This window comes from Burkholderia reimsis (assembly GCF_003294055.1).
GTDB lineage: Bacteria > Pseudomonadota > Gammaproteobacteria > Burkholderiales > Burkholderiaceae > Burkholderia > Burkholderia cepacia.
Window position 1 is genome coordinate 115,343 of record NZ_QMFZ01000011.1, and the last position, 83,242, is coordinate 198,584.

Genomic DNA, 83,242 nt, shown 5'->3' on the forward strand with positions numbered 1-83,242 from the left:
GCGCGCACGCGCTCACCGGGCCGTCGGCCTGGGACGGTTACGCGGCGGCGGTCGCGGCCGACGCATGCGTGCGGGCGCAAAAGAGCGGGGCGGTCGAATCGATCGCGATGGCCGAACGCCCCGCGTTCTATCGCGGCTGAACCGCAGGAGAGACCGACATGACGATGAAGATTGGCTGCGCACCGTGCTGCTGGGGTGTCGACGACGTGAAGAACCCGCACCTGCCGCCGTGGCGGCAGGTGCTCGCCGAAGCCGCGCAGGCCGGCTACTCGGGCATCGAGCTCGGGCCGTACGGCTACATCCCGCTCGAACTCGACGTGGTGAGCGCCGAGCTCGAGCGGCAACGCCTGAGCATCACCGCCGGTACGATCTTCGACGATCTCGTGGCGCCGGAGAACCTGCCGAACCTGCTGCGCCAGACGCGCGAGATCTGCGCGCTGATCACGCGGCTGCCGAAACTGCCGACGCAGGACGGCCAGCGCTACGCGGCGCCGTACCTGGTCGTGATCGACTGGGGGCATGAAGAACGCGACTACGCGGCCGGCCACGGCGATCGCGCGCCGCGGCTGTCCGGCGAGCACTGGGCGCGGATGGTCGACCATATCCGGCAGATCGCGACGATCGCGCGCGACGAATTCGGCGTGCGCGCGGTGATCCATCCGCATGCGGGCGGCTACATCGAATTCGCGGACGAGATCGACCGGATCGTCGCCGACATTCCGGCCGACACGGCCGGCCTTTGTCTGGATACCGGCCACCTGCATTACTCGGGCATGGACCCGGAAACCTGGCTGCGCCGCCATGCGGCGCGCCTCGACTATGTGCACTTCAAGGACATCGACGCGGCCGTGTACGACGCGGTGATGGGCGAGCACATCGCGTTCTTCGCCGCGTGCGCGCGCGGCGTGATGTGCCCGATCGGCACCGGCGTGCTCGACTACCGGTCGATCCGCCACGCGCTCGACGACATCGGCTACGCCGGGTACATCACGATCGAACAGGAGCGCGACCCGCGCAATGCCGGCACGAGCCTGCGCGACGTCGCCGCGAGCCGCGCGTTTCTCGCGTCGGCCGGCTTCGCATGATGCATCGCGCGTTGCACCCCCGAACCCCCTGAACACGGACCAGGAACACCACCATCATGATTGACGGACAGATTCTGCTTGGACATTCGATTCGCTGGGGCATGGTCGGCGGCGGGCTCGGCAGCCAGATCGGCTACAGCCACCGGTCGGCCGCGTTGCGCGACGGCAGCTTCCAGCTGGTCGCCGGCGCGTTCGATATCGATCCCGAACGCGGCCGCCAGTTCGGCGTGAAGCTCGGCGTCGCCGCCGAGCGTTGTTATCCCGACTACGCGACGATGTTCGACGCCGAGGCGCGCCGCCCGGACGGCATCCGTGCGGTGTCGATCGCGACGCCGAACAACACGCACTTCGAGATCTGCCGCGCCGCGCTGAACGCGGGGCTGCACGTGGTCTGCGAGAAGCCGCTGTGCTTCACGACCGAGGAGGCCGAGGCGCTGCAGCGGCTGTCGGTCGAGAAGAACCGGATCGTCGGCGTCGCGTACGGTTATTCCGGACACCAGATGATCGAACAGGCGCGCGAGATGATCGCGCGCGGCGATCTCGGCGAGATCCGCATCGTGCAGATGCAGTTCGCACACGGGTTCCACAGCGAGGGCGTCGAGGCCGCGAGCGCGGCCGCGCGCTGGCGCGTCGACCCGAAGTTCGCGGGCCCGAGCTACGTGCTCGGCGACATCGGCACGCATCCGCTTTACATCTCCGAAGTGATGGCGCCCGAGCTGAAGATCCGGCGGCTGATGTGCTCGCGGCAGAGCTTCGTGAAGAGCCGCGCGCCGCTCGAGGACAACGCGTTCACGATCATGGAGTACGACACGGGCGCAGTCGGGTACGTGTGGTCGAGCGCGGTGAACGCGGGCTCGATGCACGGCCAGAAGGTGAGGGTGATCGGCGCGAAGGCGAGCGTCGAATGGTGGGACGAGCATCCGAACCAGTTGCGCTACGAAGTGCAGGGGCAGCCCGCCCAGGTGCTCGATCGCGGGATGGGTTATCTGCATCCGCACGCATTGCGCGAAGATCGCATCGGTGCCGGGCATCCGGAGGGGCTGTTCGAGGCCTGGTCGAATCTCTATGCGCGCTTCGCGCTTGCGATGGATGCGGCCGATCGCGGCGACGCCGCGGCGCTGAAGAACATTCGTTTTCCGGATGTCCATGCGGGCGTGGAAGGCGTGCGCTGGGTGGAGAACTGCGTGCGCTCCGCCGATGCGGGCGGCGTGTGGATCGACTATCGCTGAACCGGCGGCGCGGGCAGGCTGCTTGCCGCATGTCTGCGCTTCTGCTGCTTCTGCTGCTTCTGCCGCCTTTGCCGCTTTTTCCGTTGCTCGCCGCTTCACCCCGATGGCGGCTTGGTAGACGCCCTAATCTTTACGACGCCGCGAGAGCGTTGGACAATCGCTTCCAGTATCGCCGTGGAGCGTAGGCAAGTGATGATCGAGCGCGTGGGAGCGAGCACGTGGCGCGGGCCGCGCCGCAAACGTGATTAAATTCGCCCTTCATGCATGTGTTCAGGTGAGCCCCGGGCCGCGTCCGTCAGTGTCGCGCGCGCATCGGGGCCGTCAACTTCGCGCTATCCGATGAGTTCATCCGAGAAACCTCCCGCCACCGTCGAGCAGTTCCTGCAGCACCTGACGCAGGAGTACGACGGCCTCAGCAATCGCCTGAAGGTGATTGCTCGCCACGTGGAAACGCATCGGGACCAGCTTGGCCTGGAAGGCATCCAGTCGCTCGCGGAGGCGTGCGGCGTCCAGCCGTCGGCCGTCGTGCGCTTCGCGAAGCATTTCGGCTTTTCCGGCTTCTCCGAGATGCAGCGGCTGTTCCGCGAAGGGCTCGCGCAGCAGATCGCGCCGGGGCGCGCGTACAACCTGCGGCTGCGCGACGTGATCGAGTCGGGCTCGTCGAGCCTGCAGCCCGAACAGATTGCCGACGAGTTCATCAAGGGCAGCATTGCCGGCATGCAGCAGCTGCGGCAGACGCTCGATTCGCAGGCGCTCGCGCAGGCCGTCGACCTGCTCGCCGAAACCCAGGCGATCTGGATCGCGGGCTCGCGGCGCGCGTTTCCGATCGCCGTGTACCTCGACTACGCGCTGCAGCACACCGACAAGCGCATCGGGCTGTTCAGCGCGCTGGGCAGCATGCATCTCGGGCAGATCCGGTCGGTGCGCGAGGGCGACGTGATGATCGTCATCTCGTTCATGCCGTATGCGGAGGAAACCGTACAGGTCGCACAGCAGGCCGTGCAACGCGGCGCGCGGCTGATCGCGATCACCGACAGCCGGATGAGTCCGCTTGCACGGGAGGCCGAGGTGACGCTGATGGTGCAGGACAGCGAGACGTTCGGCTTCCGTGCGCTGACGGCCACGATGGGTCTCGCGCAGAGCCTGTTCGTCGCACTCGCGTATCGGCTCGAACTGTCGTACCTGCCGACCGCCGACGGCGCGCACGGCACGAAGGCCGGCTGACGCCGCCTGCCGGCGTACCTGCCGCAAGCGCGGCCGGCACCCGGCAACCGGCACCCGGCGTGCCTTCAGGCAATTACTTCGCGGTCGGCATCGCGAATTCGGCACCCTTGCCGATGCTCGACGACCAGCGCTGCATCACCGACTTCTGGCGCGTGTAGAAGCGCACGCCTTCCTCGCCGTAGGCGTGCATGTCGCCGAACAGGCTCTTCTTCCAGCCGCCGAAGCCATGCCACGCCATCGGCACCGGAATCGGCACGTTGATGCCGACCATCCCGACCTGGATGCGCCGCGCGAATTCGCGCGCGATGCCGCCGTCGCTCGTGAAGCACGACACGCCGTTGCCGAACTCGTGCGCGTTGATCAGGTCGACCGCCTCGCCGAAGTCCTTCACGCGCACGCAGCCGAGCACGGGCCCGAAGATTTCTTCCTTGTAGATGCGCATGTCGGGGGTCACGTGGTCGAACAGCGTGCCGCCGGTGAAGAAGCCTGCCTCGCGGCCCGGCACGCGCAGCCCGCGGCCGTCGACCACCAGTTGCGCGCCTTCGTTCACGCCTTGCTCGATATAGCCCTCGATGCGCTTGAGTGCATCGCCGGTGACGATCGGGCCCATCTCGACTTCCGGCGACATCCCGTCGCCGATCACGAGCTTGCGGGCGCGCTCGGCCACCAGCGGCACGATCTTGTCCGCGACGTCGCCGACCAGCACCGCGACGCTGATCGCCATGCAGCGTTCGCCGGCCGAGCCGTACGCGGCGCCGATCAGCGCGTCGACGGCCTGTTCGAGGTTCGCATCGGGCATCACCACCAGATGGTTCTTCGCGCCGCCGAGGGCCTGCACGCGCTTGCCCGACTGCACCGCGCGTTGCTGCACGTAGGCCGCGATCGGGGTCGAGCCGACGAAGCTGACGGCCTGCACGTCCGGGTGGTCGAGCAGCGCGTCGACCGCCCCCTTGTCGCCCTGGACGACGTTGAACACGCCGGCCGGCAACCCGGCCTGCGTGAGCAGGTCGGCGATGAACAAGGCCGCCGACGGGTCGCGCTCGCTCGGCTTCAGCACGAACGTGTTGCCCGTCGCGATCGCGACCGGGAACATCCAGCACGGCACCATGCACGGGAAGTTGAACGGCGTGATGCCCGCGACGACGCCGAGCGGCTGGCGCATCGTCCAGTTGTCGATGCCGGTGCTGACCTGGTCGGTGAAGTCGCCTTTCAGGAGCTGCGGCACTCCGCACGCGAATTCGATGATGTCGATGCCGCGTGCGACTTCGCCCTGCGCGTCGGAGAACACCTTGCCGTGCTCGGCCGTGATGATCGCCGCGAGTGCGTCGCGGTGTTCGTTCATCAGTTGCAGGAAGCGATGCAGGACGCGCGCGCGGCGGATCGGCGGCGTCGCCGCCCACTCGGGGAACGCGGCATGGGCCGACGCGACGGCCTGCTGCACTTCGCTGTCGTCGGCGAGCGCGACGCGGCGCACCGCGCGGCCGAGCGCCGGATTGAGCACGTCCTGGAAGCGGCCGCTGCGGCCGGAGACGGGCGCGCCGTCGACATAGTGGCCGACGTCGGCGTCGGAGGTGTACGCGGGAACCGGATTCATCGTGTCTCCTGAGGGATCGGGTAGGGTGGACGGCACCCAGTCTAGGCAAACGCGCCGGGCGGGAGAAGGCCGCGCAGCTTGATTCACTGTTCAGAATTCTGAATAATCGGCGGATGAATCAGCAAAATGTCCAGGCGCTCTGGCCGCATATCCATTCGCTGACGGTGCTGGCCGCGGCCGGCAGTTTCACGGCCGCCGCGCAGCGGCTCGGCATCAGCAAGGCCGCGATGAGCCAGCGCATCGCCGATCTCGAAAAAGCGGCCGGCGTGCCGCTCGTGCGGCGCACGACGCGCAGCGTGCGGCTCACCGACGCGGGCCAGACGCTCGTCGACAGCACGCGCGACGCGTTCGAGTCGATCGGGCAGCACTTCGCGCGCGTGAAGGATCTGGCCGGGGAGCCGCGCGGCCTGCTGCGCGTGACGGTGCCGGTTGCGCTCGGGCGCCAGCAGGTCGTGCCGCACCTGCCGGATTTCCTGCGGCGGCATCCGGGCGTGAATATCGAGCTCGACCTGTCGGACCGGCTGCATTCGCTGACGCAGGAGGGTTTCGATCTCGCGATCCGCCATACGACCACCGCGCCGCAGACCCACGTCGCGTGGAAGCTGTGCGACACGCGTTCGCTGCTCGTCGCGAGCCGCGACTACCTCGACGCGCGCGGCGCGCCGAAACACCCGAGCGAACTCGTCGAGCACAGCTGCCTGTGCTACCTGCGCGAGCACGAGCCGGCCGCGTGGAGCTTCGAGCCGGACGGCCGGCGGCGCGAGCGCGTGAGCGTGCCGGTGCGCGGCAGTTTCGCGGCGAACAACAGCGAGGCGATGCGCGAAGCCGCGCTCGGCGGGCTCGGCATCGCGCTGCTGCCGGACTTCAGCGCGCAGCGCGATCTCGACGGCGGCCGGCTCGTCGCGCTGCTCGACGGCTGGCGGCCGTCAGGCGCGTTCGGCGACCACATCTTCGCGATCCGCCCGTACAGCCCGGTCGTGCCGAGCGCGGTGCGCGCGCTCGTGCGGCACCTGCGGGAACGGCTCGCGGGCGGCTTCTCCGGCGCGTGAACCCGGTGCGCGCGGGTGCCGGGCCTTGGCCTGCCCGGGCAGGCGCGGCGGCGCTGCGGTAAAATCGCGGCTTCTTCCCGCGCCGCGTGTGGCGCGACATTCGAAGGTCGACAGCCGATGCAGATTCACAAGGAAGTGGACGCGCGCGGGCTCAATTGCCCGTTGCCGATCCTGCGTGCCAAGAAAGCGCTCGCCGATATGGAAAGCGGGCAAATCCTCAAGGTGCTCGCGACCGATCCGGGTTCGCAGCGCGATTTCGCCGCGTTCGCGAAGCAGACGGGCAACGAGATCGTCGAATCGACGACGCAGGACAAGACCTTCGTGTTCCTGATGCGCCGCCGCTGAAGGCCGGCGTCATGCTGCCGGCCGCGCCTGGCGCCAGCCAGGCCGCGCTTTTCTGACAATTCTTAAACCTCGCTTCGTGACCGGCTGCGTATACTGACCCGGCCGGTCGTCCGCTCCCAGCGGATGCGCCGGCCACGGTACGTCTTACGGCGGGCACGGGGGCCATGCCTGACGCTACCGTCGTACAACGGGGAGAGGACATGTCCTTCAGACCAGGGACCATTCGAAGTCCGTCCGGAGCGGAACGCAGCGTATCGGGACTGAGCCGTATCGAGCTCGATCCGCAGCAGGATCGTCACGCGCGTGCGGCGCTGGAAGCCTACGCGGATTCGGCCGCGGCCGAGATGCCGTGGCTGGCCGAGTGGCTCGACGAACGGCTGCGCGACGCCGCGCTGGACGACGGCTCGGGCCTGACCTACTGCGGTGCGACGATCGAGCGCGTGTTCGATCTGGCGCAGGCGTGGGCGGCGAGCCAGCCGGATTACGCGGCCGCCGCGTGGGAGCGCGTGCGTGGCCAGCTGCAGCGGATGCTTGTACAACCGGCGCATTCGGAACCGCTGTCGCCGCACGTGCCGGCCGACGATGTTGCCGAGCCGGTGGCCGGCATCGCAGGCGTCGACTAGGCGCCCGATTGCGCGACGGGAAGCATTATTCGAAGAAAAGACGGTAGTCCGCGCAATTTATTGGCGAATTTCATACTACTATGATGAAATCGCCGGTTCGTCCGTGCCCCGTTTTTGAGATATTTAGCCGGGGTCGCCGGTTTGCGCAGGTGGCGCGAGCGGCGAACGACGGCTCGCCGGCCGGGATCCGGAAGCCGCGCACATGCTGCGCGGCCGGGGTTGGGGCGGGGAGCTGAACTGGACGAATCGATTTCGATTTGCGGGGTGCTATGAGAATTGCTGTACTGGATGACGATCCGGCCCAGACGGATTTCGTCAGTCAAACGCTGACGGCCGTCGGCCATACGTGCTATGCGTTCAAGGAAGGCAAGGCCCTGAAGAAGCGCCTGCAGCGCGAGACCTTCGATCTGCTGGTGCTCGACTGGAACGTGCCCGACATGTCCGGCGAGGAAGTGCTGAAGTGGGTGCGTGCGAATCAGACCGAGCACAGCCTGCCGATCATCTTCATGACGAGCCGTGACGACGAGGCGGGGATCACGCAGATCCTCAACGCCGGCGCCGACGATTACGTGGTCAAGCCCGTGTCGGGCCCGATCCTGCGTGCGCGCATCGGCTCGTTGCTGCGCCGCGCGTATCCGGTCAACGCCGAGGCAACCGTTCGCGAGTTCGATCAATTCCGTTTCGACGTGAACCTGAAGCAGGCCTACGTCGGCGACAAGGCCGTGAGTCTCACGCAGAAGGAATTCGAGCTCGCGCTGCTGCTGTTCCAGCACCTCGACCGGCCGCTGTCGCGCGCGCACATTCTCGATCTCGTGTGGAAGCAGGCGACCGACATCCCGTCGCGCACGATGGATACGCACATCTCGATGCTGCGCACCAAGCTCGGCCTGCGGCCCGAAAACGGCTATCGCCTCGCGCCGATCTACGGCTACGGCTACCGGCTCGAGCGGGTCGGCCAGGGAGAACCGGAGTGACCACGGGAATCACGCAGCACACGGCGAACCTGCGGACGGTGGCGCTGCGTGTGTCCTGCGCGGTCGCGTTTGCGTTCGCCGCGCAGCATGCGGCCGCGCAGCCGCCAGCCGCTGCGGGCAAGATGGTCGTCTACCGCACGCAGGCGGGCGACACGCTATATGACGTCGCCGCGCGCTACCTGCAGGGCGCGGACGATTGGCAACTGCTTCAGCAGATCAACGGCGTACCCGCGCCGAAACACCTGCAGCCCGGCATCGCGCTGAAGCTGCCGGTGGCGCGCCTGCGCAAGGAAAAACTGACCGCGCGCGTCATCGCGGTACAGGGGACGGCCGAACGCGCGTCCGGCGACGCTTACGCGCCGCTCGCGAACGACGCGACGCTTGCCGAGGGCGATCGCGTGCGCACGGGCCCGAACGGCTTCGTGACGCTCGAGCTCGCCGACGGCACGCACATGAGCCTGCCGCCCGACAGCCAGCTCGACCTGAAGGCGCTGCGCCGCACGGTGCTGACCGGCACGCTCGATCGTGAGTTCGAACTCACGCGCGGCTCGGTCGACAGCGAGGTCACCCATCTGAAGAAACGCGACGACCGCTTCCAGATCCGTTCGCCGTCGGTCGTGGCCGGCGTGCGCGGTACGCACTTTCGCGTGAATTACGACGCGGCCGGTAGCGCGTCGACGCGCGTCGAAGTGCTCGACGGTACCGTCGGCGTCGCGGGCGATCGGCAACCGGCCGGCCCGACGCTCGTGCATGCGAATTTCGGCAGCGTCGCGACGTCGTCCGGCGCGGTCGGCGCGCCCGTCGAGCTGTTGCCCGCACCGGCGCTCGCGCACCCCGACAAGGTGCAGGACGAGCCCGACGTCACATTCGACGTCGCGCCGCTCGCCGACGCGCATGCCTACCGCTTGCAGCTCGCGCACGACGCCGGGCTGCTCGACCTGTTCCGCGAAACGCGCACCGATTCTCCGCGGGCGGTCTTTCACGACGTGCCGAACGGAAACTACTTCGTGCGGGTCGCCGCGATCGACGCGAACGGCCTCGAGGGCCGGCCGCGCACGTATGCGTTCGAGCGCCGCGTGATGGGGCTCGACGCGAGCGCGTCGCCCGGCGCCGGCGGCTACGAGTTCCGCTGGTCGCCGAACGGTTCGGGCAAGGATGCGCGTTACCGGTTCGTGCTGTCGCGCTCGAAGGACCTGAGCGCACCGGTCGTCGACCAGGTCGGCCTGCATGCGCGCCAGATCACCGTCGCGCACCTGCCGCCGGGCGACTATTTCTGGGCCGTGACGGTCGAGGAATTCGAGGGCGGCAAGTTCTACGAGAAGACCAGTCCGGTCAGCGCGTTCACGCTGTCGCGCTGATCCGCGGCGCATGAAACCCGACTCCGTTTCCCCGCGGCGGCGCCTCGGCCGCCGCTTCCTGATCGAATGGATCGCGATCGGCTGCCTCGGGATCGCGGTGATCCTCGCGTGCGCGCTCGGCCGCCTGTCGACGAGCGTCGACGGCCTGATCTACGACCGGCTGCTGATGCTGCGCAGCCTGCCGCTGTCGCCCGACGTGGTGGTCGTCGACATCGACAACCAGAGCGTGTCCGCGCTCGGCCGCTGGCCGTGGTCGCGCGACGTGCACGCGCGGCTGCTCGACACGCTGGCGCGCGCGCAGCCGGCTGCCGTCGTCTACGACGTGCTGTTCACCGAACCGTCCGCGGAGGATCGCGCGTTCGCGGACGCGATGAGCCGCGTGCCGACCTTCCTGCCCGTGCTGCTGAGCCCTGAACAGGCGGACGGCACGCGCGCGGTCGATCCGCCGGTGGCCGCGCTCGCGGCGCGCGCGGTCGGGCTCGGCCACATCAACCTCGAAGTCGACCGCGACGGTATCGTACGCAGCGTCGCACTGTTCGAAAGCGACGGCCGCGTGCGCTGGCCGCAACTGATGGTGCCCGTGTATCGCGCGATCCAGGGCGGCCGGCTGCATCCGGTCGGCGGCGTGCCGGGCGAGAACGCGCACGACCTGTCGCGCGACGCGGCGGGCGAGGGCCGCTACCTGATCCCGTTCAGCCGCAACACGCCCGCGTATCCGACGCTGTCGTTCGACGACGTGCTCGAAGGGCGCGTGAAACCCGACGCGCTGCGCGGCAAGATCGTCGTCGTCGGCGTGACGGCGTCGGGGCTGTACGACCGCTTCGCGACGCCCGTGTCCGGCGAGTTCGGGCCGCTCGCCGGTGTGTATATCCATGCCAACGTGCTCGACATGCTGGCGACCGGCAGCGCGATCTCGCCCGCGTCGCGCGCCGGGCTGTTCGCTGCGTCGCTGCTGCCGCTTGCCGTGCTGCTGGGCGGCTTCCTGATGCTTTCGCCGTGGCGCGCGCTGCTGCTCACGCTGAGCCTTGCCGGGCTCGCCGTCGTCGCGAGCATGGCGCTGCTGTTCGAGGCGCGCATCTGGCTGTCGCCGGCGCCCGCGATCTTCGGGCTGGTCGCCGTCTACCCGATCTGGAACTGGCGGCGCCTGGAAATGACGATGTCGTACCTGCGCCGCGAGCTGCAGCGGCTCGCCGACGAGCCGCACCTGCTGCCCGAGGCGCCGCGCACGCGCAGCGTCGGCGGCGACGTGCTCGAGCGGCAGATGGCGCTGATGGCGCAAGCCGCGCAGCGCGTGCAGGACATGAAGCGCTTCGTGTGGGACAGCCTCGACAGCATGCCCGAGCCGATCTTCGTGACCGACCTGGCCGGCACCGTGCTGATTGCGAACCATGCGGCCAAGCGCTACGGGTCGCGCCTGTCGCTGCCGCTGCCGGAAGGGCGGCCGCTGCGCACCGCGCTCGGCGAGCTGACGTTCATGAAGACCGTCGACGGTAACGCCGAACACGATTCGGCGATCCGCGAGCACTGGCCGGCCGTGCTCGACCCGACGCTCGAGGCCGAGCACGACGCGATGGCGCGCGGCATCGAGGTGCGCGATCGCGACGGGCTCGACCATTTGCTACGCTACGCGGCCTGCACGAACGCGCAGGGCCGCGTGACGGGCTGGATCGCCGGCCTCGTCGACGTGACCGAACTGCACGCGGCCGAGCGGCATCGCGAGGAAGCGCTGCACCTGCTGTCGCACGACATGCGCTCGCCGCAGTCGTCGATCCTCGCGCTCGTCGAGATCGAGCGCGACCGCGTCGAGACCGACGCGATGCGCGGGCTGCTCGCGCGGATCGAGCGCTATGCGCACCGCGCGCTGTCGCTCGCCGACGAGTTCGTGCAGTTGGCGCGCGCGGAGTCGCAGGCGTACCAGCTCGAGGCGACGAGCCTCGTCGACGTGCTGATCGACGCGAGCGACGAGGTATGGCCGCAGGCGCAGGCGAAGCACATCCGCATCGACACCGACGTCGGCACCGACATGTGCTGGGTGCGCGCGGACCGCTCGCTGATCACGCGCGCGTTCGTGAACCTGCTGAACAACGCAGTCAAATACAGTCCGTCCGACACCGTGATCACGTGTACGCTGGCGGTCGAGCATGCGTCGAAACGGATGTTCTGTACGATTCGCGATCAGGGGTACGGCATTGCGCCGGAAGATCAGCGGCATCTGTTCGAGCGTTTCAAGCGGTTCCATGCCGGCGAGCGGCCCGAAATCTCGGGCTCCGGGCTCGGCATGGCATTCGTGAAGACGGTCGTCACGCGCCATGGGGGCAGCGTGTCGGTCGACAGCGAGGTGGGTGTCGGCACCGCGGTGACGGTGTCGCTGCCCGCGATCGACGAGCCGTCCGCCTGATAGGGCCGGGCACGACGGCAGGCATTTGGGGAAAGCCATGAGAAAGGAATGGGCAGCGGCCGCGCTGGCGGCGTCGCTGTTGACGGGTTGCGCCGGCGTGACGAGCGGCGTGAGTGCGGTCGGGCAGCCGAACGCGTTCGCATCCGATGCACACGGCTACGATTTCGTGCGGACGGCCGCGCAGGCCAACGATGCCGAATACCGGCAGATCGAGACGCTCGTGCGCGACGAACTCGCGCACCGCGGCTTCGATGCGAAACCGCTCAAGGACGCGCGTTACCGGCTGTCGGTCGCCTACGCGACGCAGCCGACGGCGGTCGCGGCCGTCGCCGACCAGTGCGGTGCGGCGAGCAGCGCATGCGTGACCGTCGACGGGCCGTCGCCGCTCGCGCTGCCGTTCGCCGGGAAGGTATACCGCCACGTGCTGACGCTGCGGTTCGTCGACGCGAAGTCGGGGGCCGACGTCTATCGCGTGACGGCGTCGCTGCGCGATCGTGAGCCGGGCACGCAGCAGGCCGCGCCGGCGCTCGTGAAGAGCGCGCTCGCGAAGATGCCGTTCGACGCGGGCAACGGCTGGCTCGTCAAGACGAAAAAAGACGACGCGGGCGGGATGCCGGGCGTCGTCTCGGTGAAGCCGGCCGAAGCGCGCTGAGCGCCGGCCGGCGAGGTGAGGGCGGGCTCGCCGGAGTGAGCCCTTGTGCCCTTGCCGCGTTCAGTCGGCCGGGTGTGCGCCGTCGCGCGAGCGCAGGTACGCGTCGAATTCCGCGCCGACTTCCGCGTGGCGCAGCGCGAATTCGACCGTCGCCTTCAGGTAGCCGAGCTTGCTGCCGCAGTCGTAGCGCGTGCCCTGGTACTTGTAGGCCAGCACCTGTTCATCGGCGAGCAGTGCCTGGATCGCGTCGGTGAGCTGCAGTTCGCCGCCCGCGCCGGGCTTCAGCGCGCGCAGGTGCTCGAAGATCCTCGGCTTGAGGATGTAGCGCCCGACCACGCCGAGGTTCGACGGCGCGACTTCCGGCGCCGGCTTTTCGATGATCGCCGACATCTTGACGATCGACTCCTCCCACTCCTTGCCGTCGACGATCCCGTACGACTTCGTCTCCGACGGCGGGATCTCTTCGACGCCGATCACCGAGCTGTGATAGTGGTCGAACACGTCGACCATCTGTTTCATCACGGGCGGGTTGCCGTCGAGCAGGTCGTCGGCGAGGATCACCGCGAACGGGTTGTCCGCCACGAGCTTTTCCGCGCACAGCACCGCATGGCCGAGGCCGAGCGCTTCCGGCTGGCGCACGTAGAAGCAGTCGACATGGCTCGGCTTGATGCTGCGCACGAGTTCGAGCAGCTTCTCCTTGCCGCGCGCCTCGAGTTCGGCCTCGATTTCGTACGACTTGTCGAAATGGTCCTCGATCGCGCGCTTGCTGCGCCCGGTGACGAAGATCATCTCGGTAATGCCGGCGGCGATCGCTTCCTCGACCGCGTACTGGATCAGCGGCTTGTCGACGACCGGCAGCATTTCCTTCGGGCTTGCCTTCGTTGCCGGCAGGAAGCGCGTGCCGAGGCCGGCAACAGGGAATACCGCCTTGGTGACTTTCAACATGATCGAACCTTTATTTCTGTAATCGACTTGTCAGACGGTTTATGTTCACGCCCGCATTATAGTGAACGCAAACAACCTTACCCTTTGTTACGCAGGCAACCGATCGAGCTGCGCACGCAGTTTTTCGAGCGTGCTCTGGAATTCCGCGACGCGCTTCTGCTCCTGTTCGACCACCGCCGGCGGCGCTTTCGCGACGAAAGCCTCGTTGCCGAGCTTCGCATTGCACTTCGCGATTTCGCCCGTCAGGCGCGCGATTTCCTTCGACAGGCGCTCGCGTTCGGCCGCGACGTCGATTTCCACCTTCAGCACCAGCTTGTTCGGCCCGACGATCGCGATCGGCGCGCCGTGCGCCTCCTTGTCGAGCGCCGCTTCGTCCGCGAGGATCTGCACTTCCGACAGGCGGGCGAGGGCCTGGACGTACGGCGCGAACGAGCGCAGGCGCTCGGCATCGCCGGCGGCAAGCAGCGGCACCTTGGTTGCCGGCGACAGGTTCATCTCGCCGCGCAGGTTGCGGCACGCGTCGACGATCGCCTTCAGGTCGGCCGCCCACTGTTCGGACACCTCGTCGATCTTCTGCAGGTTCGCGACCGGGTACGCCTGCACCATCAGCGACGCTTCTCCGTCGGCCTTGCCTTGCGGATAGCGGCCCGCGAGCGGCGCGACCTTCTGCCAGAGCGCTTCGGTAATGAACGGGATGATCGGGTGGGCGAGGCGCAGCACCGTTTCGAGCACGCGCAGCAGCGTGCGGCGCGTGGCGCGCTGCTGTTCCGGCGTGCCGTTCTGGATCTGCACCTTCGCGAGTTCGAGATACCAGTCGCAGTATTCGTCCCACACGAACTTGTAGATGCTGCTTGCGATGTTGTCGAAGCGGTAATCGGCGAAGCCCTTCGCGATGTCGGCCTCGGTGCGCTGCAGCAGCGACACGATCCAGCGGTCGGCCGCCGAGAAGTCGAGGTAGCCGCCCGGGCCGCAATCGCCCGCGCCGCAGACTTCCGGCTTGTCGCTGCCGCAGTCGTGGCCTTCGCAGTTCATCAGCACGAAGCGCGTCGCGTTCCACAGCTTGTTGCAGAAGTTGCGATAGCCCTCGCAGCGCGCGAGGTCGAAGTTCACGTTGCGGCCGAGCGTTGCCATCGACGCCATCGTGAAGCGCAGCGCGTCGGTACCGAACGCGGCGATGCCGTCCGGGAATTCCTTGCGCGTCTTCTTCTCGATCGTCGCGGCCTGTTTCGGGTTCATCAGGCCCGTCGTGCGCTTCGCGACCAGCGTGTCGAGGTCGATGCCGTCGACGATGTCGATCGGGTCGAGCGTGTTGCCCTTGCTCTTCGACATCTTCTGGCCTTCCGCGTCGCGCACGAGGCCGTGCACGTAGACGGTGTGGAACGGCACCTGGCCCGTGAAGTGCGTGGTCATCATCACCATCCGGGCGACCCAGAAGAAGATGATGTCGAAGCCCGTGACGAGCACCGACGACGGCAGGAAGTGCTTCAGCTCAGGCGTTTCGTTCGGCCAGCCGAGCGACGAGAACGGCACGAGCGCCGACGAGAACCACGTGTCGAGCACGTCCTCGTCGCGCTTCAGCGCGCCCGCGTAACCCTTCGCGGCAGCCTGTGTGCGCGCTTCTTCCTCGTTGCGCGCGACGAACACCTCGCCGTTCTCGCCGTACCACGCGGGAATCTGGTGGCCCCACCACAGCTGGCGCGAGATGCACCAGTCCTGGATGTTCTCGAGCCACTGGTAATAGGTGGTCGTCCAGTTTTCCGGCACGAACTTGATCTGGCCGTTGCGCACGACGTCGAGCGACGTTTCCGTGATCGACTTGCCGGGATTGAACGTGCCTTCCGGCGCCGGCTTCGTCATCGCGACGAACCACTGGTCGGTCAGCATCGGCTCGATGACGACGCCCGTGCGGTCGCCGCGCGGCACCATCAGCTTGTGCGGTTTCACCGAGTCGAGGAAGCCCGCTGCGTCGAGGTCGGCGACGATCGCCTTGCGCGCGTCGAAGCGGTCGAGGCCGCGATACTGCTCGGGGCCGTTGTCGTTGATCTTCGCGTCGAGCGTCAGGATCTCGATCGGCGCGAGGTTGTGGCGCAGGCCGACCTGGTAGTCGTTGAAGTCGTGCGCGGGCGTGACCTTCACGACGCCCGTGCCGAACTCGCGGTCGACGTAGTCGTCGGCGATCACCGGGATCTCGCGGCCCGTCAGCGGCAGCGTGACGAGTTTGCCGATCAGGTGCGCGTAGCGCTCGTCTTCCGGATGGACCATCAGCGCGACGTCGCCGAGCATCGTTTCCGGGCGCGTCGTGGCAACGGTCAGCGAGCCCGAGCCGTCGACGAGCGGGTAGCGGATGTGCCACAGGTGGCCGTTTTCCTCTTCGCTGACGACTTCGAGATCCGACACGGCGGTCAACAGCACCGGATCCCAGTTGACGAGGCGCTTGCCGCGGTAGATCAGGCCCTGTTCATAAAGCGTGACGAACACGTCGCGCACGGCGGCCGACATCTTGTCGTCCATCGTGAAGTATTCGCGCGACCAGTCGGTGGACGCGCCGATGCGACGCACCTGGCCGGTGATCGTCGAACCGGATTTTTCCTTCCATTCCCACACGCGCTCCACGAACTTCTCGCGGCCGAGGTCGTGGCGCGACACGCCCTGCGCGTCGAGCTGGCGCTCGACGACGATCTGGGTCGCGATCCCCGCGTGGTCGGTGCCGGGCACCCACAGCGTGTTCTCGCCGAGCATCCGGTGGTAGCGGGCGAGGCCGTCCATGATCGTCTGGTTGAACGCGTGGCCCATGTGCAGCGTGCCCGTCACGTTCGGCGGCGGCAACTGGATCGAGAAATCGGGGCGGGCCGGATCGAATGCCGGGGCCGCGTAACCGCGCTTTTCCCACTCCGGCCCCCAATGGGACTCGATGGTGTGGGGCTCGAAACTCTTCGCAAGCGTGTTGTCGCTCATGTTGGAAATCTGCCGAAAAATGCGTGAATTGGATGCCGAATCCGACAATTATAAATGGATGCACATCGACCAGCCATCGCCTTGCCGACGCGGGCCCGTCGCGACGCGGCCGCCACATGCCGGCAACCTGCCGGCAACGTACCCGCGACGGGCGGTCGAACGGATCGGGAACGGCATCGTCCGGCCGACTTATAATGTCGGGTCCGCATTTTTCTCGCCCGTTCGCTGCCGCTCCATGCCCGACCTGCTCGCCAATCTGAACCCCGAACAACTCGCCGCCGTCACGTTGCCGAACGAACCGGCGCTGATCCTCGCAGGGGCGGGCAGCGGCAAGACCCGCGTACTGATCACGCGCATCGCGTGGCTGATCCAGCAGGGCTACGCATCGCCGCCCACCGTGCTCGCCGTGACCTTCACGAACAAGGCCGCGCGCGAGATGATGGCGCGCCTGTCGGCGATGATGCCGATCGACACGCGCGGGATGTGGATCGGCACGTTCCACGGCCTGTGCAACCGGATGCTGCGCACGCACTGGCGCGACGCCGGCCTGCCGCAGACCTTCCAGATCCTCGACACGGCCGACCAGCTGTCCGCGATCAAGCGGCTGATGAAGGCGGCGAACGTCGACGACGAGAAGTACCCGCCGAAGAACGTCCAGTACTTCATCAACAATGCGAAGGAGCAGGGGCTGCGTCCCGACAAGGTCGACGCGACCGACAACTTCAACCGCAAGTTCGTCGAGCTGTACCAGGCATACGACCAGCAGTGCCAGCGCGAGGGCGTCGTCGATTTCCCCGAGCTGCTGCTGCGCTGCTATGAATTGCTCGCGTACAACGCGCCGCTGCGCGCGCACTACCAGGCGCGCTTCCGGCACATCCTCGTCGACGAGTTCCAGGACACCAACAAGCTGCAGTACGCGTGGCTCAAGATGCTCGCGGGCGGCCAGAACGCGATCTTCGCGGTCGGCGACGACGATCAGTCGATCTACGCGTTCCGCGGCGCGAACGTCGGCAACATGCGCGACTTCGAAGACGAATTCCGTGTGCGCAACCTGATCAAGCTCGAGCAGAACTACCGGTCGCACGGCAACATCCTCGACGCGGCGAACCAGCTGATCTCGAACAACACGCACCGCCTCGGCAAGAACCTGCGCACCGACGCGGGCCACGGCGAGCCCGTGCGCGTGTACGAGGCGAGCACCGATTCGCAGGAAGCCGGCTGGATCGTCGAGGAGATCCGTTCGCTGATCAACACCGGGATGGCGCGCAGCGAAGTGGCCGTCCTGTACCGCAGCAATGCGCAGTCGCGCTCGATCGAACATACGCTGATGTCGTCGGGCATTCCGTACCGCGTGTACGGCGGCCTGCGCTTCTTCGAACGCCAGGAAGTGAAGCACGCACTCGCGTACCTGCGCCTGATCGACAACCCGAACGACGACACCGCGTTCGTGCGCGTCGTGAACTTCCCGACCCGCGGAATCGGCGCGCGCTCGATCGAGCAGCTCGCCGACGCCGCGCGCCTGTACGGCTGCTCGATGGCCGCCGCGATTCCGTACGTGACGGGCAAGGCCGGCACGAGCCTCGGCGGGTTCGCGAACCTGGTCGCGAAGATGCGCGCCGACACGCAGCAGATGAACCTGCCCGACACCGTCGAGCACATCGTTCGCGCCAGCGGTCTCGCCGATTTCTACCAGGGCGAGCGCGAAGGCCAGGACCGTCTCGAGAACTTGCAGGAACTCGTGAACGCGGCCACCGCGTTCATCGCCGAGGAGGGCTACGGGCTCGACACGCCGGCCCGTTCGATTCCGCTGCGCGCGGGCGCGATCGCGGCCCCGGAGCTCGGCACCGCGGCGGACGATCAGGCGGTCGACGTGCTCGACCCGGTATCGCCTGCCGATCCGGCACAGAACCCCGACACGATGACGCCGCTCGCCGGTTTCCTGTCGCATGCGTCGCTGGAGGCCGGCGACAACCAGGCGCAGGCCGGCCAGGACGCCGTGCAGCTGATGACGGTGCACGCGGCGAAGGGGCTCGAATTCTCGGCCGTGTTCATCACGGGCCTCGAGGAAGGGCTGTTCCCGCACGAGAACAGCGTGCTCGAATCGGACGGCCTCGAGGAAGAGCGCCGGCTGATGTACGTCGCGATCACGCGCGCGAAGGAGCGGCTCTACCTGTCGTTCGCGCAGAGCCGGATGCTGCATGGCCAGACGCGTTACAACGTGCGCTCGCGCTTCTTCGACGAGCTGCCCGAACACGTGCTCAAGTGGCTGACGCCGAAGGTCGAGGCCGGTTCGCGCTGGGGTGGCCGGTCGGACAACGCCGGGTACGGGCGCGACTGGTTCGCGCGGCCGGGCGGCGGCAGTCGCGAGCAGATCGTCGATGCGGCCGTGTCCGCGCCGCTGCCGGCGTTCGCGAACAAGCAGCGTGCCGCCGATACCGGTTTCCGCGTCGGCCAGCAGGTGTTCCATACCAAGTTCGGCGAAGGCACGGTCACCGCGCTCGAAGGCAACGGCACCGATGCGAAGGCACAGGTGAAATTCAAGCGGCACGGCGAGAAGTGGCTCGCGCTCGCGGTCGCGAAACTGCAGGCGGTGGAATGACGGGCATCGACAGGGTGGGTACCGCTTCGATTCGACCGCTCGGCATCCTGGCCGCGCTGCCCGAGGAACTCGGCGACCTGATCGCCGCGATGCGCGCCGACGGCGCGATGAAGACGGTCACGCTCGGCCGCCGCGATTATCACGTCGGTACCGTGCACGGCGCGGCCTGTGTGGTGACGCTCGCGCGGGTCGGCAAGGTCGCGGCCGCCGCGACGGTCAGCGCGCTGATCCACGTGTTCGGCGTGTCGGGCATCGTGTTCACCGGCGTCGCGGGCGGTGTGTCGCGCACGGTGCGCGTCGGCGATGTCGTCGTGGCCGATACGCTGCTGCAGCACGATCTCGACGCGTCGCCGCTGTTTCCGCGCTATGAGGTGCCTTTGCTGGGCATCACGCGTTTCGCGACCGACGCCGCACTGACCGCGCGCCTGCGGGCCGCGTGCACGCAATTCGTCGCGGAAGAGGGGGCGCAGTTCGCCGCTCGCTTCAGCCTGGCCGGCGCGACGCTGCATGCGGGGCTCGTCATCAGCGGCGACCGCTTCGTGTCGAGCGAGCGCGAGGTCGTCGCGCTGCGCGACGCGCTGCCGGATGCGCTCGCGGTCGAAATGGAAGGGGCCGCGATCGCGCAGGTGTGCGCGGAGCACGACGTGCCGTTCGCGCTCGTGCGCACGATCTCCGATACGGCCGACGACCACGCGACGCAGTCGTTCTCGCACTTCCTGTCGGCGATCGCGAGCAGCTATTCGTCCGGCATCCTCAAGCGTTTCCTGACGCTGCATGCGACGACGGCGGCCTGAAGCCGCCGTCGATCCCGTCGATCCCGTCGATCGGAGCATCACGGCCGCGGCGCCGGCAGGCGCGCCGCGGCCGTTTTTTCACGCCTTCTTGCGCCGGCTGCTTTCGAGGTTCGGCAGGAACACCGTCAGCACGCCGATCAGCGGCAGGAACGAGCACACCTTGTAGACGAACGTGATGCTCGTCGCGTCGGCGAGCTGGCCGAGCACGGCCGCGCCGACACCGCCGAGGCCGAACGCGAAGCCGAAGAACAGGCCCGCGACCATCCCGACCTTGCCGGGCATCAGTTCCGTCGCGTAGACCAGGATCGCGGCGAACGCGGACGCGAGCACGATGCCGATGATCACGGTCAGCACGCTGGTCCAGAACAGGTTCGCGTACGGCAGCAGCAGCGTGAACGGCGCGACGCCGAGGATCGATACCCAGATCACGTACTTGCGGCCGATCCGGTCGCCCACCGGCCCGCCGATCAGCGTGCCTGCCGCCACGGCCGCGAGGAACACGAACAGGTGGATCTGCGCGGCCTGCACCGACAGGTGGAACTTGTCGATCAGGTAGAACGTGAAATAGCTGTTGATGCTCGCGAGGTAGAAATACTTCGAGAACACGAGCAGCACCAGCACGCCGATCGCGCCCATCACGCGGCCGCGCGACAGCGTCGGATGGCCGGCCGCCGCGGCCTTCTTCTTCATCGACGGATGCTTCTTGTACCAGTGGCCGATCTGCGTGAGCACGATCATCGCGACGAGTGCGGCTGCCGAGAACCACGCGATGCTGTGCTGGCCGTGCGGAATGATCACGAGCGCGGCGAGCAGCGGCCCGAGCGCGGAACCCGCGTTGCCGCCGACCTGGAACACCGACTGCGCGAGCCCGTGCTGACCGCCCGACGCCATCCGCGCGACGCGCGACGATTCGGGATGGAACACCGACGAGCCGCAGCCGACGAGCGCCGCGGCCACCAGCAGCATCGGGAAATTCGGCGCGACCGACATCAGCAGCAGCCCGGCGAGCGTGAAACCCATGCCGACCGGCAGCGAATACGGTTTCGGCCGCTTGTCGGTATAGAGGCCGACGAGCGGCTGCAGCAGCGACGCGGTGATCTGGTAGGTGAGCGTGATCAGGCCGATCTGCGCGAACGACAGCGCGAACTGGCTCTTGAGCATCGGGTAGATCGCGAGGATCAACGACTGGATCATGTCGTTGAGCATGTGCGAGAAGCTGATCGCGCCGAGCACCGGGTAGACGGTGCGGGCGACGGGTGGCGCGGAAGGCTGGGTGGCGGCTGCGCCGGCGGAGCCGGTGTCGAGGCTGGTTTCCATGTGAGAGCTGAACGAGTTGAGGTGGCGGGCGCGCTCTGCTGGGGATCGGCGCGTCTTGAATCGTTGCTGCGTCAAAGAAGTGTAATGTGGCGTGTCGGGAATGTCCGGACAAGTTTTATCGTGAATCGGACATTCATCCGACGGATCGCCCGATGCCCGCTTTTTTGGCCGGGTATAACGCAGGCGGCACGCCCGCCCGCAAGCGGGGCGGGCGCCCGGGGCCGGTACGTGGTTTACCGGACTCAAGAAACGGCGGTGGCGGCCGTAGAACGACCCAATGACAACTGGCGCGCCGCGCCCGGCACCGGCTATCCGCCGTGCGGGCGCAGGACGCGCGGCATGGCCAGCCATCGCGGGTACGCCGGGACCGACCTTTCCGGCCGCGTGATCAATACGGGGATATATCGATGAAAGCAGCATCTTTGCGTCCACAGCCCGGTGCGGTCGCCGCCGCACCCGACGTCGCCGCCGGTCGCGCCGCCCGGCGCCCGCGGGCGGCGCGTCGCGAGCGCCGGCCGTGGACCGTCAAGGCGACGTTGCGCGCCGCATTCGCGATCCTGCTCGCCGGCACGCTGGCGATCGGCATGTTTTCGCTCTGGCAGATCAGCCGGCTGAATGCGTCGATCGCGTCCGTCTACGAGCAGGGTCACGTCGCGAGCCGCGCGGCCGAGGAGGTTCGGGCCGAAGTGCTGCGCGCGAGCCGTGCCCAGAAGATGCTGCTGACCGCGACCACCGCGAAGGAACGCGACGAACTGGGCGCCGAGGTGGGCGCGGGGCTCGCGTCGATCGGCCAGGCGCTCGGCACGCTGCAGCGCTATGCGGACCCGGCCGACGTCGACGATTCGGCGCGGCTGCGCGCATTCTCGACGGCGGTCGGCGCGTGGAGCGCGCATCTGCGCGATTTCGTCGCGCTCGTGCAGGCACAGCCGCTGGACCTGTCGCAGATGAGCTGGCAGGTCGGCACGCAGGACGTGTCGCTGCTGGTCGAAACCGGCAAGCTCGAAAAACTGGTCGCCGAACTCGTGAAGACACGCGGCGCGAAGTCGAAGGCGACGCTCGATGCGTCCGCCACCATTTTCTCGTCGTCGTTCGCGATGATCGCGGCGATGACGGTTGCGCTGATCGTGCTCGCGATCGTCATCGCGGAGCGCGTCGTGCGCCGTCTCGCGTCGCAGCTCGGGGGCGAGCCCGCGCATGCGAAGGCGATTGCCGCGGACATCGCGCGCGGCGACCTGACGCGACCAATTACGCTGGGCCGGCACGACCGCGACAGCATGGTGCGTGCGCTGGCCGAGATGCAGACGGGGCTCGCGGCGACCGTCGGCGAGATTGCCGTCAGCGCCGAGGCGATCGCGGCCGCGTCGGGTGAGATTTCCACCGGCAATCTCGATCTGTCCAGGCGTACCGAGCAGCAGGCCGTCGCGCTCGAGCGCACCGCGGCCAGCATGGAGCAGCTCACGTCGACCGTACGGCAGAACGCCGAGAACGCGCGGCAGGCGAGCGCGCTCGCGGCCAATGCTTCGGCCGTTGCGGAGACGGGCGGGGAAGTCGTCGGGCGCGTCGTCGCGACGATGAGCGAGATCGACGACAGCGCGAAGAACATCCGCGAGATCATCGGCACGATCGAGGGGATCGCGTTCCAGACCAACATTCTCGCGTTGAACGCGGCGGTCGAGGCCGCCCGCGCGGGCGAGCAGGGGCGTGGCTTCTCGGTGGTCGCGGGTGAAGTCCGCCTGCTCGCGCAGCGCGCGGCGACCGCGGCGAAGGAGATCCGCGCGCTGATCGGCGCGTCGGTCGAGCGAGTCGCGAACGGTGCGGCGCTCGCGCACGATGCGGGCCGCACGATGGACGACGTCGTTCGGGCGGTCAAGCGCGTGACCGACATCATCGGTGAAATTTCCGCCGCATCGGACGAGCAGAGCGCGGGCATCGACGAGATCGGCCGCGCGGTCACGCAGATGGACGCCGGCACCCAGCAGAACGCGGCACTCGTCGAGCAGGCGGCCGCCGCGGCGAATGCGCTCGACGAGCAGGCGCAGGCCTTGAAGTCGCTGGTCGGGCGCTTTCGTATCGCGGCCTGAGCGCTGCCGACCGTTCAGAGGTTACGACTTCTTCTGCTTGTCCGGATCGATGATGACCGTGCAGGTCGTACCCGCCGACAGCACCACGTCGGCCGGCACTTCGTCGATCCTGATGCGCACCGGCACGCGCTGCGCGAGGCGCACCCAGTTGAAGGTCGGGTTCACGTCCGCGACGAGGTCGCGGCTTTGCGGGTTGTCGCGATCGTAGATGCCGCGCGAGATGCTTTCGACGTGGCCCTTCATCACGCCGCCGCTCATCAGCCGCATTTCGGCCGGCGCGCCGATCTTCACGCGCGGCAGCTTGGTTTCCTCGAAGTAGCCGTAGACCCAGAACGAGTGGCTGTCGACGATCGCGAGCTTCGCCTGGCCGGCCACCGCGTAGTTGCCCTTGAACGTCTGCAGGTTCGTGATGTAGCCGTCGACCGGCGCGACGACGCGCGTGCGCTCGAGGTTGAGCTTCGCGGCATCGAGCGCGGCGATCGCCTGCTGGTACTGCGCATCGGCGCTCGACGCACTGTGCGCGGCGTTCTCGCGGTTTTCCTTCGACACGACGAGCGCATCGAGATCCGCGCGGCGCGCCGCGTCGTCGCGGCGCATCTGCAGTTCCGCGCGGCGGGCGGCGACGGCCGCCTGCGCCTGCTCGACCGCGATCTGGTAATGCGAAGGGTCGATCTGCATGATCAGGTCGCCCTTTTTCACGAGCTGGTTGTCATGCACGGGCAGTTCGACGATCGCGCCCGACACGTCCGGCGCGACGTTGACGATCTCGGCGCGCACGCGCCCGTCGCGCGTCCACGGATCGTCCATGTAGTGCACCCACAGCGAGCGCCCGATCAGGATCGCGACGAGAAGGATGACGGCGGTCGCGACGAAGCCGAAGAGTTTTCTGAGAATCATGATGGTTCGGAATCAACGGTAAACGGCAAGACTCAGTCCGCCGCAAATGCAGACGAGGAGGCAGGCCCGGAACAGCGACGGGTGCCAGACGAGACGGTAGAGGCCCGTATAGGCGAGCAGGCGGTCGACGGCCCAGGTCGCGAGCGCGCCGAGGACGAACATCAGCACCACCGTGGGCATGTAGGCATCGAGAATGGCGATTTCACGCGGCATCATGACGAGGCTCCTGGTTGGGGACGCACGGGGCGGTTGCGGTTGAGCGCGGCGAGCGGCGATTCGGGATCGAGCAGTGCCGTGCGCACGAAATGCAGATGGCTCAGGATGCGCTGCAGCCGGTGACGTTCCTCGCGTGTCGGCGTGAACGCGTCGAGCGTCTGCCGGGTCGCGTCGATCGCATCGTTCACCGCGGCGAGCGTTGCATCGAAACGTTCGGCGTCCGGCCGCGCGAACAGCGACGACAGCCCGGCGCGCATCGTCTCGATCGCGCGGCGCCACGGCGTCGTCGGCGCGTAGCGCGGGTCGGACGGCAGCGTTGCCAGTTCGTGGCGCAGATCGATGGCCGCATTCCCGGTTTCGAGTACCGCGAACATCCAGCGCAGCGCGTCGCGCTGCACGTCGGGCTGGTCGGCCGACAGCGTGTGCGCCTGGTACATCAGGTCGCGCGCGCCGCTCTCGAAGCGCGTGCGCAGTCCGGCGAGCCGCGCGTGGCAGGCTGCGACGGCCTGGTGACGCAGGTCGGCTAACAGGCGTTTCTTGAGCCACGGCGCGGTCGGCGGGAACAGCACGGCGAACGCGATCGCCGATACGAGCATCGACAACAGGAGCGCGAGCGCGTCGTTCATGAAGCTCGTGGGATCGTAGTGCGTGATGCTGTCGGGGCCGGCGAGGAAGCAGAAGAAGATCAGATAGCCCGCGCCGTAGCCCGCGAGCTTCGGCTTCAGCGTCATGTAGATGCCGATCGCGAGCAACGGCGCGAGCGCCGCGCACAGCAGGACGAAACCGTCGATCCGCGGGTAGATGCCGAACGTCAGCAGGAAGCCGGTGCAAACGGCCAGCGCCGTGCCCATCCCCATCTGCGCGGCCATCGCGGTCGGGCGCGGCGCCGACGACGCGAGCGCGCAGGTCGCCGCGGCGTTCAGTACCAGCATCACGCCGCTCGGCCACGCGGTCTCGATCCAGAACCAGCCGAGCGCGAGAATCACCGTCGCGGTGCGGATCCCCGCGATCGTGGCGGCCGTTCTGTTGGTGCGCGGCTCGTAGCGTTCGATCCAGCGTTCGCGCTCGTGCGTCGCGGTCGCGAGCGACGCATAGGTCGCCGCGTATTCCTGCAGGTCGGTGATGAAGCGGTACAGCAGTTCGGCGGCGGTATCGAAGTCGAGCAGCGGGAAGTCGGGCTGCGTTTCGAGTTCCGCGCGCGTCGCGCGGATCCGGCGCGGCAGCGCGTCGCGCCACGCGAGCAGCTGCTCGGCCGAGTGCGCGGCGTCGATCGACGTGCGCACGGGTTCGCCATCGCGCGTGAGCAGCGGCGCGATCTCGCGGAAATACGGCTCGATCGCGTCGATCGCCGCCTGCGCGCCGGCCGCGTGCAGCCGGTTCATCAACTGGTGCAGCGCGTGAAAGCGGCTCGACGCGCTCATGAACTCGCTGTTCAGCCGCGCGAGGCGGCCGCTGCGCATGCGCGTGTCCGGATCCTCGAACACGGCCATGCTGCGCGCGGCCTCGAAGCCGACCACGTCGGCGACGAAGCGCGTATGGATGGTCTCGATGTGCGCGCGGTCGAGCTGGCCCGACAGCGCCGACGCGACGTAGTCGACGAAGCTGCCGAAGCGCTTGCGCACCGTCGTGCGCATCTGCTCGCCTGTATACCGCGGAAACACGAGCGCACTGACGACGCCGGCCGACACGATCCCGATGATGACTTCGGAGACCCGCGTCATCGCGCTCATGAATGCGCCATCCGGGTGTTGCGACGCGGGCAGGCCGATCAGCGCGGTCGTATAACCGGCGAGCAGGAAGCCGTAACTGCGGAAGTTGCGGTTGCGCGCGGCGCCGGCAGTGCACAGCGCGATCCACAGGGCGATCGCCAGCAGGAAAAGCTGCGGCTGCTGCGGGAACAGCCCGACGAACGTGAGCGTCGCGATGAGCCCGAAAATCGTGCCGGCGACCCGGTAGAAGCTTTTCGCGAGCACGGCGCCGCTTTGCGGCTGCATCACGATGAAGACGGTCGTCATTGCCGTTTTCGGCGCCGGCAGGTCGAGCCGCATCGACACGCCGAGCGCGATGAAGGCCGCGAGCAGCGCCTTGAACAGGTAGAGCCACGCGGCGCCGTCGGTGCGGGCCCAGTCGCCGAACGCGGCATACCAGGCCGCGAACGGACCGCCGGCGGTCGGGGAGAGGGGGGAGGAGGCTGACATGGCGTCGCTCCGGGTTACCGTGCGGCCGGCACGCCGGACGCACCGGCGGCCGCGACCTGCGCGGGCCGGGCGGCTGCCACGGGTTTCGCACCCGACGCGGCGGCCGGCGCGGCTGCGCCCGCGGCGGATTCGTCATGCGACGGATGGCTGCCCGCCGGAGGCACGTCCGTGCCCGTCTCGACGCCGCCACCAAGCGCGGCCATCAACTGAGCGTGCGCGGCGAGGCGTTCCGCATCGATGCGGGCGGCCGTTTCCTGCGCGCGCAACAATTGCTGCTGCGCGACCAGCACGTTGACGTAGTCGGTCAGCCCGCGGCGGAAGCCTTCGCGCGACAACTGATAGCTGCGGTCGTTGGCGGCCACCGAGCGCGCGGCGTCCTTCTTCTGCGTATCGAGCGAACGGATCCGCACGACCTGGTCGGCGATGTCCTTGAGCGCGCCGACGATCGTCTGGTTGTATTGCTCGACCGCCTGGTCGTAGCCGGCATTCGCCGCGCCGAGCTGCGCGCGCAGCCGACCGCCTTCGAAGATCGGCAGCGACAGCGCGGGGCCGGCCGTCCAGCCGCCGTTCATCGCGCGCAGGAAGTCGGTGAACGGCGCGGTCACGCCGAAGCCGCCGACCGTCGCGAGCAGGTCGATGTTCGGATAGAACGAAGCCTTCGCGACGTCGATGCCGCGCGCCTGCGCGTCGACCGTCCAGCGTGCCGCGACGACGTCGGGGCGGCGGCCGAGCAGGTCGGCCGGCATCGCCGACGGCAAGCCGGCCGGTGCGTCGAGCGACAGCCGAGGCCGCTCGATCGCATCGCCGGCGCCCGGGCCCTTGCCGGCCAGTGCGGCGAGCTGGTGCCGCGCGAGCTGGATCGCTTCCTCGTAGCTGTCGATCTGGCGCTCATAGTCGGGCAGCGTCGATTCCGCCTGGCTCACCTCGAGCTGCGTGCCGAGGCCAGCCTGCAGCCGCTTGCGCGCGAGATCGGCGAGCGAGCGCTGGCGTTCGAACGTTTCGTGCGCGAGGTCGAGCAGCGCGTAGTTCATCGACATGCCGACATACGCGCGCACCACGTTGACTTCGAGTTCGAGCTTCGCCGCGCGTGCGTCGGCGGCGGTCGCGTGCGCGGTGTCGAGCGCGCGCTCGGTCGCGTTCTTGTCCTTGCCCCACAGGTCGAGGTGGTAGGACAGGCCGAGCGTGCCGGTGTTGTTCCAGGTATCGGTGTTCGCGAGCGGGCCGGGGCCGTAATAGACGTTGTCCGGCCAGTGCTGGCGCATCAGCGAGAGGTTGCCGTTGATCTGCGGCAACTCGGCCGAGCGGGCCACGCGCGCCATCGCCTGCGCTTCGCGCACGCGGGCCTCGGCGGCCGCGAGCGTCGGGTTGCCGGCCTGCGCGGCAGCAATCCACGTGTCGAGCTGCGGATCGCGGTAGGCGCGCCACCAGTCGGCCGCGGGCCAGCCCGCGTCACGGTCGGCCGCGCGGATCGCCGCGCCGGCATCGAGCGCGTTCGCTTCGGTGCGGGCCGACTGCGGCTTGTTGTCGCCCATGCTCGCGCACCCGGCCATTATTAATGAGACTGCAAGAACCGCCAGTGCGAGCGTCCCTTTTGTCGCCGGAGACTGCACGATTTTCTCCCTTTCGGATATAGATGAGTCGGATGCGATTATATTTTTCAGCGATTCCTGAATATACGGACAAGGGTGCAAGTCATTTTTACGAATCCTGAGACAATACTTGTTCGCCTCTGTGCAACAATCCGTCCGGATTCAAACGGGTAATGGGATGGATACGTTACAAAACATGCGGGTATTCGTCCGCGTGGTCGACGCGGGAAGCTTTACCGCGGCCGCCCAGCAGATGAATTCGACCACTGCCTACGCGTCGCGCGCGGTCTCGGATCTCGAGGCGCATCTGCGCACGCGCCTTCTGAACCGCACGACGCGCCGGATCGCACTGACCGAAGCCGGCGAGCGCTACCTGCAGCGCTGCGAGCAGATCCTCGCGTATGTCGACCAGGCCGAAGCCGAGGCGGGCGACGCGCACGCGCGCCCGTCCGGCAAGCTGAAGGTGCATTGCTTCACGAGCCTCGGCCAGCACTACCTGGTGCCGGCCATCGCGCGTTATCGCGAGCGCTACCCGGACGTGCACGTCGAGCTGACGCTCGCGCAGCGGATGCCCGACCTGCTCGACGAGGGCTACGACGTCGCGATCGTCGTCGGCCGCGACCTGCCGGATTCGGGGCTCGTGTCGCAGCGGCTCGGCGAGAGCTACAGCGTGGTGTGCGCGTCGCGCGGCTACGTCGAGGCGAACGGCGTGCCGCAGCGGCCCGCGGATCTCGCGCAGCACGTATGCCTCGGGATGGTCGCGCCGGGCTTTCAGTTCGACGAATGGGCGCTGGCGGGGCCGAACGGCGACGAAGTCGTCCCGATCACGGCGCCGCCGTTTCGCGTGAACGTCGCCGAGGCGCTCGCCGTGGCCGTGCGCGAAGGGATGGGGATCGGCGGCCTGCCGCTCTATTCGGCGATCGGCTGGTTGCGCAGCGGGCACATCGTGCGCGTGATGCCCGAATACCGGTCGCACGTGATGAACATCTACGCGCTGTATCCGTCGCGTCAGTACCTCGACGCGAAAATCCGTACCTGGGTCGATTTCCTGCGCGACGAGCTGCCGGCCACGCTGGCAGCCGACGAAGCCGCGCTCGAACAGTACACGCGTGCGACATGACCGCGCGGTTGGCCGCGATCTGACGAGATTTGTCCTTCACGCAACATTTTTTTACGAACGCGTGTCAGACAGTTTGATACTGTGGGAATTAACGAGATACGCAACCCCGGAGTAGCGATGGATACGCACCTGATGATCGGCCTTGGAGTCCTGCTGGGCGCGGCGGCCGCCGCCGCGGCGACCCGCGACCTGCTGCGCGCGATGAAGGCGAAGGCGCAGATGAGGCCGGTGCCGGTACGGGTGCGCGAGCCGCGCCGCCCCGGTCGCTGATCCGCGGTCACGCTCCGGGTCGAAAAGGTCGCGCAAAAAGGCCGCGCAATGCGGCCGGGCGGGCCGGCGTTCAGCCGAGCTCGACGACCTTGTCCCACGTAAACGCGGCATTTTCCCGTTCGCCGGTGCGCCGGTGGATGTAGCCGCGCGGATTGCATACCACGCGTGTGCCACCGTCCGCCACATAGTCGAATGACGTATGCGTGTGGCCGTGGAGCCACAGATCCACCGGCGGCTGCACGAGTTCCGCCATGTCCGTGACGAATCCCGCCGACGCAAGATCGTCCGCATAGCGCTGCGCCAGCGAGCGCCGGTGCGGCGCATGATGGGTCACGACGATGGTCCGGCCCGCGAACGGCGCCGCGAGTTGCGTTTCCAGCCATGCGCGGCTGCGTCGATGCAGCGCGATCGCGTCGGCCGGCGAGAAATCCCGTTCCGGCGTGCCCGGCGCCGCATGCAGCGCCGCGTCATGCGGCCAGGTCACCTGGATCAAGCCCTTGAAATCGAGCATCACGCGCAGCCCGGCGTCGATTGCACCCGCGAGGCTGGCTTCGTCGGTACCGAACAGCGAAAAATCGGCCCAGAGCGTCGTGCCGAGCACGCGGAACCGCTGCCCGGGATCGACGTAGACGTCGTTGTTCAGGTAATGCACGTTGTCGAGCGCCTGCGCCGCGTCGCGCATCGCCGTCTCCAGCGCGCCGAATTCCCCGTCGTAGTACTCGTGGTTACCTGGCACGTAGATCACCGGTACCGCGGGATCGAACGTTTCGGCCGCCCAGCGCAGGCCTTCCGCATGATTGTGGATGTCGCCGGCCAGCACGACGAGATCCGCGTCGGCATGCGCGATCGCGTCGGGCTGGTTGCTTTCGAGGTGCAGGTCGGACAGGACGCGGATTTTCACGGGCGGGGCTCCGGAGTGGGCGGCTTCAGCGCAGGACCTTGCCGGGATTCATCAGGCCGCGCGGGTCGAGGGCCGTCTTCAGCGTGCGCATCAGCGTCGTTTCGACCGGGGACTTGTAGCGCTGCGCGTCGTCGATCTTCAGCTGGCCGATCCCGTGCTCCGCGCTGATCGTGCCGTGGTGGCGGTGCACGTTGTCGTAGACGATCCGGTTGATCGGCGCCTGGAACGCGGCGAGGAACGCCTTCGGATCGCCGCCTTCGGGCATCTGCACGTTGTAGTGGAGGTTGCCGTCGCCGAGATGGCCGAACGTGACCATCCGCGCGCCCGGCGCGGCCTGCTGGATCGCCGCGTCGGTTTCGTCGATGAAGCGCGCGATCGACGAAATCGGCACCGCGATGTCGTGCTTGATGTTGAGCCCCTCGTCGGCCTGTGCGAGCGGGATGTGCTCGCGCAGATCCCAGAACGCGCGCGATTGCGCGAGATTCTCCGCGACCACCGCGTCGACCACGAGCCCGGCCTCGAACGCTTCCTCCATCAGTTTCTCGAACAGCGTGCGCGCATGCGCTTCGCTTTCGTTGTCGGACAGTTCGAGCAGCACCGTTTGCGCGTGCGTCTGCGCGAACGGGTAGCGCAGTTGCGGGTAGTGCTTGCCGACCAGCTGCATGCAGAAATCCGACATCAGCTCGAAGCCGGTCAGGAGCGGCCCGGCCGCGCGCTGCGCGAGCGCGAGGAAATCGAGCGCCGCGTGCGGCGATTCGAGCGCGGCGAGTGCCGTGACCTGCGCGGCCGGCAGCGGATGCAGCTTCATCACGGCCGCCGTGATGATCCCGAGCGTGCCTTCCGCGCCGATGAACAGGTCGCGCAGGTCGTAGCCCGTGTTGTCCTTGCGCAGTCCGCGCAGGCCGTCCCAGATCTCGCCCTGCGGCGTCACCACCTCGAGCCCGAGGCACAGCTCGCGCGCGTTCCCGTAGCGCAGCACCGCGGTGCCGCCGGCATTGGTCGACAGGTTGCCGCCGATCGTGCAGCTGCCTTCCGCCGCGAGGCTCAGCGCGAACAGGCGGCCGCCTTCGCGGGCACGTGCCTGCACGTCGGCGAGAATCACGCCGGCTTCGACGGTGATCGTGTTGTTGTGCGGATCGAGCGCGCGCACGCGGTTCAGGCGCGCGACGCTCAGCACGGCCTGGCTGCCGCTCGCGTCGGGCGTGGCGCCGCCGGCAAGGCCGGTGTTGCCGCCTTGCGGCACGAGTGCGATGCCGTGTGCGTTGGCCAGCTTGACGAGGGCGGCGACCTCGGCCGTGTTCGCGGGTTTCAGCACCGCGCACGCGGCACCCTTGTAGCGGCGGCGCCAGTCGGTCAGGAACGGTTCGGTATCATGCGGGTCGGTCAGCACATGATCGGCGCCGATCGCATCGCGGCACGCGGAAACGAAAGCTTCGGAGGACATCATCACCTTGTCGCGTAAGGTTCAGGACGCGGCGCGCGACTTTTTCGCCGCGCGCTTGAACGGCGCGACGTATGCCAGCGCCGTCACGAAGAAACCGACGGCGAGCGCGGTTTCGCACCAGCCGAGCGTCGCGGACAGCCCGCGATCGGACATGCCGCGCACGACGCCTTCGGCGAAATAGACGAGGATCAGCATGCTCGCCCACTGCATCGTATAGATGTTACGCCGCCAGACGCCGGGCAGCGCGAGCGCGAGCGGTATGGCCTTGAGCATCAGCGCGGAGCCGCCCGGGCGCAGCGGCGCGAGCCACAGCTCCCACGCGAGCGACAGCGCGATCAGCGCGACGAGGCATGCGGCGGCAATCAGCGCGTAGCGCGGCCGGGCAGTGACGGCGGGACGGGCGGGGGCGTTCATGCGGCCTCGGCGGCCCGGGCGCTGGAGAGGGCGGCCGCCGCGCGGGCGAGCCGCACGCCGAGCGCGGCCGCGAGCGCCTTTTCGTCCGCCGACAGGCCGCCGGCGGCCGAGCGGTCGTGCTGCGCGACGTGAGAGGCGCCGTACGGCGTGCCGCCGGTACGCGTCGTGCTGAGTGCGGATTCCGTGTACGGGATCCCGACGATCATCATGCCGTGATGAAGCAGCGGCAGCATCATCGACAGCAACGTCGATTCCTGGCCGCCGTGCAGGCTGCCCGTCGACGTGAACACGCTGGCCGGCTTGCCGGTCAGCGCACCCGACAACCATTGCGGCGTGGTGCCGTCGAGGAAATACTTGAGCGACGCGGCCATGTTGCCGAAGCGGGTCGGCGAGCCGAGCGCGAGGCCCGCGCATTCCTCGAGATCGCGCAGTTCCGCATACGGCGGGCCGTCGGCGGGGATGTCGGGGGCGGTGGCTTCGCAGACGGTCGACACGGGCGGCACGGTGCGGATGCGGGCCTGCATGCCCGGCACGCTGTCGATGCCGTTCGCGATCGCGAGCGCGAGATCGCGCGTGGCGCCGTGACGGCTGTAATAGAGAACGAGGATGTCTTTCATGGACGACGGAACCGCGTGCGGCCGCGCGCGTGCCCGGTGCAGTCGGCCCCTGCTGGAATCGAGCGGCTATTATAGGGGCTGAAGCCGTCGCGCAGCGCGGCGGCGGCGCGCCACCGGGCGCGCGGTATCAAGAAGGAGAAGCCGTTTGCCGAAGTTGAGCGTCGATCTCGACACCCTCAAGCGCCTGGCGCAGTTCGCGGCCCGGCGCAGCGCCGAGGATCGCATCCCGCAAGTGGCGGGCAGCCTGACGTTCACGACGATGCTGGCCCTCGTGCCGCTCGTGACGGTCGCGTTCGCGCTGTTCACCGCGTTCCCGATGTTCGCGTCGTTCCAGATCTCGCTGCAGGGATTCCTCGCGGATCACCTGATGCCCGCGCAGTTCAACGTCCAGATATTCAAGTACCTGAACCAGTTCGCGTCGAAGGCCAAGGGGCTGACGACGGCCGGCCTGATCGTGCTCGTCGTCACATCGGTGATGACGATGATGACGATCGAGTCGGCATTCAACCTGATCTGGCGGGTACGCAAGCCGCGACCGTTCGCGCAGCGCGTGCTCGCGTACTGGGCGCTGATCACGCTGGGCCCGCTGTTGTTCGGTGTGAGTCTGTCGATCTCGTCGTACCTGTTCACGCAGTCGCTCGCGTTTACCGGCGCCGGGTCGTCCACGTCGATCGTCGAATGGCTGCTGGCGCTCGTGTCGCTGCCGCTGGCGGTGCTCGCGTTCACGCTGCTGTACGTGTACCTGCCGAACTGCACGGTCGCGTGGCGCGATGCGGTGATCGGCGGGCTGTTCGCGGCAATTGCGTTCGAGCTGGCGAAACGCGGTTTCGGCTACTACGTGCGGCGCATTCCGACCTATACGGCCGTATACGGTGCGTTCGCGGCGTTGCCCGTGTTCCTGTTATGGGTGTACCTGAGCTGGTTCATCGCGCTGCTCGGCGCGATGGTGGCCTCCGCGCTGCCGGCGATCCGCGTCGGCCAGTTCCACCGCATCCACTATCCGGGCAGCGACCTGCTCGACGCACTGGAAATGCTCGCGCGGCTGGCCGAAGCGCGCACGGCCGGCAAGCGCGGCTACACGGCGATGCGGCTCGCGACCATGCTGCGCTGCGACATGGAAACCGCGCAGCGCCTGCTGACGACGATGGAGGAGCGGGAATGGATCGCGCGGCTGGACGGCGGCGGCGAGACCACGCCGCGCTACATCCTGCTCGCGAACCCGGAGCAGCTGACGCTCGCGCAGTTGTTCGACGTGCTGGTGATCGACCGCACGGAGCTGACCTACCAGTTGCAGCGACGCCGCAGCCATGTCGATGGCGCGGCGCTGCTCGCGGTGCTGTCGAGCGATCGCTTCGACGTGTCGCTCGCGTCGCTGATCGCCGCGCACCGGCCGGCCGGCGCACAAGCGGCGGGTGTCCCGGGGCCGGCGCCGGGCGGCGTGTCCGACCCGCACGCGCGGCCGCCGCGGCCCGCGTGAGCGGGGTGCCTGGCCGTTACAGCGGGATCTTGCCGGTGCAGATGTCCTTGAACATCACCCAGTCGCCCATCAGGCTGTAGATCGGGTGCCGGAACGTGGCCGGGCGGTTCTTCTCGAAGAAGAAATGTCCGACCCACGCGAACCCGTAGCCGCAGACGATCGCCGCCGGCAGCCACAGCCAGTCGCCGGTCGCGATCGCCATCGCGACGCAGCCGATCACGCCGAGCGAGCCGACGAAGTGCAGCCGCCGCGACGTCAGGTTCTGGTGTTCGTTCAGGTAATACGGGTAGAAATCAGCGAAGCTGGCGAATTGCTCCGTATGCGTATGCGCCATGGCCGTCTCCTCGGGCCGCTGTTCATGGGGCCATTGTGCTGCCGGCGGCCGGCTTCCGCAAGCGGGGCGGCGGCCCGCCGCACGGGCCCGCGCTTTCCTTTTGACAGGCTTTCCGATAGGATCGAAAGAGGTTTTGCATTCAAGCATGAGGGGACTACGATGCGCGTCAGCGATATTCTGAAAGTAAAGGGCAACACGCTGTTTACGGTGACGCCCGACAAGCCGCTGCGCGAAGCGGTCGACACGATGGCCGAGCACGACATCGGCTCGCTCGTCGTGATGGAGTACGGCGATCTCGTCGGGATGCTGACGTTCCGCGAGATCATCCTGCGCCTGCACGTGAACGGCGGTGCGATTGGCGACGTGCAGGTGCGCAAGGTGATGGACGAGCCGCTCACGTGCACGCCGGAAACGGACGTCAACGAAGTGCGCCGGATGATGCTCGAGCGCCATGCGCGCTATATGCCGGTGCTCGACAAGAAGGTGCTGATGGGCGTCATTTCGTTCTACGACGTCGCAAAGACGGTCGTCGAGGCGCAGAGCTTCGAGAACCGTATGCTGAAGGCGTACATCCGCGACTGGCCGGAATCGGAAGCCGAAGCGCACAAGTCGTGAACCACGCCGCGCCCGTCGCCGTCATGCGTGGGCGCCGCCACCCGGCACGCGGCGGCGCAGGCTTGTCCTGCGCCGCCGTTTTTTCAATGACCACACAAGGCCCGCGCAGCGTCGCCCAGACGGCGCGCGCGTATTCCGCATGAGCGATCAAACGCAAGCCACTTCCAGGCGGAGCGACGAACGGCACGCGCACGCGTCGCAGTTCGACCTGCTGCGCGAGCGCCGTTTCGCGCCGTTCTTCACGACCCAGTTCCTCGGTGCGCTGAACGACAACGTCTTCAAGATCGGCTTCACGTCGCTCGTCACCTATCACACCGCGCGATTCGCCGGTGTCGATGCGAAGACGGCGGCCTTCCTGATTTCCGCGATCTTCATCCTGCCGTTCGTGCTGTTCTCGGCGACGTCCGGCCAGATCGCCGACAAGTACGACAAGGCGACCCTCACGCGTTTCGTGAAGACCTTCGAGATCGTGCTGATGCTGGTCGGCGCGGCGGGCTTCGTCATGCACAGCGCGCCGCTGCTGTATCTGTGCACGTTCATGATGGGGATGCACTCGACGCTGTTCGGGCCCGTCAAGTATTCGTACCTGCCGCAGCATCTCGGCGAGCATGAGCTGGTCGGCGGCAACGGCCTCGTCGAGATGGGCACGTTCATCGCGATCCTGATCGGCACGATCATCGGCGGCGCGGCCGCGGGCATCGAAGGTGCCGGCGAGCGCGTGCTCGCGGTGAGCGTGCTCGTCATCGCGATCGCGGGGCGTCTCGTCGCGCAGCGCGTGCCTTCCACGCCGGCGCCGCAGCCCGATCTCGTGATCAACTGGAATCCGGTCAGCGAGACCTGGCGCAACCTCGGGCTCGCACGGCAGAACCGCACCGTGTTCCTGAGCCTGCTCGGCATCTCGTGGCTGTGGTTCGTCGGCGCGACGTTCCTCACGTCGTTCTTCAATTTCGCGAAGGACGTGCTGTCGGCGAGCCCTGACGTCGTCACGGTCCTGCTCGCGACGTTCTCGGTCGGTATCGGCCTCGGATCGCTGCTGTGCGAACGGCTGTCGCAGCGGCGCGTCGAGATCGGCCTCGTGCCGCTCGGCTCGATCGGCATCAGCGTGTTCGCGATCGAGCTGTATTTCGCGAGCCGCGCGCTGCCGTCGCCCGGCCATCTGCTGTCGGTCGGCGAATTCCTGGCCGGCGCGCGCCACTGGCGCATCCTGGCGGACCTGTTCCTGCTCGCGATGTTCGGCGGCTTCTACAGCGTGCCGCTGTACGCGCTGATCCAGAGCCGCAGCGCGCCGACGCACCGCGCGCGGATCATCGCCGCGAACAACATCCTGAACGCGCTGTTCATGATCCTGTCGGCCGTGATGGCGATGGGGCTGACCAAGGCCGGTGTCGACATCCCGGGGCTGTTCCTCGTCACCGCGCTGTTGAACGTGATTGTCGCGGCCTATATCTATCTGCTCGTGCCGGAGTTCCTGCTCCGCTTCGTCGCGTGGGTCCTCGTCCACACGTTCTACCGGATTCGTCTCGTGCACGCGGAGCGGATTCCGGCGGAAGGCGCGGCCGTGCTCGTGTGTAACCACGTCAGCTACGTCGATGCGCTCGTGCTGGCCGCCGCGAGCCCGCGCCCGATCCGTTTCGTGATGGATCACCGGATCTTCAAGACGCGCTTCGCGAGCTGGGTATTCCGGCATGCGAAGGCGATCCCGATCGCGCCGCGCCACGAGGATCCCGCGATGCTCGCGCGCGCGTACGACGCATGTGAGGCCGCGCTGAAGGACGGCGAACTCGTGTGCATCTTCCCCGAGGGCAAGCTGACCAAGACGGGTGACATCAACACGTTCCACCACGGCATCACCGAGATCCTGGGCCGCACGCCGGCACCGGTCATTCCGATGGCGCTGCGCGGGCTGTGGGGCAGCTATTTTTCGCGGCATTCCGATGCGCGGATGCCGCGACCCATCAAGCGCGGCGTGATGAGCCGGCTGACGCTGGCGGTCGGCGAGCCGATCCCGGCATCGGTCGCGACGCCCGAGTCGCTGCAGGCCGCGGTAACCGAACTGCGCGGCGCGCGGAAGTAGGCGGGCGCCTGTCCGGATGCGTTCGGCTGCAACCGGGCCGGACGGGCTTGCGCCGCACAAGCCGGGCCGCGCGCACGTTCCGTGCGTCCGGGCTGCCTTTCATGCGGCCTGCGGCCCGCGGGCGCGGGACGGCTGGCATAATAGCGGCTTACCTCTTTTCTCGACCGGCAAACGATCGATCTGCCCGCGCCCGGGCAGCGCATCGGTTTGCCCATTTCTCTTTGGGCGGTTCCATCATGTCCGGCAATACCCTCGGCACGCTTTTCACTGTCACGACCTTCGGCGAATCGCACGGTCCCGCGATCGGTTGCGTGATCGACGGCTGCCCGCCGGGAATGGGGCTGACCGAAGCCGACATCCAGGTCGAACTCGATCGCCGCAAGCCGGGCACGTCGCGTCACGTGACGCAACGGCAGGAGGCTGACCAGGTCGAGATCCTGTCGGGCGTGTTCGAAGGCTTGACGACCGGTACGCCGATCGCACTGCTGATCCGCAACACCGACCAGCGCAGCAAGGACTACGGCAACATCGTCGAGACGTTCCGTCCCGGCCACGCCGACTACACCTACTGGCAGAAATACGGCATCCGCGACTACCGCGGCGGCGGCCGTTCGTCCGCGCGCCTGACCGCACCGATCGTCGGCGCGGGCGCGGTCGCGAAGAAGTGGCTGCGCGAGCGCTTCGGCGTCGAAGTGCGTGGCTACATGAGCGGCCTTGGCGAAATCGACGTGCCGTTCGTCGACTGGTCGCACGTGCACGAGAATCCGTTCTTCTCGCCGAATGCGGCGGTCGTGCCGGAGCTCGAGGCGTACATGGATGCGCTGCGCAAGGATGGCGATTCGATCGGCGCGCGCATCGACGTCGTCGCGTCGGGCGTGCCGGTCGGCTGGGGCGAGCCGGTGTTCGACCGTCTCGATGCGGACATCGCGAAGGCGATGATGAGCATCAACGCGGTGAAGGGCGTCGAGATCGGTGCGGGTTTCGACAGCGTCGCGCAGCGCGGCTCGATGCACGGCGACGAGCTGACGCCGGGCGGTTTCGTCGGCAACCATGCGGGCGGCGTGCTCGGCGGGATTTCGACGGGGCAGGACATCACCGTGTCGATCGCGATCAAGCCGACGTCGAGCATCCGTACGCCGCGCCGTTCGATCACGAAGGCGGGCGACGAGGCGACGGTGGAAACGTTCGGCCGCCACGATCCGTGCGTCGGCATCCGTGCGACGCCGATCGCCGAGTCGATGCTCGCACTGGTGCTGATCGATCACGCGCTGCGCCATCGCGCGCAGTGCGGGGACGTCGAGACGTCGACGCCGAAGATCGCCGGTAGCGCGACCTGACGCAAACGGGCGGGGCGCGGCACGTCTCGCCATTGGGAATGCAAAACGGGGCGCTGCTTCAGGCAGCGCCCCGTTTCGTTTGTGGCGACCGGCAAAAACGCGCCGCTCGCGGCGACGCGTCGTGGCGGATTACATGTTCGGGTAATTCGGTCCGCCACCGCCTTCCGGCGTGACCCACACGATATTCTGCGTCGGGTCCTTGATGTCGCAGGTCTTGCAGTGCACGCAGTTCTGCGCGTTGATCACGAGCCGATCGCTGCCGTCATCGTTCTTCACGAACTCGTACACGGCCGCCGGGCAGAAACGACCTTCCGGCCCCGCATACGTGCGCAGGTTCACGTTCACCGGCACGTTTGCATCCTTCAAGGTCAGGTGCGCCGGCTGGTTCTCTTCATGGTTCGTGTTCGAGATGAACACCGACGACAGCCGATCGAACGTCAGCTTGCCGTCCGGCTTCGGGTACTCGATCGGCTCGCACTGCGACGCCGGTTTCAGCATCTCGTGATCCGCGTGCTTGTGATGCAGCGTCCACGGCACGTTGCCGCCCATCACCTTCTGTTCGAGCCCGACCATCAGCGTGCCGAGGTACAGGCCCTTGGCCATCCACTGCTTGAAGTTGCGCGCGCGGTACAGCTCCGTGTACAGCCACGATTGCTTGAACGCATCCGGGTACGCGTTGAGTTCGTCCGACTGGCGGCCGGCCTGCACCGCGTCGAACGCGGCGTCGGCGGCCAGCATGCCGGTCTTGATCGCCGCGTGGCTGCCCTTGATCCGCGACGCGTTCAGGAAACCCGCGTCGTCGCCGATCAGCGCGCCGCCCGGGAACACCGTCTTCGGCAGCGACAGCAGCCCGCCCGCCGTGATCGCGCGCGCGCCGTACGACACGCGCTTGCCGCCTTCGAGGAATGCGCGGATCGACGGGTGCGTCTTGTAGCGCTGGAATTCCTCGAACGGCGACAGGTACGGGTTCGTGTAGCCCAGGCCCACCACGAAGCCGACCACGACCTGGTTGTTGTCCATGTGATACAGGAACGAGCCGCCGTACGTATCGGACTTCAGCGGCCAGCCGGCCGTGTGGATCACGAGGCCCGGCTTGTGCTTGGCGGGATCGATTTCCCACAGCTCCTTGATGCCGATCCCGTACGCCTGCGGATCGGCGTTCGCGTCGAGCTTGAACTTCGAGATCAGCTGGCGGCCGAGGTGGCCACGGCAGCCTTCGGCGAACAGCGTGTACTTCGCGTGCAGCTCCATGCCGAGCTGGAAGTTCTCGGTCGGCTCGCCGTCCTTGCCCACGCCCATGTTGCCGGTCGCGACGCCTTTTACGGAACCGTCGTCGTTATAGAGAATCTCCGCAGCCGGGAAGCCCGGGAAGATCTCGACGCCGAGCGCCTCGGCCTGCTGACCGAGCCAGCGCGTGACGTTGCCCAGCGAAATCACGTAGTTGCCGTGGTTCTGGAAGTTGGCGGGCAGCGCCCAGTTCGGCGTGGTGACCGCGCTTTTCTCGGACAGGAAAAGGAAGCGGTCTTCCGTCACCTCGACGTCGAGCGGTGCGCCGCGTTCCTTCCAGTCGGGGAACAGTTCGGTGATCGCGCGCGGGTCCATCACCGCGCCCGACAGGATGTGCGCGCCGATCTCGGAACCCTTCTCGAGCACGCACACGCCGATCTCGGTGCCTTTCTCGGCGGCCAGCTGCTTGAGCCGGATCGCCGCCGACAGCCCGGCGGGGCCGCCGCCGACGATCACGACGTCGTATTCCATCGATTCGCGCGGGCCATATTGCTCGATGAGGCTTGCGGGGGTCATTGGCGTTCCTCTAACCGTTAGAATGCTTTTATTCGGGAGCGTATTGTCTGCGAAACGAAACGCTTGCCGCAACAGCATGCGGCTAGATTAGCACGATCGTTCTATTTTTGTGCTAGGGTAATGCCGCTCGGGCCATGCTGCCCGTAGCGGCGAAACGACATCGAAAGGGGATGTGCAAATGGGTCGTTCGATCAATCTGGAAGGCAAGGTTGCGCTGGTCACGGGGGCGTCGAGCGGCCTGGGGCAGCGTTTTGCGCAGGTGCTGTCGCAGGCCGGTGCAAAGGTCGTGCTCGCGAGTCGTCGCGTCGAGCGCCTGAAGGAGTTGCGTGCCGAGATCGAGGCGGCGGGCGGCGCTGCGCACGTCGTGTCGCTCGACGTCACCGACGTCCAGAGCATCAAGGCGGCGGTCGCGCATGCGGAAACGGAGGCCGGCACGATCGACATCCTGGTGAACAATTCGGGCGTCTCGACGATGCAGAAGCTCGTCGACGTGACGCCGGCCGATTTCGAGTTCGTGTTCGATACCAACACGCGCGGCGCGTTTTTCGTCGCGCAGGAAGTCGCGAAGCGGATGATCATGCGCGCGAACGGCAGCGGCAACGGCAAGCCGCCGTGCCGGATCATCAATATCGCGTCGGTGGCCGGCCTGCGCGTGTTCCCGCAGATCGGGCTGTACGCGATGAGCAAGGCCGCGGTCGTGCAGATGACGCGCGCGATGGCGCTCGAGTGGGGGCGCCACGGGATCAACGTCAACGCGATCTGTCCGGGTTATATCGATACCGAAATCAATCATTACCTGTGGGAAACCGAGCAGGGCCAGAAGCTGCAGTCGATGCTGCCGCGCCGGCGCGTCGGCAAGCCGCAGGATCTCGACGGGCTGTTGTTGCTGCTCGCGGCCGACGAGTCGCAGTTCATCAATGGCTCGATTATCTCCGCCGACGACGGCTTCGGCCTCGCCTGAGCGGATGACATTCAGCAACACAGAAGACTGCAATGAGCGCAACAAGCGATTACTCCTCCGTATTTGAGATGTCGATGCCGATCCGCTGGGGCGACATGGACGCGTTCGGCCATGTGAACAACACGGTCTATTTCCGCTACATGGAGCAGGCGCGGATCTCGTGGTTCGAGGAGCTCGGCATCGCCGGCGGCAATGGCGAAGGGCAGGGGCCCGTCATCGTCACCGCGTCGATGGAATTCCTCAAGCAACTGCACTATCCGGGCGACGTGATCGCGAAGATGTCGGCCGCGAAACCCGGCCGGAGCAGCTTCGATACCGGTTTCGAGCTTACGCGCGCGGATGATCCGCAGCACGTCTATGCGCGCGGCAAGGCGCGCTGCGTGTGGGTCGACTACGCGCTCGGCAAGTCGGTACCGCTGCCCCAGTTGCTGCGCGACACGATCGAGCGCGCGCTCGCGACGAAGGTCGGCTGAGCGTCGGCACGGCGAGGCCGGCGCCCGGGCGCCGGAGGCACGCCGTGCCTGCTGTTTCACGAATCGGCCGCCATGCGCGGCCGATTGTCATCCGGGAGCCGCCATTCACTGCCCGAGCAGGCGCTGCAGCAGCTCCGGCGTATTGTTGGTGCCGTACTTGCGCATCAGCCGCGCGCGGTAGATGTCGACCGTGCGCGAGCTGATGTCGAGCACGCGCCCGATCTGCTTGCTGGTCTTGCCGGTCGCGAGCTGGGCGGCGATCTCGCGCTCGCGCGGGGTCAGTTCGACGGCGACCCGGCGCGTCGCACTCAAATCCTCGAAGGTCCAGACGCCTGCCGCGAGCGGTGCGGTGCGGTCGAGCGCGCGGCCGGTGACGTGGCACCAGAACAGCTCGCCGTCCGCGCGTTTCATGATTCTGTCATCCGAGTAGATGCCGTTCGCGGCCATTACGCGCGCGATACGTTCGCCGATTCGCTGGAATTCGTCCGTCGACGGGTAGAGCACCTCGTACGATTTCCCGATCAGGTCGGCCCGCACGCAGCGGAAGATCGACGCCAGCGCGTCGTTGCAATCCTCGATCACGCGGTCGCGCGACAGGACGAGGCCGAGCGGCGCGAGGTGGAAGGCGGTCTGGTAATCGAGAGCGGGCATGGCGCAGGCAAGCGGAGGCAAACGCTTATGTATTTTTGCGTATTGTGCCGCATCCGCGCCGCATCGTACCCTTTCAGGCATCTCGTGGCGGTTTGCCGCGGTATAAAAACAGCGCGCCTCGACGCAGGCATCGCCGTGCATGCATAGAATGATGCGGCGGGCTTGCGGGCTTGCGGGCTTGCGGGCCACGTGGCGCGTGAACCGGTTTCGCTGGTTTCCATAGAGGAAGGGACAACTGATGAACAAAGTCTATCCAAGCGCGGCTGCCGCGCTGGAAGGGATCGTCCGTGACGGACAGACCTTCGCGGTGGGCGGCTTCGGCCTGTGCGGGATTCCGGAGGCGCTGATCGCCGCGTTGCGCGATTCGGCCGTCAAGGGCATCACCTGCATCAGCAACAACGCGGGCGTCGACGGTTTCGGCCTCGGCCTGTTGCTGGAAACGCGCCAGATCAAGAAGATGATCTCGTCGTACGTCGGCGAGAACAAGGAGTTCGAGCGCCAGTACCTGGCCGGCGAACTCGAACTCGAATTCACGCCGCAAGGCACGCTCGCCGAAAAGCTGCGCGCGGGCGGCGCGGGCATCCCGGCGTTCTTCACGAACACGGGCTACGGCACCGTGATCGCGGAAGGCAAGGAAACGCGCCAGTTCGGCGATCGTCACTACGTGCTCGAACCGTCGCTGACGGCCGATGTCGCGCTCGTGAAGGCCTGGAAGGCCGACAAGTCGGGCAACCTGATCTATCGCCGCACCGCGCGCAACTTCAACCCGATGTGCGCGATGGCCGGCAAGATCACCGTCGCGGAGGTCGAGGAAATCGTCGAGAACGGCGAGCTCGATCCGGATCACATCCATACGCCGGGGATTTTCGTGCAGCGCATCGTGCTGAACGCGACGCCCGAAAAACGCATCGAACAACGCGTCGTACGCGCGAAAGGAGACTGACATGGCCTGGAATCGTGACCAGATGGCCGCGCGCGCGGCGAAGGAACTGCAGGACGGCTTCTACGTGAACCTCGGCATCGGCCTGCCGACGCTCGTCGCGAACCACGTGCCGGAAGGCGTCGAGGTGTGGCTGCAGTCGGAGAACGGCCTGCTCGGCATCGGCCCGTCGCCGACCGAAGACGAAGTCGACGCCGATCTCATCAACGCCGGCAAGCAAACCGTCACGACGCTGCCGGGCTCGTCGATCTTCTCGTCGGCCGATTCGTTCGCGATGATCCGCGGCGGCCACATCAACCTCGCGATCCTCGGCGCGATGCAGGTCAGCAAGCAGGGCGACCTCGCGAACTGGATGATCCCCGGCAAGATGATCAAGGGGATGGGCGGCGCGATGGACCTCGTCGCCGGCGTGAAGCGTGTCGTCGTGCTGATGGAGCATGTCGCGAAGGGCGATCAGCACAAGATCCTCGAGGAATGCAACCTGCCGTTGACGGGAGTCGGTGTGGTCGACCTGATCATCACCGATCTCGGCGTGATCGAAGTGACGCCGTCCGGCCTGAAGGTCCTCGAGCTCGCCGATGGCGTGAGCGCCGACGAGATCCAGGCAAAGACGGGTGCGCCGCTCGACGTCAGCGCGGTCGCCTGAGCTTTTTTCATGTCGATTCGCCCCGCATGCCGTCAGGCACGCGGGGCGTTTATGTTTGTGGCATGCGCGCCCGGCCGCGTCAGACGGCGGTCTGCAACGATTCCACGCGTTGTTCGCCGGTGGGCGTGCCGTCGTCGGGTGAACCCAGCTGCAGCGCATGAAACAGGAAGCGTTGCAGCGTGACTGCCGCCGACGTGTGATCGCCGAGGTCCGCGCGGCTGAACAGCCCGAAATCCGCGGCGGGTGGCGCGGGCAACCCGGCTGCCTGCGGATCGAGTGCGCGCATCGTGTCGCGACGCACGTTCCAGTCGAGCAGTACTGCGACGCCGAGGCCTGCCTCGACCGCCGACTGGATCGCGGACAGGCTCGTGCTGGTGCAGATGACGCGCCACGCACGGCCGGCGTCGCGCAACATCGAGAACAGCTTTTCCTGCCACGGGCAGGTGCCGCCGAACGCAACGATCGGTACCGGTTCGTTGTGAGGGAGCCGGTTGGTGGTGGCTGCGGCCGCCCAGTGCAGCGGATGCTGCCACGTCGCGAGCGGCTCCGCCCGGATCAGCGCGGGGTCGCCGATCACGAAATCCAGTGCGTGGCTCGAGAGTCGCTGCGACAGGACGGGGCTCGTATCGACGACGATCTCGAGTGCGACGTTCGGAAATGACGCCGCGAACTGTCGCAATGCGTGCGGCAGACGGCCGACGGCGATGTCCTCTAGGACGCCGAGCCGTACGGTGCCCGAGATGTCGCCTGCGGCGAGCGCGGCGCGGGCGGCGAGCCCGACGCCGAGCAACTGGTGTGCATAGGGCAGCAGCACGTTGCCCGCGGCCGTCGGCGTGACGCCGCGCGGCGAGCGTTCGAGCAGGCGCTGGCCGACTTCATCCTCGAGCCGTCGCAGCGCCATGCTGACGGCGGCCTGCGTGCGATGCAGCGCCGTTGCCGCCGTGCTGACGCTGCCGGTTTCGACCACGGTGACGAACGTGCGCAGCAGGGTGCTGTCGAGATCGCGGGTCATCAATATTCCTGATGCGGACATAAGAATTATCAGCTTATATCAAGCCTGCGGCCGCGGTTAGCATCGGCGTGTCACTGAACCGGAGCGGTTGCATGAGCGAGGAATCGAGTACGGTACGACCGGATGTCGCGCAGCGCGCGGCGTCACCTTTCACGAATGCGGTGGCGCCGCTGCTGGCCGTCGCGTCGATGTGCAGCGTGCAGCTCGGCGCGGCGCTGTCGAGGCCGGCGACGATCGAGTACGGTACCGTCAGCACGACCTGGCTGCGGCTCTGTTTCGCCGCGCTCGCGCTGGCCGTGGTCGTCCGGCCGCCGCTCCACACCTATTCCCGGCAGCGCTGGATCGCCGCCATCGCGCTCGGCACGGCGATGGCCGCGATGACGCTGTGCTTCTTCGAAGCCGTGCGTCGCGTGCCGCTCGGCCTGGCGGTGGCGATCAACTTTCTCGGGCCGCTGGCGGTCGCCACGATCGGCGTGCGCAAGCCGGCGATGCTGGCGTGGCCGGCACTTGCGCTGGCTGGCGTGCTGCTGCTGGCGCGGCAGGACGGCATGTGGGTGACGGCGCCGGCCGCGCTGGTCTTCCCGGTCGGCTCTGCGCTTGGCTGGGCCGCCTATATCGTGTTGATGAAGCGTGTCGGCACGCTGTTCGACGGGCTGCAAGGGCTGTCCGCGTCGCTGTTCGTGGCCGCGCTCGTCACGACACCGTTCGGTCTGGCGCAAAGCGGCGGCCACTTGCCGGCCGGCCAACTGATCGATGCCGCGTATCTGGCAGTGCTCGTCCCGCTGTTTCCTTACGTGCTCGAACTGATTGCGTTGCGAAAGATGAGCGCATCGGCATTCGGCATCCTGATGAGCGCCGAGCCCGCGATCGCCGCGGGGATCGGTTATGTCGTGCTGGCGCAGCCGATGAGCACGCTGCAGGTCGCCGGCACGCTGTGCGTGGTCGGTGCGAGCATCGGCGCGGTCATGCAGAAATAGCCGCGCTTTCCCGGCCATGACGGGCCGGTGCACGATGGTGCGTTCGCGGCGCCGTCGCCGCGGCCGCAACGGAGGCTGGATCGGCGGCCTGCTGAACACGGAACACCGCGCCCGATTCCGCACGGCCGCGTGACATTTCATTGGCGCTCGCACGAGCCGCAAGCCCGCAAGGGTGGTCAGGCGACTCGTGATCCGGAACGGGTTTACAATCGATCGCATCCCCCGGCTGCCCTGGCGGGCCGGGCCCACATGCCATCGCGCCGCACCGTTCGGCAGGACGCCTCCGATGCCCACTTCCCCCGTGAACTCCCCGATTCCCCGTCAGCGGCGCGTGCAGTGTGCGAGCGCGGCCGGCCTTCACCACGTCGCCTATACCGAGTGGGGCGATCCCGCGAACCCGCGCGTGCTGGTTTGCGTGCACGGCCTGACCCGTTCCGGGCGCGATTTCGACCGGCTCGCCACGGCGCTGTCCGATACGTATCGCGTCGTCTGCCCCGACATCGTCGGGCGCGGCCAATCGGACTGGCTGGCCGATCCGCGGCTCTACGCGATTCCGCAATACGTGGCCGACATGGTGACGCTGATCGCGCGACTCGACGTCGAATCGGTCGACTGGTTCGGCACGTCGATGGGCGGCCTGATCGGCCTGGCGTTCGCGGGGCTGCCCGGTTCGCCGCTGCGCCGGATGATCGTCAACGACGTCGGCCCGCGCATCGAACCCGATTCGCTGACGCGCATCGGCGAATATCTCGGCGTGCAGCCGCGCTTTGCGACCGAGCAGGAGGGTGTCGACTATCTGACGTCGCTGTCGCTGCCGTTCGGTGCGCTGACCGCCGACGAGTGGCGCGAGATCAACGGGCCGCTGCTGCGCGAACTGCCCGAAGGTGGCTGGACGGTCCGCTACGATCCGCGCATCGCCGAGCCGTTCAAGGCAACCACGCCCGAGTTGGCCGCACTCGGCGAGGCCGCGCTGTGGCGCGCCATCGAGACGACGGATGCATCGCTGCTCGTCGTGCGCGGCGAGACGTCCGACCTGCTGTCGCGCGAGACGGTGGCCGACATGGTGCGTCGTGGCCGGCACGTCACGCACGCCGAGATTCCAGGGGTAGGCCATGCGCCGGCGTTCGTCGACGCAGGCCAGATTGCGCTCGCGCGGCGGTTTTTCGTCGAAGGCGGCGCATAAACGCGTCATAATATGCGGTTCGACGGCACGCGGGCCGTGCCGCCACCCGAATCTCCATCCACTCACGACCGGAACATTCCATGGCAGTCATTCGTCACCACGTCGGGGCCCGACTCTCCGAAACCGCGATCCACAACGGTACCGTGTATCTGGCCGGCCAGATCGCCGAAGACACCACGCAGGACATCAAGGGCCAGACGCGCGAAGTGCTCGGCCACATCGACCGCCTGCTCGCCGAAGCGAACAGCGACAAGGCGCATCTGCTGTCGGTGCAGATCTACATTTCCGATCTGGCAAATTTCGACGGCATGAATGCGGAGTGGGATGCATGGGTCGCGCAGGGCAACACGCCGCCGCGCGCCACCGTCGAGGCGAAGCTCGCGGATCCGGCGCTGCTCGTCGAGATCGTGGTGGTCGCCGCACAGCGGAGCTGAACCGGACGCAACCCGACGATGATCGTATTCCGCCAGGCCAAGCAATGACCGAGTCCGTTTCCGCTTCCCCCGTCGCGGCACCGTCGTTCGACGACGTGCTGGCGTTCGTGCGCGAACGGGCCGGCGACGCGCGCCTGTCGTCGGGCGAACTGCTCGCCGATCACTCGGCGGGCACGGCGGCGATCATGCGCACGCTGAACGTCGATCCGCCCGCGATGCAGGCGGCCGCGCTGTTCGTGCTGACGCCGCACCTGAGCGACCCCGAGCGCGAACTCACCGAGCGTTTCGGCGACGAAGTGGCGCGGCTCGTGTCCGACGTGCGCAAGCTGTTGCGGCTCGGTACCGTCAGCCTGCGTGCCGCGCAGAACGCAGTGCCCGATGCGGGGCGTGACACGGCGGAAGAGCGGCGTACGCAGATCGAGGCGCTGCGCAAGATGCTGCTCGCGTTCGCGCAAGACATCCGCGTGGTGTTGATCCGGCTCGCGTCGCGCCTGCAGTCGTTGCGCTACTACGCGGCCGCGAAGATCGACCCGCCGCCCGACGTCGCGCGCGAGACGCTCGAGATCTATGCGCCGCTCGCGAACCGTCTCGGTATCTGGCAACTGAAGTGGGAGCTCGAGGATCTCGCGTTCCGCTTCGAGGATCCCGTCACCTACAAGCGGATCGCGAAGCTGCTCGACGAGAAGCGCATCGAGCGCGAAGCGTACGTCACGCAGGCGATCGACCGGTTGCAGCAGGAGCTGGCGGACGCGAACATCCAGGCCGATGTGAGCGGCCGGCCGAAGCATATCTACAGCATCTGGCGCAAGATGCGCGGCAAGGAGCTCGATTTCTCCGAGCTGTACGACGTGCGCGCGTTTCGCGTGATCGTGCCGGACATCAAGGATTGCTACGCGGTGCTCGGCATCGTGCATCACCTGTGGCAGCCGGTGCCGAAGGAATTCGACGACTACATCTCGCGGCCGAAGCCGAACGGCTACAAGTCGCTGCATACGGTCGTGATCGGCGATGACGGCCGCGCGTTCGAAGTGCAGATCCGCACGCAGGAGATGCACCGTTTCGCCGAGTACGGAGTCGCCGCGCACTGGCGCTACAAGGAGGCCGGTGCGCGCGGCTACGGCGGCCAGTTCTCGGCGAGCGACAAATACGACGAGAAGATCGCATGGCTGCGCCAGCTGCTCGCGTGGAAGGATGACGTCGAGGACGGCGCGGAAAAGTCGGGCGACAAGGCGTGGGCGCAATTGCGCGAGACGTCGCTCGACGACGACCACATCTACGTGCTGACGCCGCAGGCGCGTGTGATCGCGTTGCCGCAGGGCGCGACGCCGGTCGATTTCGCGTACCACCTGCACAGCGAGCTTGGCCATCGCTGCCGTGGCGCACGCGTCGACGGCGCGATGGTGCCGCTCAATACGCCGCTCGCAAACGGCCAGACGGTCGAGATCGTCGCGGTGAAGGAGGGTGGGCCGTCGCGTGACTGGCTGAACCTCCAGCTCGGCTACATGAAGAGCCCGCGCGCGCGTCAGAAGGTGCGTGCGTGGTTCAACTCGATCGAGCAGGAAGAAAACATCTCGCATGGCCGCGCGCTCGTCGAAAAGACGCTGCAGCGCGAGGGCAAGACATCGGTCAACCTGGACAATCTCGCCGCGAAGCTCGGCTTCAAGTCGCCCGAGGAGCTGTTCTCGGTCGTCGGCAAGGAAGAGTTCAGCCTGCGCAATGTCGAGCACGCGCTGTCCGATGCGCCGCCGCCGGAGCCGGCGCCCGAAGCGCCCGCCGATTTCGAGAAGCGCAGCAGCGGCGCGAGCGTGGCGCACGGCGCGTCGACCGGCGTGCTGGTGGTGGGCGTCGACGCGCTGCTGACCCAGCTCGCGCGCTGCTGCCGTCCGGCGCCGCCCGATCCGATCAGCGGTTTTGTCACGCGCGGCAAGGGGATGTCGATCCACCGCACCGATTGCCCGACGTTCCGCCGGATGGTCGAGCGCGCGCCGGAGCGCGTGCTGCAGACGACCTGGTCGGCCGACGTGCTCGGCGGGCGCGGTGCGTCCGTCTATCCGGTCGACCTGATGATCGAGGCGAGCGACCGGCAAGGGTTGCTGCGCGATATCTCCGAAGTGTTCGCGCGCGAGAAGATGAACGTGGTGGGTGTGAAGACGCAGAGCCGCCGCAACGCGGCATTCATGCAGTTCACGGTCGAGGTGTCGAACTCGGCGCAGGTGCAGCGCGCGTGCACGCTGCTCGGTGAGGTGCAGGGCGTCGTGCGGGCGGGGCGGAAGGCATGATATGGGGTTGGAGCCCCGTTATTTTGCTGCGACCGCATAAAAACACTTGCCAAGTCGGTAACGGCTCCATATAATCTTAGCTTCTTTAGGCTCGTAGCTCAGCTGGTTAGAGCACCACCTTGACATGGTGGGGGTCGTTGGTTCGAGTCCAATCGAGCCTACCAACGAATTGAGAATGCCCGGTCTCCGGGTGTTCGATGCAGTAAATAACTCAACGCGAACAAGGCGAATACGGTTATGACACCGCGAACGTTGACCGAAACCTTTTCGGAGCGACGCTAGTCGAGGAACCCTTTCGCCCTTTCAGTCTGAGTGAAGTATCGAATGCGGCCCCTCGAAAGCGGGGCCGCATTTTTTTTGTCGCGAAATTTTCCCGCGCGATTTTCATGTCGCGTACCTGGTCTGCCGCCCACTGTCGGCATCACGGAGATTGCTATGGTTTCGATACGCTTGCCTGACGGCTCAGTTCGACAATACGAGCATCCGGTGACAGTTGCCGAGGTTGCAGCCTCGATCGGTCCCGGCCTTGCGAAGGCTGCGCTTGGTGGCAAGCTCGATGGCGAGCTCGTCGATACGTCGGCCGTGATCGACCGCGACGCGTCGCTCGCGATCGTGACCGACAAGGATGCCGACGGCCTCGACATCATCCGCCACTCGACGGCGCACTTGCTCGCATACGCGGTGAAGGAACTGTATCCGGACGCGCAGGTGACGATCGGCCCGGTGATCGACAACGGCTTCTATTACGACTTCTCGTACAACCGTCCGTTTACGCCTGAAGATCTGGAGAAGATCGAAAAGCGCATGCAGGAACTCGCGAAGAAGGACGAGCCCGTGACGCGCCGTGTCGTGTCGCGCGACGAAGCGGCGGGCTACTTCCGCAGCATCGGCGAGAAGTACAAGGCCGAGATCATCGAATCGATTCCGCAAAGCGACGAAATCAAGCTGTATTCGCACGGCGGCTTTACCGATCTGTGCCGCGGCCCGCACGTGCCGTCGACGGGCAAGCTGAAGGTCTTCAAGCTGATGAAGGTCGCGGGCGCGTACTGGCGTGGCGATTCGAAGAACGAGCAGCTGCAGCGTATCTACGGCACGGCCTGGACGAAGAAGGAAGACCAGGACCAGTACCTGCACATGCTCGAGGAAGCGGAAAAGCGCGACCACCGCAAGCTCGGCAAGCAGCTCGACCTGTTCCACATGCAGGAAGAGTCGCCGGGCATGGTGTTCTGGCATCCGAAGGGTTGGGCACTGTGGCAGCAGGTCGAGCAGTACATGCGCCGCCGCGTGAACGAAGCCGGCTACCTCGAGATCAAGACGCCGATGATCATGGACCGCTCGCTGTGGGAGGCGTCGGGCCACTGGCAGAACTACCGCGAGAACATGTTCACGACGGAGTCGGAGAAGCGCGACTACGCGATCAAGCCGATGAACTGCCCGGGTCACGTCCAGGTGTTCAAGCACGGCTTGCGCTCGTATCGCGACCTGCCGCTGCGCTACGCGGAATTCGGTTCGTGCCACCGCAACGAGGCATCGGGCGCGCTGCACGGCCTGATGCGCGTGCGCGGCTTCGTGCAGGACGATGCGCACATCTTCTGTACGGAAGACCAGTTCATCTCGGAGTCGATCGCGTTCAATACGCTGGCGATGAGCGTGTACAAGGACTTCGGTTTCGATCACATCGACATCAAGCTGTCGCTGCGCCCGGATCAGCGTGCGGGCACGGACGAGACGTGGGATCGCGCCGAGCAGGGCCTGCGCGACGCACTGACCGCCTGCGGTCTTACGTGGGAAGAACTGCCGGGTGAAGGTGCGTTCTACGGTCCGAAGATCGAGTACCACATCAAGGATGCGCTCGGCCGTTCGTGGCAGTGCGGTACGCTGCAGCTCGACATGGTGCTGCCGGAACGCCTCGGCGCCGAGTATGTTGCCGACGACAGCAGCCGTCGCCGGCCGGTGATGTTGCACCGTGCGATCGTCGGTTCGATGGAGCGTTTCCTCGGCATTTTGATCGAGCACCACGCTGGTGCAATGCCTGCCTGGCTCGCGCCGTTCCAGGCAGTTGTGCTCAATATCGCCGAAAGTCAGGCCGAATATGCGCAATCTCTGGCCCAATCGTTGCAAAAACAAGGGGTTAGAGTGACGGCCGATTTGCGCAATGAGAAGATTAGCTATAAAATACGCGAGCACACGCTGGAAAAGGTGCCTTATCTCCTCGTCGTGGGTGATAAGGAGCGTGATGCGCAAACGGTAGCCGTGCGTGCCCGTGGCGGCGTCGATCTTGGCGTGATGCCGGTCGAAGCCTTCGTTGAGCGTCTGCAGGAAGACCTGCGCTCGTTCAAGTAACCGCCCTGGCAGCGCGGCTCGTTTTTTTAATTTTTAGAGGAAACGTAACATCGCTACTGATAAGTCGTCGCATCGCATCAACGGTGAAATCACTGCGCCGGAAGTGCGTCTGGTCGGGATCGAGAACGAACCGCTCGGTATCGTAAAACTCGCTGATGCTTTCCGTAAATCGGAAGAACTGGATGTTGACCTGGTGGAAATCGCGCCGCAAGCGGTTCCCCCGGTTTGCCGTCTGATGGATTACGGCAAGTTCAAGTACCAGGAATCGAAGAAGCAGCACGAAGCGAAGCTGAAGCAGAAGGTCATTCAGGTCAAGGAAGTCAAGTTCCGCCCGGGTACCGATGACGGGGATTACAACGTCAAGCTTCGCAATCTCGTGCGCTTCCTCGAAGAAGGCGACAAGACGAAGATCACGTTGCGTTTCCGCGGTCGCGAAATGGCTCACCAGGAAATCGGTATGCGGATGCTTGAGCGTCTGCGCACGGATCTCGAGGAAGTCGGCCAGGTCGAGCAGATGCCGAAGATGGAAGGGCGCCAGATGATCATGGTGCTCTCGCCGAAGAAAAAGAAGTAACGGGCCCGCGCGCTTCGCGCGCAGGTTCGCAGTGGTTCGGCGCGTTGCCCGGTCAGGGCAACGCGCCAGCAATGACGGCGGCTGCGCAAGCGGTTCGCCGTACACAAGTGGACTGGGTTTCGAAGGGCGGGTCAAGGGCGCAAGCCAACCGCACACCCATCGCCATCTAATAAACTGGAGTTGTTCGTCATGCCTAAGATGAAGACCAAGAAGAGCGCTGCAAAGCGCTTCGTGGTGCGTCCGGGCGGTACCGTCAAGCGCGGTCAAGCCTTCAAGCGTCACATCCTGACCAAGAAAACCACGAAGAACAAGCGCCACCTGCGCGGCGCAACGGCAGTTCATGATTCCGATCTGAACTCCGTCCGCGCAATGCTGCCGTTCGCGTAACCCCTCAATCGATACTCTAAGGAGAGAAACATGCCTCGAGTCAAACGTGGGGTAACCGCACGGGCCCGCCACAAGAAGATCATCAACCTGGCCAAGGGTTATCGCGGTCGCCGCAATAACGTCTACCGCATCGCCAAGCAGGCGGTGATGCGCGCTGGTCAGTACGCATATCGCGATCGTCGCAACAAGAAGCGTGTGTTCCGCGCACTGTGGATTACGCGTATCAACGCGGCGGTTCGTCAGCACGACATGACCTACAGCGTGTTCATCAACGGCCTGAAGAAGGCGTCGATCGAACTCGACCGTAAGGTGCTGGCTGACATGGCGGTGTTCGACAAGGCTGCTTTTGCTGCGATCGTCAAGCAGGTGAAAGCCGCCGTTGCAGCCTAATTGCGAAATTAGCACTGCGTGGTTAGTTGCAGCGATGCTCCGGTAGTTTCGGCCGCTGCAGCGAAAACGGGGCTCTTCCGAGCCCCTTTTTTGTTTGGTGTGCGATTTCGCTCGCCAAGACCGAATGACGTTGGAAATGATGGGATCTATGGATTTGGACCAGATTGTCGCCGACGCGCAGCAGTCCTTCGAACAGGCTGCCGACATCACCACGCTCGAAAACGAGAAAGCACGATTTCTCGGCAAGTCGGGTGCGCTGACCGAGTTGCTGAAGGGCCTCGGCAAGCTCGATCCCGAAGCACGCAAGACCGAAGGCGCACGCATCAACGTCGCGAAGCAGCAGGTTGAAGCCGCGCTGACCGCACGCCGTCAGGCACTGGCCGACGCGCTGCTGAACCAGCGCCTCGCCGCCGAGTCGATCGACGTGACGTTGCCGGGCCGCGGCGCCGGTGCAGGCAGCCTGCACCCCGTGATGCGCACGTGGGAGCGTGTCGAACAGATTTTCGGCTCGATCGGCTTCGATGTGGCAGACGGCCCCGAAATCGAGACCGACTGGTACAACTTCACATCGCTGAACAGCCCGGAGAACCATCCGGCGCGTTCGATGCAGGACACCTTCTACGTCGAAGGCAAGGATGCCGACGGCCGCCAGCTGCTGCTGCGCACGCACACGAGCCCGATGCAGGTGCGTTACGCGCGCATGAACCGTCCGCCGATCAAGGTGATCGCGCCGGGCCGCACGTATCGCGTCGACAGCGATGCGACCCACTCGCCGATGTTCAATCAGGTCGAGGGGCTGTGGATCGACGAAAACATCAGCTTCGCCGATCTCAAGGGCGTCTATACCGACTTCCTGAAAAAATTCTTCGAGCGCGACGACATCCTCGTGCGCTTCCGTCCTTCGTATTTCCCGTTCACGGAACCGTCGGCCGAGATCGACATGATGTTCGAGCAAGGCAAGAACGCCGGCAAGTGGCTCGAGATTTCCGGTTCGGGGCAGGTGCATCCGACCGTGATTCGCAACATGGGCCTCGATCCCGAGCGCTACATCGGCTTTGCGTTCGGCAGCGGCCTCGAGCGCCTGACGATGCTGCGCTACGGCGTCCAGGATCTCCGGCTGTTCTTCGAGAACGACCTGCGTTTCCTGCGCCAGTTCGCGTAACGCCGCGCGCCGCGCCGACCTGTGCCCGTGCACGCCCCGACGGACGATCCGGCGGGGCCCGGGCGTCGATCTAACCTGTTTCGAACGTAGACATCCATGCAATTCCCTGAATCCTGGTTGAGAACCTTTGTCGACCCGCAGCTGACGACCGACGAACTGTCGCACGCGCTGACGATGGCGGGGCTCGAAGTCGAATCGCTGAGCAAGGCTGCGCCGCCGACGTCGAAGATCGTCGTCGGCCGCGTGCTCGAAGTCGTCAAGCATCCGGATGCGGACAAGCTCAATGTCTGTCAGGTCGATGCCGGCACCGGCGCGACGCTGAATATCGTCTGCGGCGCACCGAACGTCGCACCCGGCATCAAGGTGCCGGTCGCGCTGGTCGGCGCGGAACTGCCGCCTGCGGAAGAGGGTGGCAAGCCGTTCGCGATCAAGCTGTCGAAGCTGCGCGGCGTGGAGAGCCAGGGGATGCTGTGCTCGGCACGTGAACTGAAGCTGTCCGAGGATCACAGCGGCCTGCTGGTGCTGCCGGAAGATACGCCGGTCGGCCAGGACATCCGCGAGACGCTCAATCTCGACGACACGATCTTCGAAATCAAGCTGACGCCGAACAAGGCCGACTGCCTGTCCGTGTTCGGCATTGCGCGCGAGACGGCCGCGATCACCGGTGCGCCGCTGACGCCGGTCGATATCCGCCCGGTGCGCGTCGAACTCGACGAAACGCTGCCGGTGCGCATCGCCGCTCCCGATCTGTGCGGTCGCTTCTCGGGGCGTGTGATCCGCGGCGTGAACGCGCGTGCGAAGACCCCGCAGTGGATGGTCGAGCGCCTCGAGCGCTCCGGCCAGCGCAGCGTATCGGCGCTCGTCGACATCTCGAACTATGTGATGTTCGAGCTCGGCCGCCCGTCGCACGTGTTCGATCTCGACAAGATCCACGGTGGCATCGAGGTGCGCTGGGGCAAGCGCGGCGAATCGCTGAAGCTGCTCAACGGCAACACGGTCGAACTCGACGAAACGGTCGGCGTCATTTCGGATGACCGCCAGGTCGAGAGCCTGGCCGGCATCATGGGCGGCGACAGCACGGCCGTCACGCTCGATACGACCAACATCTACCTGGAAGCCGCGTTCTGGTGGCCGGACAGCATCCGCGGCCGCGCGCGCAAGTACAACTTCTCGACCGATGCGGCCCATCGCTTCGAGCGCGGCGTCGATTACGCGACGACCGTCGAGCACGTCGAGCGCATTACGCAACTGATTCTCGAGATCTGCGGCGGCAAGGCCGGCCCGGTCGACGATCAGTCCGTGAACCTGCCGCAGCGCGCGCCGGTGAAGATGCGCGTGTCGCGCGCGAACCGCATCATCGGTGTGCAGATCGGCGCCGACGAGATCGCCAGCATCTTCACGCGCCTCGGCCTGCCGTTCGAGCGTGAAGGCGACGCGTTCCTCGTCACGCCGCCGTCGCATCGCTTCGACATCGAGATCGAGGAAGACCTGATCGAGGAGGTCGCGCGGATCTACGGCTTCGAGAAGATCCCGGCGCGTCCGCCGGTCGCGACGAGCGAAATGCGCGCGACCAACGAGACGCGGCGTTCGATCCACGATGTCCGTCACGCGCTCGCCGCGCGCGACTACGCGGAAACCGTCAACTTCAGCTTCGTCGATGCGGAGTGGGAGCAGGATTTCGCGGGCAACGACCAGCCGATCCGCCTGCTGAACCCGATCGCGAGCCAGCTCTCGGTGATGCGCACGACGCTGTTCGGCAGCCTGATTTCCGTGCTGCGCCACAACCTGAACCGCCGCGCAGATCGCGTGCGCGTGTTCGAGGCTGGCCGCGTGTTCCTCGCCGATGCGTCGGCGAAGGCCGGTGAGCTGACGGTCGAGGGCTACGTGCAGCCGAAGCGCGTCGGTGCGCTTGCTTATGGCCCGGTGCTCGACGAGCAGTGGGGCGTGACGACCCGCGCGGTCGATTTCTTCGACGTGAAGGGCGATCTCGAGGCGCTGCTTGCGCCGGCAGCTGCACGCTTCGTGAAGGCGGAGCATCCGGCCCTCCATCCGGGGCGCAGCGCGCGCATCGAAGTCGACGGCCGTGCGGTTGGCTGGATCGGCGAGTTGCACCCGCGCCTGATGCAGAAGTACGAGTTGCCGCACGCTCCGGTGATGTTCGAAATCGACGCGGACGCGCTGATTGCGCGTGCGTTGCCCACGCCGACCGAGGTGTCGAAATTCCCGCCGGTTCGTCGCGATATCGCCGTTGTCGTCGATCAGGCGGTCGAGGTTCAGGCACTTTTCGACGAAATGAAGAAGGCGCTTGCCGAAGAGGCCTGCCGATTCGTTCAGAAGGTTGTACTCTTCGACGAATTTCGTGCAAAATCAAATACTTCCGGTGGCCTTGCCGCGCACGAGAAGAGCCTTGCCTTCCGCGTGACGCTGCAGGACGCGGCTGGCACGCTACAGGACGAGGTCGTCGATCAGGCGATCCAGGCGCTGGTCGAGCGGATGGCTCGCACCGGTGCGCGCCTGCGCGGCTAAGGAGGAGGTCCGCCCGCTCGCGGGCGGCCTTTTCCGATCGTAATTTGATTTAACGCGCTGTATGGCAGATATGAACGACATGACCTCGAGTGAATTCGAAGCCCTCCTGACGGCGCAACGCAGCGCCATGAACCGCGATGCTTCGGCGCCGGCGTCCACCGAGACGCCCACGCTGACGAAAGCGGAACTGGCGGAGTTGCTGTTCGACAGCGTCGGGCTGAACAAGCGTGAAGCGAAGGACATGGTCGAGGCGTTTTTCGAGGTGATTCGCGACGCGCTCGAAAACGGCGAAAGCGTCAAGCTGTCGGGGTTCGGTAATTTCCAGCTGCGCGACAAGCCGCAGCGTCCGGGCCGCAATCCGAAGACGGGCGAGGCGATTCCGATCGCCGCCCGCCGGGTGGTAACCTTCCACGCGAGCCAGAAGCTGAAGGCGCTGGTCGAAAACGGCGCGGAGTAAGCCCCCGCGCGCTGACGTCCCCGCGCGGCCGCCGCGCACCCTTTACCGACGGTTAACCGACGATGACCACTACGGTTGAGAAAGTCGTCTTGCCTCCGATTCCCGCGAAGCGCTACTTCACGATCGGTGAAGTCAGCGAGCTGTGCGGGGTCAAGCCGCATGTGCTGCGTTATTGGGAACAGGAATTTACTCAACTGCGGCCGGTGAAGCGGCGTGGCAATCGTCGGTATTACCAGCACCATGAAGTGCTGCTGATCCGGCGGATTCGCGAGTTGTTGTACGAGCAGGGATTCACGATCAACGGCGCGCGCAACCGGCTCGATTCGCCGGGCGGCGAGCGGGCCGCGCCGGCACCCGTCGAGCCGGAGGCCCAGGCCGCCGATGCGCGCACACCGGGCAAGCCGGGCGCAACCGTCGACGTAATTGCATTGCGGCAGGCGCTGCTCGACGTGATCGACGGACTGAAGCACGACTGAGCGCGAAGTACGAAGGATGAAATGAAAAGCCCGGTTGGCGACCCGCCACCGGGCTTTTTGCATGCGCGTCTTACATGCACATCAACGCGATGCGAGCGGATTCTTTTGGCCCATGTCGACGACCAGCGTGCCGTCCGGCAGCATCCGCACGGAACCTTGAGCGACCTGGCTGCGGTAGCCGTACAGGTCGAAACGCATTGGGCCGGCCTCGGCCGAATTCCTGATCAGCGCGCGCACGTTCAGTTCGAGCACGTTGAACATCTTCATGTCGCCGCCTTCCATCCACATGTAGCTCGGCGCATCGATCTGCGGCCGTTGCGGCGCAGGCGAGCCCGCCAGACGCCTGAACGTGAGGCGCAGTCCGTCGCGCTCGACGGTTGCCTGGCCGAGCTTGCCGTTCAGCACGGGGGGCGGGAACACGGTGTACTGGTCGAGCACGAGCGTGTCGCCGCGCAGTTCCGCGCCGCGACGCTGCAACGGCGTCAGCGAAGCGAGCTCGATGCCGAGCGAGCGCAGCAGCTTCGCCTGCGGAATCCCGAGTACCGACACCTGGGATGGCTTGAACGCGAGATGCCGATCGTCGAGCACGGACAGCGAGCCCTTCATGTCGGTCGGCAGCCAGACGCCCGGCACATGGTTCCACAGCTTGATGCCGCCCTGGACACGCAGGTTCGTGCCGTCCGCGCTCAGCTGCAGGTCGTTGAGCGAGCGCGGCGAGTAGTCGAGCAGATAGTTGTTGAAGAGCGCGGACATCGCCTTCCACGATTCGACGACCGTGCCGCCGAGAATCCGGATGTCGTACTGGTTCGGGTCGTCGAGATCGACGGGTTCGCCGGGCCGCTTCGATACGAGTTCCACGTCGAGATCCTCGACGTGAAAGCCGATATCCCCGGACAGGTTGAAATCGACGTTGCGCAGATGGATCGTCGGGTTGCGGTTCGACACGTGCCGCTCGTTGAACGGCGTGGTCGACGTGCGCCGCATGGCGACCTTCTGCATGCCGGGGTGAGTGGCGTTCGCCGCGAGTGCGTAGGCTTCCCAGTGCTGGCGTATGTCACGCAGCGCAGTCTGCTGCGCGGCGAGAAAGCTGTCGTTCAGGCGCGCGGCCGCGTTGCCGAGCAGCGCACCGCTGGCCGGGCCCGTGTACGAAGGCATCCGGATCGCCATCGCACCGCTTTCGTCGAAATTGAAGTAGCCGGCCGACACCTGGTCGCGATAGTGGTACAGGTCGAACACGAAAGTCTGGTCGCGCTTCGCCGGATCGACCGGGCCGATCAGGATGTCCGCGTTCATCGGCATCGAGCGCATGAACTTCACGTCGCCGCCTCGAATGTACATGGCCTGCTGGGGCGCATTCGCAGGCATCGCGAAGCCGGCGTGCGTGCCGTCGTCGAGCTTCAGGTCGAGGCCGGCCGGTGTCACGCGCACCGCGGTGATCGTGAGTTTCAGGCGCGGCGGCGGCATCAGCTTGTCGACCGACATCACGAGATCGTCGCCGGCGAGTTGCGCGATCGGCGTCTGGACTTTCAGCAAGTCGGCCATTTTCACGTTGGCCGCGCGCATCACCGGCTGCGCGTTGATGCCCGATACGCGCACCCCCGTCGGATGGAACACGAGCTGGCTGCCGTCGCGGATCGCGAGCGTGCCGGTCAGCGAGAACGGCACCCAGCCGTCGCGCTGCATCTCGCCTTGGAGATGAATCACGCCGTCGCCGGCCAACACGGCGAGCTTGCGCAGCGGCGCGTTGCGGTAGCCGAAGATGTAGGTGTTGAAGAGCGCGGTCAGCTTCGCGTTGTCGAGCGTGACCGTGCCTTCATGCACGTCGATCTCGAAACTCGTCGGATCGTCGAACACGATCGGCGCGCCGGCCTGCGTCGGCACGAGCGTGGCGGACAACTGATGGATGAAGAAGCCGAGGTTGTTGACGATACGGAAATCGACGTCGCGCAGGAACGTCATCGCGCCGTTCTGGCCCGAGTCGCGCAGCGTGAACTGGCGCGGTTGCGTCAGGCTGATCGATGTGAGCGACGGCACGGTACGTGCGAGCTGCTGCTCGCGGGCGAGGCGCTCGGCCTTGGTGCGTTCGATCTTCGTCGACGCGACCGACGTGTTGCCGTCACGCTGCGCCGACGATTCCGCGCAACCCGCACAAAGCAGCGCGAGCGCCAGCATGCCGCAGCCGAACACGCGGGATGGTCCGGGCGAGACAGGCCGGGCCGCGCGTTGCGGGCTGGAAATCCAGTCGAAAATTGCCAAAGGCGAGCGATGGCCGCGCCGGACCGCATTCCGCATCGTCTGTCTCCATGTCTTGTCGTGATCGACGGCGGTGCGCGGCACTACACGGCGCGAGCGTCGATGCCGTGCAGTGTGGCATAGCACGCTAGAGCGGCGTTACCAAACAACGGGCGCCCGGGCAGAGTGGGCCAGCATGCTGCGGGACAATGGATTCGGGGTGGTCGGGCGCGCGTATCAAACGGTCGTTTGGTTCGCGCGGCCCGCCCCAGGCGGCTTTCGTTGCGACCGGGAAAACTCGCCCAGGCCTTGGCTGGTAAGGGTTCCGCCGGATAAGAGGTGCAGCGGCCGCTGCGATAGAAGCGCAGATGCGATCCGGCCCCGTCGAAGCGGTCCGCGGGTCAGACCAGCATATGCTGCCGGATGGCGTTCAACGTCGTCTGGTCGAGTTGCAGGCCGTTCGCGATATACGACGTCATCGAGCCGTACGACGCGGTGACCTGATCGAATGCCGCCTGCAGATAGTCAGCGTGCGCGCCCTGCAGCGCGGTCATCATGTCTGCCGCATTTTGCCCGCCGGCTTTTTGTGCCTGGGCAATCGACGCAGAGATTTCCGACGCGCTGTAGGCGTTGGTCAACAGGTAGTCGGCGAGTATCGTCTGCCCGGAGATGCCGAGGATCGTGTGCAGAATGGCGGTGGCCCAGCCGGTGCGGTCCTTGCCGGCCGTGCAGTGGAACACCAGGTTTTCGCCGGAGGCAGCGAAGCCGGTGAAGAGTGCACGATAGCTGGCATGCGCGGAGTCCGACGTGACGAACGCACGATACATGCTCAACATGAACGCTGTCGCGGTGGCGCCGGTCGTCGGGATCGGGGTGATGCTGGCGGCTCCGAGCACGTTGAGGTTTTGCCATGTGGCACCGGCCAGCGGCGCATCCGGTTGCGTCTTGATCTCGGCGGGCGTGCGCAGGTCGCAGACCTGCCTGATGTCGAGCGTGCCGACGGTGGCGATGTCGGCGGCGGACAACGCGAGCGCGGATGACCGGTAGATCACGCCTTTCTTCATCTTTGCGCCGCTCGTCGTTACATAACCGGTTCCGTCCGGGCCGGCCGTGTCGCGAAAATTCGAAGCGGAACCCAGCCGCGGCGTCGCGACCGGCGCGACCGAAATCGAGTCGCCTCCGCATGCCGACAGAAATGACGCGCTCCCGAGCGCCGCACCTATCGTGCCGGCACCCAGCCGGAGAAAATGTCGACGGGAAATTTCGTTTTTCTGATGCATTCAATGTCCTTTGTCGGAGAAGGTTGCAAGCGGTCGCGACCGCGGTGGTGACCGACGCCGCCTCTTGTCTCGCGTGCGACGCGGCAAAGCCGGGCAGGCCGGATCGATCGGCATGCAGTCGAGCGGACCGCCCGCGCGCATCGGTCTCGCGCCGGGTAAGCGCACGGTAGCGACTTGCGGCGAATCGGCCATCGTCCTTTTCGATTAGGGCGGAATGCGGGATACCGATAGCGGATGTGCGTCGTCGACGGGTAGGATCGGTGGCAGCGGCGAGGTAAGATCGGCGGCAGTGGCTGTATCGACCAAAGTACAAGTAGCCATCACGGGGAAGCGTCATGGATCTCAAGGAAGTCGACGTACTGGGTGCGGGCGTGGGCGATCACTGGTACTACGCGTCGAAGGCGCGTGCGATCCGCCGGTTCCTGGGTGCATCGGGCGCGAACCGGATACTCGATGTCGGTGCAGGCTCCGGCTTCTTCTCGAAGCACTTGCTCGAGCGTACGCAGGCGTCGGAGGCGTGGTGTGTCGATACGAGCTACGCCGACGATACCGACGCGGAGGCGGCCGGTAAGCCCATCCACTTTCGGCGCTCCGTCGAACGATTCGATGCCGATCTCGTGTTGCTGATGGACGTGCTCGAGCATGTCGACGACGACGTCGGGTTACTCGCACGTTATGTGGCGGGCGCGCCTTCCGGAAGCCGGTTCCTGATCACGGTTCCCGCGTTCCAGTTCCTCTGGAGCGGCCATGACGATTTTCTCGAGCACAAGCGCCGATATACGCTCGGCAGTCTCGAGGACGTGGTGCGCCGCGCCGGGCTCGACGTCGAGCACGGCGCCTATTATTTCGGTCTCACGTTTCCGCTTGCGGCAGCGCTGCGGCTGGGTGAGCGGGCGCGTCGGCATCCGCGCGAGCCGGCGTCGCAATTGCGCCGTCACCATCCGTTCGTCAACGGCTTGCTCAAGACGATCTGCCGGATCGAGTTGCCCATGTTTCGCTTCAACCGCGTCGCCGGCCTGACGGTCATCTGTATCGCGCGCAAGCGCTGACTGCGATGCGCGGGGCCGTGCGGCCGGTGCGAAGGTCGCCGTGTCATGCCCGGCGTTGGCTGCATCGGCGGCGTCACGCCAAAAAATTTCACAAGAACGTTCACAAAATGCATGTGACCCGTTCTAAATCGGAAAACTGTCTGTTATAATTTTTTTCTTTCGGGGCGTAGCGCAGCCTGGTAGCGTACCTGCATGGGGTGCAGGTGGTCGGAGGTTCAAATCCTCTCGCCCCGACCAGTAAAATCAAGGACTTACGGTGAAAGCCGTAAGTCCTTTTCCATTTGGGGCGGATTTTGCCCCCACATTTGCCCCCACACATTGAGTGGTTCTCGCGGGAACGGCGCGGAACTTCCATCGAGCTATGCGGCGTCCGGATCGGAATTCCGGTTGTAGCGACTTCGCCGGCCCCCGCACAACTTGCGCAGCACTGTTGACGTTGCCGCTGGCGTAAAGCCGGTCACAAGTCACTCCAGCCTTTCTGCCTCAATTGAAAGGCGACCGACCGGGGCGTCACATTTATTGTGAGCGCTGTCGGGGGCCGCATCCAAATGGACCCAGAAAATGAAATCGAAGCCCCTTTCCTCGAGGCGCTCGAATTGCGCCTCAGCTGCGGCAAGCTTCAGCAGGCATTGAGCTTGCCAATCCAACCCTACCACGAACCATTTCCACGAATTGTTCCATCCACGCCACAGGATGGCGCCGGCGCTGCAATGATCGTGTGCAAATTTCTGGATCCGCCGGTCGGTCACTTTCGCATCGTCACGCGAAATGGATCCAGATATGCGGATCGCGACCGTGTTCGCCGCATCGTCACGCGCGAGATATACGTCCGCAATGCCACCCAAGTGCCGACGAACGCTTTCGAGATGCTCGAGCTCCATATCTGCGTCCACTGGCATCGCGCCGCACAATACATATTCGCCCTTGTCTAGGGAATCTTCGATCTCCATGATCGTCACTCCGCTGATGTTTCGCCGGACACGTGAAGCGACTGACTGGATGCTCCGGCGTAGGACAGGCGGCCAGCGACCATGCGACGGCGTGCTGCCGTGCTAGGTGTCGGGAGAAAAGTCAGAAGTCGCCATGCACCGTCGACGCGCAGCGCTCCGGTGTGCGAGTCCAGATAATGGAATCTCGGGAGAGGTCGATATGCCGGTCTAGGCCGAGCGGCAAGAATGAAACGTCGCCGGCCCAATTCCTTGTGAAAATTGCAGCGGCGCTCGCGTGTTTCTGCGCAAAGTCGGCAAGCACTTTCTCCACCGCGAGCCATGCGTTCGGTAATAGCCCGCCAGTGATGCAGATGACTAGACAGTGCGCCACGGTGTCGGTGGCAAAATAAACGTCGACATTGACCTGTTCGGTCAACTTGCTGGCGAGGTTTTCGGCGTGTGCATGGCGAAAGTGGGCACCGACCGGTAGCGCGCCGCGGAGTATGTAGTTGGCCATGGTTTCCTCCGGACCGATCCACCACTCGTGCGAGCAGGCATAGTGGGGCCTCGCTCGACAACGTGCGGTAACATCGAGAAGTCAAATGGTATGACGAGATTAGTACTCGTTTGTACCATTGTCAACGCAAAAAACATGACAAATGGATGATTTCCCGATACGCCTCAAGCAGGAACGCAAGCGCATGCGCTTGACGCAGCCCGAATTTGCAGAACTGGGTGGGGTTCATAAGCAGGCTCAGTTTCATTACGAGCGAGGGACGCGCCGACCGAATTCCGATTACCTCGTCGGACTGGCGTCTGCCGGCGTGGACGTGTACTACCTGCTTACTGGGCGGGTCGCGACGCTCGCATCGACTGTTGAAGAACAGCAAATCCTGTCCAGATACAGGGCCCTCGACCCAGATCAGCGCATTGCAATGCTGGCGCTTATGGACACCATGGGTGGATCAACTCACCGTGCGAAACAGAACGGTGATTCGTAGGGCGGCTAAGAAATCGGCACGTTCACGGCCCCGTACGATCTGACGATCGCGACCTGTAGAAGAAGTTGGGGCGCCGTGTAAGACCAACGCCTCTTCGGCGAGAAGAAGTCCCGTCAGCTGACCTGCCTAGGAACGACGATCGGCTTCTTCGACGCAGCTGTCCGCAACCGCGCAGCACTACCATGGTGACGGGCGTCATTGGATATAGGCGCTTTGGTGGCGGTATTACCTGCGATGGCCGGACGCGATGTACTTCCTAATGTGTGTGCCGCTGACCATTGACATAGGTTGTCGGGATGGGGATGGGGGCTATTGCAGGGCCGAGGCACAGCCGGACAGTAGCCGAACTACCACAGGTCGGGAAGCGGCGTTCCATCGCTCGAACTTCTATTCCGCGCAACTCATATGTGCATGGCGCCGAAAACCGGCGGTAGCCTATCCTGCCGTCACTCATTTTTCATCTTGTTTTCTCTGCGGAGCGTGACTTCCGTATGCGCGATGTGCAGGCCATGTGCATTCTGAAACCGCGTCCGTGTAATTGCCGTGTGCGGCGCGTTTGACGCAGCGGTATGAAGAAGCGAGCCGGGCATTCACGATCGCATGATCCCGAGCGCATCACGTGTAAACGCGTGGAGAATGCCTGAACACATGTCTTGAGCGATTGGTGCGTCCAACGCACCGCGTCGCGTCGTGCCGGTGATACTCGAGTTTGGTCCGCAGTGGCGCGACGGTGAATGTCTGCGGAACGCCGGTGCACGCGTGTAGTGTTGGCGTTGAAAGGGCCGGGCAGAAGAGGTGAATGCCGAGTACGCACCGGTGGCATCGAATGCGTTCTGGATTGCTCTTCAGCGCGAATCGACGGGCAGCAGCGCTCACTGCAATTTGTGTCCATACGTGCGCGAATGAGAAGCCAGATGACGCGTCTGACGAGAGAAAAAATATTTCTTGTTCCATCATATTCCTATGTATTCCTCTAAATTCCGTTTGCTTCGAAAACAACATAGAACGAGGGTTGACGGAGCGTAAACGCGTGCGCAAGATGCAGTGAAGGGTGTGCGTCGGAGGTCGTCATGTCGGTTGCCAGGAAATTCACTCGAGGGCAATGGGAAGCGTTCGGTCGCAGGCTGGATGCGCTGCCGGAGAAACCGAAAGACGCGCAACCTGTCAAGGTGGGGGACGGTGTCAAATCTATACAGATACAGATCGTGGCGGCGCGGGAGAAGGGATATACGTTGTATGAACTGATAGAGCAGGCCGCGCAAGAAGGCATCGACGTGAATCTCAATTCGCTGAGATATGCGATGCGCCGTGCGGACGGAAAGGGAGGGGTTCGGCGAGGCAATCGAGACGCGGCACGAGAGCAGGCGACAGCGCCTGCTCGAGGCAGGAAGTCAGCACGGGCCAATGCGTCACGCGATAACCCGCCGCGCACGGGATTGCAGCAGAAAGAGAACACGGGGACAACCAGGCCGGGGCAACAGGTACAGGGCTTTCTTGGATTTCCGATCAGCCCGGATACCGAGAACTTGTAGAGGTCTCACATGGCAAGGAAAAATCCCCCCATCTATATGGTTGGTGGTAGCAAGGGTGGTGTCGGCAAGAGTTTTGTGACGCTGGCGCTGGTCGACTATCTGCAACGCACGGACATCAACGTCGTGCTGGTGGAGACGGACACGTCCAATCCTGATGTCATGAAAGCGGTCCATGCCGAAATCGAGTGCGCGTCATGTAATTTAGACGACGTCAGCGGCTGGATCGACTTTGTTAACTTCTGCGATACGCACCGGGATGCGATCGTTGTCGTCAACACGGCAGCCCGGAGCCAGGCGGGTGTCGAGCAGTACGGCGGAACGCTCGCTAGCGCGCTCGATGAGCTTGCCCGGCGTCTGGTCGTGTTGTGGGTCATCAACCGGCAACGCGATAGTCTCGAATTGCTGCTCAAGTTCGGCGTGACGTTCCCGAACGCAATCACGCATGTCGTGCGCAATGGCTACTTTGGTTCGCCGGAAAAATTCACCCTTTATCGGGACTCGCAATTACGCAACGCAGTTGAAGCACAAGGCCAATCGTTGGATTTTCCCGACCTTGCAGATCGCGTCGCGGACGAGCTGCGTAGCCAGCGTCTGTCGGTCGGGAGGGCGGCGCAAACGATGCATATTGGTGAGCGGGCGGAACTGCTGCGCTGGCGTGCGATATACGGCACGATGTTCGCCAAGCTGACAGCTCATGCGCAATTGGCGCGGTGAGGTCGCCCGGTGCGTTCGCGCGCCTGTTACACGAGGTTGGAACGACCCGGTCGGTGAGAATATTCGGGGAGCTGCGCAGACTTTGACAACTGCCGTTTGGCGGCAATGATATGGCTTATATGACGGACTCAAGGAAAGCCTGTAAGGACAAAATGTATAGTTATCCTGATTTGATTGGTTTGAGTAGGGCGACGTGATGTCGCCCTATGGTACTTACGCTTTCATTTGGCGCATGGCGTCGGCCAGCATCCACAGGGCGCGATTGAGCTTTACGTTCTGGTCGATTCCGGTAATGGGGCGTGTGGACATTGCACGCCCGGTGCGCGAGCGTCCATGCAGCCCGCCTTTCGTGAGATTTTCCTGCACCCGGTTAAACACCGTCCAGAGGTCGTCGCGGCGATCCTCGAAACGGCGGGGAGCGAGCAACTGGCTTTCGGTGATCGGAGCAGGAATCTCGGCATCGGTTGGATCATAGCGCAGCGCGAGCGCGGAGCGGGCGAATGCATGTTGTTCGTCACGGTTCAGCGACACGTCCCGCATGCCTTCTTTTTGTTCGCGAATCAGCTCGAAACCGTCGAGCACGTCGAACGCACCATTGATGACGTTCTGAATGATGTTCCCTTTGTGCGGCACGCGAATATCGGCGACGTTGTCGCCCGCAACCATGCCATTCTGGCAGACAAAGCGCAGCACGCCGGCGAGCATCTGATAGCTACTCGTGCCGTCGTGCGAGTTCAACAACACGATTTCGTTGGCTTCGTCGCCATTGATCTGCTCGGCGTGGCGAAGGCGAAGCATGTGCTTGGTGTAGTCGCGCTTGCCCTGATCGCGCACGTGGGTCTGGCAGATCATGAACGGCTGGAATCCTTCGTTACGCAAGCCTCGCAATACGTCGATGGTCGGAATGTAGGTGTAGCGCTCCGAGCGGCTTTCGTGCTTGCCGTCGCCGAAGATGGACGGTGCAACGCGGCGAATCTGATCGTCCGACAGAGGCGAGTCGGCCCGCAGCATCGGGGAGCTGTAATGGAAAGAAGAAGCGAGTTGCATGGCAATCTCCACAGCAAAAAGAGTTGAACGGCGGGCTGTGGGGTGACCTTGCCGCTTACGCGGAAAAACTCTCCCGGTGGAACTCGGGATTGGCTTTTGCTTTTGCCTGACACCCTGTTTCCTGCCCGTGCGATCCAAGGAGCCGAGCGCGGGACGGTGTCAAGGAAGGAGGCGAGGGATGGTGCGGGCAACCCGGTCCCTCGCCCCTTGATGCCGTCCCGCGCTTGGCTACGGTCGCGGGACAGGGCAGGAAATAGGGTGCCAGGCGCAGGCCAAGGCAGGAGTATGACGGGAAGAATGACGAGCCCCCGGTTATTCACAGTTTCTGGGGCAACGCTGTGAGCAACTTTCGTGGCCGGAGCGTAAGTGATTGAGGTGTATTGGATTTCGGGGCGAACGGTGCGGTAAGCGTGAATCGGGTCAGGATTCGGGCATTCGATCGCCCGAAGTTCACTGTCGCTCGGAACCATATGGGCATCGGAAGTTAGCCGCCCCGTATACTGGGGCCGACGTAAGGATATGGGGGTGGATATGGGGCTTCAGTGGATCGAGTATCTGAAGCAGAGCGGCTGGATGGATCTGCTGAAAGTTGGCAGCGTCGCCGGCTTTGTGAGCTCGGTCGTCACGCTGAGTTGGAATGAATTGCGGGAGGCCAGGGTCAGCAGGCGCGAAGTGCGGCATGTCGCGTTGACGGTCGCGCTGTCGCTGGAAAGCTATGCGCGGGAAGCCCGATCGATGATGCATCGCGCTGACTGGGCCACGGAGGAGGCCGGTCGCTTGCAGACGTATGAGCCGCTCCGTGGCGTTGCGTTACCTCCGTTCGTATTCCCGGAGCCGATCGATTGGAAATGGTTGAAACACAACGTTGCCTCTCAGCTCCGCGAGTTTCCGGCCACGCTGCATTCGCCCCGTCAGTCCCTGTCCGCGGAGTGGGAATACGGCGATCCGATCGACTGGTGCGCGGAAGTGGAATTCGAATGTGCGAAGGCTGCGGTGAGGGCGTTGGAGCTATCTCACTTGACGCGCACGAGGCATGACGTTACGCCATGGAAGCCCATCGTGCCGGATGCCGATCTGAAAAGCGAACTCATGCAGTTCATTGCGGAGCAGAGCACGAAGCGTGAGGCGTTTCGGGAGAAGCAACGGCAAACGGCCAACGTGACTGTCGGAGAGCCCATTCCTGGCAAACAGTGACGTGTTACCGCTATCGAGTCAAACCGACGACCTGCGTTTGGTTTGATGCTCGTGGTTAAGCTCAGGTGGCGATGAGGAAGCGCTCAAGCTTCTTACTCTTGATCCATGACGGCTCGCGTCCGCGCCATGTCGGATCTGTTGAAATGAAGGGGAACATATTAAGGGCTATGTTACCCTTCATTTCAGGCCATCGCGTGAAAGCGCTGCGCTCCCGGCGCTAACGTAACTAAAGGCATGCTTGCCAAGATTGACTCCAAATGCCAGCACCTCTTGCGGTTCCGTCGTGTCTGGTGCGCGGTGGCAAGTGCGTGCGGTACCGGTCGGCCGTTCCGGCCAGTCTCACCACATCAGTGATCGACCGAACCCGATGGCTACGGCGACCGATTACCAATTTGTTTATTGCCCCTGTTAGGGCGCGTCGTCACGATTTCTGGAATGAGTGGCATGCAGGGAAGACCAGTGCCTGCACGTTGCTATACGCTGGCGCGCTATCCGGTGAGTTACCGCACCCGGCACGTGGTCGTTGGTGGGGTTCGCTGCTGCCCTCACGCGAGAAGCGTCAATCGTGCTGGCGGAAGAGCGTTGAGCGGTCCATCCCTCAATACATGAGCATTTCATGGGGTTATCGGTAACAGGCGGCGAGGGGAAGCAAGGCTGAGCACGGCCGAGTTACCTTGTGCTTTTTTTGCACGCGCTCTTCAAAATAAGAGGTGTTTTGCCGATATCGGTAAATCCCGATAAAAAAGGAAGCACACCATGTCAGATGCGGCTACCCGCTTTGCCGGCGCACCCGGCGACCGTCCTCGCTCGCCTGGATCTGGATCGCCCGATCACGCTGACCGAGCAGGCGGAGAGGCAATGGAGGAACCACTCCGGGGCGAAAATGCCCTGGTCGCCGCGCCGGAGCGAAGCGCTAGCCGGTTTCGGCGAGGGTGCCTCGCGATGGCGATGATTGCAGCCGTTGCGTTGTTTTTGTGGACAGTGCTCTGGCCGAAACTCGACGGGCACTACACCGGTGATGCGGGCAGAATCCGCGTTGATGTGACGTCCGATAACGACCAGACGCACGTGATGCTCACAGGCGACGCCGCTGAAGACAGCGCCGAGCAGCGCTTCGATGGCAACCGGGGCATGACAACGGTCAGTTTTGGAAAAGACGTGCTCCAGCGACAGTCACTGGAATTTCACCCGTTCCGTGGCGGAGCTGGGCAATACACGCTGATCAGTGGATGCCGATCGATCGCGCTCTACAAGATCACGCCTGGAACCCGCTTCGTTGTGGCGCACCCCTATCTGACGATCCTCGTCGTCACGGCCGGCGTCCTATTCTTCATGGGCTGGGTGCTCAACCAGAAGGCGATGGGCGAGCCTGAAGCGATCTTCCCGATGTGGCTCGCGTTTTTTGTCGCATTCTTTGCCAGTACCGGGGTACTCGGATGGGCCGGCAATGCGGGAATGTTCGGATTCGACGGCGTACCCCGAGGCCCAGTGGCACAGGTCATTGTCCAAGGCGCTGAGTGGTTCCTCGCCGTGAACGACGAATGCGCGCTGCTGCTGGGCATACTGGCTATGTTCGTCCTGCCGCAATGGTGCGCATATCTCGCCGCGGGCGCCAGTGGCGCTGCCCGGCGCTCGCGCTTTGTGGTCTTCGCATGGAAATGGGTCGCGCTATTCATCGCCAAGGCCTTCATCAGTGCCTCAGCCGTACTGCTTGGGATTGTGCTTGTCGGCAGCTACTACGCTTGGCTGAACCCCGAGCCGCTCAATGTCTGTGCGAATGGCATGACCGCCCTATTGCTGCTGATCCCCGGGGTGGGGATTTTTTGCACCGTCCCGCTCAAAAAGGCGGAAGGGCGGACTGTCTCGCGCCGCGTTCGGCGGATCCACAAGTGGATGCGCCGCAAGCTCCGCAAGCCTCGGGGAGCGGTCGCGCGGCAGATCGATCGGGAGGCGCGTGAGGCTGCGCGGCGAAAGGGGGATCGTCCGTCGTCGGCCTCTGGCGCATATGGGCGTTACCAAAGGATGTGGAAGGAGTCGCGCGACAGCACGGCGTCACGGCGCCGGAAATTTCTTCGCGCGCAGCGCCGCCCGTAGGGGGCAACTCACTGACAAAGCAGCGTGTATACCTCGCGGCCGTGCTCAATCGCTGCCTTGTAGAGGCATGATTCCGGGCGTTTGTGAGTCGAAACGGCTCTTAAACGAGAACCGTTACATCCGAGAGCGGCAGCGATTGGCCAATAGAATGATCTTCGGCGAAAATCGGAGAGCCACTAACCCGAGAGAGAGACCTATGCCAGTTTATGCGCCAGAAAGCGGCGTTGCCATCACCGATGTTCGTGTCAACAATTTTCGCTCATTGGCGAACATAGAGGTCGAGCTCAATGACTTGACGGTGCTCATCGGGGCCAACAATGCCGGCAAGACGAGCTTTCTGGACGCGATGTTCGCGGCCATCGGCTCTGGGCGAAAATTGTTGGGGCAGGACGATATCCGCCTCACGCCCGGGGAGGCGATGCCACCGAAAGATCGGCGTGTGGTCGTCGACATAAGGATTTGTCCCGTCGACGAGAATGGGGCAGTGGTGGACAAGTTCCCCGAGGGCAGTTTCTGGACGGCTTTGTGGGGCCCCGGCATCGTGCTTGACGACCAGACATTCGACGAATTTATGGCGTTTCGGACGACGCTGGAATGGAGGGTTGAAAAAGCAGATTACGTCGTTGAAAGATTGTTTCTCAGGGAGTGGAAGCCGTTCGGGGAGTGGATTGACTCGCCGACGCAGGACAAACCGATCACCGCGGCGCAGCTCGAACCGGTCGCGTTGCATTACATTGACGCCAAACGCGACCTGGAGGACGACTTGCACCGCCAGGGATCGTTCTGGCGGCGTATGACCGAGGACTTGGGTTTGTCGGAGGAAGACGTGGCCGCGATGGAGGCCGAGCTGACCGGAATCAACCAGCAGATCGTCGATAAGAGCTTGATGCTCCAACGCCTGAAAACAAACTTGTCGGACTTACAGGCGGTGGTCTCCGCAGACAGCGCGGGGATTGATATAGCGCCGGTCGCCCGAAAGCTACGGGACCTTTCGAAGGGCGTGGACGTGTCATTCTCGACGGCCGGTGCGCAGTCGTTTCCGCTCGCGCGCCATGGGATGGGTACGCGGAGCCTTGCTTCGTTGCTTGTCTTCCGGGCGTTCACGGCGTGGCGCGGAGACGTCGCCGCGCAGAACAACAACAAATTGCATTCTGTCTTGGCGTTGGAAGAGCCCGAGTCGCATCTTCATCCGCAGGCACAACGGTCGTTGTTCGCGCACATCAAAAAGATTAAGGGGCAACGGGTTGTCAGCACCCATTCACCATACTTTGCCGGCCAGGCGCAATTGGAAGACCTTCGGCTTTTCATCAAGCGAGGCGGCGACACGAGCTCACGCAAATTGAATTTGGCGGAGCTCGAAAAACCTGATGACGTTCGCAAATTGCAGGAGACGGTCATCGAATCGCGAGGGGATATACTCTTCGCGAAGGCCGTGGTCTTGTTCGAGGGGCAAACCGAAGAGCAGGCCTTGCCGATTTGGGCGGAAGCCTATTGGGGAGCGTCGATTCACGAATTGGGGTTCAGCTTCGTGCGTGCGAACGGAACTGACTATTTTCCGTTCATTTGGCTCGTGAAGAGTCTGGAGATTCCGTGGTATGTCATGGCGGATGGCGAAGAAAAACCCATTTCTGATCTCGAAGCCGCGTTGAAAAAGGCAGGGTGCCCGCCCATCGCAGATTCCTCGAACGTTGTGACCGTGGCTAAGGGCAACAATTTCGAGACGCAATTGCTTGCCGATGGGTACCTTGCCGAGGTTGAAATTTCGCTTGACGAAACCTACGGGCAAGAGAAGTTCTTAGATTGGTATATCGACAACCATCATGGGTTGCCACTCGGAAAGAACAAACCGAATCGCGACTACAAGAGCGACGGGGGACGCCTTAGGGCCGCAGCTGACGCCATGAAGGGTTCCAAGACACGCTTGGCCAAGCCGTTGGCTCGAACGATTGCCGGTTTGGAGGACTCCGAGAGGCGTTTTCCTGAACATATCGAGAAACTGTTTGCCGCAATTGGAGCGGCGCATGGGATTCAAAAGAGGCCGGTAGAAGTAGAGGCAAAGGGGGAGAAACCATGAACAGTCTGACTAAGTTGCGCTTGTCGCAGCGACAAGCTGAGGTTGTCGAGCATGTCGACGGTGCGTTGCTCGTGGTTGCTGGCCCAGGCTCCGGCAAAACCCGTGTTCTCACGGAGCGAGTGCGCTCGCTGCTCACCAACGTCCCCGGCCACTTTCGCGTGCTCGCGCTGACCTTCACGAACAAGGCGGCCGACGAGATGCGCGATCGCCTTTCCGATTTGGGGGGAAACCGACAGCGGGCGTTCATCGGCACGCTCCACAGCTTCTGTCTGGAAATGCTCGCGGAGCGCGGGAAGCTTGTCGGCATCGATGGGGAACCCCATATCTTTGAACAGCACAAGGACCGTAAAGAAATTCTGCTGGAAGCGATTCGGCAGGACCCAGTCCTTGACGAGGAAATCAGCCAAATTGCCGATAGCAAAGAGCGCAACAGACGGGTCGACAACTGGCTTCAAATGATCTCGCGGATCAAGGCGCACCCTATCACCTGCGCCGTGCTCAACGACGAATTTGACCAACGCGTCTTGGACGGATACGACGCGGGGCTTCGCGCGTGTGGTGCTTACGACTTCGACGACCTCCTGTTGCTTGGCTATAGGCTGCTGACAAATAACCCAAAGCTGGCGGATTTCTATCGCAGGCTTTACCGATTCGTGTGCGTCGACGAGGCGCAGGATTTAAACGAAGCGCAGTATGCGCTCCTTTGCGCCCTCTGCGGGGATTCATATAAGAACGTCATGATGGTGGGGGACCCCAAGCAGTCGATTTATGGCTTCAACACGTCTAGCCCTGAATACATGTCGAAGTTCCAGTTCGAGTTTTCGGCAAAGCTTATAGAACTGACCGAGAACTTTCGATCCTCGCAAGCGGTCGTGGCTGTCGCGCGCTCCATTGATCCCAACTATTTGGTCGACGCGCAGCTTCCTATCAAGGGCGCCGCTCACGTGCTAGTCGGAAGCGACGAAGAGCATGAAGCGAGGCTGATTGTCGACGAGCTTGAACTGTTATTTGCCCAGGGGCACCCTGATGTCGAGGGCGAGGTAGAGCCGTCGAAGTGCGCCATCCTGGGCCGGACTCGGTTCGCGTTGCTGGAAATTGAGAAAGAACTGCGCCGCCGCAATATTCTTTTCTACAAGCGGCTGACGGCCAATCACGAGAACGAGTCGGACCTTGTCGACGAGTTTCAGTTGTCGTTGCGTGTTGTTTCGAATGCTCGAGATCGTCTGCATCTGACGGCGTTGGCCACCAAGTGGAAGACGAAGCCACCGCAGGCGGCGAATGACGCGATGGACGCGTTGTCTCAGATGGCGCAAAGCTCGACCGTTCTGAGGGCAAAGGCCGTGACGGATGCCATCGCCTCGATCGTTCAGAACACTGCGCGTCTGGATCTGATGCCAGCATTCAAACTGATGCGGGAGCATGCTGACACTCTCGATGAGAATGCAAGAAGGGCGATCTATGAAGATACTGCCGTCTTCCAGCAAGAGTGGGACCAGTATCTCCGTTCCGATGGCCCCTCTCGCACGTTGTCCGGATTTATGAGCAGCAAGGCGCTGGGTGCCACTCAAAAAGCCCATCGCGACGGTGTCGCATTGCTGACCGTTCACTCGTCAAAAGGGCTTGAGTTCGATATTGTATTTGTGGCTGGTATGGCCGAAGGCACGTTTCCTGATTATCGGGCGGTAGGACGAACCCAAGAAATGGCGGAGGAAAGCCGCAATGCCTTTGTCGCAGTCACCCGATCGAAGCGTCTGTTGTATCTGACCTATCCGCGCATCAAGCGCATGCCATGGGGCGACTATCGCGCACAGCAGGCATCTCGATTCGTTTCTAAGTCTGGCATCAGTTGATCGACATCGAAGAGCAACACAAGCAGGGCCGGCCTCGCTAGTTCCTGACCGGCGAGGCGCTCGTCGGTTCCCCCCCGCTGTGCACGGGCACAATAATCCGGTCGCGCGCGGGCACGGCTGGATCTCCCAGCGTGGGGTTGCGCAGGCTGCGCTCGCACCATCTGGTGCCATTCGAAGTCTCTGCTATCCGGCGCGTAGAAGCCGGTTGTGCTGCCATATAACTACCTCAACGGGGGCAGGATGAAGTTGATAAAGTATCGGGTAACGAATTTCCGCTCGGTGAAGGATAGCGGCGATATTGAAGCCGGCGACGTTGCCGCGCTGATCGGTGTCAACGAATCGGGAAAGACAAATTTGCTGCTTCCGCTTTGGAAGCTCAATCCTGCTCGCGAAGGCGAGATTCAACCGACATCGGATTATCCGAAGACGATGTTCGCGGATGTGCGTGCCAACCCGGGGGGATTTCGATTCATCAGTGCCGACTTTGATGCCAGCTCTCTCAGAGACAAGCTGGTTACTCTCACGAAACTGGATGCTGCACAACTTGAGGTTGTGCGTGTTGACCGGTACTTCGATGGGAAACATGCAGTCTCGTTTCCGCAGTTTGCGCCCAAGACAACGGTCGCTGCCTCGGACATCAAGGGCGAGTTGACGACCTTAGCCACGGCAGTTGAGCGAACAGATCCGCTCAAGAGCGAAGAGCCTCTTAAGGCTGCGATCGTTGACGCTGTTCACGCACTGGCCGAACCCATCATGCAAGACTGGACTGCGGATGACCTCGATGCCGCCATTGAAGCGCTGAAGAAGTTGTTACCAGACCAGCCAGCCAAGACGTCGACAATCGTTCCTCGCGTGCAGCAGTCAATCGATGTCCTGACCGAATGGACGTCCCATATCAGTTCGCCTGCCCCCGAAGACATCGAAGGTGTTCGAGAGATTGTCTTGGAAGCGCTCCCCACGTTCGTGTATTACTCGAACTATGGAAATCTGGACTCGGAAATTTATCTCCCTCACGTGGTCCAGAATCTTGAGAGAAAAGATCTGGGAGCCAAGGAGGCGGCGAAAGCCCGGACCCTCCGCGTGTTGTTCAGCTTCGTTCGCCTCCAACCGACGGAAATCCTTGAACTTGGTCGCGACTTCAAAGATCCGAATAATCAGAATCGGCAACCCACCGAAGACGAGATTGCAAGGATCGCTGAGCGCAAGCGAGAGCGCTCCATCCTGCTACAGTCTGCGGGCACGACCTTGACCAAGGAGTTCAAGTCTTGGTGGAAACAAGGCGACTACCGTTTCCGATTCGAAGCGGATGGCGATCACTTTCGCATCTGGGTGTCAGATGATCGGCGTCCGGAAGAAGTCGAGCTTGAAAATCGCAGTACGGGGCTGCAATGGTTTCTGAGCTTCTACCTCGTGTTCTTGGTCGAAAGTCAGGGTGACCACGAAGACGCCATTCTTCTGCTCGATGAGCCAGGCCTATCGCTTCATCCACTCGCCCAGCGGGATCTATCGGCCTTCTTCGATGGATTGACCAAGACCAACCAGATCCTCTATACGACGCATTCACCTTTCCTTGTCGATCCCGACCGGCTGGATCGAGTGCGAAAAGTCTATGTCGCTACGGATGGCTCGACCGAGTCTTCACCGAATCTGCGTCAGTCGGGTGCGGACCCGGCGCATGCCGGTGCAGCGTACGCCGTATACTCGGCATTGAACCTGAATGTCGCCGAAAGCCTGCTACTGGGCTGCCGTCCGATAGTTGTTGAGGGAGCTTCCGATCAGCACTATCTGACGATGATTAAGGCGCTTCTTATCGGTGCGGGGAAGATCACCCCTCGACGAGAGCTGGTATTCCCGCCTGCAGGTGGAACCAAAACGCTAAGGATCACCGCTGGAATTTTGACTGGCCGAGACGAGACGCTGCCGGTTGTTTTGCTGGATGGCGATCAAATGGGCAGCAGGATGGCGGCAGAGCTGAGCAGCGGCCTCTATAACGGTGAGGAGGCGAAGGTCCTATCAACAGACGAATTCGTTGGCTTCAAATGTTCAGAGTTAGAGGATCTGGTTCCCCATCAACGTTTCGTAGAGGCTGTAGACCGAATTTTTCGCGCTCCAGAGCAGCAGTTTTCGGACGTCGCGTCGATGGGCAAGCCCGTCGTGCCGCAGGTGGAGGCGTGGGCTAAGTGTGAAGGCATCGAACTCACGCCTGGCTGGAAGGTGGAAGTTGCGAAGCGCGTGAAGGCCACCTTGCTGGCCAAGGGGATCAACGATGTTGACAATGATCTCGTTGGGCGATGGGTACAGCTCTTCGCACGGTTTGAACCATCTGACAATTGAAGTTCGATTCGCTCACAGCGGCCGGCATTCGAACGCTGACGCGTCGCACAATGGCCGCAGAGCGGCGGTCGAATCTTCACTAGAAAGCCGCCTTTGGGCTAGGCGAACGTTTCGGGATGCGAAGTGATCTTCGCGCGGCTCCGTAACGGCTACTCAATGTTGTGCGGAGTTGTTTTCAGACGCCGGCGAACGGCATGAAAGGGAACCTTATCATGATGCTGCGATCGCCCGCTGAAACTCAGATTTCGCACAACGCTTGACCGCTAGTGCCGACACCGCAAGGTCCTTGCGGGATGGGGCGAGCCTGCTTCGCGCTCAGCTAACCTCGACCGAATTGCGCATCCCCGTACTGCGGCTCGCACAACTTCACCATGCGCGCGACGTTCCGCGCGATGGATGCCCACTTCGCGTTGGATATCGGCGTGCCAAGCCATTGTTCACGGTACTCGGCTTGGGCGAGATTGCTGAACACGACGAGCATCAAAGTGCAACATATCGCTGGGAACCGGTAGGTCACGAGAGTGTCTCGCATTGAGAGACTGGATGTTTGTCGCGAGGTGGTGTGGGTGAAGTCGGGGGATGGCCTCTTGGGTGCTATTTGCTCGTGCTGTCGATCTCGAATTGCGACCGATCGTGGCCCGCAATCCATTCAGGCGGTCTTCCGCGACCGCTCCATGCTTCTCCTGTCGCGGGATTTCTGTATTTCGCCGGCGGCTTGACCCGTTTCTGGGGCCGCAGTCTCTGAGACTGACATTGCCCCGAAGATCTCCCGGGAAGCAATATCGAACTCCTCGACTAAGCGCTCGACCTCCATGACGACGGTCGTGCGCACTTTGGATTTGGCTTCGGAGATCAGAGCTTCGAGAGAATCACGCTGTTCAATGAGCTCTTGGTACGTTTTCATTGGCTGGCGTCGGTAGGCTTGAAATTCACTTCAATGACATAGATCACTTGGTGCGCAGTCAAGTGCTCGTGTACGCAATACAACAGCGATTCAATGTCGTCTGGATGTTGAACATCCGGTCGCCTAGCTAGGAATCGAGTGTTTTTCAGTAAATTGGTGCTCATTCAATTGGAATTGATGGTCGCTTCGGACGCGTGGAGTGAAGGTGTTTGACATTGTTAATATTAAAAAATCAAGCCATCTATTTTGCGGTGCATCGGGGTGTGTGGAGTTGGGCGGGGCGGCCGGGGCTGCTGGGTAAGGGGCTGGCGCTGGGCCTGCTCGGGCGCGATGGGCGAAAGGTTTATTTAAAAGGTTTTTGCTTTGTTTTTGAATGCTATTGAAGCGATGGAATTTGTCTGAAATGTTTAGTTGGTCAATGGGCGTTTTGTTTGTTTGGTATTTGAAAGAATGATGTATTTCCATGCGGTGAGTCCTGACACTTGTTGACCATCTTTCAGTCTCGACTATGGGAGTATCGCGGCGAAACGCACTGAGTGAGACCAAATTATGCGCCGCGTCATGCGCGAGATTGAGCAACGCCTCGTTCAACGAGATGCGGCCAAACAAGCAATCGCTTTCGAAGTCAGTTCGCTGAAAAGCGAAGGACATACGCTGTGGATCAAGGCAACCGCCTGGGTGATGGCGGGTGTGATGTATTTCAGTCCGGCAGTGTTCCTCGCGGATCAAACAGCACACGCGGCGCCCATCGTCGATCCGCGCGCACCGATTGCGTTTCAACCGACGGTGACCGCGACCAGCACGGGCGTCCCCGCCGTCAATATCGCGGCTCCAAATTCAAACGGCATCAGTCTCAATCAATATCAGACGTTCGGAGTAGGCCCCGAAGGCCTCGTGCTCAATAACAGCACCATTCCGGGGACTCCGTTGCTGGGCGGTACATTGGGCGCGAACCCGAACCTGAACGGTCGCTCTGCGTCGACGATCATCAACCAGGTCACGTCCAACAATGTCGCGGTGATGAATGGGCCGTTGGAGACTTTCGGCGTTCCGGCGACGGTCATCGTAAGCGCACCCGGCGGCATCTCGGTGAACGGAATGGCCCTGACGAATATTCCGGGGCTGACGTTGACGACAGGCACGCCGCAGTTTCTGACCGGCGTTGGTGGTGCCGCGACGGACTTTACGCACGCCGGGGCAGTCGCATACGACGTTCGCTCCGGCAACATCTCGATCGACGGACCGGCTGGCGTGAAGGGCCCTGGTGCAGGTATCGAAGGTACGGTCGGGAATATCGATCTTATCGGCCAACGCGTGAGCGTGTCGGCGCCGCTGCGTGCCGATCAGCGCGTGAACATCATTACGGGTAGTCAACTCGTCATGCCGACGGCCAGCGGCACAAGCGGGACGACCTATGGTACTTCCGCCAACGGCGCGACGAATACCGCCAGTGCGATCGGCAAGACAGTGGCGGTAGATGCGAACCAGTATGGTTCCGTCACATCAGGGACCGTGTTTATCGTGTCCACCGCGGCTGGAATGGGCGTGAACACGCAGGGACAGTTGTCCGCCACGGCGGGTAACGTGATCGTCAATTCGAACGGCGATGTGTCGGTCGGACAAACTTTTGCCAGTCAGGACGTCAATCTGACAAGCGGTGGCAATACGGCGATCAATGGCACGGGGCTGGCAAACCAGAACTACACGGTCGCTGCGAACGGCGATATCAACGCGCCGGGCTCGGTATCGGCCGGCCAGAACGTGGCGATGACCGCAGGCGGCAATCTGAATGCCGCCTCCGTTGCGGCCAATGGTGCGGCTAGCTTGACGGCCGGCCAGTCGATGACGATCGGTTCCCTGACGGCGCACGATATCGCACTGCAAACGACTAAGGGCGATCTGACCGGCCGCGGTCTGAGCGCACCGGGTACGGTATCGGCCAAAGCGGGCCGCGATCTGACCGTCAACGGCGCGGTGCAGGGCGGTAGCACGGTCGTGCTCACGGGTGCGCGCAACGCGACCGTGAACGGGCAGGTCTCGGGCGTTGGTGACACGACGATTGCCGCGCAGACGGGGACGGCGACCGTCTACGGCAACGCGCAATCGAACGGTGCACTGTCGGTGACGGCAGGCCAGGACGCTGCTGTCGACGGCACGGTGCAGGCCCAGGGGCCGGTGACGATTGCCGCGCAAAACGGTTCGATCTCAGGCCAGGGTAGCGTCACATCGGCGCAAGGGGCGGTGAACCTGAATGCCGGGCAGGCCATTGCGCTGAATGGCGCCGTGCAAAGCGGCAGCACGATCAACGCGACGGCGGGCACGAACGCGAGTTTCGGCGGCACGGTATCCGCACCGGACGCGGTGACGATCCAGGCAGGGCAGGACACGACGCTCGGTGGAAACGTCACGAGCGGAGGAAACCTGAGCGTGACATCGGGCGGCAATACGAGCGTGCAGGGAACGGCCGCGTCGGTTGGAGACATGACGCTTGCGGGCAACGGCGGCGCGTTGACGACGACCGGCAACGTGGTGTCCCTCGGTACGTTGAACGTCAGTGGACGGCAGGGTGCCAACCTGGGCGGAACGGTTTATAGCAGCGGAAACGCAACGATCGGATCGAGCGCGGGCAGCGTATCGGTCGCCGGTGCAGTGTCGACGCAGGGCGCGGTGAGCATCAATGCCGGGCAGGACGCAACCGTCGCCGGTACCATTCAGAGCGGTCAGAATACGACGATCGCCGCCGCGCGCGATGCGAACCTGAACGGTGGCGTCGCCGTCAGCAATACTGGCAACGCGAGAGTGACCGCTGGTCGCGACATCAACGGCACGGGTGGGCTCAGCGTCGCGAACGACACGACGCTCAATGCCGGCAACAACGTCGCGGTATCGGGCGCGATTCAGACCGGCAACAATCTCAGCGTGACCGCTGGCCAGAATCTGTCGGTTGGCGCGACGACCGCGGTCGGTACCAGCACGCTGACGGCGACCAACGGCAGCGCGACGCTCGCTGGCGATGCCCTTTCGGGCGGCTCGACGGCGATCACGGCCGGCACCGACGTCAACGCGCAAGGCAGCGTCAAGGCCCTGGGCGACCTGACCGCGAATGCGAAGTCCGGCAATCTGACGGCCGCCGGCCCGGTCTCGACGGCCGGCAGCACGACCCTGAGCGCTGGTCAGAACCTGACGCTCAATGGCCAAGCGACCGCCTCGAAGGATGCGAGCCTAACGGCGACCAACATCGCGACGCAGGGCGTGGCGGTCGGCGGCAATCTCACTGCGACGGCGACGAATAACCTCGACACGTCGGCGGGCCAGCTCAACCAGCCTTTCAGCGCAACCGCGCCGGCGCTGTCGGTGGGCGGCAACGCGACCCTGTCGGGCGCGAACGTCACAACGGCAAACGCGGTGGTCGGCGGCACGACGAAGATTACCGGCACGCAGAGCGTCACGACGGGCGGCACCGCTGCGTTCAAAGGCGATGCGACGCTGGCGGGCGGCACGGTCAGTAACGTCGGTACGCAGATGGCGGCCGGCAACCTCAATGTTTCGGGTACGAACGTCACGAACTCGGGCGCGCTGTCCTCACTGCAGACTGCGACTGTCAACGCGACGAACCTGAACAACTCAGGATCAATCTACGGGCCTACGACGAATCTCAACGTATCGGGCTCGACGACGAGCTCGGGTAGTTTGCTTGCAACGAACGCGCTGAACCTGACAACGGGTAGCTTGAGCAACACCGGGACAATCTTTGCCGGTGACCTCAAGAATCCGACGTCTGCAACCGGCAACACGACTGTCACCGTGACCGGCGGCAACGGCTCGTTCGACAATTCGAAAGGCAAAATTCTGGCGCAGAACATTGCGACGCTGGATCTGCCGAACCTGACGCTTGATCCGTCGGCCGGGACGTTGGGGACGATCGATGGTGCCAATGGCGTCAATCTGTCTGCGCTTGCCGTGAACAACACAGGCACGTGGACGCTGCCCGCAAGAGCCGTGACAGTCGCGACGGCGCGAGGCTTCAACAACGCCGGCACCATCAACCAGGGTACGGGGTCGCTGGCGCTGAACAGTGTGGTCGGCAACACCGGCACGATCAACGGTAACGATCTGACGATCAATGGCTCGCTGACGAACCAGGCCAGCGGCACGGTTGCGGCCAACGAACTGACGCTCAACGGATCGGGAACGAATGCCGGTCTGGTGCAGGCGAACAACACGCTGACGATTTCAGGGGCGAGTTACGACAACTCCGGAGGTACGACGCGAGTTGGCACGAACAACGGCCCGGCGGGTAGCGGCAACGCGACGATCAACCTGTCGGGTGATCTCGGCAATGCCGGCGGCTCGCTGACGGCGACGAATGATCTGTCGATCAAGGCGAATAACGTTAACAACTCGGCGGCGGCCAACATTTCGACGACCACGAGCACATCGACCGTCGTCAACTCGCCGTTGCTGATGTCGACCGTCATTGGCACGGAGGCGTTCTGGTATATCGACGCCGGGCAAAGTGGTTCGCTCACTCCTTACGTTTATACGCTGACGTCAACGCTGGGCGGATTGTTGTCGCCCGCCGGTAATTCGACGATGGTGCCGGACCCGC

69 protein-coding genes and 2 tRNA genes (1 of these 71 only partly in view) are annotated in these 83,242 nt (G+C 64.6%); 48 read left to right on the forward strand and 23 right to left on the reverse strand.

Annotation, left to right across the window (positions count from 1 at the left end; all coding sequences use genetic code 11):
- The 4 genes from iolG to DPV79_RS15340 form a co-directional block, all read left to right on the forward strand.
- Positions 1 to 140, forward strand: partial view of a bifunctional inositol 2-dehydrogenase/D-chiro-inositol 1-dehydrogenase gene (gene iolG / locus DPV79_RS15325; RefSeq protein WP_113045803.1) — the 3' end only. 874 nt of this gene lie to the left of the window's left edge; only the last 140 of its 1,014 coding nucleotides appear in the window; the start codon falls outside the window, past its left edge; the stop codon is at positions 138 to 140.
- An 18-nt stretch (positions 141 to 158) separates the two neighbouring features.
- Positions 159 to 1,085 carry a TIM barrel protein gene (locus tag DPV79_RS15330; RefSeq protein ID WP_060231605.1) on the forward strand — a complete coding sequence of 309 codons (927 nt, stop codon included), beginning with the start codon at positions 159 to 161 and terminating at the stop codon, positions 1,083 to 1,085.
- A gap of 56 nt (positions 1,086 to 1,141) precedes the next feature.
- Entirely contained in the window at positions 1,142 to 2,314 is a 1,173-nt protein-coding gene (locus DPV79_RS15335; RefSeq protein WP_021162370.1) for a Gfo/Idh/MocA family protein, read from the forward strand.
- Positions 2,315 to 2,653: 339 nt separating this feature from the next.
- The gene (locus DPV79_RS15340; RefSeq protein ID WP_021162369.1) at positions 2,654 to 3,538 is read left to right on the forward strand and encodes a MurR/RpiR family transcriptional regulator; all 885 of its coding nucleotides are present in this window, start codon (positions 2,654 to 2,656) and stop codon (positions 3,536 to 3,538) included.
- A 73-nt stretch (positions 3,539 to 3,611) separates the two neighbouring features.
- Here DPV79_RS15340 and DPV79_RS15345 read toward each other — a convergent pair whose 3' ends face one another.
- Positions 3,612 to 5,132 carry a CoA-acylating methylmalonate-semialdehyde dehydrogenase gene (locus tag DPV79_RS15345; RefSeq protein ID WP_027787736.1) on the reverse strand — a complete coding sequence of 507 codons (1,521 nt, stop codon included), beginning with the start codon at positions 5,130 to 5,132 and terminating at the stop codon, positions 3,612 to 3,614.
- 113 nt (positions 5,133 to 5,245) lie between these two features.
- Here DPV79_RS15345 and DPV79_RS15350 point away from each other — a divergent pair, with 113 nt between their 5' ends.
- The 7 genes from DPV79_RS15350 (at position 5,246) to DPV79_RS15380 (ending at position 12,531) form a co-directional block, all read left to right on the forward strand.
- Positions 5,246 to 6,181 (forward strand): LysR family transcriptional regulator, encoded by a 936-nt coding sequence (locus DPV79_RS15350; protein WP_113045804.1) that lies wholly within the window; start codon positions 5,246 to 5,248, stop codon positions 6,179 to 6,181.
- A 117-nt stretch (positions 6,182 to 6,298) separates the two neighbouring features.
- Entirely contained in the window at positions 6,299 to 6,526 is a 228-nt protein-coding gene (locus DPV79_RS15355) for a sulfurtransferase TusA family protein (protein WP_006402122.1), read from the forward strand.
- A gap of 200 nt (positions 6,527 to 6,726) precedes the next feature.
- Positions 6,727 to 7,149: a peptidase gene (locus DPV79_RS15360; RefSeq protein WP_113045805.1), complete on the forward strand. Its 423-nt coding sequence runs from the start codon at positions 6,727 to 6,729 to the stop codon at positions 7,147 to 7,149.
- A gap of 269 nt (positions 7,150 to 7,418) precedes the next feature.
- On the forward strand, positions 7,419 to 8,123 hold the full coding sequence (locus tag DPV79_RS15365; RefSeq protein ID WP_006490421.1) for a response regulator transcription factor: 705 nt from the start codon (positions 7,419 to 7,421) through the stop codon (positions 8,121 to 8,123).
- Positions 8,120 to 9,481, forward strand: a complete 1,362-nt coding sequence (locus DPV79_RS15370; RefSeq protein WP_060157884.1) for a FecR family protein — start codon at positions 8,120 to 8,122, stop codon at positions 9,479 to 9,481. Before DPV79_RS15365 ends, DPV79_RS15370 begins: the two co-directional genes overlap by 4 nt.
- 10 nt (positions 9,482 to 9,491) lie before the next feature.
- Positions 9,492 to 11,879, forward strand: coding sequence for a CHASE2 domain-containing protein (locus DPV79_RS15375; RefSeq protein ID WP_059687290.1), 2,388 nt, complete (start codon positions 9,492 to 9,494; stop codon positions 11,877 to 11,879).
- A gap of 37 nt (positions 11,880 to 11,916) precedes the next feature.
- Positions 11,917 to 12,531: a DUF4136 domain-containing protein gene (locus DPV79_RS15380; protein WP_027787730.1), complete on the forward strand. Its 615-nt coding sequence runs from the start codon at positions 11,917 to 11,919 to the stop codon at positions 12,529 to 12,531.
- A 60-nt stretch (positions 12,532 to 12,591) separates the two neighbouring features.
- Here the strand turns inward: DPV79_RS15380 and galU are convergent, their stop codons facing one another.
- Together galU and DPV79_RS15390 are read right to left on the reverse strand one after the other, a co-directional pair.
- Positions 12,592 to 13,476, reverse strand: coding sequence for a UTP--glucose-1-phosphate uridylyltransferase GalU (gene galU / locus DPV79_RS15385; protein WP_021162362.1), 885 nt, complete (start codon positions 13,474 to 13,476; stop codon positions 12,592 to 12,594).
- Between the two features lie 87 nt (positions 13,477 to 13,563).
- On the reverse strand, positions 13,564 to 16,431 hold the full coding sequence (locus DPV79_RS15390) for a valine--tRNA ligase (RefSeq protein WP_059590126.1): 2,868 nt from the start codon (positions 16,429 to 16,431) through the stop codon (positions 13,564 to 13,566).
- A gap of 235 nt (positions 16,432 to 16,666) precedes the next feature.
- On the opposite strand from DPV79_RS15390, the gene DPV79_RS15400 reads away from it, so the two are divergent.
- Together DPV79_RS15400 and DPV79_RS15405 are read left to right on the forward strand one after the other, a co-directional pair.
- Positions 16,667 to 19,030, forward strand: a complete 2,364-nt coding sequence (locus DPV79_RS15400; protein WP_021162358.1) for a UvrD-helicase domain-containing protein — start codon at positions 16,667 to 16,669, stop codon at positions 19,028 to 19,030.
- Positions 19,027 to 19,824 carry a 5'-methylthioadenosine/adenosylhomocysteine nucleosidase gene (locus tag DPV79_RS15405; RefSeq protein ID WP_048025567.1) on the forward strand — a complete coding sequence of 266 codons (798 nt, stop codon included), beginning with the start codon at positions 19,027 to 19,029 and terminating at the stop codon, positions 19,822 to 19,824. The genes DPV79_RS15400 and DPV79_RS15405 overlap by 4 nt, the downstream gene beginning before the upstream one ends.
- A gap of 78 nt (positions 19,825 to 19,902) precedes the next feature.
- On the opposite strand, the gene DPV79_RS15410 is transcribed toward DPV79_RS15405, so the two are convergent.
- On the reverse strand, positions 19,903 to 21,141 hold the full coding sequence (locus tag DPV79_RS15410) for an MFS transporter (protein WP_021162356.1): 1,239 nt from the start codon (positions 21,139 to 21,141) through the stop codon (positions 19,903 to 19,905).
- A gap of 407 nt (positions 21,142 to 21,548) precedes the next feature.
- Between DPV79_RS15410 and DPV79_RS15415 the strand changes: the two genes are divergently transcribed.
- A complete protein-coding gene (locus DPV79_RS15415) occupies positions 21,549 to 23,222 on the forward strand; it encodes a methyl-accepting chemotaxis protein (protein ID WP_113045806.1) in 1,674 nt (557 codons plus the stop codon).
- Between the two features lie 21 nt (positions 23,223 to 23,243).
- On the opposite strand, the gene DPV79_RS15420 is transcribed toward DPV79_RS15415, so the two are convergent.
- Genes DPV79_RS15420 through DPV79_RS15435 form a run of 4 tightly spaced genes read right to left on the reverse strand, consistent with a single transcriptional unit; the run spans position 23,244 to position 28,143 of the window.
- Positions 23,244 to 24,119: an efflux RND transporter periplasmic adaptor subunit gene (locus tag DPV79_RS15420; RefSeq protein ID WP_014897260.1), complete on the reverse strand. Its 876-nt coding sequence runs from the start codon at positions 24,117 to 24,119 to the stop codon at positions 23,244 to 23,246.
- A gap of 12 nt (positions 24,120 to 24,131) precedes the next feature.
- Positions 24,132 to 24,335 (reverse strand): DUF1656 domain-containing protein, encoded by a 204-nt coding sequence (locus DPV79_RS15425; protein WP_011351756.1) that lies wholly within the window; start codon positions 24,333 to 24,335, stop codon positions 24,132 to 24,134.
- The gene (locus tag DPV79_RS15430; protein WP_113045807.1) at positions 24,332 to 26,533 is read right to left on the reverse strand and encodes an FUSC family protein; all 2,202 of its coding nucleotides are present in this window, start codon (positions 26,531 to 26,533) and stop codon (positions 24,332 to 24,334) included. The genes DPV79_RS15425 and DPV79_RS15430 overlap by 4 nt, the downstream gene beginning before the upstream one ends.
- Positions 26,534 to 26,547: 14 nt before the next feature.
- On the reverse strand, positions 26,548 to 28,143 hold the full coding sequence (locus DPV79_RS15435; RefSeq protein WP_113045808.1) for an efflux transporter outer membrane subunit: 1,596 nt from the start codon (positions 28,141 to 28,143) through the stop codon (positions 26,548 to 26,550).
- A 157-nt stretch (positions 28,144 to 28,300) separates the two neighbouring features.
- Between DPV79_RS15435 and DPV79_RS15445 the strand changes: the two genes are divergently transcribed.
- Together DPV79_RS15445 and DPV79_RS42665 are read left to right on the forward strand one after the other, a co-directional pair.
- Positions 28,301 to 29,242 carry a LysR family transcriptional regulator gene (locus tag DPV79_RS15445; protein ID WP_027787721.1) on the forward strand — a complete coding sequence of 314 codons (942 nt, stop codon included), beginning with the start codon at positions 28,301 to 28,303 and terminating at the stop codon, positions 29,240 to 29,242.
- A 117-nt stretch (positions 29,243 to 29,359) separates the two neighbouring features.
- Positions 29,360 to 29,512 carry a hypothetical protein gene (locus DPV79_RS42665; RefSeq protein WP_165843518.1) on the forward strand — a complete coding sequence of 51 codons (153 nt, stop codon included), beginning with the start codon at positions 29,360 to 29,362 and terminating at the stop codon, positions 29,510 to 29,512.
- Positions 29,513 to 29,582: 70 nt separating this feature from the next.
- On the opposite strand, the gene DPV79_RS15450 is transcribed toward DPV79_RS42665, so the two are convergent.
- The 4 genes from DPV79_RS15450 to wrbA are packed head-to-tail and all read right to left on the reverse strand — an operon-like array spanning position 29,583 to position 32,888.
- A complete protein-coding gene (locus tag DPV79_RS15450) occupies positions 29,583 to 30,413 on the reverse strand; it encodes a metallophosphoesterase (RefSeq protein WP_059497785.1) in 831 nt (276 codons plus the stop codon).
- 25 nt (positions 30,414 to 30,438) lie between these two features.
- Positions 30,439 to 31,860 (reverse strand): FAD-binding oxidoreductase, encoded by a 1,422-nt coding sequence (locus DPV79_RS15455; protein ID WP_113045809.1) that lies wholly within the window; start codon positions 31,858 to 31,860, stop codon positions 30,439 to 30,441.
- 18 nt (positions 31,861 to 31,878) lie between these two features.
- Positions 31,879 to 32,271 (reverse strand): DUF2069 domain-containing protein, encoded by a 393-nt coding sequence (locus DPV79_RS15460; RefSeq protein ID WP_059687300.1) that lies wholly within the window; start codon positions 32,269 to 32,271, stop codon positions 31,879 to 31,881.
- Positions 32,268 to 32,888, reverse strand: a complete 621-nt coding sequence (wrbA, locus tag DPV79_RS15465) for an NAD(P)H:quinone oxidoreductase (RefSeq protein ID WP_048025574.1) — start codon at positions 32,886 to 32,888, stop codon at positions 32,268 to 32,270. The genes DPV79_RS15460 and wrbA overlap by 4 nt, the downstream gene beginning before the upstream one ends.
- A 145-nt stretch (positions 32,889 to 33,033) precedes the next feature.
- On the opposite strand from wrbA, the gene DPV79_RS15470 reads away from it, so the two are divergent.
- Positions 33,034 to 34,365 (forward strand): YihY family inner membrane protein, encoded by a 1,332-nt coding sequence (locus DPV79_RS15470; protein WP_113045810.1) that lies wholly within the window; start codon positions 33,034 to 33,036, stop codon positions 34,363 to 34,365.
- Between the two features lie 16 nt (positions 34,366 to 34,381).
- Here DPV79_RS15470 and DPV79_RS15475 read toward each other — a convergent pair whose 3' ends face one another.
- Positions 34,382 to 34,699: an Mpo1-like protein gene (locus tag DPV79_RS15475; protein ID WP_021160807.1), complete on the reverse strand. Its 318-nt coding sequence runs from the start codon at positions 34,697 to 34,699 to the stop codon at positions 34,382 to 34,384.
- Between the two features lie 159 nt (positions 34,700 to 34,858).
- Between DPV79_RS15475 and DPV79_RS15480 the strand changes: the two genes are divergently transcribed.
- The 3 genes from DPV79_RS15480 (at position 34,859) to aroC (ending at position 38,725) form a co-directional block, all read left to right on the forward strand.
- Positions 34,859 to 35,314: a CBS domain-containing protein gene (locus DPV79_RS15480; RefSeq protein WP_006755543.1), complete on the forward strand. Its 456-nt coding sequence runs from the start codon at positions 34,859 to 34,861 to the stop codon at positions 35,312 to 35,314.
- A gap of 139 nt (positions 35,315 to 35,453) precedes the next feature.
- Positions 35,454 to 37,388, forward strand: a complete 1,935-nt coding sequence (locus DPV79_RS15485; RefSeq protein WP_113045811.1) for an MFS transporter — start codon at positions 35,454 to 35,456, stop codon at positions 37,386 to 37,388.
- A 236-nt stretch (positions 37,389 to 37,624) separates the two neighbouring features.
- Positions 37,625 to 38,725, forward strand: coding sequence for a chorismate synthase (gene aroC / locus DPV79_RS15490; protein WP_059687303.1), 1,101 nt, complete (start codon positions 37,625 to 37,627; stop codon positions 38,723 to 38,725).
- Between the two features lie 129 nt (positions 38,726 to 38,854).
- On the opposite strand, the gene DPV79_RS15495 is transcribed toward aroC, so the two are convergent.
- Positions 38,855 to 40,528 (reverse strand): electron transfer flavoprotein-ubiquinone oxidoreductase, encoded by a 1,674-nt coding sequence (locus tag DPV79_RS15495; RefSeq protein WP_048025575.1) that lies wholly within the window; start codon positions 40,526 to 40,528, stop codon positions 38,855 to 38,857.
- Positions 40,529 to 40,706: 178 nt separating this feature from the next.
- Between DPV79_RS15495 and DPV79_RS15500 the strand changes: the two genes are divergently transcribed.
- Positions 40,707 to 41,489, forward strand: a complete 783-nt coding sequence (locus DPV79_RS15500) for an SDR family oxidoreductase (RefSeq protein WP_011351770.1) — start codon at positions 40,707 to 40,709, stop codon at positions 41,487 to 41,489.
- Between the two features lie 32 nt (positions 41,490 to 41,521).
- Complete coding sequence (locus DPV79_RS15505) at positions 41,522 to 41,962, forward strand: acyl-CoA thioesterase (protein WP_113045812.1); 441 nt, start codon at positions 41,522 to 41,524, stop codon at positions 41,960 to 41,962.
- Positions 41,963 to 42,067: 105 nt separating this feature from the next.
- Here DPV79_RS15505 and DPV79_RS15510 read toward each other — a convergent pair whose 3' ends face one another.
- Positions 42,068 to 42,613, reverse strand: coding sequence for a LuxR C-terminal-related transcriptional regulator (locus DPV79_RS15510; protein ID WP_021162430.1), 546 nt, complete (start codon positions 42,611 to 42,613; stop codon positions 42,068 to 42,070).
- A gap of 238 nt (positions 42,614 to 42,851) precedes the next feature.
- On the opposite strand from DPV79_RS15510, the gene DPV79_RS15515 reads away from it, so the two are divergent.
- On the forward strand, positions 42,852 to 43,556 hold the full coding sequence (locus DPV79_RS15515; RefSeq protein ID WP_021162428.1) for a CoA transferase subunit A: 705 nt from the start codon (positions 42,852 to 42,854) through the stop codon (positions 43,554 to 43,556).
- A gap of 1 nt (position 43,557) precedes the next feature.
- Positions 43,558 to 44,199, forward strand: coding sequence for a CoA transferase subunit B (locus tag DPV79_RS15520; RefSeq protein WP_021162427.1), 642 nt, complete (start codon positions 43,558 to 43,560; stop codon positions 44,197 to 44,199).
- Between the two features lie 79 nt (positions 44,200 to 44,278).
- Here the strand turns inward: DPV79_RS15520 and DPV79_RS15525 are convergent, their stop codons facing one another.
- On the reverse strand, positions 44,279 to 45,211 hold the full coding sequence (locus DPV79_RS15525) for a LysR family transcriptional regulator (protein WP_113045813.1): 933 nt from the start codon (positions 45,209 to 45,211) through the stop codon (positions 44,279 to 44,281).
- A 92-nt stretch (positions 45,212 to 45,303) separates the two neighbouring features.
- On the opposite strand from DPV79_RS15525, the gene DPV79_RS15530 reads away from it, so the two are divergent.
- The 13 genes from DPV79_RS15530 (at position 45,304) to DPV79_RS15595 (ending at position 58,399) form a co-directional block, all read left to right on the forward strand.
- Positions 45,304 to 46,188 (forward strand): EamA family transporter, encoded by an 885-nt coding sequence (locus DPV79_RS15530; protein ID WP_113045814.1) that lies wholly within the window; start codon positions 45,304 to 45,306, stop codon positions 46,186 to 46,188.
- 286 nt (positions 46,189 to 46,474) lie between these two features.
- Positions 46,475 to 47,371: an alpha/beta fold hydrolase gene (locus DPV79_RS15535; protein ID WP_042977026.1), complete on the forward strand. Its 897-nt coding sequence runs from the start codon at positions 46,475 to 46,477 to the stop codon at positions 47,369 to 47,371.
- 80 nt (positions 47,372 to 47,451) lie between these two features.
- Positions 47,452 to 47,805 carry a RidA family protein gene (locus DPV79_RS15540; RefSeq protein WP_021162422.1) on the forward strand — a complete coding sequence of 118 codons (354 nt, stop codon included), beginning with the start codon at positions 47,452 to 47,454 and terminating at the stop codon, positions 47,803 to 47,805.
- A 44-nt stretch (positions 47,806 to 47,849) separates the two neighbouring features.
- Positions 47,850 to 50,084, forward strand: a complete 2,235-nt coding sequence (locus tag DPV79_RS15545; RefSeq protein WP_021162421.1) for a RelA/SpoT family protein — start codon at positions 47,850 to 47,852, stop codon at positions 50,082 to 50,084.
- Between the two features lie 87 nt (positions 50,085 to 50,171).
- Positions 50,172 to 50,248 (forward strand) — tRNA-Val (locus DPV79_RS15550).
- A gap of 271 nt (positions 50,249 to 50,519) precedes the next feature.
- Entirely contained in the window at positions 50,520 to 52,427 is a 1,908-nt protein-coding gene (gene thrS / locus DPV79_RS15560) for a threonine--tRNA ligase (protein ID WP_027787704.1), read from the forward strand.
- Between the two features lie 49 nt (positions 52,428 to 52,476).
- Positions 52,477 to 53,001, forward strand: coding sequence for a translation initiation factor IF-3 (gene infC / locus DPV79_RS15565; protein ID WP_071734130.1), 525 nt, complete (start codon positions 52,477 to 52,479; stop codon positions 52,999 to 53,001).
- Between the two features lie 189 nt (positions 53,002 to 53,190).
- The gene (rpmI, locus tag DPV79_RS15570; RefSeq protein ID WP_004191477.1) at positions 53,191 to 53,388 is read left to right on the forward strand and encodes a 50S ribosomal protein L35; all 198 of its coding nucleotides are present in this window, start codon (positions 53,191 to 53,193) and stop codon (positions 53,386 to 53,388) included.
- A 30-nt stretch (positions 53,389 to 53,418) separates the two neighbouring features.
- A complete protein-coding gene (rplT, locus tag DPV79_RS15575) occupies positions 53,419 to 53,778 on the forward strand; it encodes a 50S ribosomal protein L20 (RefSeq protein ID WP_004192938.1) in 360 nt (119 codons plus the stop codon).
- A gap of 148 nt (positions 53,779 to 53,926) precedes the next feature.
- Positions 53,927 to 54,940 (forward strand): phenylalanine--tRNA ligase subunit alpha, encoded by a 1,014-nt coding sequence (gene pheS, locus DPV79_RS15580; protein WP_021162419.1) that lies wholly within the window; start codon positions 53,927 to 53,929, stop codon positions 54,938 to 54,940.
- A gap of 96 nt (positions 54,941 to 55,036) precedes the next feature.
- Positions 55,037 to 57,466, forward strand: a complete 2,430-nt coding sequence (gene pheT, locus DPV79_RS15585) for a phenylalanine--tRNA ligase subunit beta (protein WP_113045815.1) — start codon at positions 55,037 to 55,039, stop codon at positions 57,464 to 57,466.
- Between the two features lie 70 nt (positions 57,467 to 57,536).
- Positions 57,537 to 57,923: an integration host factor subunit alpha gene (locus DPV79_RS15590; protein ID WP_006486093.1), complete on the forward strand. Its 387-nt coding sequence runs from the start codon at positions 57,537 to 57,539 to the stop codon at positions 57,921 to 57,923.
- A 62-nt stretch (positions 57,924 to 57,985) separates the two neighbouring features.
- A complete protein-coding gene (locus DPV79_RS15595) occupies positions 57,986 to 58,399 on the forward strand; it encodes a MerR family transcriptional regulator (protein WP_027787702.1) in 414 nt (137 codons plus the stop codon).
- A gap of 81 nt (positions 58,400 to 58,480) precedes the next feature.
- Here DPV79_RS15595 and DPV79_RS15600 read toward each other — a convergent pair whose 3' ends face one another.
- Positions 58,481 to 60,691 (reverse strand): hypothetical protein, encoded by a 2,211-nt coding sequence (locus tag DPV79_RS15600; protein WP_113045834.1) that lies wholly within the window; start codon positions 60,689 to 60,691, stop codon positions 58,481 to 58,483.
- A 341-nt stretch (positions 60,692 to 61,032) separates the two neighbouring features.
- Positions 61,033 to 61,893, reverse strand: a complete 861-nt coding sequence (locus DPV79_RS15605) for a tyrosine-protein phosphatase (RefSeq protein ID WP_341867605.1) — start codon at positions 61,891 to 61,893, stop codon at positions 61,033 to 61,035.
- Positions 61,894 to 62,246: 353 nt separating this feature from the next.
- Between DPV79_RS15605 and DPV79_RS15610 the strand changes: the two genes are divergently transcribed.
- Together DPV79_RS15610 and DPV79_RS15615 are read left to right on the forward strand one after the other, a co-directional pair.
- Positions 62,247 to 62,960 carry a class I SAM-dependent methyltransferase gene (locus tag DPV79_RS15610; protein ID WP_048025582.1) on the forward strand — a complete coding sequence of 238 codons (714 nt, stop codon included), beginning with the start codon at positions 62,247 to 62,249 and terminating at the stop codon, positions 62,958 to 62,960.
- 160 nt (positions 62,961 to 63,120) lie between these two features.
- Positions 63,121 to 63,197, forward strand: a tRNA-Pro gene (locus DPV79_RS15615).
- Positions 63,198 to 63,424: 227 nt separating this feature from the next.
- Here DPV79_RS15615 and DPV79_RS15620 read toward each other — a convergent pair.
- Entirely contained in the window at positions 63,425 to 63,910 is a 486-nt protein-coding gene (locus tag DPV79_RS15620; RefSeq protein ID WP_113045817.1) for a hypothetical protein, read from the reverse strand.
- 121 nt (positions 63,911 to 64,031) lie between these two features.
- The gene (locus DPV79_RS15625; protein ID WP_113045818.1) at positions 64,032 to 64,406 is read right to left on the reverse strand and encodes a hypothetical protein; all 375 of its coding nucleotides are present in this window, start codon (positions 64,404 to 64,406) and stop codon (positions 64,032 to 64,034) included.
- Positions 64,407 to 64,548: 142 nt separating this feature from the next.
- On the opposite strand from DPV79_RS15625, the gene DPV79_RS15630 reads away from it, so the two are divergent.
- The 3 genes from DPV79_RS15630 to DPV79_RS15640 all read left to right on the forward strand — a co-directional run bounded on the left by DPV79_RS15630 (position 64,549) and on the right by DPV79_RS15640 (position 67,136).
- Positions 64,549 to 64,890, forward strand: coding sequence for a helix-turn-helix domain-containing protein (locus tag DPV79_RS15630; RefSeq protein ID WP_113045819.1), 342 nt, complete (start codon positions 64,549 to 64,551; stop codon positions 64,888 to 64,890).
- 1,070 nt (positions 64,891 to 65,960) lie between these two features.
- Entirely contained in the window at positions 65,961 to 66,422 is a 462-nt protein-coding gene (locus DPV79_RS15635; protein WP_113045820.1) for a hypothetical protein, read from the forward strand.
- Positions 66,423 to 66,431: 9 nt separating this feature from the next.
- Positions 66,432 to 67,136: a nucleotide-binding protein gene (locus DPV79_RS15640; RefSeq protein WP_113045821.1), complete on the forward strand. Its 705-nt coding sequence runs from the start codon at positions 66,432 to 66,434 to the stop codon at positions 67,134 to 67,136.
- A gap of 213 nt (positions 67,137 to 67,349) precedes the next feature.
- Here the strand turns inward: DPV79_RS15640 and DPV79_RS15645 are convergent, their stop codons facing one another.
- Positions 67,350 to 68,183 carry a DUF932 domain-containing protein gene (locus DPV79_RS15645; protein ID WP_113045822.1) on the reverse strand — a complete coding sequence of 278 codons (834 nt, stop codon included), beginning with the start codon at positions 68,181 to 68,183 and terminating at the stop codon, positions 67,350 to 67,352.
- A 525-nt stretch (positions 68,184 to 68,708) separates the two neighbouring features.
- On the opposite strand from DPV79_RS15645, the gene DPV79_RS15650 reads away from it, so the two are divergent.
- From DPV79_RS15650 to DPV79_RS15670, 5 genes are all read left to right on the forward strand, one after another.
- Entirely contained in the window at positions 68,709 to 69,377 is a 669-nt protein-coding gene (locus DPV79_RS15650; protein WP_133295649.1) for a hypothetical protein, read from the forward strand.
- Positions 69,378 to 70,235: 858 nt separating this feature from the next.
- The gene (locus tag DPV79_RS15655) at positions 70,236 to 71,471 is read left to right on the forward strand and encodes a hypothetical protein (RefSeq protein WP_113045824.1); all 1,236 of its coding nucleotides are present in this window, start codon (positions 70,236 to 70,238) and stop codon (positions 71,469 to 71,471) included.
- A gap of 196 nt (positions 71,472 to 71,667) precedes the next feature.
- On the forward strand, positions 71,668 to 73,545 hold the full coding sequence (locus DPV79_RS15660) for an ATP-dependent nuclease (RefSeq protein WP_113045825.1): 1,878 nt from the start codon (positions 71,668 to 71,670) through the stop codon (positions 73,543 to 73,545).
- The gene (locus DPV79_RS15665; protein WP_244321752.1) at positions 73,542 to 75,395 is read left to right on the forward strand and encodes an ATP-dependent helicase; all 1,854 of its coding nucleotides are present in this window, start codon (positions 73,542 to 73,544) and stop codon (positions 75,393 to 75,395) included. The genes DPV79_RS15660 and DPV79_RS15665 overlap by 4 nt, the downstream gene beginning before the upstream one ends.
- A 240-nt stretch (positions 75,396 to 75,635) precedes the next feature.
- Positions 75,636 to 77,729 (forward strand): AAA family ATPase, encoded by a 2,094-nt coding sequence (locus DPV79_RS15670; protein WP_113045836.1) that lies wholly within the window; start codon positions 75,636 to 75,638, stop codon positions 77,727 to 77,729.
- A 594-nt stretch (positions 77,730 to 78,323) separates the two neighbouring features.
- Here DPV79_RS15670 and DPV79_RS15680 read toward each other — a convergent pair.
- Entirely contained in the window at positions 78,324 to 78,509 is a 186-nt protein-coding gene (locus DPV79_RS15680) for an H-NS histone family protein (protein WP_244321753.1), read from the reverse strand.
- Positions 78,510 to 78,756: 247 nt separating this feature from the next.
- On the reverse strand, positions 78,757 to 79,098 hold the full coding sequence (locus tag DPV79_RS42075) for a hypothetical protein (protein WP_133295650.1): 342 nt from the start codon (positions 79,096 to 79,098) through the stop codon (positions 78,757 to 78,759).
- 96 nt (positions 79,099 to 79,194) lie between these two features.
- On the opposite strand from DPV79_RS42075, the gene DPV79_RS15685 reads away from it, so the two are divergent.
- A partial coding sequence (locus DPV79_RS15685) for a beta strand repeat-containing protein (protein ID WP_244321754.1) occupies positions 79,195 to 83,242 on the forward strand: 4,048 nt, incomplete at its 3' end.

Coding starts and splice junctions, on each gene's coding strand:
- DPV79_RS15330 (WP_060231605.1), top strand. CDS start 159: ATGACGATGAAGATTGGCTGCGCACCGTGCTGCTGGGGTGTCGACGAC.
- DPV79_RS15335 (WP_021162370.1), top strand. CDS start 1,142: ATGATTGACGGACAGATTCTGCTTGGACATTCGATTCGCTGGGGCATG.
- DPV79_RS15340 (WP_021162369.1), top strand. CDS start 2,654: ATGAGTTCATCCGAGAAACCTCCCGCCACCGTCGAGCAGTTCCTGCAG.
- DPV79_RS15345 (WP_027787736.1), bottom strand. CDS start 5,132: ATGAATCCGGTTCCCGCGTACACCTCCGACGCCGACGTCGGCCACTAT.
- DPV79_RS15350 (WP_113045804.1), top strand. CDS start 5,246: ATGAATCAGCAAAATGTCCAGGCGCTCTGGCCGCATATCCATTCGCTG.
- DPV79_RS15355 (WP_006402122.1), top strand. CDS start 6,299: ATGCAGATTCACAAGGAAGTGGACGCGCGCGGGCTCAATTGCCCGTTG.
- DPV79_RS15360 (WP_113045805.1), top strand. CDS start 6,727: ATGTCCTTCAGACCAGGGACCATTCGAAGTCCGTCCGGAGCGGAACGC.
- DPV79_RS15365 (WP_006490421.1), top strand. CDS start 7,419: ATGAGAATTGCTGTACTGGATGACGATCCGGCCCAGACGGATTTCGTC.
- DPV79_RS15375 (WP_059687290.1), top strand. CDS start 9,492: ATGAAACCCGACTCCGTTTCCCCGCGGCGGCGCCTCGGCCGCCGCTTC.
- DPV79_RS15380 (WP_027787730.1), top strand. CDS start 11,917: ATGAGAAAGGAATGGGCAGCGGCCGCGCTGGCGGCGTCGCTGTTGACG.
- galU (WP_021162362.1), bottom strand. CDS start 13,476: ATGTTGAAAGTCACCAAGGCGGTATTCCCTGTTGCCGGCCTCGGCACG.
- DPV79_RS15390 (WP_059590126.1), bottom strand. CDS start 16,431: ATGAGCGACAACACGCTTGCGAAGAGTTTCGAGCCCCACACCATCGAG.
- DPV79_RS15400 (WP_021162358.1), top strand. CDS start 16,667: ATGCCCGACCTGCTCGCCAATCTGAACCCCGAACAACTCGCCGCCGTC.
- DPV79_RS15405 (WP_048025567.1), top strand. CDS start 19,027: ATGACGGGCATCGACAGGGTGGGTACCGCTTCGATTCGACCGCTCGGC.
- DPV79_RS15410 (WP_021162356.1), bottom strand. CDS start 21,141: ATGGAAACCAGCCTCGACACCGGCTCCGCCGGCGCAGCCGCCACCCAG.
- DPV79_RS15415 (WP_113045806.1), top strand. CDS start 21,549: ATGAAAGCAGCATCTTTGCGTCCACAGCCCGGTGCGGTCGCCGCCGCA.
- DPV79_RS15420 (WP_014897260.1), bottom strand. CDS start 24,119: ATGATTCTCAGAAAACTCTTCGGCTTCGTCGCGACCGCCGTCATCCTT.
- DPV79_RS15425 (WP_011351756.1), bottom strand. CDS start 24,335: ATGATGCCGCGTGAAATCGCCATTCTCGATGCCTACATGCCCACGGTG.
- DPV79_RS15430 (WP_113045807.1), bottom strand. CDS start 26,533: ATGTCAGCCTCCTCCCCCCTCTCCCCGACCGCCGGCGGTCCGTTCGCG.
- DPV79_RS15445 (WP_027787721.1), top strand. CDS start 28,301: ATGGATACGTTACAAAACATGCGGGTATTCGTCCGCGTGGTCGACGCG.
- DPV79_RS42665 (WP_165843518.1), top strand. CDS start 29,360: ATGGATACGCACCTGATGATCGGCCTTGGAGTCCTGCTGGGCGCGGCG.
- DPV79_RS15455 (WP_113045809.1), bottom strand. CDS start 31,860: ATGATGTCCTCCGAAGCTTTCGTTTCCGCGTGCCGCGATGCGATCGGC.
- DPV79_RS15460 (WP_059687300.1), bottom strand. CDS start 32,271: ATGAACGCCCCCGCCCGTCCCGCCGTCACTGCCCGGCCGCGCTACGCG.
- wrbA (WP_048025574.1), bottom strand. CDS start 32,888: ATGAAAGACATCCTCGTTCTCTATTACAGCCGTCACGGCGCCACGCGC.
- DPV79_RS15475 (WP_021160807.1), bottom strand. CDS start 34,699: ATGGCGCATACGCATACGGAGCAATTCGCCAGCTTCGCTGATTTCTAC.
- DPV79_RS15480 (WP_006755543.1), top strand. CDS start 34,859: ATGCGCGTCAGCGATATTCTGAAAGTAAAGGGCAACACGCTGTTTACG.
- DPV79_RS15485 (WP_113045811.1), top strand. CDS start 35,454: ATGAGCGATCAAACGCAAGCCACTTCCAGGCGGAGCGACGAACGGCAC.
- aroC (WP_059687303.1), top strand. CDS start 37,625: ATGTCCGGCAATACCCTCGGCACGCTTTTCACTGTCACGACCTTCGGC.
- DPV79_RS15495 (WP_048025575.1), bottom strand. CDS start 40,528: ATGACCCCCGCAAGCCTCATCGAGCAATATGGCCCGCGCGAATCGATG.
- DPV79_RS15500 (WP_011351770.1), top strand. CDS start 40,707: ATGGGTCGTTCGATCAATCTGGAAGGCAAGGTTGCGCTGGTCACGGGG.
- DPV79_RS15505 (WP_113045812.1), top strand. CDS start 41,522: ATGAGCGCAACAAGCGATTACTCCTCCGTATTTGAGATGTCGATGCCG.
- DPV79_RS15510 (WP_021162430.1), bottom strand. CDS start 42,613: ATGCCCGCTCTCGATTACCAGACCGCCTTCCACCTCGCGCCGCTCGGC.
- DPV79_RS15515 (WP_021162428.1), top strand. CDS start 42,852: ATGAACAAAGTCTATCCAAGCGCGGCTGCCGCGCTGGAAGGGATCGTC.
- DPV79_RS15520 (WP_021162427.1), top strand. CDS start 43,558: ATGGCCTGGAATCGTGACCAGATGGCCGCGCGCGCGGCGAAGGAACTG.
- DPV79_RS15525 (WP_113045813.1), bottom strand. CDS start 45,211: ATGACCCGCGATCTCGACAGCACCCTGCTGCGCACGTTCGTCACCGTG.
- DPV79_RS15530 (WP_113045814.1), top strand. CDS start 45,304: ATGAGCGAGGAATCGAGTACGGTACGACCGGATGTCGCGCAGCGCGCG.
- DPV79_RS15535 (WP_042977026.1), top strand. CDS start 46,475: ATGCCCACTTCCCCCGTGAACTCCCCGATTCCCCGTCAGCGGCGCGTG.
- DPV79_RS15540 (WP_021162422.1), top strand. CDS start 47,452: ATGGCAGTCATTCGTCACCACGTCGGGGCCCGACTCTCCGAAACCGCG.
- DPV79_RS15545 (WP_021162421.1), top strand. CDS start 47,850: ATGACCGAGTCCGTTTCCGCTTCCCCCGTCGCGGCACCGTCGTTCGAC.
- thrS (WP_027787704.1), top strand. CDS start 50,520: ATGGTTTCGATACGCTTGCCTGACGGCTCAGTTCGACAATACGAGCAT.
- rpmI (WP_004191477.1), top strand. CDS start 53,191: ATGCCTAAGATGAAGACCAAGAAGAGCGCTGCAAAGCGCTTCGTGGTG.
- rplT (WP_004192938.1), top strand. CDS start 53,419: ATGCCTCGAGTCAAACGTGGGGTAACCGCACGGGCCCGCCACAAGAAG.
- pheS (WP_021162419.1), top strand. CDS start 53,927: ATGGATTTGGACCAGATTGTCGCCGACGCGCAGCAGTCCTTCGAACAG.
- pheT (WP_113045815.1), top strand. CDS start 55,037: ATGCAATTCCCTGAATCCTGGTTGAGAACCTTTGTCGACCCGCAGCTG.
- DPV79_RS15590 (WP_006486093.1), top strand. CDS start 57,537: ATGAACGACATGACCTCGAGTGAATTCGAAGCCCTCCTGACGGCGCAA.
- DPV79_RS15595 (WP_027787702.1), top strand. CDS start 57,986: ATGACCACTACGGTTGAGAAAGTCGTCTTGCCTCCGATTCCCGCGAAG.
- DPV79_RS15600 (WP_113045834.1), bottom strand. CDS start 60,691: ATGCGGAATGCGGTCCGGCGCGGCCATCGCTCGCCTTTGGCAATTTTC.
- DPV79_RS15610 (WP_048025582.1), top strand. CDS start 62,247: ATGGATCTCAAGGAAGTCGACGTACTGGGTGCGGGCGTGGGCGATCAC.
- DPV79_RS15620 (WP_113045817.1), bottom strand. CDS start 63,910: ATGGAGATCGAAGATTCCCTAGACAAGGGCGAATATGTATTGTGCGGC.
- DPV79_RS15625 (WP_113045818.1), bottom strand. CDS start 64,406: ATGGCCAACTACATACTCCGCGGCGCGCTACCGGTCGGTGCCCACTTT.
- DPV79_RS15630 (WP_113045819.1), top strand. CDS start 64,549: ATGGATGATTTCCCGATACGCCTCAAGCAGGAACGCAAGCGCATGCGC.
- DPV79_RS15635 (WP_113045820.1), top strand. CDS start 65,961: ATGTCGGTTGCCAGGAAATTCACTCGAGGGCAATGGGAAGCGTTCGGT.
- DPV79_RS15640 (WP_113045821.1), top strand. CDS start 66,432: ATGGCAAGGAAAAATCCCCCCATCTATATGGTTGGTGGTAGCAAGGGT.
- DPV79_RS15645 (WP_113045822.1), bottom strand. CDS start 68,183: ATGCAACTCGCTTCTTCTTTCCATTACAGCTCCCCGATGCTGCGGGCC.
- DPV79_RS15655 (WP_113045824.1), top strand. CDS start 70,236: ATGGAGGAACCACTCCGGGGCGAAAATGCCCTGGTCGCCGCGCCGGAG.
- DPV79_RS15660 (WP_113045825.1), top strand. CDS start 71,668: ATGCCAGTTTATGCGCCAGAAAGCGGCGTTGCCATCACCGATGTTCGT.
- DPV79_RS15665 (WP_244321752.1), top strand. CDS start 73,542: ATGAACAGTCTGACTAAGTTGCGCTTGTCGCAGCGACAAGCTGAGGTT.
- DPV79_RS15670 (WP_113045836.1), top strand. CDS start 75,636: ATGAAGTTGATAAAGTATCGGGTAACGAATTTCCGCTCGGTGAAGGAT.
- DPV79_RS42075 (WP_133295650.1), bottom strand. CDS start 79,098: ATGGAAATACATCATTCTTTCAAATACCAAACAAACAAAACGCCCATT.